The organism is Methylobacter sp. (assembly GCF_004322395.1).
Taxonomy (GTDB): domain Bacteria; phylum Pseudomonadota; class Gammaproteobacteria; order Methylococcales; family Methylomonadaceae; genus Methylobacter_A.
Window position 1 is genome coordinate 1 of record NZ_SCTW01000060.1, and the last position, 115,343, is coordinate 115,343.

101 protein-coding genes (1 of these 101 running past the window's edge) are annotated in these 115,343 nt (G+C 46.3%); 48 read left to right on the forward strand and 53 right to left on the reverse strand.

All coding sequences use genetic code 11. From position 1 onward, the window contains the following. The 5 genes from EPO18_RS08605 to EPO18_RS08625 all read left to right on the forward strand — a co-directional run. Positions 1 to 636 (forward strand): hypothetical protein (locus EPO18_RS08605; RefSeq protein WP_292432948.1); only part of this gene is annotated, 636 nt, incomplete at its 5' end. A 173-nt stretch (positions 637 to 809) separates the two neighbouring features. Further along, the gene (locus EPO18_RS08610) at positions 810 to 2,369 is read left to right on the forward strand and encodes a TolC family protein (RefSeq protein ID WP_292432949.1); all 1,560 of its coding nucleotides are present in this window, start codon (positions 810 to 812) and stop codon (positions 2,367 to 2,369) included. A gap of 206 nt (positions 2,370 to 2,575) precedes the next feature. Next, positions 2,576 to 3,322, forward strand: a complete 747-nt coding sequence (locus EPO18_RS08615) for an efflux RND transporter periplasmic adaptor subunit (RefSeq protein ID WP_292432950.1) — start codon at positions 2,576 to 2,578, stop codon at positions 3,320 to 3,322. Continuing rightward, positions 3,315 to 4,655, forward strand: coding sequence for an efflux RND transporter periplasmic adaptor subunit (locus tag EPO18_RS08620; protein ID WP_292432951.1), 1,341 nt, complete (start codon positions 3,315 to 3,317; stop codon positions 4,653 to 4,655). Before EPO18_RS08615 ends, EPO18_RS08620 begins: the two co-directional genes overlap by 8 nt. Further along, entirely contained in the window at positions 4,640 to 6,754 is a 2,115-nt protein-coding gene (locus EPO18_RS08625) for a site-2 protease family protein (protein WP_292432952.1), read from the forward strand. The genes EPO18_RS08620 and EPO18_RS08625 overlap by 16 nt, the downstream gene beginning before the upstream one ends. A 261-nt stretch (positions 6,755 to 7,015) precedes the next feature. Here the strand turns inward: EPO18_RS08625 and vapC are convergent, their stop codons facing one another. Together vapC and EPO18_RS08635 are read right to left on the reverse strand one after the other, a co-directional pair. Beyond that, entirely contained in the window at positions 7,016 to 7,405 is a 390-nt protein-coding gene (vapC, locus tag EPO18_RS08630; RefSeq protein WP_292432953.1) for a type II toxin-antitoxin system VapC family toxin, read from the reverse strand. Continuing rightward, the gene (locus EPO18_RS08635; protein WP_292432954.1) at positions 7,402 to 7,596 is read right to left on the reverse strand and encodes a type II toxin-antitoxin system VapB family antitoxin; all 195 of its coding nucleotides are present in this window, start codon (positions 7,594 to 7,596) and stop codon (positions 7,402 to 7,404) included. The genes vapC and EPO18_RS08635 overlap by 4 nt, the downstream gene beginning before the upstream one ends. A gap of 221 nt (positions 7,597 to 7,817) precedes the next feature. On the opposite strand from EPO18_RS08635, the gene EPO18_RS08640 reads away from it, so the two are divergent. From EPO18_RS08640 to EPO18_RS08665, 6 genes are all read left to right on the forward strand, one after another. Then, entirely contained in the window at positions 7,818 to 8,063 is a 246-nt protein-coding gene (locus tag EPO18_RS08640; protein WP_292432955.1) for a type II toxin-antitoxin system Phd/YefM family antitoxin, read from the forward strand. 74 nt (positions 8,064 to 8,137) lie between these two features. Beyond that, complete coding sequence (locus EPO18_RS08645) at positions 8,138 to 8,368, forward strand: type II toxin-antitoxin system VapC family toxin (RefSeq protein ID WP_363331489.1); 231 nt, start codon at positions 8,138 to 8,140, stop codon at positions 8,366 to 8,368. A 325-nt stretch (positions 8,369 to 8,693) separates the two neighbouring features. After that, entirely contained in the window at positions 8,694 to 9,908 is a 1,215-nt protein-coding gene (locus EPO18_RS08650) for an N-6 DNA methylase (protein ID WP_292432956.1), read from the forward strand. 104 nt (positions 9,909 to 10,012) lie between these two features. Continuing rightward, the gene (locus EPO18_RS08655; RefSeq protein ID WP_292432957.1) at positions 10,013 to 10,912 is read left to right on the forward strand and encodes a phosphoribosyltransferase-like protein; all 900 of its coding nucleotides are present in this window, start codon (positions 10,013 to 10,015) and stop codon (positions 10,910 to 10,912) included. Between the two features lie 3 nt (positions 10,913 to 10,915). Continuing rightward, positions 10,916 to 12,871 carry an ORC-CDC6 family AAA ATPase gene (locus tag EPO18_RS08660; RefSeq protein ID WP_292432958.1) on the forward strand — a complete coding sequence of 652 codons (1,956 nt, stop codon included), beginning with the start codon at positions 10,916 to 10,918 and terminating at the stop codon, positions 12,869 to 12,871. 8 nt (positions 12,872 to 12,879) lie between these two features. Then, entirely contained in the window at positions 12,880 to 13,779 is a 900-nt protein-coding gene (locus EPO18_RS08665) for a hypothetical protein (protein WP_292432959.1), read from the forward strand. Between the two features lie 604 nt (positions 13,780 to 14,383). Here EPO18_RS08665 and ilvC read toward each other — a convergent pair. The 6 genes from ilvC to EPO18_RS08695 all read right to left on the reverse strand — a co-directional run bounded on the left by ilvC (position 14,384) and on the right by EPO18_RS08695 (position 19,671). Further along, on the reverse strand, positions 14,384 to 15,400 hold the full coding sequence (ilvC, locus tag EPO18_RS08670; RefSeq protein ID WP_292432960.1) for a ketol-acid reductoisomerase: 1,017 nt from the start codon (positions 15,398 to 15,400) through the stop codon (positions 14,384 to 14,386). A 108-nt stretch (positions 15,401 to 15,508) separates the two neighbouring features. Continuing rightward, positions 15,509 to 16,000 (reverse strand): acetolactate synthase small subunit, encoded by a 492-nt coding sequence (ilvN, locus tag EPO18_RS08675; RefSeq protein ID WP_292432961.1) that lies wholly within the window; start codon positions 15,998 to 16,000, stop codon positions 15,509 to 15,511. Beyond that, positions 16,000 to 17,736 carry an acetolactate synthase 3 large subunit gene (locus EPO18_RS08680; RefSeq protein WP_292432962.1) on the reverse strand — a complete coding sequence of 579 codons (1,737 nt, stop codon included), beginning with the start codon at positions 17,734 to 17,736 and terminating at the stop codon, positions 16,000 to 16,002. Before EPO18_RS08680 ends, ilvN begins: the two co-directional genes overlap by 1 nt. Positions 17,737 to 18,016: 280 nt before the next feature. Further along, positions 18,017 to 18,844: a DUF2797 domain-containing protein gene (locus EPO18_RS08685; protein WP_292432963.1), complete on the reverse strand. Its 828-nt coding sequence runs from the start codon at positions 18,842 to 18,844 to the stop codon at positions 18,017 to 18,019. Between the two features lie 144 nt (positions 18,845 to 18,988). Continuing rightward, positions 18,989 to 19,435, reverse strand: a complete 447-nt coding sequence (locus EPO18_RS08690) for a molybdenum cofactor biosynthesis protein MoaE (protein WP_292432964.1) — start codon at positions 19,433 to 19,435, stop codon at positions 18,989 to 18,991. A 2-nt stretch (positions 19,436 to 19,437) separates the two neighbouring features. Further along, positions 19,438 to 19,671: a MoaD/ThiS family protein gene (locus EPO18_RS08695; protein WP_292432965.1), complete on the reverse strand. Its 234-nt coding sequence runs from the start codon at positions 19,669 to 19,671 to the stop codon at positions 19,438 to 19,440. 140 nt (positions 19,672 to 19,811) lie between these two features. On the opposite strand from EPO18_RS08695, the gene moaC reads away from it, so the two are divergent. Continuing rightward, entirely contained in the window at positions 19,812 to 20,291 is a 480-nt protein-coding gene (gene moaC, locus EPO18_RS08700; RefSeq protein WP_292432966.1) for a cyclic pyranopterin monophosphate synthase MoaC, read from the forward strand. A gap of 187 nt (positions 20,292 to 20,478) precedes the next feature. Continuing rightward, positions 20,479 to 21,519 carry a UDP-3-O-(3-hydroxymyristoyl)glucosamine N-acyltransferase gene (gene lpxD, locus EPO18_RS08705; RefSeq protein ID WP_292432967.1) on the forward strand — a complete coding sequence of 347 codons (1,041 nt, stop codon included), beginning with the start codon at positions 20,479 to 20,481 and terminating at the stop codon, positions 21,517 to 21,519. A gap of 261 nt (positions 21,520 to 21,780) precedes the next feature. Here the strand turns inward: lpxD and EPO18_RS08710 are convergent, their stop codons facing one another. The 4 genes from EPO18_RS08710 to msrA form a co-directional block, all read right to left on the reverse strand. Then, a complete protein-coding gene (locus tag EPO18_RS08710; protein WP_292432968.1) occupies positions 21,781 to 21,972 on the reverse strand; it encodes a hypothetical protein in 192 nt (63 codons plus the stop codon). Between the two features lie 568 nt (positions 21,973 to 22,540). Next, a complete protein-coding gene (locus EPO18_RS08715) occupies positions 22,541 to 23,089 on the reverse strand; it encodes a response regulator transcription factor (RefSeq protein ID WP_292432969.1) in 549 nt (182 codons plus the stop codon). Continuing rightward, positions 23,067 to 24,449 (reverse strand): ATP-binding protein, encoded by a 1,383-nt coding sequence (locus EPO18_RS08720; RefSeq protein WP_292432970.1) that lies wholly within the window; start codon positions 24,447 to 24,449, stop codon positions 23,067 to 23,069. Before EPO18_RS08720 ends, EPO18_RS08715 begins: the two co-directional genes overlap by 23 nt. A gap of 250 nt (positions 24,450 to 24,699) precedes the next feature. Then, positions 24,700 to 25,338 (reverse strand): peptide-methionine (S)-S-oxide reductase MsrA, encoded by a 639-nt coding sequence (gene msrA, locus EPO18_RS08725; protein WP_292432971.1) that lies wholly within the window; start codon positions 25,336 to 25,338, stop codon positions 24,700 to 24,702. 87 nt (positions 25,339 to 25,425) lie between these two features. On the opposite strand from msrA, the gene hslO reads away from it, so the two are divergent. Together hslO and EPO18_RS08735 are read left to right on the forward strand one after the other, a co-directional pair. Continuing rightward, positions 25,426 to 26,295, forward strand: coding sequence for an Hsp33 family molecular chaperone HslO (gene hslO, locus EPO18_RS08730; RefSeq protein WP_292432972.1), 870 nt, complete (start codon positions 25,426 to 25,428; stop codon positions 26,293 to 26,295). Between the two features lie 11 nt (positions 26,296 to 26,306). After that, complete coding sequence (locus tag EPO18_RS08735; protein WP_292432973.1) at positions 26,307 to 27,092, forward strand: hypothetical protein; 786 nt, start codon at positions 26,307 to 26,309, stop codon at positions 27,090 to 27,092. Between the two features lie 110 nt (positions 27,093 to 27,202). Here EPO18_RS08735 and EPO18_RS08740 read toward each other — a convergent pair whose 3' ends face one another. Then, positions 27,203 to 27,808, reverse strand: coding sequence for a peroxiredoxin (locus tag EPO18_RS08740; protein WP_292432974.1), 606 nt, complete (start codon positions 27,806 to 27,808; stop codon positions 27,203 to 27,205). A 275-nt stretch (positions 27,809 to 28,083) separates the two neighbouring features. Between EPO18_RS08740 and EPO18_RS08745 the strand changes: the two genes are divergently transcribed. Next, positions 28,084 to 28,602: a hypothetical protein gene (locus EPO18_RS08745; RefSeq protein WP_292432975.1), complete on the forward strand. Its 519-nt coding sequence runs from the start codon at positions 28,084 to 28,086 to the stop codon at positions 28,600 to 28,602. 107 nt (positions 28,603 to 28,709) lie between these two features. On the opposite strand, the gene EPO18_RS08750 is transcribed toward EPO18_RS08745, so the two are convergent. The 12 genes from EPO18_RS08750 to EPO18_RS08805 form a co-directional block, all read right to left on the reverse strand. Then, positions 28,710 to 30,596 (reverse strand): potassium transporter Kup, encoded by a 1,887-nt coding sequence (locus EPO18_RS08750; RefSeq protein ID WP_292432976.1) that lies wholly within the window; start codon positions 30,594 to 30,596, stop codon positions 28,710 to 28,712. A 67-nt stretch (positions 30,597 to 30,663) separates the two neighbouring features. Next, positions 30,664 to 31,923 (reverse strand): sodium:proton antiporter NhaD, encoded by a 1,260-nt coding sequence (gene nhaD, locus EPO18_RS08755; RefSeq protein WP_292432977.1) that lies wholly within the window; start codon positions 31,921 to 31,923, stop codon positions 30,664 to 30,666. A gap of 313 nt (positions 31,924 to 32,236) precedes the next feature. Beyond that, a complete protein-coding gene (locus tag EPO18_RS08760; protein ID WP_292432978.1) occupies positions 32,237 to 32,647 on the reverse strand; it encodes an ExbD/TolR family protein in 411 nt (136 codons plus the stop codon). Positions 32,648 to 32,649: 2 nt separating this feature from the next. Next, entirely contained in the window at positions 32,650 to 33,315 is a 666-nt protein-coding gene (locus tag EPO18_RS08765) for a MotA/TolQ/ExbB proton channel family protein (protein ID WP_292432979.1), read from the reverse strand. Positions 33,316 to 33,453: 138 nt separating this feature from the next. Beyond that, the gene (locus tag EPO18_RS08770) at positions 33,454 to 34,257 is read right to left on the reverse strand and encodes an energy transducer TonB (protein WP_292432980.1); all 804 of its coding nucleotides are present in this window, start codon (positions 34,255 to 34,257) and stop codon (positions 33,454 to 33,456) included. An 81-nt stretch (positions 34,258 to 34,338) separates the two neighbouring features. After that, entirely contained in the window at positions 34,339 to 34,995 is a 657-nt protein-coding gene (locus EPO18_RS08775; RefSeq protein WP_292432981.1) for a VTT domain-containing protein, read from the reverse strand. Between the two features lie 93 nt (positions 34,996 to 35,088). Next, on the reverse strand, positions 35,089 to 36,444 hold the full coding sequence (locus EPO18_RS08780) for a DUF3526 domain-containing protein (protein WP_292432982.1): 1,356 nt from the start codon (positions 36,442 to 36,444) through the stop codon (positions 35,089 to 35,091). A 166-nt stretch (positions 36,445 to 36,610) separates the two neighbouring features. Continuing rightward, entirely contained in the window at positions 36,611 to 38,023 is a 1,413-nt protein-coding gene (locus EPO18_RS08785) for a DUF3526 domain-containing protein (protein WP_292432983.1), read from the reverse strand. Further along, complete coding sequence (locus EPO18_RS08790; protein WP_292432984.1) at positions 38,020 to 38,745, reverse strand: ABC transporter ATP-binding protein; 726 nt, start codon at positions 38,743 to 38,745, stop codon at positions 38,020 to 38,022. The genes EPO18_RS08785 and EPO18_RS08790 overlap by 4 nt, the downstream gene beginning before the upstream one ends. 185 nt (positions 38,746 to 38,930) lie before the next feature. After that, on the reverse strand, positions 38,931 to 40,187 hold the full coding sequence (locus tag EPO18_RS08795) for a sialidase family protein (RefSeq protein ID WP_292432985.1): 1,257 nt from the start codon (positions 40,185 to 40,187) through the stop codon (positions 38,931 to 38,933). A 258-nt stretch (positions 40,188 to 40,445) separates the two neighbouring features. Continuing rightward, the gene (locus tag EPO18_RS08800; RefSeq protein ID WP_292432986.1) at positions 40,446 to 42,932 is read right to left on the reverse strand and encodes a TonB-dependent receptor; all 2,487 of its coding nucleotides are present in this window, start codon (positions 42,930 to 42,932) and stop codon (positions 40,446 to 40,448) included. Positions 42,933 to 43,027: 95 nt separating this feature from the next. After that, complete coding sequence (locus tag EPO18_RS08805; RefSeq protein ID WP_292432987.1) at positions 43,028 to 45,427, reverse strand: TonB-dependent receptor; 2,400 nt, start codon at positions 45,425 to 45,427, stop codon at positions 43,028 to 43,030. A 318-nt stretch (positions 45,428 to 45,745) separates the two neighbouring features. Between EPO18_RS08805 and EPO18_RS08810 the strand changes: the two genes are divergently transcribed. From EPO18_RS08810 to EPO18_RS08875, 14 genes are all read left to right on the forward strand, one after another. Then, positions 45,746 to 45,910, forward strand: coding sequence for a PIN domain-containing protein (locus tag EPO18_RS08810; protein WP_292432988.1), 165 nt, complete (start codon positions 45,746 to 45,748; stop codon positions 45,908 to 45,910). A 524-nt stretch (positions 45,911 to 46,434) separates the two neighbouring features. Then, on the forward strand, positions 46,435 to 46,563 hold the full coding sequence (locus EPO18_RS08815) for a helix-turn-helix domain-containing protein (RefSeq protein ID WP_292432989.1): 129 nt from the start codon (positions 46,435 to 46,437) through the stop codon (positions 46,561 to 46,563). A gap of 80 nt (positions 46,564 to 46,643) precedes the next feature. Further along, positions 46,644 to 46,868: an addiction module protein gene (locus tag EPO18_RS08820; protein ID WP_292432990.1), complete on the forward strand. Its 225-nt coding sequence runs from the start codon at positions 46,644 to 46,646 to the stop codon at positions 46,866 to 46,868. After that, positions 46,865 to 47,158, forward strand: a complete 294-nt coding sequence (locus tag EPO18_RS08825) for a hypothetical protein (protein WP_292432991.1) — start codon at positions 46,865 to 46,867, stop codon at positions 47,156 to 47,158. Before EPO18_RS08820 ends, EPO18_RS08825 begins: the two co-directional genes overlap by 4 nt. Before the next feature lie 94 nt (positions 47,159 to 47,252). Beyond that, positions 47,253 to 47,504: a DUF2442 domain-containing protein gene (locus EPO18_RS08830; protein ID WP_292432992.1), complete on the forward strand. Its 252-nt coding sequence runs from the start codon at positions 47,253 to 47,255 to the stop codon at positions 47,502 to 47,504. 238 nt (positions 47,505 to 47,742) lie between these two features. Next, positions 47,743 to 48,111 carry a type II toxin-antitoxin system VapC family toxin gene (locus EPO18_RS08835; protein WP_292432993.1) on the forward strand — a complete coding sequence of 123 codons (369 nt, stop codon included), beginning with the start codon at positions 47,743 to 47,745 and terminating at the stop codon, positions 48,109 to 48,111. Further along, positions 48,108 to 48,302, forward strand: a complete 195-nt coding sequence (locus tag EPO18_RS08840) for a hypothetical protein (protein ID WP_292432994.1) — start codon at positions 48,108 to 48,110, stop codon at positions 48,300 to 48,302. The genes EPO18_RS08835 and EPO18_RS08840 overlap by 4 nt, the downstream gene beginning before the upstream one ends. A 273-nt stretch (positions 48,303 to 48,575) precedes the next feature. Beyond that, on the forward strand, positions 48,576 to 49,109 hold the full coding sequence (locus EPO18_RS08845; protein WP_292432995.1) for an REP-associated tyrosine transposase: 534 nt from the start codon (positions 48,576 to 48,578) through the stop codon (positions 49,107 to 49,109). A 691-nt stretch (positions 49,110 to 49,800) separates the two neighbouring features. Beyond that, positions 49,801 to 50,484, forward strand: coding sequence for a hypothetical protein (locus EPO18_RS08850; protein ID WP_292432996.1), 684 nt, complete (start codon positions 49,801 to 49,803; stop codon positions 50,482 to 50,484). A gap of 34 nt (positions 50,485 to 50,518) precedes the next feature. Next, positions 50,519 to 51,409: a DUF5677 domain-containing protein gene (locus tag EPO18_RS08855; protein ID WP_292432997.1), complete on the forward strand. Its 891-nt coding sequence runs from the start codon at positions 50,519 to 50,521 to the stop codon at positions 51,407 to 51,409. Between the two features lie 122 nt (positions 51,410 to 51,531). Further along, positions 51,532 to 54,630, forward strand: coding sequence for an efflux RND transporter permease subunit (locus tag EPO18_RS08860; RefSeq protein ID WP_292432998.1), 3,099 nt, complete (start codon positions 51,532 to 51,534; stop codon positions 54,628 to 54,630). After that, entirely contained in the window at positions 54,593 to 55,276 is a 684-nt protein-coding gene (locus EPO18_RS08865; RefSeq protein WP_292432999.1) for an esterase/lipase family protein, read from the forward strand. The genes EPO18_RS08860 and EPO18_RS08865 overlap by 38 nt, the downstream gene beginning before the upstream one ends. Positions 55,277 to 55,554: 278 nt before the next feature. Then, entirely contained in the window at positions 55,555 to 58,485 is a 2,931-nt protein-coding gene (locus EPO18_RS08870; RefSeq protein WP_292433000.1) for a chemotaxis protein CheB, read from the forward strand. Between the two features lie 172 nt (positions 58,486 to 58,657). Next, on the forward strand, positions 58,658 to 60,877 hold the full coding sequence (locus tag EPO18_RS08875; RefSeq protein ID WP_292433001.1) for an EAL domain-containing protein: 2,220 nt from the start codon (positions 58,658 to 58,660) through the stop codon (positions 60,875 to 60,877). Positions 60,878 to 60,946: 69 nt separating this feature from the next. Here the strand turns inward: EPO18_RS08875 and EPO18_RS08880 are convergent, their stop codons facing one another. Continuing rightward, positions 60,947 to 61,435 (reverse strand): hypothetical protein, encoded by a 489-nt coding sequence (locus tag EPO18_RS08880; protein WP_292433002.1) that lies wholly within the window; start codon positions 61,433 to 61,435, stop codon positions 60,947 to 60,949. 390 nt (positions 61,436 to 61,825) lie between these two features. Between EPO18_RS08880 and leuB the strand changes: the two genes are divergently transcribed. Next, positions 61,826 to 62,932: a 3-isopropylmalate dehydrogenase gene (leuB, locus tag EPO18_RS08885; RefSeq protein WP_292433003.1), complete on the forward strand. Its 1,107-nt coding sequence runs from the start codon at positions 61,826 to 61,828 to the stop codon at positions 62,930 to 62,932. Positions 62,933 to 63,127: 195 nt separating this feature from the next. Here the strand turns inward: leuB and tpx are convergent, their stop codons facing one another. The 13 genes from tpx to EPO18_RS08950 all read right to left on the reverse strand — a co-directional run bounded on the left by tpx (position 63,128) and on the right by EPO18_RS08950 (position 76,785). After that, positions 63,128 to 63,622: a thiol peroxidase gene (gene tpx, locus EPO18_RS08890; RefSeq protein ID WP_292433004.1), complete on the reverse strand. Its 495-nt coding sequence runs from the start codon at positions 63,620 to 63,622 to the stop codon at positions 63,128 to 63,130. 431 nt (positions 63,623 to 64,053) lie between these two features. Continuing rightward, positions 64,054 to 65,451, reverse strand: a complete 1,398-nt coding sequence (der, locus tag EPO18_RS08895; RefSeq protein WP_292433005.1) for a ribosome biogenesis GTPase Der — start codon at positions 65,449 to 65,451, stop codon at positions 64,054 to 64,056. 122 nt (positions 65,452 to 65,573) lie between these two features. Beyond that, complete coding sequence (gene bamB, locus EPO18_RS08900; RefSeq protein WP_292433006.1) at positions 65,574 to 66,833, reverse strand: outer membrane protein assembly factor BamB; 1,260 nt, start codon at positions 66,831 to 66,833, stop codon at positions 65,574 to 65,576. Beyond that, positions 66,833 to 67,480: a YfgM family protein gene (locus tag EPO18_RS08905; RefSeq protein WP_292433007.1), complete on the reverse strand. Its 648-nt coding sequence runs from the start codon at positions 67,478 to 67,480 to the stop codon at positions 66,833 to 66,835. Before EPO18_RS08905 ends, bamB begins: the two co-directional genes overlap by 1 nt. A 109-nt stretch (positions 67,481 to 67,589) precedes the next feature. Continuing rightward, positions 67,590 to 68,864 (reverse strand): histidine--tRNA ligase, encoded by a 1,275-nt coding sequence (hisS, locus tag EPO18_RS08910; RefSeq protein ID WP_292433008.1) that lies wholly within the window; start codon positions 68,862 to 68,864, stop codon positions 67,590 to 67,592. 189 nt (positions 68,865 to 69,053) lie between these two features. Beyond that, positions 69,054 to 69,815 carry a type IV pilus biogenesis/stability protein PilW gene (gene pilW, locus EPO18_RS08915; RefSeq protein WP_292433009.1) on the reverse strand — a complete coding sequence of 254 codons (762 nt, stop codon included), beginning with the start codon at positions 69,813 to 69,815 and terminating at the stop codon, positions 69,054 to 69,056. Continuing rightward, positions 69,805 to 70,917, reverse strand: a complete 1,113-nt coding sequence (rlmN, locus tag EPO18_RS08920; protein ID WP_292433010.1) for a dual-specificity RNA methyltransferase RlmN — start codon at positions 70,915 to 70,917, stop codon at positions 69,805 to 69,807. Before rlmN ends, pilW begins: the two co-directional genes overlap by 11 nt. Next, the gene (gene ndk / locus EPO18_RS08925) at positions 70,892 to 71,323 is read right to left on the reverse strand and encodes a nucleoside-diphosphate kinase (RefSeq protein ID WP_292433011.1); all 432 of its coding nucleotides are present in this window, start codon (positions 71,321 to 71,323) and stop codon (positions 70,892 to 70,894) included. The genes rlmN and ndk overlap by 26 nt, the downstream gene beginning before the upstream one ends. An 89-nt stretch (positions 71,324 to 71,412) precedes the next feature. Continuing rightward, positions 71,413 to 72,348: a protein translocase subunit SecF gene (secF, locus tag EPO18_RS08930; RefSeq protein ID WP_292433012.1), complete on the reverse strand. Its 936-nt coding sequence runs from the start codon at positions 72,346 to 72,348 to the stop codon at positions 71,413 to 71,415. A gap of 20 nt (positions 72,349 to 72,368) precedes the next feature. Then, on the reverse strand, positions 72,369 to 74,219 hold the full coding sequence (secD, locus tag EPO18_RS08935) for a protein translocase subunit SecD (protein WP_292433013.1): 1,851 nt from the start codon (positions 74,217 to 74,219) through the stop codon (positions 72,369 to 72,371). Positions 74,220 to 74,358: 139 nt separating this feature from the next. Next, positions 74,359 to 74,709, reverse strand: coding sequence for a preprotein translocase subunit YajC (gene yajC, locus EPO18_RS08940; RefSeq protein ID WP_292433014.1), 351 nt, complete (start codon positions 74,707 to 74,709; stop codon positions 74,359 to 74,361). A 207-nt stretch (positions 74,710 to 74,916) separates the two neighbouring features. Beyond that, a complete protein-coding gene (tgt, locus tag EPO18_RS08945) occupies positions 74,917 to 76,032 on the reverse strand; it encodes a tRNA guanosine(34) transglycosylase Tgt (RefSeq protein WP_472850882.1) in 1,116 nt (371 codons plus the stop codon). 393 nt (positions 76,033 to 76,425) lie between these two features. Further along, a complete protein-coding gene (locus tag EPO18_RS08950; protein ID WP_292433016.1) occupies positions 76,426 to 76,785 on the reverse strand; it encodes a diacylglycerol kinase in 360 nt (119 codons plus the stop codon). Between the two features lie 212 nt (positions 76,786 to 76,997). Here EPO18_RS08950 and EPO18_RS08955 point away from each other — a divergent pair, with 212 nt between their 5' ends. Then, positions 76,998 to 77,843, forward strand: coding sequence for a GNAT family N-acetyltransferase (locus EPO18_RS08955; protein ID WP_292433017.1), 846 nt, complete (start codon positions 76,998 to 77,000; stop codon positions 77,841 to 77,843). Then, on the forward strand, positions 77,815 to 78,609 hold the full coding sequence (locus tag EPO18_RS08960) for a lysophospholipid acyltransferase family protein (RefSeq protein WP_292433018.1): 795 nt from the start codon (positions 77,815 to 77,817) through the stop codon (positions 78,607 to 78,609). Before EPO18_RS08955 ends, EPO18_RS08960 begins: the two co-directional genes overlap by 29 nt. A gap of 31 nt (positions 78,610 to 78,640) precedes the next feature. Here EPO18_RS08960 and EPO18_RS08965 read toward each other — a convergent pair whose 3' ends face one another. The 4 genes from EPO18_RS08965 to EPO18_RS08980 form a co-directional block, all read right to left on the reverse strand. After that, positions 78,641 to 78,817: a hypothetical protein gene (locus EPO18_RS08965; RefSeq protein ID WP_292433019.1), complete on the reverse strand. Its 177-nt coding sequence runs from the start codon at positions 78,815 to 78,817 to the stop codon at positions 78,641 to 78,643. Between the two features lie 103 nt (positions 78,818 to 78,920). Beyond that, entirely contained in the window at positions 78,921 to 80,261 is a 1,341-nt protein-coding gene (locus EPO18_RS08970) for a hemerythrin domain-containing protein (protein ID WP_292433020.1), read from the reverse strand. 152 nt (positions 80,262 to 80,413) lie between these two features. Further along, complete coding sequence (locus EPO18_RS08975; RefSeq protein ID WP_292433021.1) at positions 80,414 to 81,079, reverse strand: formyltransferase family protein; 666 nt, start codon at positions 81,077 to 81,079, stop codon at positions 80,414 to 80,416. 53 nt (positions 81,080 to 81,132) lie between these two features. Next, a complete protein-coding gene (locus tag EPO18_RS08980) occupies positions 81,133 to 82,023 on the reverse strand; it encodes a GlxA family transcriptional regulator (RefSeq protein ID WP_292433022.1) in 891 nt (296 codons plus the stop codon). Between the two features lie 503 nt (positions 82,024 to 82,526). Between EPO18_RS08980 and pssA the strand changes: the two genes are divergently transcribed. The 8 genes from pssA (at position 82,527) to EPO18_RS09020 (ending at position 88,817) form a co-directional block, all read left to right on the forward strand. Then, entirely contained in the window at positions 82,527 to 83,039 is a 513-nt protein-coding gene (gene pssA / locus EPO18_RS08985) for a CDP-diacylglycerol--serine O-phosphatidyltransferase (protein ID WP_292433023.1), read from the forward strand. A 111-nt stretch (positions 83,040 to 83,150) separates the two neighbouring features. Then, positions 83,151 to 84,167 (forward strand): M14 family zinc carboxypeptidase, encoded by a 1,017-nt coding sequence (locus EPO18_RS08990; protein WP_292433024.1) that lies wholly within the window; start codon positions 83,151 to 83,153, stop codon positions 84,165 to 84,167. Next, positions 84,160 to 85,062, forward strand: coding sequence for an alpha/beta fold hydrolase (locus EPO18_RS08995; RefSeq protein ID WP_292433025.1), 903 nt, complete (start codon positions 84,160 to 84,162; stop codon positions 85,060 to 85,062). Before EPO18_RS08990 ends, EPO18_RS08995 begins: the two co-directional genes overlap by 8 nt. A 235-nt stretch (positions 85,063 to 85,297) precedes the next feature. Then, the gene (locus EPO18_RS09000; protein WP_292433026.1) at positions 85,298 to 86,095 is read left to right on the forward strand and encodes a UDP-2,3-diacylglucosamine diphosphatase; all 798 of its coding nucleotides are present in this window, start codon (positions 85,298 to 85,300) and stop codon (positions 86,093 to 86,095) included. Further along, positions 86,079 to 86,210, forward strand: a complete 132-nt coding sequence (locus EPO18_RS09005) for a hypothetical protein (protein WP_292433027.1) — start codon at positions 86,079 to 86,081, stop codon at positions 86,208 to 86,210. Before EPO18_RS09000 ends, EPO18_RS09005 begins: the two co-directional genes overlap by 17 nt. A 184-nt stretch (positions 86,211 to 86,394) precedes the next feature. Continuing rightward, positions 86,395 to 86,586 carry an RNA polymerase sigma factor gene (locus EPO18_RS09010; protein ID WP_292433028.1) on the forward strand — a complete coding sequence of 64 codons (192 nt, stop codon included), beginning with the start codon at positions 86,395 to 86,397 and terminating at the stop codon, positions 86,584 to 86,586. Positions 86,587 to 87,255: 669 nt separating this feature from the next. After that, the gene (locus tag EPO18_RS09015) at positions 87,256 to 87,780 is read left to right on the forward strand and encodes a phosphatase PAP2 family protein (protein WP_292433029.1); all 525 of its coding nucleotides are present in this window, start codon (positions 87,256 to 87,258) and stop codon (positions 87,778 to 87,780) included. Further along, positions 87,777 to 88,817: an MJ1255/VC2487 family glycosyltransferase gene (locus EPO18_RS09020; protein ID WP_292433030.1), complete on the forward strand. Its 1,041-nt coding sequence runs from the start codon at positions 87,777 to 87,779 to the stop codon at positions 88,815 to 88,817. The genes EPO18_RS09015 and EPO18_RS09020 overlap by 4 nt, the downstream gene beginning before the upstream one ends. A 209-nt stretch (positions 88,818 to 89,026) precedes the next feature. On the opposite strand, the gene EPO18_RS09025 is transcribed toward EPO18_RS09020, so the two are convergent. Then, positions 89,027 to 89,713 (reverse strand): hypothetical protein, encoded by a 687-nt coding sequence (locus tag EPO18_RS09025; RefSeq protein WP_292433031.1) that lies wholly within the window; start codon positions 89,711 to 89,713, stop codon positions 89,027 to 89,029. Between the two features lie 357 nt (positions 89,714 to 90,070). On the opposite strand from EPO18_RS09025, the gene EPO18_RS09030 reads away from it, so the two are divergent. After that, entirely contained in the window at positions 90,071 to 90,370 is a 300-nt protein-coding gene (locus EPO18_RS09030; protein ID WP_292433032.1) for an integration host factor subunit beta, read from the forward strand. Between the two features lie 312 nt (positions 90,371 to 90,682). Here the strand turns inward: EPO18_RS09030 and smbP are convergent, their stop codons facing one another. The 3 genes from smbP to EPO18_RS09045 form a co-directional block, all read right to left on the reverse strand. After that, the gene (gene smbP / locus EPO18_RS09035; protein ID WP_292433033.1) at positions 90,683 to 91,027 is read right to left on the reverse strand and encodes a small metal-binding protein SmbP; all 345 of its coding nucleotides are present in this window, start codon (positions 91,025 to 91,027) and stop codon (positions 90,683 to 90,685) included. A gap of 134 nt (positions 91,028 to 91,161) precedes the next feature. Further along, positions 91,162 to 92,367 (reverse strand): amidohydrolase family protein, encoded by a 1,206-nt coding sequence (locus tag EPO18_RS09040; protein WP_292433034.1) that lies wholly within the window; start codon positions 92,365 to 92,367, stop codon positions 91,162 to 91,164. A gap of 74 nt (positions 92,368 to 92,441) precedes the next feature. Next, complete coding sequence (locus EPO18_RS09045; protein WP_292433035.1) at positions 92,442 to 94,664, reverse strand: TonB-dependent receptor family protein; 2,223 nt, start codon at positions 94,662 to 94,664, stop codon at positions 92,442 to 92,444. A gap of 358 nt (positions 94,665 to 95,022) precedes the next feature. Here EPO18_RS09045 and EPO18_RS09050 point away from each other — a divergent pair, with 358 nt between their 5' ends. The 4 genes from EPO18_RS09050 (at position 95,023) to EPO18_RS09065 (ending at position 102,466) form a co-directional block, all read left to right on the forward strand. Next, a complete protein-coding gene (locus EPO18_RS09050; RefSeq protein WP_292433036.1) occupies positions 95,023 to 95,988 on the forward strand; it encodes a helix-turn-helix transcriptional regulator in 966 nt (321 codons plus the stop codon). Positions 95,989 to 96,268: 280 nt separating this feature from the next. Beyond that, on the forward strand, positions 96,269 to 98,065 hold the full coding sequence (locus EPO18_RS09055) for a GGDEF domain-containing protein (RefSeq protein WP_292433037.1): 1,797 nt from the start codon (positions 96,269 to 96,271) through the stop codon (positions 98,063 to 98,065). Between the two features lie 80 nt (positions 98,066 to 98,145). Beyond that, a complete protein-coding gene (locus EPO18_RS09060) occupies positions 98,146 to 100,521 on the forward strand; it encodes a methyl-accepting chemotaxis protein (RefSeq protein WP_292433038.1) in 2,376 nt (791 codons plus the stop codon). Positions 100,522 to 101,296: 775 nt separating this feature from the next. Further along, entirely contained in the window at positions 101,297 to 102,466 is a 1,170-nt protein-coding gene (locus EPO18_RS09065; protein ID WP_292433039.1) for a putative bifunctional diguanylate cyclase/phosphodiesterase, read from the forward strand. Between the two features lie 172 nt (positions 102,467 to 102,638). Here the strand turns inward: EPO18_RS09065 and eutC are convergent, their stop codons facing one another. From eutC to EPO18_RS09095, 6 genes are all read right to left on the reverse strand, one after another. Further along, positions 102,639 to 103,442, reverse strand: coding sequence for an ethanolamine ammonia-lyase subunit EutC (gene eutC / locus EPO18_RS09070; RefSeq protein ID WP_292433040.1), 804 nt, complete (start codon positions 103,440 to 103,442; stop codon positions 102,639 to 102,641). A 4-nt stretch (positions 103,443 to 103,446) separates the two neighbouring features. Continuing rightward, complete coding sequence (locus EPO18_RS09075) at positions 103,447 to 104,853, reverse strand: ethanolamine ammonia-lyase subunit EutB (RefSeq protein WP_292433041.1); 1,407 nt, start codon at positions 104,851 to 104,853, stop codon at positions 103,447 to 103,449. 210 nt (positions 104,854 to 105,063) lie between these two features. Beyond that, on the reverse strand, positions 105,064 to 106,332 hold the full coding sequence (locus EPO18_RS09080; RefSeq protein WP_292433042.1) for an esterase/lipase family protein: 1,269 nt from the start codon (positions 106,330 to 106,332) through the stop codon (positions 105,064 to 105,066). 794 nt (positions 106,333 to 107,126) lie between these two features. After that, positions 107,127 to 109,082, reverse strand: a complete 1,956-nt coding sequence (locus tag EPO18_RS09085; protein WP_292433043.1) for an Ig-like domain-containing protein — start codon at positions 109,080 to 109,082, stop codon at positions 107,127 to 107,129. Between the two features lie 207 nt (positions 109,083 to 109,289). Next, positions 109,290 to 110,501: an MGDG synthase family glycosyltransferase gene (locus EPO18_RS09090; protein ID WP_292433044.1), complete on the reverse strand. Its 1,212-nt coding sequence runs from the start codon at positions 110,499 to 110,501 to the stop codon at positions 109,290 to 109,292. A 90-nt stretch (positions 110,502 to 110,591) separates the two neighbouring features. After that, positions 110,592 to 111,377, reverse strand: a complete 786-nt coding sequence (locus EPO18_RS09095) for a UDP-2,3-diacylglucosamine diphosphatase (RefSeq protein WP_292433045.1) — start codon at positions 111,375 to 111,377, stop codon at positions 110,592 to 110,594. Positions 111,378 to 111,571: 194 nt separating this feature from the next. On the opposite strand from EPO18_RS09095, the gene EPO18_RS09100 reads away from it, so the two are divergent. After that, entirely contained in the window at positions 111,572 to 113,173 is a 1,602-nt protein-coding gene (locus EPO18_RS09100) for a bifunctional GNAT family N-acetyltransferase/carbon-nitrogen hydrolase family protein (RefSeq protein WP_292433046.1), read from the forward strand. Between the two features lie 423 nt (positions 113,174 to 113,596). Continuing rightward, positions 113,597 to 115,343, forward strand: partial view of a glycogen/starch/alpha-glucan phosphorylase gene (locus EPO18_RS09105; protein ID WP_292433047.1) — the 5' portion only. 767 nt of this gene lie beyond the right edge of the window; only the first 1,747 of its 2,514 coding nucleotides appear in the window; its start codon is at positions 113,597 to 113,599; its stop codon lies beyond the right edge, outside the window.

Consider the following 115,343-nt stretch of genomic DNA (forward strand, 5'->3'; position numbering starts at 1 on the left):
GGCGGTTCGTCCGGTTTTGGTGGAGGACTGGGAGGTTCATCCGGTTTTGGCTCCGGCTCCAGCCAAACCATAGTCATAGATATGAAGCTGACTACCGATTCAGGCGGAAGCGGTACGTCCGGTGGCACCATAAACATACCGTCCAGCGCCTTTGCCGGATTGAATATGTCCGGGCTGATAACTATTACTGCAACGCAGTCCAGCGGGCAAAGTTTGCCGTCCTTTATCAGTGTTAACCCCAGTACCGGCGCAGTGACAGTAAAAGAAGGGGCTATCGTGACTAATCCGATAACCGTGAAAGTCACTATCAGGGACAGTCAGGGTAAAGATGTGGTTGTTCTGGTTAAGGTCAAGCCGCAGAACGGCCGCCCGCAAGGACAAGGTCAGGGCCAAGGCCAAGGCCAACAGCATGATAATGGGGAAAGCAATCAGCAGGATGATGGGGATAATCAACAGGGACAGGGAAGAGGGCAACGAAGCCAAGTTGAACCAACTGATAAGCAAGTGGCTCAGGCCGGTAAGCCCGGTTTGACGCAGCAGCTACAGATGGTGGGCAGAAAAGGCTTTGAGCTTCAGCGTCAAAAATTGCTGGACAGTCTGGCCAGTATGACTAAAAACGATAAGGATGCCGCCTGACATATAATGATTAAATAACTCATATCGTTTGCGTAATGGCGGTTGCGATCGGCCGCCCTTACAGAGGATGTTTTCAGCGTTTGAAGCGTGAATGCATTCTCACAGCAGTAAAACCAGGCGGAAAGAGAGCCGTCTGTAAGTCTTTCAACATAATAGTAATAATAAAAAATATCATGAATTATTCAGCCCCCCAATTTATCGCCGGTCTTACCGGTGTCGCCTTGTTAGCAGGTTGCGCCATTATGCCGGAACCGATTACTCAAGTTGAGCAAAAGACATCGCTTGATGCCGATAAGCAGGTCATTTTTGCCAAGCAGGAAGCTATCACTGCGCCCCTCACTGTTTATGAAGCGATGGCCAGGGCGCTAAAATACAATCTTAACCATCGCGTCAAAATGATGGAGCATGCCGTGGCCGACGGACAGTCCGATTTGGCAAAATTCAGCTTATTGCCCGACTTGATTGCTTCGGCGGGTTATAAGGGCCGTGATAATTACAATGCTTCTAACAGCAAGAACGCTGTCACTGGCGCCCAGCAATTGCAGTCATCGACCTCTCAAGACCGGTCGCGCAAAGTTTACGATTTCACCTTCAGTTGGAACGTGCTGGACTTCGGTGTCAGTTATTTTCAGGCTAAGCAGGATGCCAACCGGGTTTTGGTTGCCGAGGAAAGCCGGCGCAAAACCGCTCAGTTGTTGATGCAGGATGTGCGCACCGCATTCTGGCGCATGGCAGGCAGCCAGCAACTGGAAGGAGAGATTGATAAAATCCTGGGTAGCGCCAGACAGGCGCTGAAAGACGCTCAGAATATTGAAAGCGAACGTTTGGCTGCACCGCTGGCGATATTGCAATACCAAAAAGATCTGCTGGAAATCATCCGCAAACTGGAAGAACTGTCGGAAACGCTCCGTCTTGCCAAAACCGAACTGGCTTCATTGCTGGGTGTATCGCCCAGCCAGAAATTCCAGTTGAAATTGCCTGAAAACAGCGCGCTACAAACGCCGGAATTTTCATTGCCGATCGACAAAATGGAAGAAATGGCGCTGCAATTGCGCCCTGAATTGCGCGAGGAAATCTACAACAACCGCATTACTACGGAAGAGACGCACAAAGCCATATTGCGCTTGCTTCCCGGTATTGAGTTCAAGACCGGATACAACTTTGACAGCAACTCGTATCTGCTAAACAACAACTGGTTGGAGTTGAGTGGTTTAATCAGCAATAACCTGATGGAGTTGGTTTCTGCTCCTGCGCGCTTTGACCAGATAGACGCCCAGGAAAAGCTAGGAGATACGCGCAGGCTGTCGGTTTATATGGCGGTATTGACGCAGGTTCATCTCTCTTATCAGCAGTTCTTAGTGGCGCAACAGCAGTACAAGCGTACCCAGGAACTGGATGGAATCACCCAGAAGATTTCAAAGCACATCAGCAATGATACCGAAAATGACGCAAAAACCGGGTTGGAACGCATCCGCGCGACAACCAATGCCTTGATGTCCCGGTTACAACTACTTGAAACCTATGCCAGCATTCAAAGTTCGCTGGGCCGGGTTTATGTCTCGCTGGGCCTTGATCCTTTGCCGGCCTTTATTGAAAATTACGACATTAAGACTCTGGCGAGCTCCATTGAAGCGGTCGACAAAAACTGGCAGGCAGGGCGATTCCCTTCGTCAACGAAACCGGAAGAAGAAAAGTTATCGGCCGTTGATTCGAGTGTAATCAAAAAAAATTAGCTTGCAGGAAGGAATAAACCTGTTTGAGCGTAAAGAAAACAGGTTTATTCCGGCTCCTTTGCAGGACAAGCCGAAACATCCCCTTCGTGCTAGTTGCAAAGCAAATATTGAGCGGCCCAAAAGGCGGCAGCCCAACCTAATCGTGGTAAAAATCCTTTATACATGATTTTCCAAATATAACCCTCAGTAAACAATCAAGACTTACTATGCGTACTTTTTTAAGATTGCTCATCTGCATCGCAGGTTTTAGCGCGTTTAGCTCAACTTATGCCGCAGAACCGGCTGAAATTCGCGCTCAACTCAATGCGCAGCATGCTTCTATCCTGTCCAGTGAAATGGCGGCAAAAATCATTCAGCTGAATGTTCAGGAGGGAGAGCGGTTTAAGCAAGGGGATTTGCTGGTTGCTTTTAATTGCGCCGAGCAGCAGGCGCAGTTGAAAAAAGCGCAGGCCGTGGTGCAAGCCGCCGAAAAAACTTATGAGGTTAATACCCGTTTGACCAAGCTCAATTCGATGAGCCCGCTGGAGCTTGAAATGGCGGCCGCCGAAGTCGCCAAGGCCAAAGCCGATATTGCGTTGATGGGCGCGGTGCTGCAAAAATGCACGATTGCCGCGCCTTTTTCAGGGCGCGTGGCCGAGCGGTTGGTGCAACGTTATCAATATGTTAAAGCAGGCGATCCGATTCTGGATATTCTGGATGACAGTCAGCTTGAAGTTACTGTGCTGGTGCCTTCCAGTTGGCTGATGTGGTTGAAACCGGGTTATGAGTTTAAGGTTTTTCTTGAAGAAACTCAGCGCGAGTATCCGGCCAAGGTCAAGATGCTGGGTGCTCGTATCGATGCGGTCAGTCAGTCCATTAAAATTACCGGAGTCATTACCGGCAAGTCTGACGGCCTGTTGGCCGGGATGAGCGGTCGCGCCATTTTTGCGGCAGAGTCAGCCAAGCATGACTGATACGATGACCGGTTCGCAACGGCAGCTGACGGCGCTGGCGACGTTGCTGCAACTGGAAAAGTCTTTCCGCAACGCCGATACGGCCGAAGCGCTGGCCTATACGCTGGTTAACGATAGCCGCAGTCTGATTGAGTTTCGTCAGGCGGCGTTATGGCAAATAGACGGCTCGCAAGTAGTTGCAGTCTCCGGCTTGGCGGTGATCGACATTAATGCCCCGTATATCTTCTGGCTGAAACAGGTGTTCAAACAGTTATCCGCGGACACTTCCGGAGCCATTCGGCCGTTAACGGCAGAAGACCTGAAAGGCGATTGTGCCGATGACTGGGCGCAGTGGCTACCGGCTCATGCCTTGTGGCTGCCGGTGTCTGCTCATGGCGCTGCACCGCAAGCCGGTCTGCTGTTGGCGAGGGATTCCGCTTGGACGGATGGGGAGCTTTATCTGTTGGAACATATGGGGCACACCTTCGGACATGCCTGGGCGGCTTTGGCGCCCCGTCCGCCTTTCTGGAAACAGGACTGGCTGACTAAAAAACGTCTGATGATCGGTCTGGCTGTGCTGTTTTGTCTGTTATGGATTCCGGTACGGCAAACCGCGTTGGCTCCGGCCAGCGTTATTCCGGGTCATCCGACTATTCTCAGGGCCGCTATTGACGGCGTCGTCGGCCGGTTTTATGTGCAGCCCAACGATCAAGTGGCTAAAGACCAGCCTCTGCTAAGCCTTGAAGAAGAAACCATTAAAAATAAGCTGACCGTTACCCGCAAAGCTTTGGCGGTTGCCGAAGCCGAGTACCGCAAAACCGCGCAGCAGGCGATGTTCGACATCGACAGCAAGGCGCAGGTCAATATTCTTAAAAGCCGAGCCGAACAACAGGAAGCCGAAGTGCGCAGCATGGAAGATTGGCTGGCGCGTATCGACATCAAAGCGCCGCATGCCGGGATAGCGGTGTTTTCCGATGTTAACGACTGGATAGGCAAGCCGGTCACTGTCGGCGAACGTATTTTGATGGTCGCCGATCCTGCCGATGTCGAGTTGGAAGTGCAGTTGCCGATTGCGGATGCGATTAATCTGGAGCCGGGCTCCAAGGTGCAGTTTTTTTTAAATGTCGATCCGGCCACGCCGGTTTCGGCCGTTCTGTATTTTGCCGCCTATCAAGCCGAGGTTACGCCTGACGAAGCCTTGGCTTATCGCTTGAAAGCCCGGTTCAAGCAGGCGGACGTATTGCCTAGAATCGGCTTGAAAGGAACTGCCAAGGTCTTCGGCTCGCGGGTTCCGTTTGTTTATTACGTGTTAAGAAGACCTTTGGCGGCATTGAGACAATGGATGGGAATGTAATTTACCTGCCGCCGTTGCGTGAAGAGCTGGATTTGTTTCCGGGGCCTTGCGCATTCGACGGTTCTCCTACCTGGACGCTTTATGATCCGGTCAATCAACACTTCTATCGTATCGGGCAACTTGAAAACGAGATTCTGGCGCATTGGGACTTAAACTCACCCGAGGCCATCAGCGAACAAATATCGCAGCAGGGGTTGATTAACGTTAGCGTTGACGATATTCAGCATTTATTGCAGTTTTTAGCCGGCCATAACCTGCTCCAGAGCAGGGGAAAAGAGGCGGTGCAGCGCTTGGTCGGTCAAGCCAAGGCCGCGCATCATCACTGGTTTACCTGGCTGATCCATCATTACCTGTTTTTTAAAATTCCGCTGCTTCGTCCGGATCGCTTGCTGGCGCGGACTTATCCTGCGCTACGCTGGATTTATCAGCCGGCGGTGTTGCATGTATTGATAGCTTTGGTGCTGGTTAATTTATATTTGCTGATTGACCGCTGGGACATGTTCAGCCGGACTTTTCTGCATTTTTTTTCGACCGAAGGCTTTGTGTATTACGCCGTTGCGCTGGCTTTGACTAAAACCCTGCATGAATTGGGTCATGCTTATACGGCTCATCGATACGGATGCCGGGTTTCCGCGATGGGCGTGGCTTTTCTGGTGATGATGCCGGTGTTATATACCGATGCCAGCGATGCGTGGAAATTGACCTCGCGGCGGCAACGGCTGGCGATTGGTTTTGGCGGGATTGCCGCTGAATTGGGGCTGGCCGTTTTATGCACCACGCTGTGGCATTTTTTGCCTGACGGCCCGTTGCGCAGCAGCGTATTTTTGATGGCGACAACTACTTGGGTTATGACGCTGTTGATTAATCTAAACCCATTAATGCGTTTTGACGGCTATTTTTTACTGTCGGATTATTGGGGAATTGAGAATCTACAAAACAGGGCATTTGCTCTGGGACGCTGGCAACTGCGGCGGCTGTTGTTCGGCTTTCTCGATGAAGTGCCGGAGCGGTTTCCGGCAAAGACGCAACGGTTACTGCTGATTTATGCCTGGTGTATCTGGATTTATCGCTTCTTTCTGTTTTTGGGGATCGCCCTGCTGGTGTATCACTTTTTCTTTAAATTGCTCGGCCTGTTTTTAATGATGGTCGAGGTCGGCTGGTTTATCATGCTCCCTATCGTCAAAGAAGTTAAATATTGGCTTGAACACCGCCAACGCATGGAGTGGAATCGCAATACGCTGACGACTTTGTCGGCAATCCTGATCGTCATCGGCATTTTGTTTATTCCCTGGAAGAGCCGCATTGAAGCGCCCGGCCTGTTGAAAATAGCCGCCCATACCGAGCTTTTTATGCCGCTGCCCGCTAAGCTGGATCGGATTCTGGTCGTTAAAGGAGAAACCGTTAAGGCGGGACAAGCGCTGGTCCAGTTCAGTTCGTCCGACCTTGATTCGCGTATTGAACAAAGCAAAATAAAGATCGAATCGTTACGCTGGGAACTGTCTTTTCACGGCCAGGAAAAGAACCTGATCAATCGGCGGCTGGTGGCATTGACCGAACTGGAAAGTGCGGGCAGTGAGTACGACGGCCTTATGGATGAACGTAAACGCTTAACCGTTCAGGCGCCTTTTGACGGCGAAGTTATCGAGGTCAACGACCTGTTGAATGCCGGGGAATGGATCGCCAAGGACGAGCCGCTGTTAACCGTGGGGCAATTCGATGCTTATCAGATAGAAGCTTTTTTGGCTGAGGATCATTTGGGGCAGATTCAATCCGGCGCTGAAGCGAAGTTTTATCCTGAGCAACTGGATTGGCCGAGTATGCCGTGCCGGATTGTGCGCATCGATAATGCCGCGGCTTTGCAGTTGCCGCCGGTTTTTACCTCCCGTTACAACGGCAGCATTGCGATTCGGGGTAACAACAAGGATGTATTGGTTCCAGAAACATCGGTTTACCGGGTTTGGCTTCAGCCCATGGAAACCGGCGAGCCGATTAATCGAGCCATTAAAGGCAATGTGCTGATTGACGGAAAGCCCGAAAGTATCGCCTCATCGCTATGGCGACAAGTTGCGGCCGTGTTGATCAGGGAATCGGGATTTTAGCTGTTTTTAGGTTTATGCATGTTGAGGTAATTCAGTTTCATCGCAGTAAACGAGGCTATTACCGGTGAACATGCCGTTTCTATCGACAGTTTGCCACCATCCCAATGCTGTGACTTAAGCCGTTCGTGCTGAGCCCTTCGGCCTTGCTCAGGAGAGTCTTGTAGAAGCATGAATGGCTTAAGTCATCGTGCGAAATACCCTTCGGCAAGCTCGGGGCAAACGGAGGGGTAAGTCAGCAGTATTGGAGATTAAAGGGAACCTCTATACAACCTGTAAACCCAAAAATTGTTGAAAGGGCTGAAAGTCCTTGTCTGAATGCAATAACGGCAATTCGTTTTCAATACAGAAAGTAGCAATCATCGTGTCGATGGTTTTTCGGATCGTAATGCCTTGTTTGCGCAAGTTTCTGAAATTTTCGGCACTTTTTAAACTTAGAGTTACGCCCAACATGGCGTGGACAGGCAGGGAGCAAAGCAGGTTTTTTGCGGCTTGGTAATCCTGGTCTAATCTAAACCCTTGCAGCACTTCAGCCAGAATCAAATCTCCTGTGCATACAGGCTGCACACCCAGTAAGTTATCCAGCTTTTTGGTTGCCAATGTTTCTGTGCCGTTGAAATAATCGATCCAAACACTTGAATCGACCAGGATCACCGATCAGTCCTCATTTGCTCCAGATCACCCTCCCATTTTAATTTGCCTTTAAAGGCTTTGATGCCCTCTTGCTGTTTCAACATCAATAAGGCTTTTAAACCGAGTTCTACCGCTTCGCGCTTGGATTTTACCCCCGTCGCTTTTAGAACATCGGCCATTAATGTGTCGTCTATGATTATATTGGTTCGCATTGGGTTATCCTTGTGTAAGGAATTTATAAACAATACACATTAGAGCATGCTCTTTGACTCAATTCAAACAAGAATGCGCCAGTGATCATGCATCACAAAAGCATCAGGGATTGCTTTTTTTCTAATATCAATAGCCCCATATCAAGAATCATCAGATGCCCTAATTTTCTAAATCATATATCATAGACTAAACTAATTGAATTTAACTCAATGAGGTTATCATGCAGACAGTCAATATCCATGAAGCCAAAACCCAACTGTCTCGCTTGATAGATCAAGCGGTAAAGGGTGAGTCTTTCATCATCGCCAAAGCTGGAAAGCCGCTGGTCAAGGTAACTAGGTTGGATGCTCCATCGGCCGGACAAATTCGAAGGCTAGGTTTCATGGAAGGACAGATCACCGTTCCTGATGATTTCGACAGCATGGGAGCTAAGGAAATCGAGCTGCTTTTTGACGATGAAGAATGAAGCTGCTACTGGATACCCACTGATTATTATGGGCGGCCGGTTCGCCTGACCAATTATCAGCAGTTGCTCGCCCATTGCTGGAAGACCCATCGAACGAACTGCTTTTCAGTGCGGCCAGCCTTTGGGAAATTGCCATCAAGCGCGGGCTTGGGCGTTCCGATTTTCAGGTCGATGCAAGAGTGCTACGTCGTGGACTGTTGGACAACGGCTATCAAGAATTGGCTATTAACGCCGAGCATGCCGTTTCTATTGATAGTTTGCCGCCCATTCATAAAGACCCATTCGACCGGATCCTTATTGCGTAGGCAACTGTCGAGGGCATCAACTTGCTGACAGCGGATGCTTTGGTGGCGAAGTATCCGGGGCCAGTTCGGCAAGTTTAATTCTTAAATGGATGAGTGTGTTATTACATACCACAACTTCAAGGTAGGGATAGCGTACAAGGCTACTCAGTTAAATAAAACTACAGAATAACCAATTCAAAAGGATCAGTACATTTCAAAAACAAAAATGCACAATATACAGACTCTATGTTTTTTTTTCGTGCCATTTAAATATTAGCTGTTCAGCTTACTTTGTCGCTGATGTTATCATGTAGAGTAAGTATTTAAGACAATAAGAAAATGAAGAATGCAACTCTCTCGCCCTTCCAAAACATCTGATCCATTAGGATGCTATTACACTAAACCAGCAGTAGGAGCATTATTAGTTACTGCTATGGGAATAGAATGTCCCAGCACAGTCGTGGATATCTGTGTTGGTGACGGTGCTCTTATAAGAGAAGCGGCTAAGCAATGGGAGGGAACTCGCTTCATTACCGTCGATATTGAGGAAAAAGGGAAATGCACACTCCTTCAGACACTGAATGAACGAGTAATTACTCATCATGTTAGAGATTCCCTGGATTTAGATTTAGCCAACCACCTTGGCTTGCGGTGGGGTGAGGCTGACATGGCGCTCTGTAATCCCCCCTATATCCGTCCTAAATGGAAAAAACAGTTTTTAGAAATTCTTGAAGATGCTGGACTGAGCCATGTTTTGCCACGAATGCGTGAGATTCCTGCTGACCTGCTTTTCATTGCACAAAATCTTCGGTTATTGCGTCAAGGTGGACGATTAGGTTTGATTTTGCCAGATGGAATTGTTGCCGGAGAAAAATACTCTGTCTTTCGTAAAACCTTGCTTATGAATCATCAAGTTGAACGTGTAATTGAATTACCTCGTAGAATATTCAGAAACACAGATGCTAAAGCTCACATTGTCATAGTTTCGAAGCATTCAAATAGATCAGAATCAATTTCAATCCAACGTCTTGAGCAAAATGGTAAGTTGTCCCCGCAACTACAGGTAACAGCAGACAATGCAGCGAAAAGACTTGATTATTCTTACATTTCGTCAGCTTATAGAAATATTTCTCACGGACAGCAAAAAATAGCTGAAGTGGTTATTGAAGTGTTTCGAGGCTCATACTCGTCATTAGATAGAAGATTCGCTGACTTTCCAGTGTTTCATACAAGTAACTTCTCACCTGACAGTGCATTTGTACCTCAAAAATATCAACTGACTTCTGATGCAGTAAAAAATGTGGTTGGAAAATCTGCTTTACCAGGAGATATTTTAGTTGCTAGGGTAGGTAGAAATCTAAGTCAAAAAGTTTGTATGGTACGAACAGGAAAGGTTGCAATCTCAGACTGCATATTACTGCTTAGAGTTTTACCTGAATACAGACAGGCAGTTTTTTCTTATTTAAGCAGTGAGTCAGGTCGTCTAGCGCTTGAAGCCGGAAGCCATGGCGTTGGTGCAAAATTCTTAACGGTTCGATCATTAATGGAACTCGTTTTTTGAAACATAATTGAATTTACTCTATAGAATTTTAAGTAATTCACTCACTATTTAGCTAAACAAATTAAAAACAACTTTTTGCTCTGATATACCGAGAACTCATCAAAATGCACTTATCGATTGAACCAAGTAAAGATAATCTAAATCTAACAAAAATAATCAGATTACTTTGTAATACCAAAATTCGCCAGCCAATGAACTTTGAACAAATCAAAACATGGTTGAATCAATTCGATAAAGGCCCAGAATATACCTTAGCGCTGCTAATTTTGAGGTTTTTAATTTATAGAACATCAGACCAATTGGTTTCATCATTAAAACAAGCTCTTAAATGCGCTACCAAAAATTTTACACATTCGAGCCATTTACTAGAAACTCATGACTGGAGAGAAATTTTAAATGGTACAGTTAATGAATCAACATTATGCTTTAATTTTGGGCCTGTACAATATGAATATACCCAGCCAGGGACAAGTGGTGAAATTATAACCAGGTTATTAAGAAATCAAATAGGCATCACCAAATCTAAACTTTATTACACGAGTCAATGTGCAAAGCTTAAACCATTTGAAAGATATTTATTAGTAGATGATGGGCTTTACACTGGAGATCAGTTGGCCGAATTTATCCGCCAAAAATGCAGTTTTATGACTTCTTGTTCTCAAACAGGGATTGTAGTTGCCTTAGCTCATGTTGATGGAATTAAACTTTTTAAAGACATATATCCAGACATTCCTGTGTTTTATGGAGAAAGAATAACCTCTAAAAATTGCTTCGAGGCCATATCAAAAGAATGGATTGATGACGGAATTTGGCCCTACACTGAAATAACTCCATTAGAACAATATCTTGAAATTGTAGAAAATAAAGCAAGATTTGAAAAAAAAATGCCTCTAGGGTATGGGAATCTTGGCTGTTTGATTGCTTATGATCACGGCATACCAGATGATTCACTGCAATTACTTTGGGATAAATCAGACAGTTGGAACCCACTTATTGCGAGATAATACATGACAACTTCAGAAATTAATATACTAGCAAAAACTAGAGCAGAAGAACATGACGCTGATATATGGGGTGAGTTTTATATTCCTCCATATTTTAATCGCCTTTCCTTAAAGACTGCCACAAAGTCTACTTACATTATTGGCAAGCGTGGTTGTGGAAAAACAATGCTTTTGAAATATTTAGATTATCACACAGCATTTTCAAAAAGACGTGTTGAGATACCAAATAATGAGGTATCTCATATTGGTATTTATTGGAGGGTTGACACACAATTTTGCAATTCGCTAAATTTCAGAGGCTTAAGTGAATATGAGTGGATTTCTATCTTTGAATCCTACTTTGCACTTGTTGTAGCCATTGAGATCATTCGTTCTTTAAAAGTCATTGCAGAGAGCTCTTTCAAAAATTTCACTTGTGAAGCATTCGAAACTTCGCGTCTTCTTTCTCTTCCAGATTTTCATCCTGATTATCCTGAACAATTAAATAAACTCGAATCTTTTTTAGAAACAAGTAGACGAAGATTTTCATCGTGGATAACTAATGTTTCAGCTAGCCAGAAACCGTTTCTTCCTCCAGGAAAAACATTCCTTGAAGAAATGATTAAAGATATTAGAAAAATAGAAGGATTGGGAAAAGCATCATTCTATATTTATATAGATGAAGTAGAGAATCTAGTTCCATACCAACGCCGAGTACTTAACACTTTTCTAAAACATAGCCAAAAGCCTTTGATTGTTAGTTTTGCTTCTAAGGAGCTATCAAATGAAACTGCAACTACTGGTGCTGAATCAATAAATGCAACCCATGATTTCAGGAGATTTTCTTTAGATGAAGGGTTCTTAGATGAAAATGAAAGAAAGATATTTTTTGCAGAAGTTTTTTTGGCTAATTTAGACTTAGCAAAAAAAGAATCTAACAGTGACCTTCTTAATGCACTTCGAGATCCAAAATCCCTTGAGAAAAGAACCGAAGACTCACATAAAACAGAGATACTTGGTGAAATTAAAAAACTATTGCCCAGTATAGCCCATAATAAAATCGCTAATGATGCTGTAGAATCTCGAATTAAGATTCTCACTGATCGTATTTCAAAGGGAATAAAAAAATATGAAACTGAAATATTAGTAGAAGATTTTTTAAATTATAGAAATGTTCCTGAAGCGTTAGTAATTGTCCCTGCACTCCTTCATCGCCCCAAACAAACCCCTGAAAAAATTTTGTTGCAGTTAAATAATTATAAAAATGGAAAAAAAAGTACTTTTGATAACTTAATTCCAAATAATCTCGTTGGTGCATTGCTTGAGTTATACAGACCACATAAAGGACTTTGCCCAGTTTACAGTGGCTTTGATACTTATTGCTCGATGGCAAATAACAATTTACGCCATTTCTTAATTCTTTGCTATAAAGCCCTAGAGGTTGCTGATCTAACCGACGAAAATCAATTTGAAATCCCAGTTGAAATCCAAGCAAGAGCTGCTTATGAAGCATCTGATCAGCTTATTCGTGAGATAAAAACTTTTGGTGCTTTGGGTGAACGATTGCGGATGTTTGTTTTAAGGCTGGGTAATGTGTTTAGAACATTGCAATCGATTCCATCTATGAGCGAACCAGAGCAAAATCAATTTACAATTAATTCTGGTAAAAGAGAATTAAGTAATGAAGAGATGAGTTTTATTTCTGAAGCCATAAAATACGCTATTATCACAGAACAACTGGAAACAAAAAATAAAGGCGCAATTGGTAGTGACACTGTTGATTATCAATTAAACCCAATATATTCACCTTACTTTCAAATTAGTTATCGACGAAAAAGAAAGATAGAAATTTCCGTTGAAGACTTTCATACATTGGCATTTGGCACAGAAGATCACTATACGGAGCTTTCCAACAAATTATCTAAGAATACTAAATTATCTAAAAACAAAAATAACCAAATAGACATTTTTTTACAATGATTCCGTCAGTGATTTTTTCAAATAGCTCTCATGATAATTCAAATGAGATAATTATTTATACAGAAAGTGTTCTTTTCCATGGTGATACAGTTGATGACAGAGGAAAATCGGCTGTCAACTTTGATAGTGATTTGATTACTGATCGCATTCTTGTAAGTTATGATTATGAACAAATGGTTTTAACAGTTGGCGATGGAACTTTAACAGCAGATCTAGCAATAGAACTATTTACTCCATATATTATCGCTAACAAAAATATCATATTAGAAGCTACCACACTTGGTGTGCCAGAACTTTTTTTTGCAATTAAATCACTAATAGACTTAAAGATTGATAATTTTTTAATTATTTATGTCGAGCCAAAAAATTACAGCCGTACTACACCAGCAGCTGACTCATTTGCATTAACTGAACTAAACGCTGGATATAAGCCAATTCCTAATGCTGTAGTAGATTTATCAGGAGAGGATGTAGAAGCTGGTGTCTTTTTTCTGGGTTTTGAACCTGATCGCTTAGAACGAGCTTTTGAAGAGTATCAAATGATTTCATCAAAAGATTTAAAAGTAGTTTTTGGTATTCCTGCATTTCAACCAGGCTGGGAATTAAACTCTATTGTTCCGCATTTAGAAGCAATTGATAATTGTAGTATTTCATATTGTGCTGCTAATGATCCGAGCTCAGCTTATGATTCTTTAGAAGAAACACGTTTGTCTTTAAGAGAAGGCAATAAAATGTTTGTCGCCCCTATAGGGACAAAACCATGTGGAATTGCATCAGCAATTTTTGCAAGCATATATCCATCTCAGGTGGGCTTGCTATATGATCATAGAAAGAAAAAATATAAACGATCCGAAGGGGTAAGTATTTGGCACAGATACTCGATAAAGATACGTATGACCAAATCATAAAAGCCCGGCAGACCGGAATAAGACGGTTTGAGTGACAGCGAGAACCGGCGTTTCCGGCAAACTAACTTTATGAAGCTTACCTGGATTACTCCTGCAATCAAGAACACGAAAGACGATAGCTTTGTCAATTACCTTGCAATAAATTGCGTAAGGAAAATGCTTTGCCAGCAGCCGATGAAATCCGAAATGAATTGAATGAATCCGGCCGTAAAGCGCCAGTGAATCGATTTCGGCAAAAAGGCTGTCGAAAAAATAGTCGCCTACATCTGCTTCTTGTCGATCATAAAACTTTCGGCCTGCGGCAAGGTCTTCTTAGCCTTCTTCGTGCTGAGCCTGTCGAAGCATGAGCGGCTTATACATTCGATGAGCATTTCAAACTCCGCTCACCCTTCGACTGGGCTCAGGACGAACGGAGTTTGGAATGCTCTACTGCGTTTTTTCGGTTCAAACAAACGGGAGAACATGTACGGTCATGCTCCTCACCGCAAAAAAAAGCCCATCATAAAGACGGGCTTTTTTTTAAACGCTTAAACTGACTGTAAATTTATACCCCTCATCCCAACCTTCTCCCTCAAAGGAGAAGGAGCAAAAGAGGGAAATTGGATCAGTTTTTGCTTTTATCAACAATCTGGTTGGCTTTAATCCAAGGCATCATGCTGCGCAGTTTTGCACCGACGACTTCAATCGGGTGCTCTGCATTCAAACGGCGCTTGGCGGTCATTTCAGGATAGTTGGTCATGCCTTCCATAATGAATTGCTTGGCGTACTCACCGTTTCTGATGTTTTTCAACGCTTCGCGCATCGCCCAACGGCTTTCTTCGTTGATGACTTTGGGGCCGGTGACGTATTCGCCATACTCTGCATTGTTGGAAATCGAGTAGTTCATGTTGGCGATGCCACCTTCAAACATTAAATCAACAATCAACTTTAATTCGTGCAAGCATTCAAAGTAGGCCATTTCAGGCTCATAACCCGCTTCAACCAAGGTTTCAAAACCCATTTTTACGAGTTCAACCGCACCGCCGCATAATACCGCTTGTTCGCCGAATAAATCGGTTTCACATTCGTCGCGGAACGTGGTTTCAATAATACCTGAGCGACCGCCGCCAATAGCAGAGGCATACGATAAACAAATCGCTTTCGCCGTGCCTGAAGCATCTTGATGAACTGCGATTAAGTCAGGAACGCCGCCGCCGCGTACAAATTCAGAACGAACGGTGTGTCCTGGTGCTTTAGGCGCGATCATGATCACATCTAAATCGGCGCGCGGCACGACTTGGTTGAATAAAATTGAAAAGCCATGGGCAAATGCCAATACTGCACTTTGTTTGATGTTGGGTTCAATTTCGTCTTTATACAATTTTGATTGAAATTCATCAGGCGTCAAAATCATGACTATGTCCGCGCCGGCAACCGCTTGTGCAACCGGCTGTACGGTTAAACCATGTGCTTCAGCCTTAGCCACTGAAGGTGATCCTGTGCGCAAGCCCACGACAACTGAAACGCCGGACTCTTTTAGATTAAGAGCGTGGGCATGGCCTTGCGATCCGTAACCGATAATGGCTACTTTTTTACCTTTGATGATTGAAAGATCGGCATCTTTGTCGTAATAAACTTGCATGGTTTTTCCTGTTTTTGGGTGTTTAAAATTAATTGGGCAAAGGGCAAAGGGCGAAGGGCGAATGAGCATTGCTTTTTCGCCTTGAGCCTTTCGCCTTTAACCTTGAGTTTACAAATGCAGCCCTTTTTCGCCTCTTGAAATACCGGTCGGCCCGGAGCGGACGACTTCAATAATGGTGTCGCCATCGATTGCCGCAATAAAAGCATCCAGTTTACTGGAAGGGCCGGTCATTTCCACGACATAAGTGGTTGGCGTTACATCGATAATTTTGCCGCGAAATATGTCTGCCATGCCCCTGATTTCTTCGCGCGTTTGCTCCGTAGTTCTGATCTTGACCATCATCAGTTCCCGTTCGATATGAACAGCGTCCGCCAAGTCTATCAGCTTGACCACATCAATCAGTTTGTTCAGCTGCTTGGTGATTTGCTCGATAATGTCGTCGCTGCCTCGCGTGACCAGGGTCATACGCGACAGGCTGGGGTCTTCGGTTGGCGCTACGGTCAAAGATTCAATGTTATAGCCGCGCGCGGAAAACAAGCCTGCCACGCGCGATAAAGCGCCGGATTCGTTTTCAATCAGGATAGAAATGATATGTCTCATTATGCCAACTCCCTGTCGGTCGATGTGCCGTCCGCGACTCTTAAGGTCATATCGTTATGGGCTTTTCCGGCTTCTATCATCGGATAAACATTTTCGGTTCGGTCAGTCAGAATGTCCAAAAATACTGTGCGGTCTTTCATTGCAAAAGCTTCTTCCAGCGCTGGTCTAACGTCCTCCGGTTTATCGATACGCATACCGACATGACCATAGGCTTCCGTTAGCTTGACGAAGTCCGGAATAGTGTCCATGTACGAATGCGAGTAACGGCTTTCGTAGGTAAACTCCTGCCATTGGCGAACCATGCCCAAGTAGCTGTTGTTCAGGTTGATGATTTTTACCGGTGCGTTATATTGCAATGCAGTCGATAATTCCTGGATGCACATCTGGATGCTGCCGTCACCGGTCACGCAAGCAACATCGGAATCGGGAAACGCCAGTTTAACGCCGATGGCCGCAGGTAAGCCAAAGCCCATCGTGCCCAAACCGCCTGAATTGATCCAGTGCCGAGGCTTGTCGAACGGATAATACTGTGCCGCCCACATTTGATGCTGACCTACATCCGAGGTGATATAAGCCTCTCCTTTGGTAACTTCATACAATTGCTCAATTACATACTGCGGCTTGATCAGACGGCTGTTGCGGTCGTATTCCATACATTTGAGAGCGCGCCATTGGTTGATTTGTTTCCACCAACTATCTAACGCTTTCTTGGATGGTTTCTTTTTGCTTTCCCTGATCATTTCCAGCATCTGTTCCAATACCGGCTTGACTTCGCCGACGATAGGGATCGCGACTTTAACGGTCTTGGAAATGGACGCAGGATCTACATCGATATGGATGATTTGGGCATGCGGGCAAAACTGGTCCAGCTTGCCGGTAACACGGTCGTCGAAACGCGCGCCGATCGCAATAATTACATCGCTTTCATGCATCGCCATGTTGGCTTCATACGTGCCGTGCATGCCCAGCATGCCGACGAACTGCTTGTCGGTTGCAGGATAAGCGCCCAGACCCATCAAGGTATTGGTAATCGGGAAGTCCAATAATTGAGCAAATTCGGTCAGCTCTTTGCTGGCCTCACCCAAAATTACGCCGCCGCCGGAATAAATGATCGGCTTTTGTGCGGTCAATAATAAATCCACCGCCTTTTTAATCTGTCCCTTATGACCGGTAACCGCCGGATTGTAAGAGCGGATAGTGACTTTTTTAGGATATTTATAAGGGATTTTTATTCTGGGGTCGGTGATGTCTTTAGGAATGTCGACAACAACAGGGCCGGGACGGCCAGTGGTCGCTACATAAAACGCCTTCTTCATGGTCTCAGCCAGTTTGGTTATATCTTTAACCAAAAAGTTATGCTTCACGCAGGGACGGGTAATGCCGACCATGTCGACTTCCTGAAACGCATCGCTGCCAATGACCGGCAAAGGTACTTGGCCGGAAATAATCACCATCGGAATTGAATCCATATAAGCGGTGGCGATACCGGTCACAGCATTGGTAGCGCCAGGGCCCGAAGTGACCAGGACTACGCCTGGCTTGCCGGTTGCACGCGCATAGCCGTCCGCTGCGTGCGTAGCGCCTTGTTCGTGTCGAACCAGGATGTGTTTGACATCGTCTTGCTGGAAAATGGCATCGTATAAATGTAATACTGCCCCGCCGGGATAGCCAAAAATATATTCTACGCCTTCGTCCTTAAGACTCTGAATTACAATTTGTGCGCCGTTTAGCTCCACGCTAATACCTCAAATAGACTTTCGAATTAAGCTGAATTATATGCGTTTTTAAAATTAGAGACTCAAATGGCCGGTTTGTTTTAAAGAACGTCAGATAAGCTGCTGCTGGTAACCGCCTTTTCAGACGATAGATATCAAGCATTTTACTAGGTTTTTGATGGGATTGCACTCGCATCTCTTATCCTTTTTAATTCTGCCTGAGCAAGAGCAATCGATTTGGTTTTTTTGTTAAAAAGGATCTTGCCAATGGGTTAAATAAAAGCTGAATACAAAGCTGTGACTATTCTGAAAACTCAACCTCATAACCTGCAAATTTGCGAATGTTGATTACGCCGGTATCCAGCAATAAATACTGGCCTTTAATGCCGTTCAGAACGCCGGATACTTCGGTATTTTTATCGAGATTAAACGACTTGATCTTGGCTGGGTAACTCTCTACCGGAAAATGAATATCCACAGCCGGCTCATCGGTTAGAAATTCAAGTGCCTGAGGTCCAAAGCGCTGGATAATATTGTCCAGGTCCGCTTTGCAAGCAGTGATTAATTCATCCCGTTTTGCAATCGGATCGATAGGCTCAGCCTTGCTTTTAAGCATTTGCTGCCAATTGGTTTTATCGCTGATATGCTTGGCAATAGCGATTTCAATCAAGCCGGAAATATGGCGCGACGGCACTTTAAAAATCGGCAGTGCCTGTGTTGCGCCTTGATCTATCCAGCGTGTCGGTATTTGAGTCTGCCGGGTAATGCCGACCTTGATGCCGCTGGAATTGGCCAGATAAACCACATGCGGCTGAAAGCAAAACTCCTTTCCCCATGCGGGCTCCCTGCAGGTGCCTGACTCATAATGGCAGGTTTCCGGTTTCATGATGCACATGTCGCATTGTGCTAACGTGGTAAAGCAGGGATAGCAATAGCCTTGGTTAAAGCTCTTTTTGATCGACCTGTTGCAGTGCATGCAAAGAATGTTGCCGGTATACACTAGCTTAATCGATTTGCCGATCAGCGGATTTAATGCGACTAATTGATCGCCTAAAGGTAACTCATACTGAACCGGCTTTGATTTATCCTGATTCAGACGCGCATGCATTTTTTTTAATGGTCCTTGCATTCAAATATTTCCTAAAAATTAATCACAAAAAGGTCGTTTAAATAATCGCAACCGACGAGTAGGGCGTGCCGTGCGCGCCTTTTTCGGCGCTTGAGTAATTCTGCTATGCTTTGGCGCGCATGGCACGCCCTACTTCAAAGCTGTTTAAAGATAACCATCCGTATTTTTGACCAGCCAACGCTCGGCCTGGGATTTTAACAGCTCTTTTTTCCAGAACGGCGCCCTCGACTTTAACGCTTCCATGATATAACGATTTGCATCAAAAGCATCGCCGCGATGCGAGGTCCAGACTGCCACCAGCACTATCGGTTCATTAGGCAGAATGTCGCCCACCCGGTGCACTACTAGCGCGTCGATAACCGGCCATTGCCGAGAAGCTTCGGCAACGATTTTTTCCAGCTGTTTTTCGGTCATACCGGGGTAATGCTCCAGCGTCATGCCCTTAATATCATCTCCTTCATTGAAATCGCGCATCGTACCTATGAATACACAGGTTGCGCCAAACTTCCCCTCCATATCGCTTGCCGAATACTGATGCGCTTGTGTTTCCTGCCAAGGATCGAAAGGTTCCGCGCAAATTTTTACGATCATTCTCAGCCCCCTGTCACCGGCGGAAAAAACGCCACCTCATCGCCGTCCTTAACTGCACTGTCCAATTCAACATAATCCATATTAACCGCCGCCAAACTATTACTCGGCAGCGGTTTGTTCGGATTGGCGCGGCACCATACATCGCTGACTGTAGTTAAGCCGGCGAACTCCAGGCTGTCTTCCGAGCGTCCGACACTTTCTTTCAAGCTGGCAAAATAACGTACCTTAATTGACATGGTCACTTACTCAGTCACAAAAAATAAAATTCGACAAGTCGCATTTCAAGGTAGAACTGTCAGTCGCCTTTTTAGTTTTCTTAACCGGCAGTTGTTATAATAAAACGCGCTTGCCCTTTCACTGATAATTTTACAGAAAAATGACTGCATTAACCCACTTTAATCAATCCGGCGAAGCTCATATGGTCGACGTCGGAGAAAAGGCGATAACCCAGCGTACAGCCATTGCTGAAGGCTATATTGAGATGCAGCCGGAAACGCTCAAATTGATCGTAGATGGCGGACATAAAAAAGGTGATGTGCTGGGTATAGCAAGAATAGCCGGCATTATGGCCAGCAAGAAAACTGCGGAGCTGATCCCGTTGTGCCATCCGCTGCCGCTAACGCATGTAGAAATCAAACTGAGTGCAGAAGCCGACCGCAACCGAATACGCTGCCAAACTATCGTAAAAACCAATGGTCAAACCGGTGTTGAAATGGAAGCGCTGAATGCCACGCAAATTGCATTGCTTACGATCTACGATATGTGCAAAGCCGTAGATAGGGGAATGGTTATCCAGTCAGTTCGGTTGCTGGAGAAAGATGGCGGTAAATCGGGGCGCTGGCAGCGCAGTCAATAGGAATTTCCGAGTGCTGGCAATTTATGCCAGCAAGCAGAAAAGATCGATTTTATTCAAAGCACTTATCGTTCTGGTTAGCACCCAATGATGTAATATGGTTGTTTATTAGATTTGTTACACTAAACTTAAATTTTCAACAACGCGCCGACTGTTTTGGCGCCATGAAAGAATAACAGCAGAGACCGATATGCCGATTATATTAAAAGAACTTGCCGATTTTTGTGGAGCGCGGATTGAGGGCGGCGACCCATCAGCAGTCGTCCATTCAGCGGCAGATATTACCTCTGCACAGCAAGGTCAAGTCACTCAATTGACTAATGCTCGCTATACCCAACATATCAAAGGCTCAACGGCTTCCGCCTGCTTTATTGCAGAAGGCTTCACTGTTGAAAATGTACCAGAAGGCATGGCGCTGTTAATTTGCGTTGATCCTGAAATCAGTTTTATCAAAGCCGTCGAATTACTGCATCCTGCCAGAACTTATACGCAGCAAATTGCATCGCAGGCAGTGCTTGAAGCCAATGTGGCGTTAGGTAATGAACTGTATATCGGACCTTATGCTGTAATTGGTGAAAACTCAAGTTTAGGCGATGGCAGCGAAATACATGCAGGCGCTTATCTTGGTAAAAATGTCAAAATAGGTAAAAACTGTCGAATTTATCCTTATGCGGTAATTTATGACGATGTGGTCGTGGGAAATAATGTCATTATTCATTCAGGTGCGATCATTGGCGCTGACGGCTTTGGTTATAAGTTCAGGAACAACCAGCATGTCAAAGTTCCCCAGGTCGGTAATGTGGTTATTGAGGACAATGTCGAGATTGGTGCCAATACCTGTATAGACCGGGGAGCGCTGGGAAGTACCTTGATAGGCGCAGGTAGTAAAATCGATAATCTGGTGCAGATTGGGCACAATAACAAAGTCGGCAAAAATGTAATCATGTGCGGATTAACGGGGGTGTCCGGCTCTTGCAACATTGAAGATTATGCGATTCTGGCGGGAAGTTCGGGTATTGCCGATCATGTTACGATTGGCCGTGGAGCAGTGATTATGGCTCGTTCCGGCGTGGCGGGCGATGTCGAGGCAGGGATGCAGGTTTTTGGCAGTCCTGCAAAAGATAAAAAGACGGCTTATAAAGAGCAGATCGCAATCAGTAAATTACCTGAGTTATTGAAAAGGGTAAAAATGCTGGAAGAAAAAATTCAGATGCTGGAAAAAGATGCGTAGCTAATGTTTATAAAGTTCGCAGGCTTTTTGACCCGGTTAAGTATTCTGATTACGTACCGCTATTCACGGTAAAGGTCGTTCAAATTCAGCGCTTGGCTGGATATTCGATTGAAAATCACGAGGTCGGATACATAAAACGATCTGAGGGCCAGGTCGGATTCGAGAGCTATGAAGTGTTGAACAGAAGAAAGTTTTGTGGATAAAAAAATACCCCCCGCAATTAACGGGAGGTACTTTTTTTAATTGACTGCGTTTTCAGAATTATTGCGCAGTTTTGTTGCCGGTTTTCTTCGCATCAATTTTTGAGAAAACTTCAGCGTTACTCGCAGCAACAGCACCACTTTGCAAATGCTTTGTTTCGTCTTGTTTCAACAGTACAACTAATACAATAACAGCAGCAATAGCAACACCAGCGATCAACCATGTGTTGTCTTTTTCTTGTTCTTCAGCCATTTTAAAATCCTCGAAAGTTTATATTATATTGTTTTATTCCCTTTCCTCAAAGGGGCCGCCCAACAAATTACTTTATTGGGTTGCTTGTCGAATTAAGTAATAAACGACAGTGTACTTTTTATCATGAGACACAGCGTTATGTCAAAGCTATAAATAAAAAAATAACCAATTGGCTTAGAATTTATGGCACTAAAGAGGTTGTTGGCGACTGAAAAAAACATTTTGACAAGCATTAACAAACTGAAAATTAATGCAAATAACTTTGCAAAACCGGTTATTAAACAGATTGAGCAAAGGATATTGTTACGGATTAAATCATAGGGATTTAGAATGAAGTTATCGGGATAAAAGAGAATTGCGTTTTAAACCGGCCGCCCTCCCGAAGATGCCCTTAAACAAAATCGGATACGGTTAAAAGCTCCAGAACTGAAAATATCTGCCTCGAGACCGATGCTAAATGAGGGAACATAGTACTTTGACAGCAATTTCAATCCTAAATTGGCTAGATTTAAAAACTGAAACTCAAGCAGGTGTGTTTTTAGCCTATGTTGTTTGGTCACTCTATCGTTTATTCTCTAACCGGCTTTTTATCCAACTTTCTTTGCAACGTCCGTCTGTGCATATTTAACGCTCTGGCAGCGGCCGAAATATTGCCGTCATGCTGCATCAGTACTTTTTGTAAATGCTCCCATTCCAGGCGCTTTACGGATAAGGGATTTTCGCTAATCAAGACCGATGAGTCGCCTTCATTTTTATTCAGGGCATTGACAATTTCATCCGCATTAGCCGGTTTGGTCAAATAGTGTGTGGCGCCCAGTTTTATTGCTTCAACCGCTGTGGCAATACTGGCAAAGCCGGTTAACATGACGCAAATGGTATTGTCATCCAAAGAGATCAGTTTTTTTACCAGTTCCAGGCCGGATTCATGGCCGATACGCAAATCAATCACTGCATATTCAGGCAAATAACGTTCAGCCAAAGCTATTCCGTCTTTAACATCGTTAGCGACCAGTACCTCATAATTTCTTTTTTCTAATGCACTTTTTAACACTTTGCAAAAAGTTTTATCATCGTCCACCAGCAGCAGCCGTGGCTTATCCATTTCCTGGATCATCATTATTATTCTCAGTATTTAAAAGGGGCAGGGTGATTTCCACGCAGGCGCCGCCCGATTCGCTGTTATAAAGACTAATTTTACCGCCCAGACGATTAATAGTGGAATAGGCTAGAAATAATCCGACACCTAAACCGCGTTTTTTGCTGATAACAGGTTGCTTTCCGGCAAAATCAATTAATTCCGGCGGCAGACCGGGGCCAAAATCCTTGATTTTAATAGTGGCGTAATCTAAATCCCACGACGCATGAAATTCGATACCTTTTTCCGGCGGCGATGCTTCAGCGGCATTATTTAAAATATTAATAATAGAGTGGGTCAGAGTGAGTTCGGCAACGATTTTTGCCTGCATTGCAACATCAGGATTAATAAAGAAAGATAGTTTTGAAGTCGGCTTGTGCGTGCGCCATTGATTGATTACTTCGTCAATATAATCCGTTAGTAGCATGGCGCTACCCGATTCGGCGCGCATTTCACCGGCAGAGGCTGACATCACCGATAGCGCGGTTTTGCATCGGTCAATTTGTTGCTGCATGATTGATAATTTCTCATGTAGATCCGGGAAGCGATGGGTCGGATACTCTTGTTCAAGTTCATGGGTCACAATAGCAATAGTCCCTAATGGTGTTCCCATGTCATGAGCGGCACTTGCTGCTAATGTTCCCAACGCTACTACACGCTCATCCCTTAACGCATTTTCCCTGGCTTCAGCCAGGTTTCGCTCCTGAGCTTTGAGCGTTTTAGCCAACTCAACTACAAAGAATGCGACTAAGCCGGCGCTAAATACAAAGCCAAACCACATGCCGAAAATATGCAGATTAAAATAGTGGCTGTCACTCATGGCATGAACTTGTTGCAACAATTCATAATTCTTTGTATCGGAATACTTCATTTCCGGACTGGGCATATGTGGCTCAATCGACGGCAGAGGAATATTGTAAGCCATTAACGCCGTATACATGGACGTGGTTAAAATCACCATATACCAGGCATAGGATTGATGCAGCATAATGGCTGTAATAATCAGAGGTAATAAGAATACCCAGGTAATCGGGTTTGATGCGCCGCCAGTCAGATACAGCAACGCCGTAATACCAAAAACATCAATAACTAGTTGAGAAAAAATTTCCAATTCCGTAACCGGATCTTCTGTCTGCAACCGCATTGAAGTATAAATATTAACTACAATGATCGACAGTATAACCAGCCAGAGAGGCTGCTCCGGCAAACGGATATTAAGGCCGTATACGGATAAAACAATCAGTATAACCTCGCTCATTATCATCAAGTTTCTAAGAATAAACAGCCACTTCAGGTTTTGTCGGGCGGAAAATTCTGATTTAGGTGAAGCGTATGAAAGCATTTTTATAAATATAATATGAGATAAAAAATAACCTAAATAATAAACTAAGCTTATTTAAGTACATTATCGGGATTTAAATTATAAATTAAACAACAATATAAACTGCGACAATATGTCACATTTAATATTGCATTATTTATTGATATTATTAACTTAACTTATTGAGCGCCATAGCTAAAAAGTTACGTTATATTCTTCCTAAATTATTCCAAGGCGGTTTTTAAAACCGTCTTTTTTTTGTCCTGTAAAATCAACGTCTATCAAAAGACAGGTCTAATCCTCCCAAACCACAGTAACCCGCCGGATTTTTCGCCAGATATTGCTGATGCATATCCTCAGCATAATAAAACTCTTTTGCCGGCATAATCTCGGTGGTTATTTGGTTAAAACCCGGTTGAGCCAGTTGATGCTGGTAATGTTGTTTTGACTCAATAGCTTCATCAAGTTGTTGCTGAGTGTAGGTATAAATCCCCGATCTGTATTGCGTGCCGATGTCATTGCCTTGTCTCATGCCTTGAGTGGGGTTGTGGGATTCCCAAAAAATACGGAGCAATTCGCGGTACGAAACAATAGTTGGGTCGTAAATAACTTTAACAACCTCGCTATGCCCGGTTAAACCGGTACAGACTTCTTCATAAGTCGGATTGGGAGTATAGCCCCCGCTATAACCGACTGCCGTGCTATAAACGCCGGGACATTGCCAAAACTTCCGTTCCGCTCCCCAGAAGCAGCCCATGCCGAACAAGGCTTGCTCCATAGATTCAGGGAAAGGCGAGAGTATCGGGTTGCCTGTCACAAAATGCCTGTTTGTAATAGGCATAGGCGTGTTACGGCCAGGTAAAGCTTCTTTCGGATCAGGTAGCGTAAGTTTTTTTGATGAAAAAATCATGGCCTGTGGTATTTTTATACGACTGTTTAAATAAGGATTATTATGATCCTGATGGCATAAAATGCACGACTTTTTAATTGGGGGAACATGATAGATCAAGATTTGTTACGCCGTTTTTTATTTGAGGAGCTCGGTGTTCGCGGGGAATGGGTTAAATTGACCGACAGCTGGCAAGCGGCTAAAAGTCATCAGCGCGGCTCTGAAAACATGCAGTTGCAACTAGGGCAGGCGCTGGCAGCCGTAGTCATGTTGTCGGCTACCGTCAAGTTTAAAGGCTCGATGATTCTTCAGGCTCAAGGCGATGGCGCTATTAAAACTCTGGTTGCCCAGGCGACGGAGCAGCGCAAAATAAGGGGCTTGGTCAGAGGCAAGGAAAGCGTAACTCTCGGACCGCTGGAAGCTATGTTCGGTCAAGGGCGACTGGTGCTTACCATAGAGGCTGAAAACGGCCAGCCTTATCAGGGCATCGTCCCGCTGCAAGGTGGCAATTTGGCCGCTGCCTTGCAAACTTATTTTGAACAGTCCGAGCAACTTAAGACCCGCTTATGGCTATTTGCCAATGCAACCCATGCCGTAGGATTATTATTACAGCAAATGCCGGCACAGGAAAATTATGAGGCTAATTGGGAGCATATCGAAATATTGGCAAATACAGTAACCGAACAAGAACTGTTCGAGCTGGATTCCGAACAGTTGCTGTACCGATTATTCAATCAGGAAAAAGTCAGGTTGTTTGATCCTGAACCGGTTGAGTTCAGCTGCGCCTGTTCACGGTCAAACATTGAAAGAACATTATTCGCTATGGGGCGGGTTGAGCTGGAAGATATTCTAAACGAGCGGAGCATTATTGAAGTAAATTGCGAATTTTGCAGTAAACAATACCGCTTTGATAAAGTCGATGTGGAAAATATCCTGTCTCAGCAAACTACCGTTTCAGACTCTGAAACACGACATTGATCAATAATCCTATGAAAGCCGGAATCATTAAACGAAGTCTTCGCATTGTTCTTTTGCTGGTGCTGGCTGGCTCATTATCCGGCTGCATGTATTGGATTCGGGCCTATCAAGTCTACCTGCAAATGGATGAATTCGATCGCAACTTTTCTGTAGTGTCCAACAATGAATTTACTTTGCACTTTAAGGAGCCCATTCTTTACAGCAAGGATTTTGTTTCCCTGTCCAAGCTGTACGCCAGTCAGGATGATCCTATACCGGAAGGTAGACGCTGGCGATACTGGTTTCGCAAAGTTGACGGCAACAATAAACTGATCAAGCCGGAAGTAAAGTTTTATTCGGATTTAAGTTTTAATAAAGAAAATCGCTTAATTGCCTGGTCATTTTCTTCACTTTTTTTGGCAATTGCTCCAGCCAAATTTTTAGAGGTTTCTTTACGTTCGATAGGCGGCGCCGAAATCGACAAAGAGAAGAAGCAGCTCAAAGCCAACTCGGCATTGCTGGAGAAAATTTCCGAAGATTTGCCCAGAAAACCGGCCGTTGTGGCGCAACTGGGCCAGCCTTTTGAAATCAAAGATGAAGGGGAGCAGGAAGTGTATATTTACCGTTTTTTATTGGAAACTCATCATATAGAAGAAGGTTATGAAGATCGCGCCTTAAACGAAGTTAAAATCACCTTCGATAAAAAGACCCAAGAGCTGATTAGAATGTCTGGACGGTTTGCAGGACTTAAAGTTTCAATCAATTACCGAAAGTTTCTTGATGAAGCACCAGATGTCGCCCAAGGCAAACCGGAATAGCCGCCAAATTAATCCTTTCTTATCGCCAATAAAAAAGGCTTAGACATTTAATGGCCTAAGCCTTTTTTATACCGCTCGGGTCGACCGGTTAAGCCGACCCGATAACCAACTTACAGCTTATCAGCATTCTTTTCCAAGTATGCCGCAACACCGGCTGGGTTTGCGTTCATACCGGAATCGCCTTTTTGCCAACCGGCTGGGCATACTTCGCCATGCTCTTCGTGGAATTGTAAGGCGTCAACCATGCGCAGCAATTCATCCATGTCGCGACCTAAAGGCAGATCGTTAACAACCTGATGACGAACCTTGCCGTCGCGGTCGATCAGGAAAGTGCCGCGGTAAGCCACCGCAGGCGCATCGGCTTCAACATCATAATCTTTGCAAATAGAGTGAGATATGTCCGCAGCCATTGTGTAACGAACAGGACCAATGCCGCCTTTATTGACAGGTGTATTACGCCATGCGTTGTGGGTGAAATGAGAGTCTATAGATACGGCAATAACTTCAACATTACGGCTTTTGAATGCATCCATTCGATGATCTAAAGCAATCAATTCACTAGGGCAAACGAAGGTGAAATCTAACGGGTAGAAAAAAACTACCGCATATTTTCCGCGAGTGGCAGCAGAAAAATTAAATGAATCAACTATTTGACCATCGCCAAGAACAGCAGGAACTGTAAAATCAGGTGCTTGTTTACCGACTAGTACGCTCATCGATTATCTCCAATAAATAGTGAAAAAACAAAAGGCTTTTAATTTGATGTTAGCCACTGGGACAGTGGATTGATGAAATTGTACACTAACTTAGTAGGGAATTGTCGAAATTGTTGTTATTTTTAGCTTGCTTTAATTTTAATTTTAGCCATAATTTGTCATTAATAGCTTACAATGCTGTCAGAGATATGCTCTAGCACGGGGGGTCTTCAAATCTGTCGCCCTAACTTGGCTGTTAAATTCATTTACTTTTATTTTGTTGATGGAATTCGATCATGGCAAAAAATAAACACATTACCGAGCCCGATGTATTCGGTTTTCAAGTGCGGATAGTAAGACGCGGCAAAGAAAGCAGTCGTTATTTTTCGCACAAATTATGGGGGAATAAAGGCAAGTCTTTGAAAGCGGCAATTACTTGGCGCGACCAGATGCTGACCGTTTTAAAAGGCAGTAAGACGCGGTTTCTTAAGCCGCCTAAAAATAAAACCACTACCGGTGTCACGGGGGTTTCAAGAACTATCAAGTATGATCATCGCAAAGATAAAAGTTATCTTTGCTATACCGTTTTTTGGGTCAGTAACTGCAAATCAAGGAATAAAACCTTTCAGGTTGGCAATGTAGATAAAGTAACGGCAGACGATGAATTGCATGCGTTTCGTACCGCCAAGCTGTTCAGAAGTTGCTATGAATATTCGATTGATAATGATCTTGAATTTTACGACAGTAAATTTGCCGGCTGGAAGAAATCACGCCTGTATGATGACGAGAATTTGAACCCGGTAGCAGCGGGGTGAGCAAAGATTTTACGTTAGACGGCTGTGCAGCGTTTTGTAGAAACATAGCTTTGGCAAGCATAAACATATATCGGATTATCTGGTAAAAAGACAAGCCTTTTACATCGCTAAAGTTCGATGCGGATACCCAGTTCAATGACTCGCTCGACAGGAACCTTGAAAAAATCTATCGCGCTTGAAGCATTATGAAACAAAAACCTGAATAAGGGTCTGCGCCATTTTGGCATAAGGCTTTTTTTCCGGAAAGAGAGTCGCTCGCTGCCGATAAAAAATGATGTCTGCTTGAAGTCGATGTTTAGTCCTTCTTGAGCGCACTGTTCTAAAGCTTGCCTCACATCAGGACTTTGCTGGAAACCATAGTAAAGTTTAACCCGGTAAAAATTGTTATCCTTGCCAAACGTGCGGATTTTGATTCGGTGCGCTACATCAACATATGGCTCATCTTTAGTGACAATGGTTAATACCATGATTTGTTCATGCAATACATGGTTATGCTCAAAGTTGTGTAAAAATACCTGCGGCACGCCATGCAGGTTTTTCGCCAGATAAACGGCAGAACCTTTAACAGTTACTGCCTGATGATTCATTATTTTATCTTCCAAGTCCTCAAACAGCATCCGTCTATCATCCATATGTTCCGCCAATAATGCCCGGCCTTGAATCCATGTGGTCATCATTAAAAACAGCACCATTCCAATAACCAAAGGCAACCAGCCTCCAGTAGGTATTTTTAAACTGTTAGAAGACAGAAATAAAAAGTCTACGGTTAGAAATGTTGTTAAAAAGGTAATGCCGGCCAATTTTTTCCATTGCCAAAGTTCTTGAATAACAATAAATACCAAAATAGTATCGACAATCATCGTGCCGGTAACGGCAATGCCATAAGCGGAAGCCAGCGCCGAAGAAGATTGAAAGCTTAATACCACCACAAATACCGAAACCATCAATAACCAATTGATCGCAGGAATATATACCTGTCCCACTTCCCGGCCCGATGTATGCAAAATATTCATACGTGGGCAGTAGCCAAGCTGTATGGCTTGTCTGGTGACCGAGAACGCGCCGGATATGACTGCTTGAGAGGCAATAACAGATGCCAATGTTGCCAAAAATAATAGCGGATACATCGCCCAAGTTGGCGCCAGCAAATAGAACGGATTTTTCACCGCATCAGGGTGTTCAAGAAGTAATGCCCCTTGGCCAAAATAGTTCAGCAACAAAGCAGGAAAAACAAAGCCGAACCAGGCGTAGCGTATCGGCTTCAGGCCAAAATGCCCCATATCGGCATAAAGCGCTTCAGCGCCGGTTATTGCCAATACCACCGCTCCCATAATTAAAAAGCTTTGCCATCCCAATTCGAGCAATAAATGAATCGCATAATAAGGGTTAACCGCCGCTAATACGCCGGGAGCATGACTAATATTAGCTACGCCAAGACTGCCCAGCGTAACGAACCAAAGACACATGATCGGTGAAAACATTTTTCCAACCGCTCCTGTGCCTTTAGCCTGCAAAATAAAAAGCGCGAAGAGTACTGTGATGGTGATCGGCAATACATAATGAGCTAAGGATGGAGCAATGACTTGCAAGCCCTCGACTGCGCTTAATACTGAAATTGCGGGGGTAATAATGCCGTCGCCGTAAAACAAGGCGGCGCCGAGTAAACCAATGGTAACGATAAAGCGTGTTTTTTTCGGATTATCGCTGGCGCTTTGCAACGCAAAAGTCATCAGCGCCATAATGCCGCCTTCACCTTTATTGTTAACCCGCATAATAAACGTTGCGTATTTGATAGCTACAACCAAGGTTAATGCCCAAAAAACCAGTGACAGCACACCTAATACATGCGGTTTATCAATCGGCAGATGGCTGCCGAAGATTTCCTTAACAGCGTATAAAGGGCTGGTGCCAATATCACCAAATACAACACCGATAGCGCTTAGGGCTAAAACGGCTGCTTGTTTTTTGGAATCATCTTGAGAGCTTGTCGCCATAGTAAATATTGAATTAGATGGGAAATTAGTAACGAATCAACTGGATGCCATTGGCTTTAACCCGCCGCTATACCCAATGCAAAACCTCGAATTGCAGATACCAAAGACCGAAAGAGCCGAGGAAGTTAACCAGCACTGCCGGCAGAAAGCGTAAATGAGTGGCGAAAGTATAGCTTTTGTCGATGGACATAGCCATGACCCCCGCCGAAGAACCCACTACAGTCAAGCTGCCGCCGATGCCTACCATCATAGCGTTCAGCATCCATTGCTCAACGCCTATGTTAGGATTCGCCATAATAGCCGCCGCTTCGAGCAAGTTATTGTCGATACAGCTGGATATCAATCCTAAAATAAAGTTGACCCAGGTCGGCTCCAGAGTTTCGAATAGCTGGCGCACATAAGACAGCCAGCCCACATGATTGAGGGCAGCCATACCGGTGATAATGCCGATGTAATACATTAAAGTTGCCCATTCAACTTTTTGTAGTTGAATGTCCAGATTAATCTCAATGCCACATCTTCTCCTTAGTGCCCAAATGTACATTACAACTAGGCCCAAACCGCTACCCAGTGCGAATTCAATATCGACATGCAGCACCATGTTCAGCACCACTGCTCCGACAATAGCCGATGCGCAAACCAACGCAAGGCTAAGTCCGCCCGGTTTGAGACCTTCTGCTGTTGTGTTGGGTTTAAGCAGTGCATCGGTATCAAGTTTTTTCAGGTAGAACATATCCAAAACCAGCGCGCTTAAAAACCAGCCGAAAACCGCTGCCGGAAATAACATCAACAAATCGGTCATGGTGACTTTGTCGGCCAGAATCACCATCAAACTAGTCGAAGTGCCGATAAACCAAACACCGCTGTTAGATGAAATAATCGTATTGCACAAGACCAGATGGGTATAGCGTGAATCTGCTGAAACATTGCTGATCGATTTACCGAAAATCATAGTGGTGGTTAAGCTGCTGATGAAGGGACTCAACAACGCACACAATAAGCCCATCACCCAGAACAAACCTCTCGCTCCCAACCCTCTATTCATTAACGCGTGGTTCATAGCAGCGAAGACGTTGCGTTCGTTCAGAATCTCAACAATCATCCACATGAACGCCATAAAGGCGATCAACGCGAATAGCGATTCTTTAGTTGACGCCTGCATCGCAATCAAGGGTTTGAATCGTTCAGGATCGTCGCCGCTGAGCCAATAGTAAGCGCCAATGATGGCTACTGTAGACATCATCATCAAAGCGGGTTTGAACTTGTCCATCGCCAACTGGACTTCGAAGATGATCATCATCAAGCCGATAACAAATATGCTCAGCACAATGAGTCCAACTGGGGAAAAGGGAAGTATAGCTATGGGCATAGGGATTTTTTCCGTAAAAAGTCTAAAAGTGAAGATATTATATTATGAAGATATTATATTAATTCTTTAGTCCCGCAATTAATAAATACTTGAGTTTATGGGGTTGCCGCCGTCCCCATACGCATCGACTGAAATTAGATTAAAAGATACTGTTAATCAATGAATGAATTTGTATATAGATTGTATACAAATTATTAACAAACCACGAAGAATACGGATTATTAGAGTTTCCGATGTGTTTCTTCGTGGTTTTATATATGAGAAGGTGGGGCTACTGCTTCACAGTCACAAATGCTATTTTAGCGATTCCGGCATGCTGTACAGTTGCCATGAGTTCGGCGACTTTCGAATAGACGACGTCTTGGTCTGCGTATAAATGCAAGCCGATTTCAGGATTTCTTAAAAGCTCGGTCTTTAGAGCTGTTTCCAGTGCGGCAAGGTCGGCAAGCGGGAGCTTATTCAGCGTAATAACGCCCTGGACATCAATACCAAGCTGCAACGGTTGTTCCTTGGTATCCGCCGTAGTCTCGGCGGTTTTCGGCAAAGTCACATGCACTGATTGGGTGAGTAACGGCGCAGTCACTAATAAAATAATTACCAGCACCAGCATTACATCGACGAGGGGCGTGACGTTAATCTCGCTCATCGCTCCTTCGTCTTCGGATTGCGGTTTAAAAGCCATATCTATTCCTTACCGTTAACGCCCGCAGCTGAGACGATGTGCATAAAGCTGACGACAAAATTTTCCAAGCCGGCGCGCTGCTGTTTAACTCGGCGCAGGAAAAAGTTATAGGCCAATACCGCCGGCACGGCGACAGCGATACCTATTGCGGTTGCGACCAATGCATCGCCGATCGGGCCAGCCACCACATCAAGGCTAGTTGAACCGCTTGCAGTAATCTCATGCATCGCATGCATGATGCCCAATACGGTACCGAACAAGCCGACGAATGGCGACGTGCTGCCGATACTGGCAAGCAGCGTCAAGCCGCCCTCCATTGAGTGCTGCTCTTTCTGCATTTGAACGAGCAACGAGTGTTCCAGCAATTCATCCGGAATGCCTCGGTATTTAAGGCTTTTGCCGTCTGACTGCCGGCTTTCATCCATCCATGCAAACCCTTGCCGTGCAATTCGCGCTTCCGGTCCTCGGGCTGCATCTGCGGGCAAGTTTTTTGCCTGCTCCAGACTGTCTGCATCCCAAAACGCTTTATTAAAGGCCCGGTTGTAATAACTATTTTTTATGAACTGCCAGATTTTGAATAAAATCACCGTCCATGTTGCTATCGAAAAGATCAACAAAGTGTATAAAGTGCCGTCGATAATAACGGTAGGCGATATATGATGGGGCATTCCCCTCTCCTTATTTTAATGATGAAAAGAAATTTGTGGATGCAATCATCGGGTTGATTGCAGTTTTTTAGCTTACTGCATACCGGCTGAATATTTGTTCTGAAAGGGTCAATACAAAGCTGGTAAAGCGCAAACCAGTTACCTCGTTAATTTAAATTGCAGCGTTTGGACTGCGCGCTGCTCAACGGCAACGCCGTTAACTATTTTTTCTTTAAATGTCCATTGGTTAATGGCTTTCAGAGCCGCTTGATCAAAAACTTCGGGGGGCTCGGCCTCTACAACTACGGCGTTTTCGACTTCGCCGCTAGTAGTAATAGTAAATTCGATTCTAACCCAGCCCTCGATATGCCGTTCAGCAGCGCGCGCAGGATATTTGGGCGGAACGCGTTCCAACGGAACGACGCCGGTGCTGATTTTCGGTTCGTTGCTGACTACCGCAGGCGCAGGCCGACTGACCGGTTGCGGTGTTGAAACAGGCGCTACCGGAGTATTCGAAACTGCCGGTTTTTCTTCAGCAATAGTCTGCGGTTTTGGCAATTCCACATGTTTAGGAATAACCGGCATTTTTTTTACAACCGGCTTTTTGACGGGTTGCTTTTTCGGAGGCTCAGGTTTTGGCGGCGCAGGCGGTGTAACCGGAACTTGCGGAGTCGGCGCGGAAACCAGCGATACCTCCATTATTACCAGCGAAGGCTGTTTTGGGGGGGCGTCGGTCGGCTTTAACAACCAAAGACCTGCCCACACATGCAACAGCAGCACTAAAATCAACAGTAATCCACCAAAAAAGCGTGGATACTCTTCGCCGGTTAAGGCTGCAAATAATGATCGTTTTTTTTGCACTATCGGACTTGCCTCGCTACCCGAAGAGGTTAAATTTCGGTCGGTCAAGCCGCCTTCGTGGTTGTTGAATAAAAACATCGGGAATATTATCTTTTTAAACATTGAACGTCGGTTATGTTCAGGCTATCCGCAAGCCATATTTTACTTAGCATGGTCATCGTAGTAATTACAGAATATAAAACTTTAAATAGGTTGAGGCTGTTTCAGCAATTTAATCTTTGCAAACTGCCAAACCATTGGCATGAACGATACAAAAACAATGCCTAAAACAATCTTTTCGAAATTGTGTTTTACCCATTCATTTGAGCCGAGAAAATACCCCGTTAAGGTTATGCTCGTGACCCATAATGTCGCGCCGATAACGCAAAAGATAATGTATTTTAAGTATTTCATGCTACCCGCACCGGCTACGAAAGGAGCAATCGTGCGGATGATCGGAACAAACCGCGCCATAATAACGGCTTTTCCGCCGTGTTTTTCGTAGAATTCTTCGGTTTGGGTAATATGTTTCCGTTTAACAAACAATATTTGTTCCCGGGATTTGATGAAATTACTAAAATGTTTTCCGACAAAATGATTAACATTATCGCCCAGCAAAGCCGCACTAATGAGCAACGGAATGACAATTTGAATATCTAATTTCCCTGTTGATGACGCCAACAGACCGACTGCAAAAAGCAATGAATCGCCGGGTAACAACGGCATAACGATTAAGCCGGTTTCAACAAAAATTATCGCCGCCAAAATTACATAGGTAAGCATCTCGTAATGCGCCAGAAAATCCTGCAGCGTCGTCAGTGGATCTTTGAGCAAGTGCAATAAAAAGTAAATAATTTCCATAAAGTTACCTTGTTATATCGTTAAAATGAGCAAGCATAAAGTACACTTCATGTCTTGGCGACTATTTATTATTAATCAAGTTTAAACAGTGTCTTACGGCCTTCCAAATCGGTTGCGCAAAGTTATCAATACCAACAACAAAAAAACGCCTAGCAGCAACTGCCTCAATATGACCGTCCATACTGTTTCAGCCGTCGGCAAAGATTTTACTACAGGCAGTTGCTGATAATCCGACGGCGCCATACTTTGCTTGCCCATAACTCTGGGGACAAAAAAAGCTCGCCACCGGTCTTCAAATTGATTGACCGCTTCAATATATTCGGCATAACGGGGAGCATCAATACCCGCCAAACGGTCAGCCGTCAATACGACGGCAAGTCCTGGCGAAAAAGCGGACCATCGCTCCATAAACTCAAAATGCGCCTTCCGAACCCCGTCAAAACGATACATCAGCGTGCGCACCTTGCTATCAAGCTCCAGATTTGCGGGCAGACCGGCAATCTCGCGGGGTGGTTCTTTCGCCGGCGCCGTTTCAGGATGCGCCTGATACCAGGTTGACAGCAATTCGGCTTGTTGTTTGGAAGTTTGCGCCTGAACACGACGAATATCGACAATTGCTTCAAGCCGCGAAGGCATGGGTTGCATGCCGTTTGCCCCCCAGCTCAAGCCAGCGGGCACCGCAAACGTCGTGACCAGCCACATGCCCAATAAGCCTACCGCCACCGCGCCAGATGAAACAGGCAGCAACAGAAACAGCCCGGAAATTGTAATCCACACTCCGGTAAATATCCCGACAAAAAATAGCCAGTGCGTTGCCGCGTAAAGGGTGGAACCGGAGTCCAGCATAAATGCAAGCAACGATGCTGCGAGGGCAGGTATCAGCACCATGACCAGTCGCACTGCGAGCGCGGCAAATACCAACAACGAAGGATGAGGCATTTGCGCACAAACCAAACGCCACACGCCTCGCTCCCGGTCTTCCTGAACTAGGCCGTAAGTGAGGGCTATCACGGTCAACGGCAAAAATAACGCAAGTATGCTCGCAAAATCGAGCAAGCCCAGTTCGCGCAGTAATGGATTGAACAACTGGTCGCTGTTGCGCCCATCGGTATAGCGGCTACGGGTTGATATGCGCAGTTCGGAACCGAGCAGGTCCATTTGCCGTACGCTCAATGCCAAACCGCCAAGTGCCGGAAGACGCACGGTTGTATTATCAGCCAACTTGGATGCATAGCTGCCTTTGCCGGTACCGGGCGCATCGTGCATTTCTGTGGGCACTTGGCTGTTGCCGGTTTGGTGCTGCGGCTGCAATGCTTTGGCGCGAAACTCGCTGGCTGCAAGTCCCGACCATATTGCGCTAGCCGCCAGCAGGGTGAAAAACGCTGCAATAACCCACAGATTGACCGGGTTGCGAATGAAGCGCAGCCATTCGGCTTGTAACAAGCTCATATCAATTCGTCCACGAAAGGCGCGAAAAACACGAAAGCCACCAAATAAATCGACAGCTTATATTGGTAAAGCCACTCACTCTTTGGTGAATAATTTACAGCTGCATAGTCCATTAAATATTTTCGTGCTTTTTGTGTTTTTCGTGGATCAATTGCTGTTTTTAGGATCATGGCTTCAGCCTCTTTGCGGAAAACAACAGCCACATCAGCGAGGCGATCAGCCAAGCCAACAAGACCAGCAGATCGAACAGTGCTTGATGCAGCGCAAAGCCCACCGAGGGCGACTCATAACTGAATGCCTTGACGCTGCCCCAATCGGAATCATGCCCCTGTGCGCCGCGCTCCGTACCGTGGCTACGTTCACGATCCCAGTCATCGGTCAGGCCGATAAAATAATGGCGATAATTTTCGGCGGCATCCTCAAAATGCCGTTGATGCGCCAAATCCATGCCCGACAGCGTCATCGACATCGAGCGCATCGCGATGCTCGGGCCGAGCAGCGAGGCGATATGGATAAACCGGCTCTGGCGTTTAAACGCATCGCTCAGTCTATCGAAATGCAGGACATGGACTCGTTCGGAATAACTGTCGTTAAAATTGCGCTTGAGTGCGGTATAGCCTACCGGCAAGTCTTCAGCCCTTTCCACGCCGTACTGCTTTAACACCTGAGCAGTAAACAATGCCTCGCGCGCCTCATGGTCGCCATCGTTATCCAAGCCTTGCTGAATGTCTTTTTTAATCGCCGCCCAGAACGCCGTAGCTGAGGGTGTCGGAACCATCATCTCTGCGGCTGCCGCGCCCAAGCGCGGGGCAATCAGCACACTGCCCGACCAGAATGCCAGCAGGGTGAACAAAGCCAAACGACTGCTTTTGAAATGGATCGAGATGGACATTGCCAAGGCCGCGAAAACCGCATAATAAATAAAAAAAGTACCGCTCAACGCGAACAATCTGAGTATATCGTCAGCGGCAAGGTAGAAATTTTGATACAAAATAATGACCGCGATAAGCGTTGCCGGCATCAATACCGCAACAAAAGCCAGCAACAAGCCGATAAATTTGCCAAGCAACAGTTGAGTAGCCGATACCCCCAGACTATGTAGCATGCGCAAAGTGCCTTGCTCCCGTTCCTGGGTTACCGCATTGAAGGCCAGCGCAATGACCAGCAGCGGAAGCAACGCAACCAACACAAAACCGGCGGTTGCCTGGCCGAAGCGGCTGGCTAAACCCTGATCGGCTGCCGGACTGAAGCGTGCGCCATTGCGCTTATGCGGCTCGAGCCAGAGCGATTGGCCGGTATATTGTCTCAATCCGGGATCTATCGATGCCAGCGGCGAATCCGGCTTAAATACATAAATACCGAAATGCGCTGCAGCATGCGGATTCTTGACGCCTTGCGTATCCCATTGCTGTTTCGCCGTTACGCCCACGGTTTGCTTTTCCTTCTGTATTTGTCGATGTTCGGCAACGGACGCCAGAAAAAATCCGCTCAACACGGCGAAGACCGAAAATGCCAACACCAGCAATCTACCGTCACGCAACACAGCCAGCAGTTCCTTGTGGATGATCGCAATAATCAAAGCAAGCCCCGAGCGTGCGCCAGATATTTGTGTTCAAGTTCATCATGCGCCACAGTGTGCGCATCGAACTCTTCGACGAGACGTCCCGCTTTCATGATGCCGATGCGGTCGGCGACCTGTTTGGCGTTAAACAGATCGTGAGTTGCCATTAACACCGCCATGCCCAGATCGGCTGCTGCCCGTATCCGTTGAGCGAAATCATTGGCTGCGCTGGGATCAAGCCCGGAGGTCGGTTCATCCAGCAGCATGACTTTCGCGTGCTTTGCCGAAGCGATAGCCAAACCGACTTTTTGGCGCATGCCCTTTGAGTAAGTCGAAACACGCCGATCATGAGCATCGGCTTGCAATCCGGTATTTACCAGCAGATCGTGCGCGTGTTGGCGGGATAAACGGATATTGGCCAACGTACAGAAAAAGCGCAGGTTTTCCAAGCCGCTCATGTATTCATAAAGTGCAACATTTTCCGGCAGGTACGCCAGCTTGGCGCGAACTACTGCAGGATTTTGCTCGGGCGATTCGCCATCGATAAACACATTGCCTTCGGTCGGCCGATTGAAACCTAAAAAAGTGTTGATGGTCGAGGTTTTCCCCGCGCCATTGCCGCCCAATAAAGCGTAAACGCAACCTGACGGAACCGATAAATCGAGCTCGTCAATTGCACGATAATCTTTATATTTGACGACCAGTTGCCTGGCTTCAAGCAGGGGTTTATTTAGTAACATAATTAGCTTTTCAAATGATTTGAACAGATCCCTTAGTTATCAATACTGTTAACTTGCTAGTCCCCAAGCTCCAGCTTCCAGTCTCGCGAAGCTAGAGCTTCCTTCGTACCTGGGTTCCCAAGCTGGAGCTTGGGAACCAGCGTATGAAGAGGGTTTTGCATCATTTAAGTCAACCGTATTTAACACTACTCATCAATAGGCTTTAATTGATAATCCTGCTGCTGAGTTTTCCAGGAAAGATAGATCTTCTGTCCATCGCTGACCAGAAAAGGCTGATCACCGGACTTGGCTGTTTGCGCAACTACCTCGGGCTTCGACCAGCTTTTGCCGTTATTGCTTGATTTGATCAGCTTAATAACATTATTGGTGCCGTCAAACTCCTGCCAAACCACATTAACCCGCGAACCTAAAGCCAGCACATGCGGATGGCCTGCGCCTTCTTTGGCGAAATTAACCGGCGTGGAAAAATGCTGTCCGGCATCGGTCGAATAGGCATAAAACAGGCCGGGGTTTGCAGGAGAGCCGCTAAACCAAACCGCGTGATAAATGCCGGAATCGGAAATCGACAAACCTGGGCCGTGATGCGGACAGGCATCGATTTTCCAGTTATCCTGGCCTAAACGGTGCGTATCGCCGGGAGTATTCCAGTCGTTGAATTTAACCAGCGCGTGGTCGCGTATGCCGCCTTCAAAAACATGCCGCCAAGTGATGACCGGCGTGTTATCCGGCGCTATCGCGGTATCCAAACGGCAGCACTGGCAGGTATGAGTGGCGATTCTTTTGTTCGGATAAAAATGCTGGCCGCCATCGTCAGACCAACTGTAATATAAAGATGAGCCTTCAAATTTCTTGTTGGCTTTTTTAGCTTCTTCGACATCGCGGGCATCCAGCCAGGCAATAAAAACCTCGCCGTTTTTGCCGATTGCGATGCTGTCAAAGCGATGGCTGATGATGTCCAGATTATTATTAACGGTAACCGGCGCGGAAAAATGTTGTCCGTCGTCGGTCGAACGGCTAAAGCGGATATGGCCGCTATGTTTACCCTCCAGCTTTTGAGTCCAAGTCAAATAAATATTGCCCTTGGCATCCAGCTTTATTTTCGGGCGATATTCGCCTTTAGCTTCTATTTTTTCGGCGACGGAATTGACCATCATTGGCGCGGTAAAGCTTAAGCCCTTATCGTCCGATGATTGCACATAAACGTGATCGTTGTTTGCCCAAACAATCCATAACACTCCGTTGCCGTCAAAAGCAGCGCTTATTGTTTCTGCGCATAAATTTGAGGGCAACGCTTTGGCATCCGTACAAGCGCCTTTTGCTTCTGCCGAATGATGATGGGCGTGCTGTTGTTTGGCATCGTCTGTAGGCTTTACAGTCGCGTCACTTGCACAGCCGGAGACTGCCAGCGTTGCAAAAAATAGAAAAGGGCTAAGGGATTTCATTGATGATACCGGCCAAATTATTAAAAGAAAGATAAAACTTACTAAAAGAATATTGTATAGAACCTGAAATTGATAAAGCGACGCAAAGCCCTCTCCAGCGGGAGAGGGTTGGGTGAGGGGAATCTAAGATAAAGAGAATGCTTATTTATATCCCCTCATCCCAACCTTCTCCCTGAGGGAGAAGGAGCAAATGCCGCTTTACTAACTCTGGACTCTATAATAAAGCCGGACCCTGAACAAGTCCGGCTTTTTAACTCTTTAATAATTATACTTTAACTCGGCAAAGTAAGTGCGTGAAGGAAAGGGATGGAATAACCAAACCTGTTGGTCATTGACGTTATCGATACCTGCCGAAGCGCTGATCTGCTTGGTGATTTGATACTTGGCGTGTAAGTCGACGATGAAGTATGCGTCGCCACCGGATCCATAAGTCTGCGGATTGATGTCGCTGTTGTTCAACTGACTGAATTGCGCACTGCTGTAACGGCCGCTTACCGAAGTGGTCAACTTATCTGTCGGGCGATAGGCAATAGTTGCACTGGCGCGCCACTCCGGAACCCTGGGTTGACGTTTGCCGGTTGAAGGCTGGTTAGCATTGGGGTTAGTGGCAGTAGCGCCCGCCCTAGCGGCAGCCGCATCCGCAGCGCCGTTTTCGGTAATTGTGGAATTGGTCCACGTAGCGTTACCGTAAAGGTCAAGACCCTGTATGCCTACATCATTGGCTTCGCCGGCAAACTCCACACCGTAAGTCTGTATTTCGTCGACATTTGAAGGCGTACTGGCGATACCTCCATTGGATAAAACGGTTTGTTGTGTGAAAATGGCATCCTTCACGCGCTCTTGGAATAAGCTAAGACGCAATTTGCCTTGATCGAGGAAATATTCCCCGGAAAGTTCGGAAGACAGCGCTTCTTCGGGCTTGAGGTTGGGATTTCCATTGATAATGGTTTGTATACCGCCCGATGTCACTGTGGTTTGTTGGAACAATTCCGTTACAGTAGGAAAGCGGTAAGCTTGGCCGATCGATAAACCTGTTTGCACACGATCCAAAGGTTTCCAGGTTAACTTGGCCTTGGGTGAAAATTCCAGATCATTTTGATTGGATTGATTGATTGATCTAAGCGTGCTGCCTATAAGCCTTCCGTTGTTTACTGAACCAACTGTGGTGTTTACTGCGCCACCAACTTGAGTAGCATTAAAGCCATCGAATGCGTGCCAGTTTTCCAGGCGGCCGCCAAGCGTCAGGTTCCAGTCTTTATTAAAGTCCCAGGCATCCTGCAACCAGTAGCCCTCGGTTTGCGTTTTACCTTGTGAATTGCTAATAATGGTACCGCCGTTGCCGCTTTGCCAGTTGGCAGTCTCATAGACTGGATTGTCCAAGTTATATAAGTCGTGGTGAAAACCAAAACTGATTTCATGCTTGCCCAGCAGGTTGACTCCGGGCCGCCATATACCTTTAGCATCTGCGGTATGCCAGCCGGTTCCGGTTAGGCTGGTGACTCTGCCGACTCCGTTGCTGGCAGCTAGAGCAGGCGTTTGCGTCGAGGTACGGCTAAGATCCGTGCCGTAATCGACCACACTGCCTGACAAATCCCAATCGAATACGCCGCCGGTAGTGGATTTAAGATTCATGCCATGCGACCAATGCATTTGGTCAGCCCTGGTTTCTGCGAAAAGAGGAAGACCGTTAGAGGTAAGGGCATAGCGCTTTCCGCCAATATTAACGTTACCGGTATTAACTACATTACCGGCGCTATTCCGTAAAAAGCTGTTAAAACCAGCATGATTATCGTTCTGCCATAATCCCAATGTATATGCTCCGCGTATGGTTGGGGTGAAGTCGTAGCCTAATTTCCATTTAAAATTGTCTTGCACCGTGTGATTAATCGCCGACTCTCCCAGCACTTGAGCGCTAACCCCGAACGGGTTTGAGTTTGCGATAGCCCCGGTTACCACTGTGTCCGCACCCGTTGCGTTGGTCGTCGGAACAATTGGGTTCACAAAGGCTATAGGCTGGCTATGACTGTCCAGATGGCTGACGTCGAAACGGAATGACAGGTCTTTGTAGCGATCGCCTACATTAAAAGAATATTCCTGGCTGTCGAACGTCTTCTTCTTGCCGTAGAAACTGTAATCCTGCCAAGTCGATCTGACATCGCCGCCGGCCTCGAATTTTTCCGGCATACGGGTCGTAATGTCAATCACGCCGCCGATTGAATTGCCTGCATGAGCCGCTGAAAACGGCCCGTACATCACATCAACTCTCTCAATTTCGGATGGAGACACCATATTCCAGCGCGGCGAACCGGTATTGCCGTTGTTATTGCCTAGCAACGAGGACAAAATTATGCCATCGGCATAAATCAAGCCGCGCGCGCTTTGGCTTGTACCTGAAGTACGCCAGCCCACCGGTGCATTGGTGTCGCCGATATAACGCTTACGCACTTGAATGCTGGGCAGGTACTTAATAGTGTCTTCGGCGGTCATCGCATTGATGGTGTTGTCGATTTTTTCGCTAGTAACGCTTTCAGTCGTCGTCGGCAGCTTGTATCTTTCCTTGGCGGTAGGCTTTATTTTTTCAGTTACGGTCATATCTGCCATCACCGCTTTGGACTTATCGGCGGGAGCTTTTTTTCCGTCAACGTTTTGTTTTGATTCAGCGGTGGCGAGCGGAGACGTTAAGATCAGCAAGCAAATTAAAGCCCGCTTCGGATCAAGCGGAAAAGGCGGTTTGGAATGTGTCATAGAATCCTCGTAAAAATTATTGTTATTATTTAAGATGTTGTATTTAAAGGACGCACATCCTTGTGCTGATCAATAAACTATTTTACACGTTGTAACTAATATTTCAGCGACGCACTAATAAAATAGGTGCGTTGCGGGTAAGGGTGGTTTTCAAAGGCATTGGCGTCAAACACGTTATCGATTCCGGCTGAGATAGTGCTTTTCAGTTTCCGGTTGATCGGTAATTTATAAGTGGTTTTTAAATCGACAAAAGTAGATTCATCGGTACCGCCCATAACATTGGCTGCTGTATCGGTATTGGCCAAGGTTTGAAACGAGTCGCTACGATAACGGACGCCGACCGACGCATCCCATGGCTGCATAATATGATAAGTAAGCGAACCGTTGATTTGCAGTTGCGGTATACGGTCCCATTCTTTGCCTGTGTAGTTGACGCTGTTAGTTCCGATAGGGTTATGCTTGGTGATGTGCTTGTCCATTATGATTGTGTTCGCCATTAAATCCACAGGCAGGTCAAACACCCCGTTTTGTTGAAAAGTCAAGTCAACACCGACGGCTTCGGTTTGGTTAATCGGCTGGAAGGTTGTTGTCGTCTGGCCGTTAATGGTTACCTGAGTGCTGTTAATTTCATTGTTGATTTGGTCAAAAAAGAAATTGGCGCGGACATAACCTCTGGGAATACCGTATTGGGTCATGAAGTTATGGAAATAGCCGGTTTCAGGCCCCAAGCCGGGAGCCGAAGTGGTGATGCTGTTAAGCCTGGATAAGCTGGCGAACATTTCTTCGGCAATCGGGAAACGGTATGCTTTGGAAAACGAATAGCGGAAGGTCCAGTTGCCCGGCGAAAATTCCAAGGCTGTTTTCGGCGAAAAGCGGGAAGCATCGCGGTCGGCATAATTTTGAATGTTTCTTTCATTCGCCACTGTAGTTGGATCGTCAAATACCCGAACATGACCGTCGAGGGCTTGCCAATGGTCAAATCTTCCTCCGGCCATAATGCTCCAGTCGGGCAAAAATCGCCATTCCAATTGCGAAAACGCGCTGTTGGTTTGAGTTGCACCGCCGCTCTCGTTGGTTTTTAAATCGGCAGAACCGGCTCTATAATTATTGCTGCTGTAAACGTCCAGATTCAGGCTGGCATGGTTAAATTGATAACCGCCCATAAAAGACAGATCGTCCCTGCCCAAGAATTTATCGGTAGCCAGCTTTAGATCGTAAGTGGCCCACCAGGGTTTTTCATCGGAGATCTGCCCTCTATTCCGGTTGAGCGGATGATTGGGATTAAGATTTGAACTGATCGTTCTATCCTTGAACGCATCGTAATAACTGGCGGTCGTGTCGATACTCCAGTTGTCCGAGATTTTGCCTTTTAAACCCAATCCGTAGTTTAATGCTTGGCGCTCCGAAGTGCTGACCGAAAAAACCGAACCGGGAACGGTAAAGCGCCGTCCATTCGCTGTTCTATAGTTTTGATTGGCAGATAATCCCGCAGCCGTGGCCCCGCCCCATACCGTGTTACCTGCCGCATCCCTTAATAAACTGTTTGGGTTATCAACTTTTCCAACCCGATCTTCATAGGCAATGGTAAAGCGCCCTTGCAGCTCTTCGGTAAAATCATAAGCGAATTTGGCTTTGAACAAGTCCGTCGTTTGTTGGGCAACGCCGATATCACCGTATGCAATCGCCGGAGCTTCAGTCGTTGTCTGGTAACCTTCCCCTCCGGTGATTGGCGTTCCGCCTGCCGCGGTAGTTAAAGCGGCGGCATTGATGGTCATCGGTTGTCCCTCGTTTTCAAAACGGTTATAAGATCCCCAGACACTGAACTTATCAATCCGGTCACCGGCAGAAATGAAAGTTTTGTAACCCGTTAAAGTTTCATTGCGCCCTGAGCGATGGACATCCTGAAACATGCCGGTGGCATCCATCTGGGCTTCAAATCTTTCCGGCATTCTGGTGTAGAGATTAATCACACCGCCCATTGAATTGCCGCTGTATTGCGATGAGAATGGCCCGTAAAGTACTTCCGCCACTTCGATTTCGCTCGGAGACACCATCGACCATCTGGGAGCTCCGTTAAAAGTAGTGCGCAAAGGGTTATGCAGTGGCATTCCGTCAGCGTAAACCATGCTGTGAGCGGTTTGAAACGTATTTGAAGAACGAATGCCCAGGTTGCCGTTCGGATCACCCATAAAACGTTTGCGAATCAATACGCCGGGGGCGTATCTAATAGTATCCTCGGCCGTTGTCGCATTAATTTTGGTTTTAACATCCGCAGCATCAATAGTATAAGTAGGCGTTGACTTAGTGGTATTCGGAAATGTTCTATCGGTCATCGTCCCGTAAGTTATCATCTCCTCGCCCTGATATTTATCGGTTTTTGCCTTGGATTGTTTGATATTAGCTGGTTGTTTCTCAGTCTTTTCCGTTGTTACTGGTTCGGCTGCAATCCCGCTGCCTAAATAGCTCATTCCCAGCAATAATAGATGTTTTTTCATTGTTTTTAATTTTAAATGTCATGGGTGATCCGTTAACTAAAGCAGATTACATGCCAAATAACCGAGACTCTGTTTGTTCTGTCTATCTACGCATCGAGCTTGATTTGCAGTTGATGGCTTACATTTTTGTAATCAATGGCTTGTCTTTAGTTACGAATTGATTCTGCTCAATTGAATGATTTTTTGAATTACGAGTGACCGTACTGGACTGATTTGCAGGTTTTGACGGGGGGATTTTTTAATAAAAGTGCGGCATATAACGCATTTTAGTGTGTTAAATAACATAGTTTAATTAGAATTTTATTCAGACAGGCTTGCATGGTTACTGTAAATTGCCGCTTACCTTATTTTCAATATTTATTCGATACGCTTTATCACGCTTTGGCTATTCATCTGAATACCGTGTTTGTAACTGCTGATGAACTTTACTACCGCAAAGCTGAAACGGTGGGATATATTCAGTTGTTGAGTGATGGGCAATAGATGTACTGCTACACATCAAAATTGGAGGAAATTCGTTCTGGGTTCCCAATCTCCAGATTGGGAACCCAGAACGAAGTTCCAGCTTCGTGAAATGGGAAGCTAGAGCTTCCGTAACTGAATTCCCAAGCTTGAGCTTGGGAACTAGCAAATGTCGAAATAGGAATTTATGCAGTTCAATCAATCGTTTTAACCATACGACCATTTGTTGAACTGTTCTACGGTATGCATTCGTTATCACGTTCCTGTGATCTGGATTCCGGCAATCCCTGTCTGAATGACGGTGATATAATTTGTGCGAATACCTATAGTCTTCGGGATAGACCGGTGACATAAAAAAGGCGATGTAAGGTGGACATTGAAAAAATAGCCCAAGCAATTGAAGCGGATGCAGGAATGGCGTTGACTGATTTACGGTAAAGCTTGGCCGAAATGCAAGACGGTATAGGGCAGGTGCATAGCCCTGAGCAAATTTTATTGCGTTCGGTTTGGCAGCAACCGGCTTATAGCAATAAGCCTTTGCCGATTTGATTAAAACCACGGTGGCGACATTGCGCGACTGCGAGCAGGGCCGGTTTAATCCGCTGGACGGAGTAATATGTTTGTTAAAACTGATGTACGATCATCCTGAATTAAAGGATCAGCTGGCTGCTTGAATAATGGTAATGGTGTAAATATTGTAGGGTACGCACAGCCTACCCTACGAGGCTGTTCAAGAAAAAATAGAGGACAAACTATGAATATATCATCGATAGAACATGAAGCTTTGCATTTACCCGTAGCACAGCGGGCCAGGCTGGCTCATAAACTATTATTAAGCCTAGAGAGTATGTCTGAATCCGAGATTGAAGAGGCATGGTTCGATGAAGCGGAACGCCGTGCGGATGAAATAGACCAAGGGCTTGTGCAGCTTATCCCTGCTGAAGAAGTTAGTCGTAAGGCCCGAGAATTGTTGAGGTGAGCTATTATTTTCACCCAGGAGCCGAAGCTGAGCATTTTGAAACAATCGCATTTTTTGAATCTCGACAGCTTGGTCTTGGCGCCGCAAACCTTTCAGAATTAGAGGCCTTGATGGTGAATGTCGTTTATGCGCCGCATCGTTGCCGTATCGAACGTAAACCAAATATTCGATGTGCTTCCCTCAAGCGATTTCCTTTCAAAGTTATTTTTCGTGATGTTGAGGGAGTTGTTCAAGTTCTCACTATTTCGCATAAACGGCGTAGGCCGGATTACTGGTTGGATCGCTTATAGTTATGATCGGGGCGCTCGAGTTCCCTAGCTTGAGCTTGGGAGCTGGCTGTCAGTGGCGAGAATCCGTACAAAATTGCTTCGCTGTGAGGCCGCCATGTGTTGGGATGTAAAAACTGTAAAGCCGTTGCCGGACTTTTGCATTTATGTCGAGATCGAAGATGGACGTAAGGGGATATTTGACTTGAAGCCTTATCTCGATCAAGGGGTTTTTCGTGAGCTTCGGAACGTGCATTATTTCAATCAGGTCGGCATTCTGTTTGGGGCGGTAACTTGGCCCAACGAACAGGACATTGCCCCTGAAACGCTACTTGCTGAAATGGTGCCAGTGGAATCAGTTGCGTCGTAAGTGGTTTTGTAGGGTACGCTGTGCGTGCCATTGAATGTGTGAAGGTACGCCGTACTCTACGAGGCTAGAAATACAAAACCTTGCAAAGAATATAGATGCCGATCCTTCTTTATTGATTGATGGCGAACAATTTATAGCTGAGCTGAAACAGCGCTAACCGACGATTTATTATGTTGATATATTCGGATAACTGTTGTTTTAATCGGCCTTACGATGTCAGGAGCATGTTAATGATTTTTTGGAAATTCAGGCAAAACTCTACATCCAGGAAAATATTTTAGCGGGAAAGTTTCAGTTGGTTTGGTCATATATCCTTCAATTTGAAAGCGAACAAAATCCATATATCAACCATCAGCATGAAATCAGAAAATGGAAAAGTCAGTCCAGTCATTGGGTGACTGCTTCGGAAAGTATTATTGAAAAAGCAAAGGAATATCAGGCAACTGGTTTGAAGGTTAAAGATGCTTTACATTGTGCCTGTGCGTTTTCGGTTAAGGCCGATTATTTTATAACGACGGATAAGCAATTGATAAAGACAGCGCGTAAAATAATCGATCTTAATGTGGTGAATCCTCTCACGTTTATTCAAGAAGATAACAGCGTATGAAATCAGATAGCGAAATAATGAACACCGGTTTTGAGTCTATTTTTTCCAGCTTAGGAATGGTGGATGCTGAGCGTTTTATCGCCTTGCTCAAGCGCGATAAATTTGATTATACCGAATGGCAACGGGAACTTTGGCCGGATGAGACAGTGGAATCTTTATCGGAAAAGGCTCAGCAGGCTTGGGATAAATAAAACTGCTCCTTACTTTTCTGTGATGCCTAAGCAAAGTGGTTACACGTTACCAATGCAAAACGTTTCGGGCGGGGCAACATGCCCCGCCCGGCTTGGAGGAAAACAGCTACTATTTGCGATTAATACATTTTATTGAATTAAGCGTATCGAGTGGGCTTCCTATCTTCAGATTAGGTGTCAGTGAAAAAACATCAATTTTTTATGATTAGGAGTGCAAGCTTTGCTTGCCCAGCAGGCAAAGCCTGCACTCCGAAAACACGCCAATGAGCTGATATGTTAAAACGTTACAAACATCGTCCTGCACATCTCTTGTTAGATAAAACCAGTTATTTTATAACCGGTAGCATTTATCAAAAACGCGAATTACTAAACGACCAATTAAAAGTGCAGTTGATCGCCATGCTGCACCAAGTGTTTACTGAATTTTGCTGGACGCTGGAACATTGGGTAGTGCTGAATAATCACTATCATTTGATGGCATTCAGCGAGAAAGGGATAGATTTACCGACAATCATAGCGCGTGTTCATTACCAATCGGGGCAGCTAATCAGGAAAGCCCATCCCTCTGATTTACCGGTGTGGTGGAATTACTGGGATTACTGTCCGCGTGATGAAAAAGATTATTTCATTCGTCTTAACTATCTGTTGAATAATCCCGTAAAACACGGCTACACGAAAAATCTGACTGATTATCCTTTTTCCAGTTTTCACCAGCATATAGAAAAAGTTGGCCGAGAAAATCTGCGGCGGCAATTTAGCAATAACAACCAATACCAATCCTTAATCCTGATCGAAGACGAATTTTAAGACAGGAGTGCAAGCTCTGCTTGCAAGGCAGGCGAAGCCTGCACTCCAGCCAACCACGAAGCACATTTTTTCATGCCGTGCTGTTTTGGAGTCCGCTAGCCGCAAGAGCATGAAGTGAATATCTGTTGGAATTGCAATGGTACAATTGAATGGGTTAATGGACCGGTAGAGTGCAAGCTTCGCCTAAAGCACCTACTTTTGGTGCTTGCAAAGCAGGCAAAGCTTGCACTCCAGAAAGGCCAATGCATAGCTCAGAACAAATTTATTGCATTCAGTGCGACAGCAAGGCTTGTCGCAAGAAGCCTATGCTGACTTTATCGAGCTGGTTCCCAATCTCCAGATTGGGAACCCAGAAGGCGAAGCTCCAGCTTCGCGAAACGGGAAGCTGGAGCTTCCGTAACCGAATTCCCAAGCTTGAGCTTGGGAACTAGCGAAGCCACGCGTATTATGTATTCCATAATCTAGTGGTCGCTTTTTTGGCTCTTTATAATATGCTTAGTTATATAGAAGAAAATGAGGATATAGAGAGGCTTTATGAACAAGAACAAAGAAAAATTTATAAAATGGCTGAATTTAATTGAAAGAGAACGTTCAGTTGTTGGGATTTAACTATGTCTAAAGAAATGTTTTTAACTAGGTCCAGCTTTCTGAAGTATTCGTTGTTCCATGCTAACAATGATAAAGGTAAAAAATGATGGACATATTCAATAATCAATGGGTTGTTGGTATCGGAGGTGGTGTTCTTAGCAGCCTGTTAGTTACCGTAATCACAGGAAAATTCTTTGCAAGCAAAGATAATCGAGAGTATTTGCAAAAGGTTAGGCTTGCGAATAACGAAGTCTTATATGCAATAAAACCATTCATTGTTGATGGTGACGTTCCAAGAATAGATGTTATTCAATCTCTTCAAGTAGCTACTGCAAGGAAACATGCTATTGATTTTAATGACATCGCATCCATAACTGAAATAATAGAAAATCTTACTAAGGAAGTTATGGATTCTAGCTTCATTTCTAATATGGCGAAAAATGAATATTGCGAGAAGTTGTTTAAACTTAAACCAAAGGAAGCAAAGTTAGACGAGCTTGAAAAGCATAAGTCTCAGGCTATAGCGGAATACAGACATAGATCATTAAAAGCGTTTAGCATTATATTAGGCGGGTTTTCTGGTCTTCTTACTGCTTATGTCGGCTTTTTAGTATCTTCTGATTCTGTATTGATCTCTAAGTTAGGACTTTTGCTACCATCTTTTCTGGCATTTTTAATGGCCTATTTTGCTATTGCATTTTTAAAAATAGCGAAGGACAAGAAACTTAATACTGGTAAAGAAAACTCTGAGCAGTCTTCTTCAGTTGCCCTTGAGAGCCGCGGCTGAGTCCCTTACATTACTTAACTTGTTAAATTTCCCCATGTCTGAAGAACCTGATCTTGCAACTGATACGAAAAAGGGAGCACAAGCTCTCATAGGGTTTGTCTCTACCGAAGTCCAGTTGCTTATAGCTGGAGATCCATTTATCCGTCAAACCAATATTGATCGGGTGTGCAAGTTACATCCCGTCTACGCGTCAATAATTGAAGACACAATTTCTCTAACTCTGCTTGCTCGAGATTACAGGATTAATAACTCTTACATCATTGTACGGGCTTTACTAGAGCGGCTTGTCAATTTTTGCTATCTACAGTTCTGTGAACAATCCGAATTTGATAGCTACCTAACCTATTCAAAATCAAAAGCAGTACGGCGACTTGATCGTACGATTGAAGGAGGTTCATCGCAAGCTTCGGTTCGCTGGAGCGGTGTTGTTGATTGGGCATCCCACCCAGATCTCAAAGCAGCATATGACAAATTTACTAGCATAAATGGTCGTGAGATAACCCGATGGACTAAGGTTAGCTTGCCTGATCGAGCTGGTCTAGTTGAAAGTAATACCCCTCGTGCTTCACTTTTGCTCCCTCTGCTAATGATTTACTCTGACGCATCCGAGGCACTCCATGGAACACTTTATGGATCCTTATTCCATCTCGGTACATATGATATTGGGACTGTTCCGTATGACCAAGCATCTCTACTCAAGACCACATTCTCGCATTCTTCTGCTCTAGCTCTAATGGCTGGTGGTGCAGTCAACACTCTCATGAGAATGTGCGCCATGATTAGAGTACCATCTTTCGATGACCTTGCAAAGCAATCAACTGAAAATCTCCGTAGTGTATCTACGGCTGTGGGGCTGCTGCCTATGAGAAAATCTAATTCACCGTCCAACCGAGATGCACCGACAAGTGGCGAATCAGTTAGCTAGCCCGTTATTACCGTTCAAAATAAATATACACCGTCAGATTTTGGTTGCGCCGAACATTACAAGATATTTATTTGGTTCGTTATTGACAGAGCCCCAACCTTCCCAATCAAACCCACTAACCCATGCTAGCCACCCTCGTCCGCTTCTCCATCCGTTTCTACGGCATCATCATCGCGCTTGCGCTATTGATCCTGCTCTACGGCAGTTACCGCTTCGCCACCGCCGGTTTGGATATTTTTCCTGAGTTCTCCCCAAAACAGGTCATCATCCAAACCGAATCGCCCGGCCTGTCTTCGGAGCAGGTTGAGGTGCTGGTGACCCAGCAAATCGAAACCTCGATCAGCGGCTTGATCGGCATGAAGTCGGTGCGCTCCGAATCCATCCAGGGGCTGTCGATTATTACCGCGATCTTTGATGAAGACAGCGATGTGTACCGCAATCGCCAGCTGATCAGCGAGCGACTTACCACGCTGGCGGGACAGCTGCCGCTGGGCATTACGCCGGTTGCGATACCGTTGTCTTCGTCTTCTGCGACGGTTCTAACTATCGGTTTAAACAAGGACGACCAAACCGATTTGATGGCTTTGCGAAGTTTGGTCGACTGGACGATAGTGCCGCGCTTGAAAGCTGTTCCGGGGGTTGCCGATGTCAACGTGTTCGGCGGCGATATTCAGCAATTGCAAATCCAGGTCGATCCGTTGCAACTGCATCGCTTTAACCTGACGCTGGAGGACGTTATCCGGGCCGCGTCACAGGCCGGAAACATTCAGGGCGGCGGTTTTATCGAAAACAACAACCAGCGGTTTACGTTGCAGATGACCGGGCAACCGGCCACGCCGGAGCAATTCGGCAAGATTATCGTCAAGCGGGACCAGGGCCGCAATGTGACGCTGGGCGAAGTCACTACAATTCAATATGCGCCGGAACCGCCAATCGGCGCGGCGCAAATTTTGGGCAAGCCCGGCATCGTGATGATGGTGATCGGGCAATACGGGGCCAATACTTTATCGGTGTCCCGGCAGGTCGAGCAAACGCTGCAAGAGTTCGAGCCTATTTTCAAAAAGCAGGCGATTAATTTTTACTCGCACTTGTTCCGGCCTGCCGATTATATCGAGCGCTCGCTGAGCAATTTATCAGGGCATTTGCTGATCGGCGGCTTGTTCGTGCTGATTATCCTGTACCTGTTTTTGTTTAATTTCCGCACTGCGTTTATTTCCGCGCTGGCGATTCCGGTGTCGTTGATCGGCGCGGTGATCGTGCTGCTGGAAAGCGGTGTGAACCTGAATATCATGGTGCTGGGCGGTTTGGCTATAGCGTTGGGTGAGGTGGTTGACGATGCGATTATCGATACCGAAAACATTTTCCGGCGCTTGCGCGAAAACCGGTTGTCAGCCAAGCCGCTGCCGATTGCCGAGGTGGTTTACAGCGCATCGCTGGAAGTGCGAAGCTCCGTAGTTTACGCCAGCTTTATCGTCGCGCTGGTTTTTGTGCCGTTATTGACTTTAAACGGCGTTGCCGGGCGCTTGTTTTCGCCGCTCGGGTATTCTTATATTCTGGCGATTTTAATCTCGCTGTTGGTGGCGCTGACCTTAACGCCGGCGCTGTGTTACGCGTTGCTGGGCAATGCGGTTATCGCCAATGAAGACCCGCCGCTGATCAGGCGCATCAAGCCGTTTTATAAGGATTTGTTAAGCAAGGTTTCGAAGCATTTCAAGCCGGTCATTATCGGCAGCGTTATCGTTTGCCTGTCGGGCTTGCTGGCTTTTTTCAGTCTCGACAGCAAGTTCCTGCCCGAACTGCGGGAAGGCCATTATATCGTCCATACCACCAGCATTCCCGGCACATCGTTGCAGGAATCGATCAGGATCGGCAGTAAACTAACCGAGCAGTTTATGGCGATTCCGGGCATACAATCGGTGTCGCAATGGGCGGGTAGGGCAGAGCGGGGCGCGGATACTTACGGCAGCCATTACAGCGAGTATGAAGTGCGTCTTGAGCCGATGTCAGGATCGGAGCAGCAGGAGATAAAGGACAAGTTGCGGGAAATTCTGGCAGATTTCCCCGGCATTTTATTTGAAGCCAACACCTTTTTAACGGAGCGGGTCGACGAAACCATTTCCGGCTACACCTCGCCAGTGGTGGTTAATATTTACGGCAACGACCTGAATCAATTGGATGCGAAAGCGCAGGCGGTGGCCCAGATTATGCGCGACATAGACGGCGCTACCGATGTGCAGTTACGCTCGCCGCCCGGCACGCCGTTGCTGCAAATCAACTTGAACCTCGATCAGCTCGGCTTCTGGGGCGTGCTGCCCGCCCAGATTGTCGATACCTTGCAGGCTGCTTACGAAACCCGAGTGGTCGGCAAAAACATTCAGGGCAATAAAATCTACAATGTCGCGGTGACCTTGACGCCGGAGCTAAGACAGCAGCCCGAATCGATAGCCAAGCTGCCGATCAGGACACAGGATGGCACGATGCTCCTGCTGGAGCAGGTCGCCGAAATCAGGCATTCGGCCAGCCGCTATAATATCTTGCATCAAGGTTCGCAGCGGCGGCAAACCATCACCGGCAATGTGATCGACAGGGATTTGGATGATTTTATGGCGGAGCTTAAAGCGCGGGTATTACAAGAGATTCCGTTCTCTGCGGATATTTATCCCGAGTTCACCGGCGCTGCAATTGAACAGGCGCAGGCTCGCAAGGAATTGATCCTGCATTCATTGCTGGCCGGGGCCGGGGTGCTGATTTTTATTTATATCGCGATAGGCAGCATACGCCATGTGTTGCTGACTCTTGCCAACCTGCCTTTTGCTCTGATCGGCGGTGTTGCTGCGGTGGTTTTAACCGGCGCAACCTTATCGGTCGGTTCGGTCGTGGGCTTTGTGACGCTGTTCGGCATTACCGTGCGCAACAGCATCATGCTATTGTCGCATTATCGCTATTTGGTCGAAGTCGAACGCAAAAGCTGGAATCTGGACACCGCCGTATTGGGCGCGCAGGAACGCTTGCCGTCGATTTTGATGACGGCGTTGGTCACCGCCTTAGCGATGTTCCCGATTGCGTTTAACAGCGACAATCCGGGGCGTGAAATCATGGGGCCGATGGCGGCGATCATCATCGGCGGCCTAGCCTCTTCGACGTTACTCAATTTACTATTATTACCTGCCATTTTGCTGCGCTATGGAAAATTTAAAAGCCAAACTGAAACCGATAGATAAAGATTCGGAAGCGATTATTCTGCTGCACGGTCTGGCTAGAACCAGCCGCAGCATGAATAAAGCCGCCAAGCTGCTGGCCGTTTATGGCTATTACATCATTAATGTCGACTACCCTTCGCGTAGCGCAAACATCAGCATCTTGGCGCAAAAATACATCGCTCAGGCATTGAAACAATGCGACGCGAAAGGCGTTAAGAAAATCCATTTCCTGACCCATTCGATGGGCGGCATTCTGCTGCGACATTTTTTGGCTAGCCAAGCTATCGATAAGCTGGGCCGAGTGGTGATGCTCGCGCCGCCGAATCAAGGCAGCGAAGTTGTCGATAAACTGGGCGGCTGGAAGCTGTTTTATTATTTAAACGGCCCGGCCGGATTGCAGTTGGGCACTGATAACAACAGCGCGCCGAACCAGCTGGGGCCGGTGAATTTTCAGCTGGGAGTCATTGCCGGGAGTAAAACCATCAACTTTTTGTTGTCAAGGCTGATCCCCGGCGTCAATGACGGCAAAGTGTCGGTGAGCAGGGCGCAGGTAACAGGCATGAAAGATTTCATCGTTATGCCGTATTCGCATCCGTTCATCATGCGGAGCGAGGCTGTCATTGAGCAGGCGCTGCATTTCATTCAGCAGGGCTGTTTCGCAAGATGAGTTATTTTATCATCCCACGTTCTGCCGTATCGCTGAAGCAGTAAGGGGCTTGGAAAAGCTGGGAACGAGAAAGGGGGTGCTAAAGACTTAAATCAGCTTAAGACACTAAGCTGAAATTGGCCGGTTTTTAACAGCTTTCGTAATGTAGGTGTAATATATATTTATCGTATCAGCAACGGCTCCTTTTCTGTTTGAACTGAGAAAGGCGATCCAAAAAATGACACGATAAGCAAAAAGTATAAATAGCCATAAAGCCTAAAGATCACGAGGACTCCTGTATGGACAAATCAACTGATGCCCACGGACCTTTTCCTCTGTACCCTGCGACTACCTCGGAGCACTTTTATGCCGATAGATTATTTCCAATCGTCGGCGTCGGCGCCTCGGCGGGCGGGTTTGAAGCGCTCGAAAATTTTTTCAGCCATGTGCCGGCTAATTTGGGCATCTCTTTTGTCGTCATTCAGCATCTCGACCCCAATCACAAAGGCATGATGCCAGAACTGCTGCAACTCAAAACGGAAATGACGGTATTGCAAGCCCAAAATGGCATGAAAATAAAACCGGGTTGCGTTTATGTAAATCCACCGGATAAAGAACTGTCCCTGCAGCACGGTACGCTATATTTGCTCGATCCGGGTGCACCGCGCGGATTGCGCCGGTCTATCGATACTTTTTTCTGTAGCTTGGCCGAAGACCGGCGCGATCAAAGCATCGGTGTTTTGCTTTCGGGTATGGGGTCGGACGGTACGATGGGCTTGCGCGCTATTAAGGAAAAGTCCGGCCTAGTACTGGTGCAAGATCCAGCCGACGCCAAGTACGACAGTATGCCGCGTAGCGTTATCGATGCCGGGTTAGCCGATATTGTTGGCACGGCGGCAGAATTGCCCGCGCACGTCATTGCTTATCTTCAGCATCCTCCCAAAGATGCATTTCCCTATTCAGAGCCTCTACTGGAAGACAGCTCTCTGAGCGCTCTCGAGAAAATTGCGGTGCTGCTACGCGCTCGATTCGGCAATGATTTTTTGTTGTACAAAAAAAGTACACTATATCGTCGTATTGAGCGTCGCATGAAATTGCATCAGATCGATCATATCGCTGCTTATGTTCGTTATTTGCACGAGAATTCGCAGGAGCTGGATTTATTATTCAAGGAACTGCTGATCGGCGCTACCGGTTTTTTTCGCGATCGGTTGGTATGGAAATACCTAAAAACCGACGCCATACCCGCGCTATTGGCAAACTTCCCGAGCGGCAAGACATTAAGAGCCTGGGTGCCTGCCTGTTCCACCGGTGAGGAAGCCTATGCGTTGGCAATCAGCTTCATCGAAACGATCGAACAAGTCAAGCCTAGCGCCGGCTATTCGCTGCAGATTTTTGCTACCGATCTCAATGCGGATGCAATAGCTCATGCTCGCCAAGGATTTTATTTAGCCCACAGCGTTGCCGATGTTTCGCCGGAGCGTTTGGCGCGCTATTTTAATGCCGAAAGCAACGGTTATCGGATAAAAGATGAAATCCGCGAAATGATCGTTTTCGCATCCCACAACATCATCAATGATCCGCCGTTTACCCGGCTGGATATATTGAGTTGCCGTAACTTGCTCATTTATTTTTCCGCCGATTTGCAAGAAAAACTGTTGCCGCTGTTTCACTATGCGTTAAATCCGCACGGCTTGCTGTTACTGGGATCTGCTGAAAACATCGGCAGCTATAGCTATTTGTTCACACTGTTGAATGCCACGGTACGACTCTACCGGCGTATTGACAACCCTTTGCCGAAGCCCGAAGTGAATTTTCCAAATCAAAATTTTATCGCTACGCCTGCTGTCAGCCACGCCGTTGACGACACGGGTCTACCCGTTAATCTACAGCAATTGATGGATCAATTGCTGCTTGCGCAATATGCTCCGGCAGCGGTGCTGGTTAACGCCGAGGGGGACATCCTTTATTTTAGCGGTCATACCGGCAAATATCTGGAGCCATCTGCCGGTAAAGTCAATCTGAACATCTATGCGATGATGCGGGAGGGCCTGCGCCAGCCGTTGACGGGTTCGATCCGCTTAGCGTTGCAGCGCAAAACAGCGGTATGCTTAAACGATTTGCAAGTGACCGGTGACAGTGGTATGCACACTGTCAATGTGACCGTACAAGCTATCGAACAGGTGCCGGCATTGCGCGGCAAGGTCATCATTGTATTTACCGATATTTCGACGGCACGTACCGCCAAGCGCGCTGACAAGATCCTCAAGCCCGAGGCATTGCAACAGGCCCGGTTGGAAATACAGGCATTGAACGAGGAAATACAGTTTTTGCAGGAAGAACTCAAAGCCGGACTGGAAAAGCGCCAGCTTATAAATCAGGAAATGCTCATTACCAAGGAAGAAATGCAGTCAATGAACGAGGAAATGCTGACTGTGAACACAGAGCTGCAAGTCAAACTGGATGCTTTGTTGTGGGTCAACAATGATATGCAGAACCTGTTTAACAGCACCGAAATTGCTACCGTGTTTCTGAATAATAAATTGTATCTGCGGCGCTTTACCGATCATACCACGCAGATATTCAGACTTCGGCCGCAAGACGAAGGGCGGCCTTTATCCGATATCGTAACCGATCTGGACTATCCGTTATTGCAGCAGGATGCGGCAGAGGTATTACAAACGCTGGTAGTATCGGATAAACAAATTCAGACTCACGATGGGCGCTGGTTTGATGTGCGGATCATGCCTTACCGCACGATGGACAATATAATAGACGGCGTGGTGATTACCTTTGTCGACATCAGTCTTGCCAAAAATCTTGAGCTGGCGCTGAATGAACACGCGATTGTAGCGATTACCGACCGGAAAGGCATTATCACCTATGTGAATGACAAGTTCTGCGCAATTTCCAAGTATTCGCGCGAAGAATTACTTGGACGGGATCACCGCCTCATCAATTCAGGCTATCACGCCAAAGAATTCATGCGCAATCTGTGGCAAACCATTGCACACGGGCGTATCTGGAAGGGAGAAATCCGTAACCGCGCTAAAGACGGTTCCCTCTATTGGGTAGATACTACTATCGTTCCTTTTCTTAATGCGAAAGGCAAACCGTATCAGTACATTGCTATTCGTACAGTAATTACTCAGCATAAGAAGAAAGCCGGGCTGGTACAGCAGAAAAATTTGGATGCAGATAATAATTCCAATTCCGGGATTTATTTGTAGCTTACATGTTGAATCCCAAAGAGCGTGTAACAGCCCAATAATTTTGACAGCTAATGTCAGCAGGATCATAAGAATTATTTAACATTCAGGATCAGTTGTTAATTGCTTGGTGAATCAGTCTATAATATCTTCCAAAATATAAGGATATTCACAATGTACAAAGAGAGAAGGTATGATAAAAAAAATCCAGCAATTTACTGATACCGACAACCTGCGTCGACGTGCCGAACAGCAGCTTATCCAACAGCAGTCAACCGTACCCTGCTTTGAAGTGGATGCGAAAAAACTGCTGCACGAATTACAGGTTCACCGAATTGAACTGGAAATACAGAATGAAGAATTACTTATAGCACAGACAGAAGTGGAAGAGAGTCTGAAACGCTACACTGAGCTCTATGATATGGCGCCGGTCGGCTATCTTACGCTGGGGCGCGATGGAGCTATCCATCAGATCAATCTCAAAGCCGCCAGACAGTTAGGAATATTTCGTGCACAGCTAAAACAGCAACGCTTTTCAGCCTTCATTCGCGCTGATTCACTGCCTGTTTTCAACGATTTCCTGTCCAGCGTATTTGCAGGCAAGGCGGCTCAAAGCTGTGAGTTGCCCCTGCTACCAGCCGACCGGAGCCCAACGCTGATTGTACATATTGAAGCTATAGCCAATGATGACGACCAGACCTGCCGCATGATACTCGTCGACATCACCGAACGCAAAGATAATGAAGAGAAGCTAAAGCTCGCGCATCTGGTTTATCAGGCAATTGGCGAGGCCATCATGGTGGCGGATGCCGACAATCGGATTGTCACTGTCAATCCGGCCTTTACGGAACTGACCGGTTACACGTTGCAGGAAGCCGTCGGCCAATCCACAACGCTGCTCAAGTCAGGGCGCCAAAACGAAGCGTTTTACCGGCTCATGTGGAGTGCGTTGGAAATAACAGGGCACTGGCAGGGTGAAATATGGAATCGGCGTAAAAACGGTGAGATATACCTTGAATGGCTGACGATCAATACCGTTTACGATGACCAAAATAATGTAAGGCACCGGGTCGCATTGTTCTCGGATATTACCGATCAGAAACACGCAGAACAAACCATCTGGCAACAAGCTAACTTCGACTCGTTAACGGGCCTGCCTAATCGTCATATGTTTTATGAGCGTCTGGCGCAGGAGATGAAAAAATCCCAACGAATGGGCTTGCCGCTGGCATTGTTGTTTCTCGATCTCGATCATTTCAAGGATGTTAATGATACGATGGGACACGGCAAAGGCGATCTGCTACTCAAAGAAATGGCGCGACGCCTGCTCAATTGCGTGCGCAATACCGACACCGTGGCGCGTCTGGGCGGCGATGAATTCACTATTATCCTCACGCAATTACACGAGCAAGACAGCATAGAGCGCCTTGCTCAGGACATTCTGTGTCAGCTCGCTAAACCGTTCGATTTAGCAGGCGATTGTGCCTATGTGTCGGTCAGTATCGGTATCACCCTATATCCTGAAGATACCGATGATATCGACACGCTGATAAAAAACGCCGATCAGGCCATGTATGCCGCAAAGGCTCAAGGCCGAAATTGTCACCATTATTTTACCATCTCGATGCAGGAAGCCGCGTTGACCAGAATGCGGTTGATTAACGATTTGCGTAATGCACTTGCCGAATGCCAGTTTTGGCTGGCTTATCAGCCGATTGTGGAATTGACTACAGGCAACATCCGCAAGGCGGAGGCGCTGATTCGTTGGCAGCACCCGACTCGCGGCTTGATTAGTCCGGCTGAATTTATCCCGGTCGCCGAAGCAACCGGTATGATTATTGATATTGGTGAATGGATATTCCGCGAGGCAGCGCAACAAGCAGTACGGTGGTGTACAGAGCATCATGACGACTTCCAGATCAGCATTAATAAATCGCCCGTTCAATTCCAAAAAGAGGGCAACGGCCATCTTGTTTGGTTCGACTATATGCGCGAACTCGGCCTGTCCGGACAAAGCATAGTCGTAGAAATTACCGAAGGATTGCTGATGGATGCCGGAGCTATGATTACCGGTCAATTGTTGGCCTTTCGCGATGCCGGTATTCAAATATCGCTGGATGACTTCGGTACAGGTTACTCTTCATTGTCTTACCTGAAAAAATTCGATATCGACTATCTCAAGATTGACCAATCGTTCACTCGTAACCTCACTCCCAAGGCCAGCGATCTGGCGTTGTGCGAGGCGATAATTGTGATGGCGCATAAATTGGGCATCAAGGTTATCGCAGAAGGCATAGAGACTCGGGAACAGTGCGATTTACTGATTGCAGCAGGTTGTGATTATGGACAAGGTTATCTGTTTTCAAGGCCGGTACCCGCAGATGAATTTAAGAATCTGCTGGTTACAGGTTGAATGGCCGGTTAATGTTGATTGCCTTGTTTTTGATGTGAATAGTAAAAAATCATTTTGTCGGAACAAGTTTTAGCCCTGATTTCTGCTTTGGCTATTTTCGTTATCGGTCGACATTAGCTTAGCTTGAAGAAGCTCAATTGTATTCAATGCCAAATCACGTTCATGTTCGATTTTTTTAAGCCCGTCCTTAGCCATTAAAACATCAAATTCAAGTTTTATCGCACGTCTAAACCATTCATCACCTGATGATTTAAGTATTTTGTTTTTTTGTATTAACTCGAAAATATGTTTGTTTGAGCGATCTAAATGCGTAGCCACGGCTTGTAGTTGGTTTTGAACGGTATGAAGGGATATAACGCATTTTTTTACGCCTTCGCTCATTATCGATTGAGCTTTATTGCTTTGGTTTAATTCATAGGTTTTCTGGTTTAATTCATCTTCAAGCCGTTGTATTTTTTTTATCGCAGCGTCATATTTTTCGCGTACTCCGGCGAATTGTTCATTTATGTCGACTATATCGACCCGAACTTTGCTGTGTTTTTTAGTGAAATTGAACATAAGGAGTATTTATTCTCACAAAGATGAAAATGCATTAACCTCAAAATTCGGTTGGTGTTATACCGGTGTCTGTAGGATAGGGAGTTCGACTTGTTCAATCAATAAGCGTGAATACCTATGAGGTGCGTCCGATTAATTGGAACTTTCAGGCTAGGGCAGTGATTAGTCAACGATTTGGTGGCGAATAATCCAATTGATGTTTGGAATTTAGCTTAAAAATAAGGATAGTTACCACCAACAAGACTTAATCTCTAAGTGACGAGTTTTCCATTTCCATGCTGGAGCGGAGCAATGATACGAATGATGCCCGAGTTTGTTAAAAAATAAAGTAAAATAGCCGATTTTTAAAATCTCACTCTGTAGACATTACGCAGACAGCAAAGGTACATAATGAAGAATTATAAAATCGCAGTGCTAGCCGGTGACGGTATCGGCCCTGAAATCACTCGGGAAGCCATCAAAGTTCTCAAGCTTATCGAAGAGCGCAACGATGTTTCTTTTGAACTGATGCCGGCAGCTTTCGGCGCCTGCGCTTATTTTGAATTCGGCGATGCATTCCCGCAGTCGACCATCGATATTTGCGATCAAGCCGACGCCATTCTTAAAGGCCCGATTGGCTTGAGTCATGAACAATCCAAAACCATTCCGATCGATAAACAGCCCGAACGCGGTGCATTGTTGCCTATGCGTCGCCGTTACAATACTTATGCAAACTTCCGGCCGGTTTTCCTGCCTAAAGCTTTAGCCCATTTCTCGCCGCTAAAACCTGAAATCATCGGCGAAGGGATCGATATGATTATGGTTCGGGAACTGGTCGGCGGCCTGTATTTCGGTAATAAGGAAACCGGTGTTAACGAGAAGGGCTTGCGTTATGTCAAAGAAACCCTGGAATACGATGAACAGCAAATCAGCCGGATTTTGCATCAGGCGTTCAAGCTCGCTCAAAAACGCAAGAAAGTGTTGCACAACATCCATAAAAGCAATGTGCTGAAATCGAGCGTATTGTGGAATGAAATACTGGATGAAGTGGCTAAAGAATATCCTGAAGTGGAGGTCATTCACCAACTGGTCGATTCGGCTGCGACCAACCTGTGCCTGAAGCCTACCCAGTTCGACGTGATGGTCATGGAGAACATGTTCGGCGACATACTCAGCGACCAGGGCGGCGGTATCTTGGGTTCTCTGGGCTTAATGCCTTCCGCCTGTATCGGCGATGAAAAAGCCTACTATGAGCCGTCTCATGGTTCGGCTCCGGACATCGCCGGAAAAAATATCGCGAATCCTTACTCAATGATCGGCTCGGTTGCGATGATGCTGGAAAACAGCTTCGATATGGCCGCAGAAGCGAAGAATGTCTGGGATGCGATGCAAGGCGTGTTTGGCGACGGTTACTCAACGGCCGATTTGTCCAAACCGGGTAGCGGCGTAACCATGATCAGCACCGAGCAGTTCGGCGACAAGGTTGTTGAAAAACTGAGACAGATGCCGAGGGTATAATCGGCTAAGTTAATAACGGCGAATATATAGCCTAAAAATGGGCTTTTTATCCGCCGTTTTTTACTATGAAAAGCGAACAAGGATGTCTCGCTGATTCCCGTCAACTTGGTCTTTCAAGATTGACGGGATTTTCTGATCCGCTTGGCGATGCAGCATGTTTGCGAATCTGTATATCGAACCAATCAAAAAGCCGTTTTATAGTACCGCCAACGCGCTTTCATAATCCGGCTCATTAGCTATTTCACTGACCAGTTGCGTGTAAATCACTTTGTCGTTCTCGTCGATAATGACTACGGCACGTGCAGTCAAACCGCGCAAAAAGGTATCGACGAGAGCTACGCCGTAATCGTTGGCGAAACTGGAACGAAAGGTTGATAGCGGGATGACGTCTTTCAAGCCTTCCGATTCGCAAAAACGGCTTTGTGCAAAAGGCAGGTCGGCTGAAACGGCTAATACAACGGTGTTGTCCAAATGCGATGCTTTCTGGTTGAATTTACGCGTTGACGCGGCGCAGGTTGGGGTATCCAGGCTGGGTACGATATTCAGCACTTTTCTTTTGCCGGCATAGGTTGCCAGGGTCACATCCACTAACTCGCGGCTTGTGAGGGTGAAAGCCGGGGCATCGCTGCCTACTGCGGGTAATTCGCCGGAAGTGTTTAAAGGTTTGCCTTGGAATGTGATTGTAGCCATGATTGTTTCCTGTTGTGTTGATTTAATGACAAAGGTTTGCGAGGACGGGCGTAGGCCGGAATAAGCCGGATTGAGCGGCAGCGAAAACCGGCGTTTCCGGCAAACATCTTCGTAATCGGCCGGAAACGCTACCTCGCGCTACGCTTGGGTAGCCTTATTCCGGCCTACGCCCTGTGAAAGTATTCGTTTTTATAACAAAATGAAGAATTAACCACGAAGGCACGGACGCAGGAGGTAGAGCAATGCATGGAGCAATTGCCGAGAATACGAAGTTTTCAATATATTGAATTAAAAACAATTACTTTCCTTCGTGCCTTCGTGGTGAATAATGCTTTTAAACTGATTTGGATAATGCTTTCACAGTCTCTGGAGCTTGGGAATCAGAGAGCGGTTTTACACCTTTTGCCCTTCGCCTTTTACCTTGTGCCTTATTAATCCCTCTTCTTACTCTTAACCCGTTTCATCAAGCGTTCTTTCTTTTTCACCTGCCATTCGGTCAGCTTGTTCTTTTGCCCGTGGAACGGATTGGCAGCCGACTTGAATACCAAACGTATCGGCGTTCCGACCAAGCCCATTTTGTCGCGGTAATAGTTCATCAAGTAACGCTTGTAAGATTCGGGCAATGCGTCGGTTTGCACGCCGTGAATAACCACGACCGGCGGGTTTCTGCCGCCCTGATGCGCATACTTTAGTTTGATACGACGGCTGTTCACTATCGGCGGTTGATGCGCTGTGGTGGCTTCTTTCAGGATGCGGGTCAGTACCGGCGTGGACATATCTAGCATTGCCGACGCATACAGTTGCTGTACGACATCGAACATTTTACCGACGCCGCTGCCGTGCAGTGCGGAAATCGGGTGTTTTTCCGCAAACTCAAGAAAAGACAGTTTGACGTCGAGTTGCCGATGAATGGTTGCCTTTTGGTCGGCACTGATGCCGTCCCATTTGTTCAAGCCGATAATCAGGGCTCTTCCGGCTTCCAATACTAAACCTAATAAATGCGCATCCTGATCGGTAACGCCTTCCCGCGCGTCAATCAGGTAAATCACGACATTGGCTTTTTCAATTGCCTGCAACGATTTAATAACGCTGAATTTTTCAATGGTTTCGGCGATTTTCGATCTTCTACGCATTCCGGCGGTATCGATCAGGGTGAATTTTTTGCCGTTGCGTTCGAAAGGAATGTAGATGCTGTCGCGCGTGGTGCCCGGCTCATCGAATACGATAACCCTTTCCTCACCCAGCAGGCGGTTAACTAATGTCGATTTGCCGACATTGGGCCTTCCGACCACGGCAATGCCGATGCCGCCGGGTGCCTCTTCGACTTCGCCTTTGTCCGGCGGCAACAGTTGGTTAACTTTTTCCAGTAATTCGGGTATGCCTCTGCCGTGAGAAGCGGCGATCTGCACCGGTTCGCCTAAGGCCAGCGAATAAAAGTCAGATGCGGCAACGTTGGCGTCAATGCCGTCAATCTTGTTGGTGACCAATATGACCGGTTTATTTAACTTTCTCAGCGTATCGGCAATCACTTTGTCGGAAGCGTTCAGTCCCTCGCGAGCGTCAACCATTAAGAGCACGATGTCCGCCTCTTCCAATGCAATTTGTACCTGTTTCCTAGCGAAACTTTCTATGCCTTCAGCGTCATCGGCTATACCGCCGGTATCGACGACCAAGAATGGGCGATCCCCCAGTTTTACCCGGCCGTATTGCCGGTCCCGGGTTAATCCAGAGAAATCCGCAACCAAAGCGTCTCGGCTGCGCGTTAGGTAATTGAATAATGTGGATTTGCCTACATTAGGTCGCCCTACTAAGGCTATTACAGGTAACATATCGACTCGGTAATTAGAAAAATGGAACGCAGATGACGCTGATAGGTATGGTCAAATAAGATTTTTCTGAACACTCTGCGTTAATCATATTCATCTGCGTTCCATTGTATTTAATGGCTTTTTTATCGGACTTTTAAAGCCGCAAGGGTGCCGTCTTTTGCATAAACGTAAACGGTATTATCTACTACGATAGGCTTGGCATCGATCGGGCCGTCGGTTACTTGCACGCGACCCATCTGCCTGCCGTCGGTACTGGACAACCAATGCACGTAGCCTTCAAAATCCCCTGCGACTACATAGTTTTCATAGGCGGCCGGGGCTGTTAATCTTCTTTGATGCAAATCCTTTTGTTTCCACAAGGCTGCGCCGCTACTCTGATCCAGCTGCATGACATGACTTTCCGAATCTGTAAGGTATAAATACCGGTCATCGTTACTCAAACCCGAATGCGATGAAATGGTTTCATTGCGCCACAATACATCGCCATCCGATTCCGAAATAGAGGCTATTCCACCCTGATAGCTGGCAACGTAAATCACGCCGTTAATAACGATAGGATCGACGTCCAGATCAACCAGCCGCTCAATTTCGGAACGGCCTTTGGGTATCGCAATGCTGGTTTCCCAAACATATTTGCCGTCAGCCAGACGCAAGGCCATCATTTTGCCGTTGTCGTAGCCGCCGATCACGTTATCTTCAACAATCAACGGAGAGCCGGTTCCGCGTATGCTTAATGCCGGTACGGTGCGTTCGTAACTCCAGCGTTTGCCGCCGGTCTTTTCATCAAGAGCGATCAAGGCGCCATCCGTAGTGCGAACGATAACAATATCATTGGCGACGACAGGCACCGAAAGTACTTCGCTGGATACTGCGGTTTTCCATAGTACCGCTCCGGTTTCAATGTTTAAGGCAACAACTTCGGCATCGCTGGAACCCAAAATCACAGTGCCGGCGCCAAGCCCCGGACCACCGGAAAAATGCACATCGGTTTCAGCTTCCCAAACCAAATTACCGGTAGTCAGGCTTCTGGCTTGTACCACGCCTTCCCGATCAGCCGCGATTATTTTTCCGCTGCCAATTACCGGGATCAGTTTTAAGGATTGCTCGTCAGCACCTACACCGACCGATTCTTTCCAGATGACTTCGGTTTTAATTTCAGGTGTGTATTCAACCAAGACGCTTGGAGGATCGGCATTGTCTTCACCGCCGAGAAAGTAATCGCTAATGCCGGAAGCGCCTTCGCTAACAGCATCAATAGCCGCGCAGCCTGGCAATAAGGTGATGGCGAAGAAGGCAAAAGGTAAAAGGCAAAAGGCAAAAGGGTTTTTCGCCCTTTGCCTTTCGCCTTTCGCCTGACTTATATAGCTTGAATGGTTGCTCATTATTTTTGAGTTTCTAGCTTTTCTTGAGCGGTTAGGTCATCGATTTTGAACTGTAACAAAGGTGACGGCTGTCCATTTCTCAATGCATTTTGATACGATGTACGCGCCTCATCCAATCGATCCAGGGCTACGTATAAATCGCCCACTAATTCATCATAATTGGCTGAATAGCTTGTCGCTTCTTTTGCATCGACCTCGTTGATTACCTGCAAACCTTGTTCATATTCACCGGTAGCCAGCATTAAGCGCACCAGTCTTATCCTGGCTACATTGCTCAGATGCTTATTAGGCTCTGCCGCAATAGTCTTTAAAATCTGCTTTGCTGCGGCGAAATCGCCTTGTTGAGACTTTAACTTGGCTTCTAATAACGCACTGAATGCCGCATATTCCGTACCGTTAAACTGCTTCTGCATATGTTCGGCCAGCTTTTCTACGCTATCGTTTTTATTTTCGTCCAGCGCTTTCAGTAATTGGCTGTATGTTACGGAAGCTTGCGCTGCCCGCTCTTTTTTATGATCCAGCCAGTAATTCCAGCCCAGAATGATGATAAGACCCACGACCAAACCTACGATTGCGGAGGTTGAGTTTTCTTTCCACCATCTTTTTAAGGCTTCAACCTGTTCTTCTTCTGTTTCGTAAATTTCCACTTGTTTTTTCTCTTGTTTGATGTTTAAAAAAAGGCGAAAGGCGAAAGGCGAAAGGCGAAAGGAGCAATTTTTGCCCTTCGTCTTTTGCCTTTCGCCTTTTAAACCCATGTCATCCGTGTTCTATCAAAAACTTAATCGCCTGCTGTTGAGACATATTTTGCTGTTCTTGCCCGCTGTTACGTAGCGGTTTGACACTGACTTCGCCGCGACTGACTTCATCGTCTCCCAGAATGATCGCAAATTCGGCGCCGCTTTTGTCGGCTTTTTTAAACTGACTTTTAAAACTGCCGCCGCCGCAATTCACCTGTAATTTCAAGCCGGGAATTTCGTTCCTGATGGTTTCGGCAAAGCGCATGCCTTCTTGTTCCGCGGTTTCGCCAACCCGGATCATGAACACATCAACGGGGCTTGCAAGTTGCAGATTATCCAGCGTTTCCATTAAAGCCAATAAGCGTTCCATACCCATCGCAAAACCGACCGCATGATTGGGTTTGCCGCCCAACTGCTCTATCAGCCCGTCATAACGCCCGCCGGCGCAAACAGTGCCCTGCGAACCTAATTCATCGGTGACCCATTCAAAAACGGTCTTGCTGTAATAATCCAAGCCTCGCACCAATCGGGAATTGAGTTCGTAGCCTATGCCCAGATCGTCTAATATCGTAGTTATCGCGTTAAAATGCTGACGGCTTTCATCGTCCAGATAATCCGACAATTCAGGTGCATTGGCAACAACCTCTCTCATCGCCGGATTCTTGGTGTCCAAAATCCGTAGCGGATTGGTCTTTAGCCGACGCAAGCTGTCTTCATCCAATTGGTCCAAATGATCTTGAAAATAGTTGACCAGACTCTCCCGGTAAACGATACGCTCGGCAATCGTGCCTAAAGAATTGAGCTGCAAGCGAACCTTATCGCGGATGCCCAGCTTTTTCCACAACCGGTCCATGATCAGGATCAATTCCGCATCAATATCGGGTCCGGCCATGCCGTAGGTTTCAACGCCCAATTGAATAAACTGGCGATAGCGGCCTTTTTGCGGGCGCTCATGCCTGTACATCGGTCCGTAATACCATAACCGATGCACTTGGTTATGTAACAAGCCATGTTCCAGGCAAGCTCTAAGACAGCCTGCGGTACCTTCGGGACGCAAGGTTAAGGAGTCGCCGTTCCGGTCGTCAAACGTGTACATTTCCTTTTCAACAATATCGGTCACTTCGCCGATAGAGCGTTTAAAAAGCTCGGTTTTTTCGACGATCGGCAGCCGGATTTCACTGTAGCCATAAGCGCCGAGTACGTCTCTGATACACTGCTCCGCATACTGCCAAAGCGGAGTCTGTTCGGGAAGCACATCGTGCATCCCGCGAATTGCTTGAATATTATTTGCCATAGTTTGTAGGGTTGTGCCGGGATAAAAATTGTAACTATTTGGTCATTAAATAGAATGGAACGCTGATGCCGGGGATGGTTATGATCAACACAGATAATCAAAATGGCGACCAACTAACTTTCCATGATAATGCAAAAATCTTATTCAATCATAACCATCTGCGTCATCAGCGTTCCATTTTTCCAGTTACTAAAAATCTTTAACCCCTCCGATTTTCTTTGCTTCATTTGAAAGCGGAAACTTTTCCAGCAACAATTTTTTATATTCATTGGCAAGCTCCTTATTACCCAGCGCCCGCTCAGCATGAGCAGCAAACCATAAGGTTTCAGCCGTATGGTCTGCAACGCCCAAATAACGCTGTAGATAGCCTTTTGCCGCCCAAAAATCGCCGTTTTGATAAGCAATTTTCTGCATTTCGGATAATGCCGGCGCATAAGCGTTATTAAGTTGCAGCGCTTGCTTGAAATAATTCTCGGCCAGTTGTTTTTGCCCCTTGCTCAGCTGGCATCGGCCGGCGTTTGTTAAGGCCATCCACTGTTTATCATTTAATGGGTTTGAACTCGTTTCGGACAGTAACGCCATGCCTTCTTCAAGCTCCCCATGTTCGCATAGAAAACGGCCGAAATTATTTTTCACGCTCAAATCGTTAGGCTTCAAATCCAGCGCGGTCTCATAATGTTCTTTGGCTTGATCGAATTGATTTAGTTTTTCATACAAAAAAGCCAGCGCATTATGCGCCTGTGCATTACTTGAATTTTCCTTTAATGCCAGCAGCAAGTTCTCCCGGGCCAGTTCCAGCTTGTTCATGCTCAGATAGCGCACTCCTAGCTGCAAATGTATATCGTCAGGATTATCACTTTGAGTGCCGCCCGTTGAACCGCAAGCTCCCACGGTCGCAACAAGCAGGGCTAGCGCCAATCGATTAACTTTTTTTAGTTGTTCAAGCTGCACGTTCGGAACCTTGCTGTTGGAGTTTTAAGTGTCTGCGGCTTTTATCTTTAACTTGCCCTACCAGTTGGCCGCAGGCGGCATCAATATCATCGCCGCGTGTTTTTCTGACGGTGGTAACGATACCGGCATCGTTTAGCAATGTTTTAAAACGGTTGATCGCTTCGTTGCTTGAACAGCGGTAAGATGACGAAGGAAACGGGTTAAACGGTATTAAATTGACTTTTGCGGGTACTGTCTTTAATAACTTGATAAGCCCACGCGCATCCTGAATCGAGTCGTTGATGCCGTCCAGCATCACATATTCGAAAGTAACAGTGCGCCGTGGCGCTATCTTGGCGTTATCACGGCAAGCATCCATTAATTCCTTCAATGGATATTTTTTATTGATCGGAACCAATTCGTCCCTTAATTCATCGGTCACTGCATGTAGCGATACTGCAAGACTGACATCGCAAACCTGGGTTAGCCGGTACATGGCCGGCACTACGCCCGAGGTGCTGACAGTCACTCGGCGTTTGGACAGCCCGAAAGTGAAATCGTCCATCATCAGGTTCATGGCTGCGACCGCATTGTCGAAATTAAGCAGCGGTTCGCCCATGCCCATCATGACCACATTGGTAATTCTTTTTTCTTCGCCCAAGCGTTTTTGCGCAACAAATACCTGGCCGATAATTTCCGCCGTAGTCAAATTGCGATTAAAGCCTTGCTGTGCGGTAGAGCAAAAGGTGCAGGCCAGAGCACAGCCGACTTGCGAAGAGACGCATAAGGTACCGCGCCCTTCTTCAGGAATAAAAACCGTTTCTATCCGGTTGCCGCAGCCGGTTTGCATGACCCACTTGCGCGTGCCGTCCGTTGCGATTTGCTCAACCACAATTTCAGGCGTTGCTATATAGCAGTTTTCGGTTAAATAAGCGCGCAATGGTTTGCTCAAGTTGGTCATCAGGTCGAAGTCTTCGACGCCTTCCTGATAGATCCACTTGAGCAATTGTGTCGCCCGAAAAGGCTTCTCGCCTAACTCGACAAAAAAGGCCGCAAGGCCTTTCCTGTCGAAATCGAGCAAATTGATGGTTTGGGTTTTAGCGGGTTCTAGCACAAATTTCATTAGCTGAGAAAAAGTAAGCAATTTCCCTTTGAGCCGTTTCGATAGCGTCTGAGCCGTGTACGGCATTTTCATCGATGCTGTTGGCAAAATCAGCACGGATAGTTCCGGCAGCCGCTTCTTTAGGATTGGTTGCGCCCATGATTTCACGATGTTTCAGAACCGCGTTTTCACCTTCCAGCACTTGCATGATCACAGGGCCTGAAATCATAAATGCGACTAAATCATTAAAGAAACCGCGCTCGCTGTGTTCCGCGTAAAATCCTTCGGCTTGCTCTTTAGTTAAATGCAGCATTTTTGCAGCAACGATTTTTAAACCGTTTTTTTCAAAACGGCTGTAAATTTCGCCGATTACATTTTTTGCTACAGCGTCAGGTTTAATGATTGAGAAAGTGCGTTCGATTGCCATTGTTAAGGAAACTCCAGATTGAAAAAATATTAAAGATTATAAATTATAGCCGATTGGCGTCCGTTCTTGTAAGCGATTAGCCATTAGCGCTAAGGCAAATTGTCGATTTCGGCATTTTCTTTTTTTACCGACATCAAGTCTTCTCTCGATACGCCCAACCACAGTACGATAGGGCTTGCGACCAGCACCGACGAGTAAATGCCGAAAATGATACCGATAGTCAACGCCAGCGCGAAATTATGCAGCGCTTCGCCGCCGAAGAAAAACATCGCCAACACCATCATTTGCGTCATAAAGTGGGTAATAACGGTACGGGACATCGTCGTCGTGATTGCGTTATCGATCATGTCCGGAACGCTCACTTTGCGCATCTTGTGGAAGTTTTCCCGTACCCGGTCGAATACCACGACCGATTCGTTGACCGAATAGCCTAATATCGCCAGTACGCCGGCCAGTACTGACAATGTGAATTCCCATTGAAAAAACGCGAACATGCCGAGAATAATCACGATATCGTGCATGTTGGCGATAATAGCGGCCAACGCGAAACGCCACTCGAAGCGGACAGCCAAATAAGACATAATCCCGGCCACGACCAACAGCAGCGCTAATCCGCCGCTTTCAAACAATTCCTTGCCGACTTGCGGCCCGACAAACTCGACGCTACGCAGCACGACACTCGGATCTTGCTCTTTCAGCTTTGCCAATATCACTTCGCTCAACTTGACATCGTTGGTTTCAGCCTTCATCGGCACGCGGATTAACACTTCCTTTACACTGCCGAAATTCTGCACCGAAAAATCGGGGATTTTTTGGTCTTCCAAAACTTTTCGAACGGCTTCGATGTTGGCCGGCTGGTTGTAGCCGACTTCGACTTGGAGACCGCCGGTAAAGTCCAAGCCAAAATTAAGCCCTTTGAAAGATAAGGCCAGTATCGCCAAAATAAAAGTAACTAGCGAAATGGTCGTGGTAATCCGACCATAACGCATAAACGGAATATCGTGTTTAATTTTAAAAAGTTCCATTGAATCCTCTAATGCTATCTTCAGATAGCCAATTTATCTGACTTACGCTGCCCACCATAGGCGAGATTGACCAACGCTCTCGATACAACAACCGCGCTGAACATGGAAGTTAAAATCCCAATACACAGCACCAGCGCAAAACCGCGGATGGGGCCGGACCCCAGCCAGAATAACGCGATGCCGGCAATCAAAGTCGTGATATTGGAATCGAAAATAGTCGCAAAAGCTCGCTCATAACCGGCATAAATGGCGGCGCCGGGCGACATGCCGAGCCTGAGTTCCTCGCGTATCCGTTCGTTGATCAGCACGTTGGCGTCGATGGCCATGCCCACAGTCAGCGCAATGCCGGCCATGCCCGGCAGCGTTAACGTGGCTTGCAGCAGGGACAGCACCGCAACCAACATCAACACGTTCATGCCCAACGCGACGATGGAAAAAAGACCGAACACGCGGTAATAGATGATCATGAAAAACGCGACCGCTATGAAACCGTAGAAATTGGAATTGATACCTTTGGCGATATTTTCTTGACCCAAGCTTGGGCCGACGGTGCGCTCTTCAACGATGTCGACCGGAGCCACCAATGCCCCCGCTCTCAATAATAACGACAAATTACGCGCTTCCTGCGGACTGTCTAAACCGGTAGTCTGGAACCGATGACTGAAAACGCCCTGAATGGTCGCGACGTTGATGACTTTTTCAACTTTCTCTTTATGACGGACTTTTTGCCCGTTCACGACTTTGGTTTCAACTTTATATTCGATGAACACTACCGCCATCGGCTTGCCGATATTAGCTTGGGTCAATTTACCCATTTTGGCCGCACCGACGCCGTTTAGGGAAATATTAACCGAAGGCCTGCCGTCCTGATCAACACCCGAAGAGGAATCGACGATTTGATCTCCGGTTACGATGACCCGGCGATCCAACAGAATCGGGTTGCCGTTTCTTTCGTAATATAAGCGGCTGCCAACCGGGACATGCCCTTCGACCGCTTTTTGCACATCGTGCTCAACATCAACCAGACGGTATTCCAGCGTCGCAGTGGTCCCGAGAATTTCTTTCGCGCGAGTCGTATCCTGGACACCAGGCAATTGCACGACAATACGGTTTTCACCCTGTTGCTGAATCACCGGCTCGGCGACGCCCAATTCATTGACACGGTTACGCAAGGTGGTCATATTTTGCGCGACGGCGAACTTTTTGGTTTCGCGCACTTCTTTTTCAGAGAGCTTCAACCAGACTTGGTCTTGCTCATTCGGTTCGGTGATTTCCAAAGCGCGAAAATCCTTATCCAGAAGTTTCAGCAGCGCCGGCTTGTCATCAGCAGAATTCAGCTTAACCTTAATGAATCCGCTGTCTTTAGAAACCGATTGATAACGTATTTTTTCGTTTCTTAACGCCAGACGGACATCGTCGTTGTAACGCTCTTCCGCCTGCTTAACTGCGGCATCCATGTCCACTTCCATTAGAAAATGCACCCCGCCGCGCAAATCAAGACCCAAATACATGGCTTCTGCGCCTAAAGCTCTCAGCCATGCAGGCGTGGTAGGCGCCAGATTTAACGCGACGTTATAATCATCGCCCATTTGATCCCTAAGCAAATCCGCCGCTTTAAGCTGATCATCGGTATTGTTAAACCGGGCTAAAATGTGGCCGTCTTTAAACTCGAACGCCTTTATATTAAGTCCAGCCGTTTTAATCGTGGAGTCGACCTGATTTGCCTGTTCCTGTGTTAATTTTGCAGGGCGTGTCGATGCCACCTGAACAGATGGATCGTCGCCGTATAAATTCGGCAATGCATAAATAGTCGAGACCGCAAAAACGATCAGGACCAATAAATTTTTCCAAAGTGGGTAATGATTTTGCATGTGTTATTCCAACAATTCAACTGTGTTGTAGGATGGGTAGAGCGTTAGCGACTCGTTAGAGCACGCAGTGAAACCCATCGTAATCCATCAATCATATGATGGGTTTCACTGTGTTCTACCCATCCTACACGCGATGACATTAAACTTTAGTGACTTTTCTAGTTATCGCTTTGAAAGTTCCTTTCGGCATCATGCTTTCAATATTATGACGCTGTACTTGAATAAAAGTATTTTCACATATTTCAAGCTTGACGAAGTTCTCGTCTAAATCAGCTACCTTACCCAAGATGCCTCCTGATGTGACCACTTCGGAGCCTTTAGTCATCGCGGCAAGCATTTGTTTCTTTTCTTTAGCGCGCTTGGATTGCGGGCGCAGAAACAAAAAATAAAAAAACACCAGTATGCCCAATGGAAACAACATACCTTCAATGCCCGGTTGTTGGGCGGCCGGTGCAGCTGCGGCTACAGCGTCAGAAATAAAAAAACTCATGATTATCCTCGGGGTTTATTATTATTAAAAAAGCGTTACTACTCAGCAGTCCAAAATGGAACGCTGATGACGCTGATAATTATGATTAAACTAATATTTTTCATGAGTTATCTGCGTTCATCATATTCATCTGCGTCATCTGCGTTCCATTGAGTTTAATGTCACTGAATAGTTACAAAAAAGCGTTGTAATTAAAAAAGTTCGCCATTATGCCACAGTCGGCACGGCTTTTCCTCGTTGTTGATAAAATTGCTTGACAAAAATGTCCAGCTCTTGCTTTTCAATCGCATCACGCAAGCCCTGCATCAGGCTTAGGTAGTAATAAAGGTTATGAATGGTATTGAGTCTTGAGCCCAGCATTTCCTTGCATTTGTCCAGATGCCGCAAATAAGCTCTTGAATAATTTCGGCAAGTATAACAGCCGCAGGATTCATCCAGCGGGCCGGTATCGAACTCATATTGACTGTTCCTGATCTTCACCACGCCAAAAGTGGTAAAAAGATGGCCGTTACGCGCATTGCGGGTCGGCATCACGCAATCGAACATATCGATACCGCGCCTGACTGCCTCGACCAAATCTTCCGGCGTACCTACTCCCATTAAATAACGTGGCTTATCGGTCGGCATTTTAGTATGCACTACGTCCAGCGTCGCCATCATTTCTTCTTTGGGTTCGCCGACCGACAAGCCGCCGATTGCATAACCGTCAAATCCTATATCTACCAATCCGGCTATCGATTCCTGACGCAGATGCTCATACATTCCGCCCTGCACAATGCCGAATAAAGCCGACTCATTACCCTCATGAGCCGCCTTGCTGCGCGCCGCCCAACGCAATGATAAGCGCATCGAATCGGCCGCTTCATGGACCGTCGCAGGGTAGGGGGTGCACTCGTCGAAAATCATCACGATGTCCGAACCTAAATCGCGCTGTACCTGCATCGATTCTTCCGGTCCCATAAAAATCGAACTTCCGTTGATAGGCGATTTAAAGGTTACGCCTTTTTCAGTGATTTTTCTTAACGCCCCCAGGCTGAATACCTGAAAGCCGCCGGAATCGGTTAATATCGGCTTGTCCCAATGCATAAAATCATGCAAATCGCCATGTGCTTTGACTACATCCATACCAGGACGCAGCATTAAATGAAAGGTATTGCCCAGAATAATTTGCGCGCCGATACCGTTCAGTTCATCGGGCGTTAGCGATTTAACCGTACCGTAAGTGCCGACCGGCATGAAAATAGGCGTTTCCACAATGCCACGGGCAAACGTAAGCTGACCACGCCGCGCATGACCATCCGTTTTGATTAATTTGAAGTCCATAATAGTTTTGTACATTAATAAGGCTGCGAATTATCCAGACTTTTTAAATTAATGTATATGTGAAGAATTAAAACGTTTGGTATTAGTTCGCGCAATACGCCTGCTTTACGCTAATTTTCATAGAAGATCATTTTGTCCACGAAAATTTCAAAAAGACATCGAATTGTAGATTGCCACTCAGCGGTTGGATAACTAAATCAATACAAACTATTGGCTTAGACGGTTGTAGAGAAAAACATGATCTACGGAAGCCAAAAGTAGGCGCCTCTATGACTGCATGGATGCAGGAAGTAGAGCAACGCAGGAGCAGTTGCCGAGGCGACACGAAACACAATTAGAAAAATTATGCCGCCTATTTTTTTCGTGCTTTTCGTGGACGCTATTGGAAACCGCCTAAAGCAGAATTAATCCCCAAGTCACCGCAGCCCAAACCAGCGACATCATCACAGCGGCCGAACCAATGTCTTTGGCGCGGCCCGATAATTCGTGATGCTCAAGCCCCACTCTATCGACAACAGCCTCTACCGCCGAATTTAGTAATTCAACCAACATGACTAAAATGATACTGCCAATCAACAGCAGTTTTTCAATATTGGTTTGTCCCAGCCAAATTGCCAGAGGAGTCGTTACCACAAACAAAATAACTTCCTGTCTGAATGCTTCTTCATGCGTCCAGGTTGCTTTAAAACCGGCGACAGAGAAAAAACAAGCATTAATCAGGCGTTTAAAGCCTTTTGCATTTTGATTTGCCATTCTTAATATGAAAAGTAAAAGGAAAGAGTTGTTATTGTGCAGTTTTAATGCAACTTAATTATAGTGTCATATTTAATCAGGAATTGAAAACAAAGCATAGATTGTCATCAAAACTTAATATTTCTGTCATCCGATGTTCATCAATTCGACATTAAACTGACACCTTTATTGACTAATGTATCCATATCTTTATTTTAGTTATGTGGATACCGATGGAAAAAACAGTTTTAGCGATACAGATCAAACCAGCCAAACGATTGGAATCTTTTGTTATCTCCAGGGATGGAGTGTATGCTGCGAGCCAGTCGGGAACTGGCGCAGCGGTAGACTCAGAGGCGTTAATAGAAGAAGCTCAGGCATTGCGTTTTCGTGTGTTTTGCAAAGAAATGGGCGCCAAGCTCAAAACCGAATCGGAAGGCTTGGATTACGATGAAGTCGATAGCTATTGCGATCATTTGATTGTGTATGACAACGTCAATAAGAAAATAGTCGGCTATACGCGTTTGCTTAATCAAGATCAAGCGGACCGTTTGGGTCGGTTTTATTCTCAAAGCGAGTTCAATCTGGATCAGGTATTAGCATTGCCCGGCCGCTTTCTGGAAATAGGCCGGACTTGCGTTGATCCTGATTATCGAGGCAGCGCGGTTTTAACAACGCTGTGGTCTGCGCTGGTTCAATACGCGCTTGAGGGGCAGTTTAATTATTTGCTCGGTTGCGCCAGCGTTACCCCAGGCCCTAGCGGCTTTGCGGTGGATGCGGTGTATCGGAATATCGATGCCAAAAATATTGCTCCGTCCTCGATCCAAGTCAGCCCCACCATTCCAATACCCAGCGAATTAAGATGCGAGCGGGATGAATCCGGTATTCCTCCGTTACTCAAAGCTTACTTTCGTTTCGGCGCTGTCGTTTGCGGCGAGCCTTTCTGGGATGAAGATTTCAACTGCATGGATTTATTTGTGCTGTTACCGCTCGATCAATTGCAAGAGCGCTACAGCAAACATTATATGAGAGGCTATCAGGCGGCTAGCAATGAAATCGAAAATACGGCTGTACTATAAGCTTTTCCAGATTGTCATCCTGTTTATCAAAGGGCTGATCATCGCCGGGGGTATTTTCCCTATACTTGGCTTTTTATATTCTGCACGCGATGCGAAAATCAAGCGAGATGCTCTAAAAACCCGCTGGCTGAAATGGTTCGGTGCTATTGTTAACTTGCATATAATCAAAGATGGCGAGCTGTCGGAACGACGCGCCATTTTTGTCAGCAATCATATCTCATGGCTGGATATCATCGTTATCGGTCAATACCTACCGGCCTATTTTGTCGCCAAGAGCGATATTTCAAGTTGGCCTGTAATCGGTTATTTGGCCAGACAGGGCGGTACCATTTTTATCCGCCGGGGCAATAAACAACATATCAAAACAACCGCCGAAAAAATGGTTTGGCTGTTAAAACAAAACAGCAACATAATTGCGTTTCCTGAAGGAACCACGACTAAGGGCGATGGGGTTTTGCATTTTCACCCATCCTTATTTCAGCCTGCATTGTTAACCCGGTCAGCTATTCAGCCCATAGCCCTGCAATACCAAGGTGAAGCTAAAGAACACGCGCCGTTTGTCGGCGACGATGCTTTTGTGCCGCATTTAATAAAAATGCTGGCTCTGGATAAAATCGAAGTGCGGCTTAGCTTCCTTCCTGCCATTAACAGCTCAGGAAAAAGCCGCCATGCAGTGAGCATTGAAACAAGAGATATGATATGGAAAAAAATCTTTGAGGATTTACCCACTGATAATTCAGGCCAGCAGTATTTAAAACTTTTATAAGATTAGTATCTTACGCCGTCTGATAATGGCTCTACGTATCATCAGTTAGCCGAATTCCGGCCCAGATTATTTTAACATCCCAACTAAGCCATTTAAGCTTAATCATCTCAATCGCCTCATTTACTTCGATCCAAAAAATCTCCTCACTTCTGGCAACACTCGCACCATTACTGTCTTTGCAGATAAAATTTACAGTATATCTATTCATCTTCCTGCTCCTGTTTGTGTAGCCTAATACTTAGGCTAAATATATTTTGATTAAGAAATATTATCCATTCATTCAAACCCTTCCAAAGAATGTGTCTGGCTTGCTACGCCGATTCAAACTCTAGTTTTTTTAAATGCTTATTAAGCACCATGTCCGAATGAATAATATGGTCCGCCCATTTATCCATGAATTCACGAATATCTCGTTTTTTCCATTCATTGTTTGTTATTTTATGTTCGATTTCCGCCAGCTTTTCCAAAATGGCATTATGCTCCGTTGCATGGCTCTTATATTGTCGAAAGTCCGACTTTTCCATCAGTTCTTCTTCAGTATTAAAATGTTCTTTGACATACCGATAGATCAACTGAATATTTTTGTGAAGTTCTTCACTGCTCACAGAGGCAACCAACTGATTAGCTAAGATAAATATATCTTTGTGCTGGTTATCGGCTAAATCGTCACCCGTTTGGTAAACATCCTGCCAGACAAAGTGGTACATACTTCCCAACGATAATCTTTTTTCCAGACCGTCTTTCTGACGATGTAGGGCAATATTGTCCGGGGTTTTATTATCATTGTTTACCTTATAAACAAACCGTTGCCGCGCTAAATGGTAATCCTCATTGCCATAGAAATTTTCATACATTTGAGCTAATTCAAATTGCCGGTAAGTGGCTAATGCTTTCAGTGATTCGTCATAACAACGCGTCTTGGCTTTTTCGTTTAATGCTTCATTATCATCAATAATGACATTAACCAAGCGCTTGACTTGAGCGATAAAAATCTTATGATTTTTATCGAGAACTTTATCGATTAACCCTATATGCCATGCATTCTTGGCGCTGATCGGCAAACGCTGTTCGGTCAGTGACGTCGCCATTTCCTGGCCGACGCGCTTGGGCAATAAATAAGTCCAGTACTCGGAACCGTAAATCTCGCCCATATTTTTATAATGCGGGTTAAAAATTACGCCTTCTCTGGCAAATACCTTGTCAGCCGCTATAGCCATAATTGCACCGCCTGCGCCTGCACTGCCCGCAACAGCAGAAATGGTTAATTTATCCAGCGTGGTGACGATCTGATAGATAAGATCATTAATCGCATTGATATTTAACCAGGACTCATCCGCCGGACTATCCGCGGCCTCAATGCGATTAAGGTGAATCCCGTTTGACCAACATTGTTCACCACCCATCAGCACAATGGCTTTTACAGGTAAAGTTGCGACATGCTGATAAACCAATAGCAAAAGTCGGCATTGCTCAGTACTCATGCCGCCATTGTGAAAAGAAAAATAGATATAAGCGGCATCCGCTTCTTGTTCATACCAGACTTCTTGGCACGGAAGCTCCCGTCCAGGTTTGGTATAGTCGATTTCAATATGTTTGATGGTCTTGGATAACAGGCCTTTTAAAGCGGAAGTTGCAGGTACCGCCTTAGGCATTAAATCTTTTAAAACAAATGCAGCGGGCAGCTTTACCCCTTTCGAACCGTATTCCGGTTTCGGTTTTAAATGTCCGATCCAGATAGCACCGTCGATAGTTGCCCGGCAAATAGCATGATTTGCCGTTGCGATTATTTCTCCGGCTTTGCCGGTTAGACGGCTTTCTTTATGCGCATTAAAAATAAAAAACGGATTTCATCCAACAGTCCTGGACTACCGTCAGCGGCATTGATACGTCTTAGAATCTCATCCGTTTTATGTATTTTCCAGTTAATTGCACGATCTTGTTGTTTGATTAATGGTTGTAATTTTCCTTTATAGTCGGGCCTACTGTAATCCTGCACTTCCGGCTTGAAATTCGGGGCATTGAAATAGGATAAAGCCTCCCATAAACACTCGACCGCCGCTTGCGTCACGTCCCGGTAGAACAAAGCGCTTTTAGTGGTTTGGCGCATCATGAAAGTTTTATGAGCCCAAATATCGCCGGTATCCATTTCTTCAGCGGCTTCCAATAAAGAAACGCCCCACTCCGGTTCGCCATTCTGGATAGCCCAATCTAAAGAAGACGGTCCCCGGTCGCCTTTAATGCCGGGATGAACGATAAGACATTTATAGTTTCGATAAATTTCCGGGGGCAGGTACTTGGTTAAAAAAAGGCACAGAATCAAATCCGGTTTGAATAACGAGACGCCTTCTATTAACTGTGCAATATCACCTGAATGTAATTCGACTGAGACCAAAAAACCCGCATCCTCAAGCTCCGTATAATACCGCTGTGTCAGTCCTGAAAATGCCGATGAAATGAGTAAAATGCGCATAATATAGGCTCCTAATTATTATTGGTTGTTTATGGATGTTGACTTGCATCGATCTAGGCGGCCCTTATTGAATAAGATTCGGATAGGCCGAAGCGGTCGCGATAATTTTGCGGGTTAATGCCCAGCTGACGGATAAAAGCGCGACGCATGCGTTCCGAGTCAGCAAAACCGGATCTGTCGGCCACGGCATCCATCGACAACTTAGTGCTGCCCAGATAATGGCGAGCGGCATCAATACGCGCCATTTCCACAAATTTGGCCGGTGTCATGCCGGTTTCCGACAAGAAAAACCGTGCAAAGTTCCTGGGACTCATGAACATCCGTTCAGCCAACGCTTCTACCCGTAAATCTTCGGTAAGATGAAGCATGATCCAGGCCTGTAAATCTTTAAGTTCAGGGCGAGTAGCCTCGCTAGTCAAATAGGCGCTGAATTGGGACTGGCCGCCCGGCCGTTTGAGAAATACCACCAGATAACGTGCGACCAGCAAAGCCAGCTCGCTCCCCCAATCTTCTTCCACCATCGATAACGCCAGATCAATGCCGGAGGTTATGCCTCCTGATGTTGAAATAAAGCCGTCGCGTAAAAAAATCCGGTCCGGTTCGACGGTAACCGATGGGTAATCATTTGCTAATCGAGCGCAATAATCCCAATGGCTGGTAACCTTAAGACCATCCAGAAGGCCGCTTTCCGCAAGCAAAAAAGCCCCTGTGCAAACTGAAACAAGCCGTCTAACCCGTGGCGCTATGGCTCGAATCCAATCCTGTAATGCCTGATCGCACAATAAGCAGTCCACATCCGGGCTACCGGCAATGATCAGGGTATCGATACCATCAGTTATTTCGCTATATGCTTTAGTAGCAATAATTTGAAGACCGCATGAGGTTGTTATCGGCCCCGGCTTTGCCGCTAACACTTCAATTAGATAGACGGGCTCACTGCACAAGCCCGAGCTTTGTAGCCGGTGTTAGCGAAAGCAAATACTTTTATAAAGCCGGTAATATCGAGAACCTCGGCGCCGGAAAATATGACGATACCGACAGACCTTATTTTTGCTGCACGAGTCTGCGAACAATCAATAGCAGACTAAAAAACGAGCATGTTGATATGCTCTCTGATTGTCTAATTTTGCACAATGACGAGATCCCCTCATTTTCTGCCAAAATGCTGATTGGTATGCCACAATCGCTTTAAATTCACAAATACGGGTTGACCTTTTTTACATACTATGAACGACGCAGACCAACCAGAAACGATTAAGTTGCCTCTGGATTTAATTAGCAGAATACAGCGATGTGATCAAACATCCGAGCCGGTTTATTTGCAACTGAAACGGCAAAGGACAGCGAAAAAGAGGCCATTTTTCATTTGTGTTCTTTAGATTTCATCATCCTGTCATAAGCCTGTTATATGTTTGCAATACTTATAACGTTAACCGCAGGATACGCTATGAAAATTCTAAGTTTAATGAAAATTGCCGATATTTTTACCGTTGGAAATCTGTGCTGTGGCGTCCTTTCGATTTTGTTCGCAATTGACGGTTCTTTTTACTTAAGCGCATTGTTGCTGTTTTTGGCGGTGATATTTGATGTGCTTGATGGAAAAATAGCCGGCCTACTGCATCAAAAGAATCTTTTCGGCAAGCAAATCGATTCCATGTCCGATTTGGTATCTTTTGGCGTTGCTCCCGCCTTGTTATTTTATTCGCTGAGCTCACCCGGCGTTTTAGGTGTTGCAGTGGCCTTGTTCTTTATCGCCTGTGGCATGCTTAGGCTTGCACGCTATAATATTTCCGAAGGAACGGGTTTCGAAGGCGTGCCTATTACCGTGAATGGTGTGCTGTTCCCTGTTCTTTTTCTGCTTTTTAGCAGCTTTCCTCAAAGTCTGAATTATTGGCCGATGGTCTTTTTAATTCAGGGTTTTCTGATGATTTCCACTTTCAAAATATCACGGATATTCTGATTTCCTCCATTGAATGAAGCCGGTATGAAAAAAGAATTGTCACCGCAAGTTGTTTTTTGGGAAGTAGTGTTGTATTTGTTCTCGGTAGACTATAACTGCTGATTCGGTTTTATGACGGCCATTAAATTCCCTGAACTCGAACAACTTGAGCGCATTATTGAGCAATTAGGAGACCGCGCCCAAACTGAGGTAATAGAAAGGATTCGATATCAAGATCATGAATTCCCCATTCATTGCATCACTCTGGGATCAACTCGGCCCGATGTGCCGGTATTAGCCTTTTTCGGCGGCGTGCATGGATTGGAGAAGATCGGCTCTGAAGTCATTCTGTCTTACATGGAAACCATCACTCAGTTGCTGGACTGGGATCAGGAGTTTTTGTCCCGGCTTGAAAAATCCCGGCTGGTTTTTGTACCCATCGTTAATCCGGTCGGCGTTTATCTGGGCACACGCAGCAATGGCAACGGCGTTGACCTGATGCGCAATTCGCCTGTGGAAGGCGAGGGTGCAACCCGCATTTTTAGCGGCCAACGCATCACACCTCATCTGCCTTGGTACCGCGGCGATGAATCGAAAATGGAAAAAGAAGCGCAAGCTTTATGCCGTGTTGTCGATCAGCACCTGTTTAACTCGTCTTTGTCCATTGCGCTGGATTTACACTCAGGATTCGGCATTCAGGACCGGTTATGGTTTCCCTATGCTTCGCGCAAAACTCCTTTTGCTTTTATTGCCGAAACGCTGGCTTTAAAAGAACTGTTTGACCGTTGCTATCAACATCATATCTACAGGATCGAGCCGACTTGTCTGGAATATGTGATTAACGGCGACCTGTGGGATTATCTGTTCGATGATTTTGTGCAGCGGTTTGAGGCGGAACGACTATTTTTGCCGCTGACTCTGGAAATGGGATCGTGGCTTTGGCTGCGAAAGAGCCCGATGCACCTATTCTCGAGGCATGGCTTGTTTCACCCGCTACTGCCGCACCGCCAGCAGCGGATTTTTCGACGGCATTTCATGCTGTTTGATTTTTTATACCGGAGTCTTTTGTATCCCGAACAATGGACGAAACTTAAGCCCCGGCAAAAGGCGGCTTATGAAAAAAAAGCTTTAGGTCTTTGGTATGAATAAAGCGCTGGGACAAAACTGGATTCTGCTTAGAGGCCTGGCGCGTGAGTCTGGACATTGGGGCGATTTTGTCCCTCTTTTACAATCGACGTTTCCGGACGCTCGAATAACGCTACTGGATTTGCCTGGTACCGGTTGTTTTCATCGGGAAACCAGCCCGAGCTCGATTAAGGCGATAACCGATAGTGTCCGCCGTCATGCTCTTGAACAGTGTTTGTTACAGCAGCCGGTAACGATCTTGGCGCTTTCTCTGGGTGCGATGGTCGCCTGGGAATGGATGCGCCGCTATCCCGAGGATATTTGCGGCGCAGCTTTGATGAATACCAGCTTTGCCGATGTGAGTCCTTTTTATCAGCGGCTACGCTGGCAAAGTTATAAAGACTTTGCCGCATTAGTAATGACGAGCAACTTGCGTAAGCGGGAATCGGGGATTTTGCGGTTGACCAGCAATCGCCGGAATATCTCCAGGGATGGTGTGTATGCCGCAAGCCAGTCAGGAACTGGCGCGGCGCAGCATAAGCAGATAGCTCAAGCTTGGGAAAAGATGCAAATCGAGCGCCCCATTAGCCTTAAGAACAGTTTCATTCAAATTAAAGCGGCTGCAACCTATCGGCCTGGGGACATAAGGCCGAAGCAGCCGATTTTATTATTAAACGGATTGGGCGACCGCTTGGTATCGCCAGCTTGTTCCGAGGCGATACACAAAAAATGGAACCTGAAGCTCCGTCGCCATCAATGGGCAGGCCACGACCTGACCCTGGATGACGGCGCATGGGTGGTGTTGCAACTGAAAGATTGGCTGGATCAAAAGTCTTTTATTCACCACGAAGACACGAAGGACACGAAGTTTATTTCTTCGTGTCCTTCGTGTCTTCGTGGTGATAAGCTTTTAAGTTAATGCAAATGTCATCAAACAGTAGGGCGCGCCGCGCGCGCCAGAGGTAGGGCTAATATTCAGCATCGGTTTAACTCCAAGCTGCGAAGAAGGCGCGCACGGCACGCCCTACTTAATTGGCTGGCGGATTATTAAAGCAGGTCATTGAAACTTAATGAAAATGTCATCAAACAGTTAACTTCCTGTAACAATCCAAGCGTATTTTATCTATCATCGAAACTTGTTGAAGGCGGGTAAAATGTCATTGAAATATCGTTCAATCTGGATTTCAGACACTCATCTTGGCACTAAAGGTTGCAAGGCCGAACAGCTCAGAGATTTTCTTGATAGCGTTGAATGCGACTATCTATATCTGGTCGGCGATATTATCGATTTATGGAAATTCAGGTCCGGCTTTTATTGGCCGGCCTTGCACAGCGACATCGTGCAACGGGTTATCGACAAGGCTAAAAAAGGCACACGCGTTATTTATATACCCGGCAATCACGATGAGCAATTTCGGAAACATGCCGGGATGCATTTTAACGGCATCGATATCCAATTGAATGCCGTTCATACCACCCAAGACGGCCGCAAGTTCCTGGTTTTGCACGGCGATGAATTCGATAGCATCGTCTGCCACAATAAGAATCTGGCTTACATAGGCGGCGAGGCTTATGAGGTATTATTGTTCATCAACCGCTGGCTGAATGTCCTGCGCTCAAAAATGGGCTACAAATACTGGTCCATCTCTGCATTTTTAAAACACAAGGTCAAAAATATCATCAGTTTCATGGATAACTATCAGCATATCCTGAGCCTCGAAGCGCAAAAAAGGCATGTGGACGGCGTAATTTGTGGGCATATCCATCATGCCGACATTACCGACATGGAATTCGGCAAAACCTACTGCAATTGCGGCGACTGGGTGGAAAGCTGCACCGCATTGGTTGAAGATGAAGCCGGACATCTGTCCATCGTCCGCTGGTTGGAAGAAAGTTATCAGTTGCTGGATCAGCAGCTTGAACCGCAGCCCAAGTATGCGGAAGCGGCGTAACCTTATCCGTCGTCTTATTGTTCTGACCAATGATGAACAAGCCCAGTTGCGGCCATCCATCGAAAAAATCCAGGCCGAGATTACTGCCGCCAAGGCCAAGCTGGATAAAAAGTAAAATTTGAATCATGGCATATCACACACTGAAGTGTGTGATATGCCTCAGTTTTCCCTTAACAAGATTTTCCTTATCGGCTTCAAATATAAAGTAAGATATTGTTTTAATAAATATTTGCAATTAGCGGCGAGTTAATTGCTGCATACGATGAGTTTTTTTTAAACAAAAAGGACTCATTTGTTTCATGCACAAGCTCACTCATTATTTTGCTGCAGAATTAATTCAGGAACATCGGGAAGAATTACATGGTTATCTGGTACGCCAAACCCATTGCCCGGAAACGGCAGCCGATATTCTGCAGGATGCTTTTTTACGATTAATACATACAGACACCAAAAACGACCTCAAAAATCCCCGCGCTTTTTTATATAACTGATGTTACGCAGTCCTCACTAGATTCGGTTATTCTGTGGGAATGAAAAAAGCAGAATTAGAGTTATACACAGATTATTTAATAATAGATGTTACGCAGTTAGCCGGATTTAGAACGTTAGATGCCGCTAGCGCGACGGCTATTTGAATCGGGTTCTCGTACCCGAAGGCGCGTTACTTTCTTTTGCGTCGTATCGACAAAAGTTCCGGAGCTCGGCGTGGCAAGCGGAAGAAATACCACCTGTGCGTAACACCAGTAAGAAAGATTAGAAAACTAAGGTTTTTCCTGCATGGGGTTAATATTTTCGAGCTCCGGTAGGGGCGACCGGCCGGTCGCCCCTACTGACATAATAGTAAAAAGCGTAATCCGAGAAAGACGCGAAAAAATTAGCGGTAGGGAACTGCTCCCATCACATGCTTATCCCGACAGTCGCCGAATGGCAATGTAAATTACAGGGTAAGTTGAGAAACAACACGCTCCGTTTTTTCGTGCTTTTCGTGGACAATCCGTAACATCGTTATCCACATTTATTCCGCTGTCATGAAACCGTAAATAAACCTTCATTTCTTTGTCATACAAGCGTTTTATTCTTTATCCTGAAAGTTAATGCTTTCTGATCCTGCAAAATACCGCCACCGGCTTTTGCAGAACTTCCTTCAGGAGGATAAAGATATGAAACTGCTCTATTCCATCCATAAATACGACGTCTTCATGTTCACTTGGCTGATCAATGCCAGAATGCACGGAACCTTGACTACGGCCAGCCGCTATTTGTCAAAAACCGGCGATGGCTATCTGTATTTGGTCATTATAGGCTTGTTATATTGGCGTTACGGCCTTGAAAGTCACATCCTGCAAGCGATTCTGCTGGCTTTTTTAATCGAAAGACCGATTTATTTCGTACTGAAAAACGGCCTGAGACGTAACAGGCCGCAAGCCGCGTTACAAAACTTCCGCAGTATTATCACACCCTCGGATAAGTTCAGCTTTCCGTCCGGCCATACGTCCGCCGCTTTCATGATGGCGACACTGCTTGGCTACTATTTACCTCCTTTAATGATCCCTCTTTACTGTTGGGCGGCATTGGTCGGCTTCTCCCGCGTAGTGCTGGGCGTGCATTTTCCGACCGACACCTTGGTAGGGGCCATTTTGGGTATCGGCACAGCATTCTTTAGTTTGGAACAAATCGTAATATGAAAATTTTTTATGGCGTACAAGGTACCGGCAACGGCCACATCACTCGAGCACGTGTTATGGCAAAAGAACTTTATGCCGCAGGCATTGATGTTCACTTTCAATTTACCGGACGCCCGGCGGATAAGTATTTCGATATGGAAGTCTTTAACGGCTATCAATCGCGCACCGGCCTGACCTTTCACACCGAAAAAGGGCACGTCAGCTATCTGAAAACAGCGCTTGACGCCAAACCCATCACGTTTATCAGAGACATGAAGTCGCTGGATTTGAGCGGTTACGATCTGGTAATCAGCGATTTCGAGCCGGTCACCGCCTGGGCGGCAAAAAGCCAAAAAAAACCGGTTTTAGGTATCGGGCATCAATACGCGTTTAACCATAAAATCCCCAAAGAAGGATCGGATCCTATCGCCAATCAGGTCATGAAGTATTTTGCCCCGGCGGATAAAGGGATAGGCTTGCACTGGCATCATTTCGGCCAACCCATTTTGCCGCCTATTATCGAAACGCCGGAAATGCCGAAAAGCATTATCAAAAACAAGATCATTGTCTACCTGCCTTTCGAAGACCAGAATGAAGTTATCCGGCTGTTGTCGCCGTTTAAAAAATTCGACTTTCATATTTATTCGCCGGAACCGGTTCCTTGTACATTCAGTCACATTATTTGCAAACCGCTGTCTCGCGACGGTTTCCAGAAAGATTTATACGATTGCGCGGGCATTATCAGCAATGCCGGATTTGAACTGGCTAGCGAATCGTTGCAGCTGGGCAAAAAAATCCTGGCCAAGCCGCTGCATGCGCAAATGGAGCAAATCTCCAATGCCGCCGCCTTACAGCAATTAGGTTATGGGCATGTCATGCACGATATGAACAGTTTCGTAATTGATCACTGGCTGCATGACAACCGCGCCGTTCATATTACCTATCCGAATATCGCCAAAGTGTTGGTGCAATGGATACAGGACGGTATGCCTGAAATGGATGAGGATTTTATTGAAGCGATCTGGAATACCGTGGATGTTTTGCGCATTGAGCGTTAGCCGATGACATCACCTAAAACTGTTCTCGTCATCGGCTCGCAATAGTCTGGCTGCTTGGCCAGAAAGGCGTCGATGTCGTGATGCTCGACAATCTTTCCGGCGGATACCGCGATGCGTCAGTTTGTGCATGGCGGCATCGCCGACCAGTTGGCGTCATAATCAAATATTCGGCGATTTCTCCTTAACTGCCTGAGCTCCCTCATAAAGCACTAACATCTTACCCATGTCGCCTTGTTTTCATCCAGCACAGCAATCGCTTCTTCACAGCCGATTACGTTTTCTTTGTTACTTAGAATATAGCCGGCCAGACGCTCAACGGACTTCCAATGACTGGGGGTGTTTATGAACTGGAAAGCTTTATCAAACAGCTCAGTCATCTTTTCTTTGTGCCGACTCCGAGTCGCGATATAGATGTCCAGATATTCATAAACTTTATTAAGATCGGATGTGCCGCCGTAATTATGCAGGGCATTGACAGTGATCAGCTGCGGATTAAACTGTTCGCCATCTCGAAGGGCTACGTGTTTTGCCTCCGCTAGCGGTCCGATCAGCAAATTGGTCATGTCAGCTTCAAAAGCGGCCTGATAAGCATCTTGCTCAACAACTGAAAAATAATCGGCGCTTTCAAGCAACCCAACCGGCAGGCTATGGATCAGGCGGCCTCCTTCCACAACGGCGGCAAACTGATCGTGTGGGAATGAACAGGTATCCAAACGACTGTCCCTTAATCGATCCAATGACTTAATGCAGATTTGAAAATGTACTGGGGGCAGTTGCTTTTGTTTGTTGTATAGATAAATGGCGGCGGCGTGGCCGGCCTCATGGAAAGCGATTTGCTTAATCAAATCTTGATCGGTAATAGAATAAGATGCATCAGTTTGGTAATTCCGTTTCATAATTTCACCGCAAGCTAAAAAAATGCGGTCAGGTTACTGACCGCACAGAGAGGAAGGATAGCTAAACTCTAATCCTTTTAAGTAAAGGAGCGATCTCAAGAGTTAGATATAGTTTAATGAGTAAAATTAGCCTTGGAAATGTGACCGATTGCCGCGCGACAATTAGTCGCGCAAAATGGCATGGTATTTGCTTTATATTTAAGTTTGTGCAGTGAAAATGCTTCAAGACCGTATGGCTACTGAGCTTTGTCAAATTGTTACAAGGCCCATCAAGGCATTTCACATAGCAAATAGGGCATATGACACACCTCAATTTACAGATTGATTGGCTTTTAAACAAACACAGGAGTTTTAAACATGGTTAAATCGGAACTCATTGACGTATTGGCCCAAAAACAGCCTCATTTGGAACGAAAATATGTGGAACTGGCAGTTGGCTGTATGATCGAGCAGATGAGTGAAGCGCTGATGGCTAACGATAGAGTAGAGATCAGGGGCTTTGGCAGCTTCTCTTTACATTACCGTCCGCCTGTTACTGTCAGGAATCCCCGATCCGGGGCAACATTAAACTTGCCTGCCAGATATTCAGCGCACTTCAAACCGGGCAAAGAACTGCGCCAGAGAGTTGATTTGTCAAGAAGCAAGGTATTAGATTAAACAAAAAAGTTCTAGTTTTTATTTAAAGCGGCCTGGGCAAATTGGATTACCGTTACTTCAGTTTTGCTATGAGGCTTAAACCTGAAAAGAGCAGTTGAGCCATGGATGGACACGGATTTACACGGGTGAACAATGGATTACATGAGTTCTTTGCGGCACACGTTGGGTGAACCGCACTTCTTGCATAACTCAATGTAGTATCGACGCTTAATCTGTGTAAATCTGTGGCTAACTGATTTTTCTAGGTTAAACACTAAAACACAAAGCGGTGGCCGGAAAAGTCCCGGCCACCGCTGGTTATTACTGCCGTTATTATTGACCGATGGATTGACGCATATGGGTCATTGCTTCTTCAGTGTGTTTAGTACCGACATCCGCATGGCCTTGTTTAGCATGATCTATGGCTTCTTTTAAATGTTTAACCGCCTCAGTCATGTGTACATGCGCTTCGGCATGTTCTTTTTCAGCTTGTTCGGCATGCTTTAAACCCTCCACGGCATGCTTGAGCAGTTGGTCGGCATGGCCGTCTTGCCCATGAGCCGTAGCCATAGCCGAATGCTCCAGCGCTTGCGCTGTATGATGCTCGGTAGCATTTGACTGGGAGCTTAGGCCAAGAGCAAGGGCGCCCATTAACACAGCAATAAATTTTATTTTCATGAGGATCTCCTTAAGTGGTTTGTCGGTGTTGTATCACCTATCGCCGTATCGCCAATCGTCATGGAAGACGTTCGGCGTACGGTTGACGTTAGTATAGTGTATTGTGATTGCTATATGTAAGTTAAGGCATACTCCTATTCAAAATTGTTGAGGATAATTTTGCCGCCCGACATCACGAGATCCGGATATTCCAGCGTTTTTAGCGCATGAGTGGGATCGCCTTTGACGGCGATCAGATCGGCCGGCGCGCTGGATTGCAAGGAGCCCAGCAGCGAGATATTCAAATATCGGCCTGATTTTGACGTCGCGCTACGCAAGACCTCAAGCGGCTGCATGTTTGCCGTATGCATCATAGCGATAAGCTCCTGCGCATCGATACCCCAAGGAATGTCCGGGTGTGCAATTTCTGCGCCGTATAAAAAATCCGCCCCCAATCCGGCCAGCGTTTGCACATTGCGGGCGATTCCTGGACAGTTGGATAAGGTATCGATAGTCGTAACGATTCTGACCTGTTGCGCGACCGCTTTTTTCAGCAATGATTCGGGGATGGCCGCGCAAGGCACATGCGCCCATTCATCGACATGGGCATTAATGGCTAGTGCCGCGCCTTCGGATTCGCCGATATGGGCCGTCACTTTTCGCCCTAACCGATGCGCTTCTTCGACTATGGCGTTTAGCGTTTCTTCAGGTAATAACGGCCATCGTTGATGCAGGCCGGCATCCTGAAGCGTGGACGGGTGGCTGTGGTTGTGCGCTGAATTCCAGGGAGCGCCTGCTTCGCCGCCCGGCTCCAACGCAACTTTGATCACTACAGCGCCGTTTTCGACCAAGTTACGGACGGCTTCCCGCGCCGTTTCTACAGTTGCAACAGGAATAGCGATACCGCTCTCGCCATGGCCGGGAATAGGATAGCCGCCGGGAGCGGTGATAATCGGTCCGGAAGTCAACACCCGCAGACTGCCGTCGCCGCCGTATGGCTGGTGTATCGGCCCGCCGACATCGCGCACCGTAGTAATGCCATGTTTCAGGACAATGTCGGCTGGAATATGCCGATAGCTTAAATGCGCATGCAGTTCGATAAATCCGGGCAACAGCGTGGCATCACCCAAATCGATCTCTTTTGCTGCGCCGGGGTGGAATAATTCGCGGCTACCGATACGAGCGATTTTGCCGTTTTCGACTAATACCGAGGTATTCGTTTTGAATGTGTTGCCGTCGAACACGCGGGCGGCATGTAACAGAATGGAATCGGCATCGGGTTTGTGTTGGGTTGTTACGCAGCTTGTGAGCGTAAGCAACACTACAGGCAGGCATTTATAGAGCAGCTTATTTATCGGCACGATTGAAAACCTTTGTTGTACAAGGAGGGACCTTCCAGGTTTTAAAAACCTGGAAGGTCTGATTGTGACGAGCGTTAATAGGTGATTTCTATGCCGCCATAGAAAGACAGCGGCGCACCGGCGTTCAGCATTGCACTGTTTGCCGTCGCGGTGTTCATGATATTGGTATTGGCAACATATTTGGTGTCCAGCAAATTCCGGCCTTCGAGGAACACTTTATAGTTCTTATTGGACCAGCCGGTACGCATGCCCAGCAGACCGTAAGAACCGATCTTGTAAGTGTTCGCATAGTCTCCCCAGCGCCTGCCGGCCACATCAAAAGTAGGCCCGATAAAGTATCCGCTTGCATGGTGATACATAGCCTCGCCCTTTAAGAAATATTTAGGTGCTGCCGGTAACGCATTGTTGGCGTAAGTGAGATCGTTATCAAAGTTGAAATGGTTGATCGTGAAGTTCAGCATGGGGTTGACGGTATGCGTGCCCTTGCCGTCCAAGGCAAAGTTGCCGCCGATTAAACCTTCAACACCCGCGTGAACGGTATTGTTGAAATTGGTTGCCACCGCCACGCCGTTTGGCGGAGTAGTCGACAGGATTTCGTTATTAAGCCATGAATAATACAGCGACAAATCCCACAGCACATTGTTCAAGTTGCCGACTTTTTGGTTGCCGCGTGTGCCTATTTCGACAGAAGTGCCTTCCATCGCCTTGAGATTAGTAGTGGTTGAGTTGGCGGTGATATTATCCGAGATATTGTAGTTAGTCGGTGGCGCGTACAAACGGCTGACATTGCCGTACAGGCTGGCGCTTTTGGTCAGGTCATACATCAAGCCTAAGCTGGGGTTGATGCCGGAATAGTCGTTATCGGCATTACCGCCTTGACCATAGACATTGAAGTTGGCGTCCTGAGGAATGGGGAGTCTTTGATTTCTGACTTCACGATGCGCGAACACGCCTTGCAAGGCGGGCGTCAGCGTCCATTTATCGGCAAAGTGCCAATGATCCTGGGCAAAAATTTCGATATTATCGGCTTCCTTGGTGATTTTATTGGTCATCGGTCCGCGCATGCCGCCGAGATTTGTGTAATTGCCGCCTTTATCCGAGTTGGTGCCGAAATTCAAACCCAGCAATAAGTCATGACTGTCCAGGCGCAGGTTGTAGCGCGCCATCGTACCCCAATCCTGCTGCACGGAATCGACCAATAAGCTAAACCTGTCCGCCGTATCGCCGGGAAAAAAATGCACCGTGTCCACGATAGGATGATAGAGATGCTGGTTTTCAAAAGAAAAGCCAATATCAAGCGAGCTTTTATCGTCGATAGTCCAGCTGGTTTTATTAGCGACGCGCTCGGTCTCGGTGTTCAACTGATAATTGCCGCCGACAGCCTGAGTGCTGGCCTGATAAGGGTTTGCCTCGAATTGCGCACGGGTCAGCTGGCCCGGCAACTGTTGGTTATTTTTAATATAGCTGACAAAGGTGCGGTTAACGATAGCATCGGAGATTTGCCAGCCGAAGTTGCCGTAAATACCGACGCGATCCTGCTTATTGTGGGCTCGATAGCCATCCCATTCTTTACCTTCGACCGTCAACAAGCCGTCGAAACTGTCATTGAAAACCTTGCTGACTGTGCCCCGGCCGAGAAACTGGCCGAAACTGCCGCCGCTCAGAGCAAGCCTTGCGGTAGGACTGTCATGGGCGGTCGGCGAGGTAAAATCGATCGCGCCGCCCAAGGTGCTGGCGCCGTACTTAAATGCATTGCCGCCGCGGGCCACGGTGGCAAAACTTGAAGCCAGAGGATCGATCATGCGGTTGTGGTTGTTACCGTCGGCGGCAGTGACCGGCAGGCCGTCTTGCAACAATTTAACGCCGCTTCCGGCATAGTTATTGGCATCCAGATTCGAGCCGCGACTGCTGATAAACGCTTCGTCATTGCCGCTTTGGCTGGGCGCCCAAACGCCGGGCACGTAGCGGAAAAAGTCCGCTATGCTGGACACATTGCGGTCATGCAACTCATTGACGTTAACCAAGCTGACCCCGCCCGGCGAACGCTCGACTTCGGCGCTTATTGCTGCAAGTTTCCGGTCGCTTTGTTCCGTTACCTCCATCGTGTTAAGTACGACTGTTCCTTTATCGGGACTAGGTTTGGCTTTTTTATTTGCCGTTTTTGCGGTTTTTGCGGCGGTATTCGGCTGTTCTTCCGCCATCGCAGCGGAACAGAAATTAACTAATAAAAAGGGAATAAATAATGGTCTGCTTAACTGTAAAAGCGAAACAGGCCGATTGGAGCGTATGAGTTTCATGATAATTCCAACGAAGTAAACAAACACACCTCAGTCTTGGCTGAGAATTCTTCTATCCGGCAGCCAAATCGATACTTGGATTTGATGCGAATGCAGTTCGAAGATACTACCCAATAACAGCAGCGCTTTCCTTGCGCATTCATATGGCAAACAGAGTATTTTTTATGGCAAAAGTAGAGTTGCGGGATATGGCTTATTTTTTGGGATTTAATATGTGATATGCCGCAGTTTTGTGCCGGACAGTTTTTCGTCGATATTGAAAAAATTATTAACGCTATGAAAACAATGCGATAACACATCAAGGCGTGCTTCGTGCTTAATTTAAATAGTTCTATAGCAAAAAAAGAGGCAGGTAATAATGCAAACAAGATCTGCGACAACGAGACGGTGGAGCATAAGCAGCAATGAGCTGCAATTGCAGCGGCAAAAAGACTGTCTGTATCAATCCTTACCGGAAAACTTAGGCGTAGGGCAGTCGGCCATATTCCAGCTGGATCAGGATTTGAGCTATATAGAGACCCGCTATGCGCCGTCTAAAGAACTGTCTGTTTTGAGCAGGATGGATTATCAAGAGCCGCGATTGATGGTTACGCTCGGTTTGAAAGGACAATCCCGTTTTGCCGACAGTAGCGGCGATGAGCTTGTTTTCCGCGAAGGCTACACGGCTATCACAACCATCCAATCCAGCATCGGCGAACGGCAATACCAAGCTCATAAGCCCACGTTGCAACTCCGTTTCTCACTGAGCAAAAATTGGCTGAATAAATATTTTGGCGAAAGCAAGACCGCACAGTTGCTCGGCAAAAGCGGCACTCAATTATTAAACTGTCAGCCTATCTCTCCCCAGGCTATATATGCTGCGCAACAGTTATTGAGTTACAACACATCAAGGGAAACAAACCGGATATTTATGCATGGGCAAGCTATGTCGCTGCTGGCTTTTGAATTAATTCCTCTTTCCGAAGACAAACGCCGCAATTCGACAAGATTGGATCAGCAAGACGCCGCCATTGCGAAATCGGCGCGGGATATTCTGTTACGCGAATTTAGGAACCCGCCGTCGGTTGAAGAACTGTCAAAACGGGTAGGAACCAATCAGTTCAAATTAAAACAGCTGTTCCACCATTTTTTCAGCAACACGCCTTATGGTTTGTTGCTGGAAATCAGGATGAATAATGCCTATCGGTTACTGGAGTCGACGCGGTGTCAAGTGAGCGTTGCCGCAGACCTAGTTGGTTACAGCCACGCAAGCAATTTCAGCGTAGCCTTTATAAGATATTTTGGGTTTTCACCCAAGGTTCTCCAAAAAATACTAAATAACTAAGGATGCGTACAAAATAAGATCATCAGGAAATATCTAAATCTCTTTGGGAAACGGATTTTGAAGCGAAGGGTTATTGAACTTCTCAAAGCTGATTCTGAGCTTTCCGAGGTCACACAAATTAAATGCTGTAAACAGTACTATAAATATGCTGAGCTTCGAAAGCATATCCTGTAACCTACTTTTTTCGGATTGTCATACTACGATAATCAATTTGTAATATTCATGTAATAAACCAGTCATATTCTGAGCAAAGCATTTACCGTAAGACTCGGAATATTACATGTCTCTCCTGCAAAATGAGCTAATAAAAACGCTCAATAACAAGCTGTTAACGCCTCATTTTCAGCCGATTGTATCTATATACCATAAAAATATCATGGGTTATGAGGCTTTAATCCGAGGCCCTTCCGACAGTCCATTACACAGTCCGTTCAATTTATTTGATACGGCGGAACGTTTTGATTTGAGCGCAAAACTTGAATACATCTGCCGGGAAGTCACTATAAAGCGCTACGCCAGCTTAAATATCAAAGAGAAGCTGTTTATTAATGTAAGTCCTTCCGTACTGTTACAACCGGACTTCAAAAAAGGAGAGACACTCAAGCTTCTGGAACAATTCGGTGTCGATCCTCGTTCAATCGTTATTGAATTAACCGAGCATCAGCCGACCGATGATTTTCCGTTAATGCTTGAAGCGGTTACCCATTATAGAAAAATGGGCTTTGAAATAGCGATTGACGACTTAGGCGCGGGATACTCAGGATTAAGGCTCTGGTCGGAACTACAGCCTGAATTTGTCAAAATAGACATGCATTTTATCCAAGGTATCCATAATGACCCGGTCAAGCTTAATTTTGTCCGCTCCATTCAAAATATTGCCAGCTCACTCAATTGCAGCGTTATAGCCGAAGGCATTGAAACAGAAGATGAATTTAAAGCCGTAGAACAACTTGGAATTACTCATGCTCAAGGCTATTATTTTGCCCGGCCGGCGGCGGCCCCTTTAGGCAAAGTTAATAAATCGTTATTTATTACCAGCAATCAGCCGAATCAATTTAACGCTATAAAAGCAGCTCATATCGCTAAATTTATAACGCCCGTTTCATCGGAAACCGCGATCAGTGATGTCATGGGCTTGTTTCATAGCGATAGTGACTTAACCATTCTGCCGCTGGTTGACGACGATGTGGCTTCGGGCATTATTTTTCGCGATCACTTTCTATTCAAACTATTTTCCAACCGCTATGGCATAGAGTTATATGGAAAAAAGCCGATAAAATCGTTCATAGAATATCCCCCGTTAAGTTTTGATCAAAATACAGCTATTGAATTAGTCAGTAAACAGCTGACCTCAACGATGCGCAACGATCAAGCTTTTATTATTACCAATAACGGAGAATATTTAGGTGTAGGAACGATACTGAATTTGCTTGAAGAAATCACCCGTCAGCAAATCCATAATGCCAAACACGCTAATCCCCTTACGTTATTGCCCGGCAGCGTCCCTATCAATGATCGGATCAACCGACTACTGGCCGCCAAAAGGCCTTTCAGTTTCGGCTACTTCGATCTTGATCATTTCAAGCCATTTAATGACGTATATGGCTACAGTGCAGGCGATGATTTTATTAAAGCGGTTGCCAATACATTGACTCAATACATTTCCTCAGAAAGCGGCTTAGTCGGTCACATAGGCGGGGATGATTTTATCGCCATCTTCTTTGGCGATGACTGGTTAACATGCTGTGAAAACATTCTGAATGCCTTTGAAAAAACCGTACCGCACTATTACAAAGATGAAGATATAAAAGCAGGCGGCATTTATGCAGAAAACAGAGCAGGAGAAAGCTGTTTTTTTCCTATGATTAGCTTATCGGTTGGACTCGTAGACTCCGATTCAACAAGTCAGTGCCAATCTCATGTCGGTATAGCCGATTTGGCTTCCGAAGCCAAAAAACAGGCCAAAAAGATTGAAGGGAACAGTTTTTTTATTGGTCAGCGTAAAGCAGTAAAAACTCAGGAAAACCATCAATCGTTTGCTCATAAATCAGTCTTAAAACTACAAGCAGTTAATTAAACCACAAACGCGGATACGCACTTTATCTCGTTTCCATGCGCAGGTGTGGCAACGGGCAATCATATAAAAAGGATCTTAAAATGTTTGGCTACATAAGTTTTAAAACACGCATAATGCTCGGCTTTCTTGCGATTATCGGCTTGATGATAGGCATTGTTGCTTTAGCTTTGTTTAATTTTTCGCAGACCCAACGCGACGTGGCGAAAGTGGACGATACTTTTCTACCCAATGCCCTGTTAGCAGAGCGAATGGCTATTTATACCGTACAGGTACAACAATTGTTCGCCCAAGCGTCAATCAGCCAGGATCCGGACAGTTTTCAGGATGCAGAACGGGCTGCCGAGGACTTTAAACAGGGCATCGTGCAATTTCGTGAGCGTCTGGTCGAAGAAAATGCGGCAAAAACAACCCCGGAGTCAACGGCGAATAAACAGGGCCGTGCAACGACATTGGATAACTTCGCAACACCCGAACAAAAATTGAAAGAATTAGCCGCTCTTGAGACCGGCTTCGACTGGTATTTCAGTGAAGGCAAACGCATGACCACCGTTTATGCTAATGAAGGTGTCGATGCCGGTAATTTAGTCTTGAAAGATTTTAATAAACTGGCAAAGAACTTACGATCGCAACTGAATAGAATTAAAAATCAGGGTGTGAATGACGCCAAAAATAACGCTCATGAGATCACTGAATCAACAAAACAGGCGACTAAGACTATGCTGGTTATATCTTTGGCCGGCATCAGCTTGGGATTCGGTATTGCTATCTATTTAACACGCTACCTAGACAAGCGGTTAGGCATTGATCCTTACTTTGCAAAAGGGATTGCTATGGAAATTGCCAAAGGCGATTTAACTCGGGATATTCAGGTTAACCAAAAAGACAACAGCAGCTTGTTATATGCGATGAAACACATGCAGCAACAACTGCTGGAGCGTATAACGGCGGATCGTAAGGCTGCTGACGAAACCTTGCGCGTCAAGATTGCTCTGGATAATGTCAGTACCGGGGTAATGATTGCCGATAACGACCGAAACATTATTTACGCCAATCGGGAAGTGATCAATATACTCAACAAGACGGAAGTAAAAACCAGCCAGAAATTGTCAAAATTCTCTATCGATAGCTTGGTCGGCGCCAATATGGATGATTTTCACAAAAAACCATCGACTCAGGCGGCAACGATCAATACTTTAACTGGCACTTATCAAGCCGGCATGATGGTGGGTGACCGTTCAATGGTAGTGATCGCTAATCCGGTCATCAATGATCAAGGCCAGCGACTGGGCACAGTGGCCGAATGGCATGACCGTACCGACGAGGTAATGGCCGAGAACGAGGTCGCTGCGATTGTCGAAGCTGCTGCTATGGGTGACTTCAGTATGCGTTTTGATTTGGAAAGCAAGGAGGGCTTTTTACGTCAACTGGGCCTAGACATTAACCGGCTTGTGCATACCAGCGAAACCGGACTTAACGAAGTTGTGCGGGTGCTCAATGCCTTGTCTCGCGGTGATCTGACCGAAAATATTACTAATGACTATTCCGGTATCTTTGGACAACTTAAGGATGACTCCAATACCACGGTAGCCAAACTTAAAGACATCATTAGCCAAATCAAGGATGCTGCTGACGGTATTGATACCGGGACTAAAGAAATCGCTTCCGGCAATAATAATCTGTCGCACCGCACTGAACAGCAAGCCGCCAGCCTAGAACAAACCGCCGCCAGCATGGAACAACTAACCTCAGCCGTGCAGCATAATGCCAAAAACGCCCAACATGCAAACCAACTTGCTGTTGACGCCACGGACATCGCAGGCAAAGGTGTTGAAGTGGTCGGCCAAGTTATTGCGACGATGAGCGAAATCAATGAGTCTTCACGCAAAATCGGGGACATTATCTCAGTGATCGACGATATTGCTTTCCAGACCAACATACTTGCTTTGAACGCTGCTGTAGAAGCCGCCCGAGCCGGTGAGCAGGGCAGAGGCTTTGCCGTTGTGGCCGTAGAAGTGCGCAATCTTGCACAACGCGCCGCAGCGGCTGCCGGAGAAATTAAAGACCTGATTAACGATTCGGTAGACAAGGTCTCAGGAGGCAGTCAGCTGGTTGCCAAGGCAGGGCTGACCATGGAAGAAATTGTCACCTCCATCCGTGGCGTTACAGACATGATGGCCGAAATTACCGCAGCCTCAGCCGAACAAAGTTCCGGCATCGAGCAGGTCAATCAAGCCATTGCTCAAATGGATGATGTAACCCAACAAAATGCCGCCTTGGTAGAGCAAGCCGCAGCGGCAGCCGAATCGCTGGAAGAACAGTCGCAAAACCTGGTCGCCACGGTAAACAGTTTTAAAGTGGATGCCAGTCCGGATAGCTTTCATTGCCTTATATCCGATTCCAAGCCTTCCATAACCCCGAATAAAACGCCAGTGGCAACCGCTGATGCGGTTACCTGAGAAGAGCTAAAGGGCGACCGGCCGGTCGCCGCTACTATGGATACCTGATTTTTAGGTTTATAGGGCTTCGACTGTTCGGTAAACCCAGCCTGGTTGGGTTGCAATAGTCGTCGGTTGGGAGAAAATCCTGCCTGATTTAGAGCCAGTCAACTCATCCAATCCAGTCAGAATAATCCGCTTTAGTTATTCAAGAAACAGGCAACGGCAACCAAAAAATGCCGCGGTAAAATCTAACTCATATAGATTTCAACAAGCTGCGGTATTTATCTCATTTTTTATCAAGTGTGGAAGTATAAGTGTCATCTTAAGGAAATATTCATGTAACAAAAGCCCTTTATGCTGGTCTTTACTTCAATACGATTATGGGATATTGGATGCCGGATCTACTGAAAGAAATAATCAATATTCTTGATGGAAAACTGCTAACGCCACATTTTCGGCCTATTGTTTCGTTGAATCAAAAGAAAGCTCCGGGTTACGAAGCGTTAAGTCGTAGCCCATACGATAGCGCAGTGCATAGCCCATTTAACTTTATCACTGTCGAGCAATATAATTTAAACACTAGGCTTGAGTTTTTCTGCCGGGAGATAACCATACAAAGCTACGCCGATCCTGGATATTAAAGAAAAAGCTGTTTATTAGCGCCAGCCCTTTGGTGCTGCTACAACCCGGAAATTAAAAAAAGGAGAATGCTCGGATTACTGGACCGATACGGCATTATCCTCGATCTGTAACTGCTGGTTTTTGTTGATGACGATTGGGAGGGCTTTTAAGAATGACAGCTTCTTTTGTTACACAGACTACCAATGATAATCATATTGCTGAAAAAGTTATGCCTAAAAAACCGAAGAAAACAGTAGCCCGGACTAAGCAAAATCAAAATGCCTTACACAAAAACAAAATCGAGGCTTTGCAAGCATTACAAAATAGCATGGGTAAGCTACATGTTTTTAGTACCCAGCTTACTTACCTAATCGATTCGATTTCAGATACCGTCCTGCTTAACGATAGAGAAGGACGCAAGTTGATCACCAATGAGCTGACCAAAAATCTTTTTAGACAGCACGACCTTAATTGGTACGGTAAAGCCGATATAGCATTAGCTATAGCGCGCCAACAGGCAGGCGCGAACCATGCGTATGACGAAATGTCGCTGAAATCGGAGCTACATTCTGCATTAGCTAAGCGCCAGTTTAAGCTTTACTACCAAATTCAAGTAAACAGCGATCGTCAAATTCTCGGTGCAGAAGCCCTGTTGCGTTGGAAGCATCCGGAATACGGATTGGTTACTCCCGATCAATTCATCCCCATAGCAGAACAAACAGGCCTGATCCTGCCCATAGGTATATGGGTGCTAAATGCCGCTTGTAAGCAACTAAAACTGTGGCAGAGCGACTCTGTTAAAAAGGATTTATCAATCGCCATCAACATCAGCCCCAGCCAATTTAGTCATCCGGAATTCGTTGAACAGTTGAGCTATATACTGAATAAAACCGGTATAAATCCCGCCCTGCTTAAACTGGAATTGACCGAAAGTCTGATGTTGCACGACATCTCCAACACCATCGAAAAAATGGAGATGCTCAAATCGATGGGTATCCAATTCTCAATGGATAACTTCGGTACGGGTTATTCTTCTCTGTTTCATCTAAAGAAATTACCTATTGACCAGTTAAAGATCGATCAGTTTCTGATGCGCGACATCGTTATCGACAACTTCGATGCGATGATTGTAAAAGCCATCGTAGAAATGACTAATAAGCTGGGAATCAGCGTGACTGCCGGAGGCGTGGAAACCGAACAACAATTTATCTGTCTAAAACGTTTCCAGTGTTCTTCCTACCAAGGCTACCTGTTCGGTAAGCCAATGCCGCTGAATAAGTTTGAGGAGCTGATTAGCCAAGTCACACAGAACGGCCAGTCCACGAAGGAAATTATCGAATGAAGCTCGTCAATCGCGAATGATGAGCTTCCTTTTCTCGTTTCCTCTTCCCGAACAGGAACGAAAAGAATGGATTTTTATGTCCCTTGCCGGACACTGATGAAAACCGCCGCTTCGAATCCTAAAAACGGCGGTTGATCGAATTGCCTTATACGAAAACGACAGACAAACAAATTTAATTCAGTAAAAAATTAGCCTGTTTTTGCAGATCATTTGGTGCCGTGTCGGTGGTTTGATCTTTTAAATTAATACCCGAGAGCTGTAATTTTTCGGCCTCATCGACTAAAAACAGCAATTTCTTTAGCGCCTGCTGATAACTCAGTCCGTTATCATGGATATTGGAGATGCAATTGCGGTCGGCATCGGTGCTTATGCCCGATCTGGCCTGATAGGTGAAGTAAATACCCATACTGTCGGGCGAGCTTAAGCCCGGTCTTTCACCGATCAATACGATACACAGGCTGGCTGCATAGTGTTCCGCAATAGCATCGCCAATGGCTACACGCCCGTGTTTTACCAAACACACCGGAGGCAGTCTGTAGTCTTTTCGTTGCAGCTCGGGCAACAATAAACTCAGGAACGGTTCAGCGTGATGTTCAATGGCTGTAGAAGATAAACCGTCGGCAACAACGACAACCGCGTCAAACGGGATGAGCGCGCTATGCTGTAAACAGGCCATAGACGATGCGCTTAATAAGCGTCCGAGATCGGGGCGCTGTAAATACACAGACTGATTTTCCGCTTGGGTTTGCAAGGTTAGCGTCTGAAAGCCATGCACATTCAAGCGCTGTTCGAGTCCTGCAAAATCCAGTGGGATATTGACCGCATCACGGGCCAACGCATGCGCTAACTGAAAATCCAGACAAGCGCTTGTTGGCAGGCTCATTCCCGCACGCCCTAATGCGATACGCGCAGGGGTGAATTGCTTCAAGTTGTGCCAAGGGTCTTCGGTAGTTGTCGGTTCATTAGAGTCGCTCATCGCCTTACTCACTCAGGTTTTGTAGAGACGATTTAAATAATACCGGTACATCGGGCCGTTGTTGCAACTGATTTTCGGCATTAAAAATCCCGTGTTGTTGCAGCCATTGCTCGAACTCGGGCGCGGGTCGCAATCCCAGTACCTGACGCACATAAAGTGCATCATGGAAAGACGTGGATTGATAATTGAGCATCACATCATCAGCACCGGGAACGCCCATAATAAAAGTACCGCCGGCAACGGCAAATTGGGTTAGCAGCATATCCATATCGTCCTGATCGGCTTCGGCATGGTTGGTGTAACAGACATCGCACCCCATTGGAAGGCCCAGTAATTTACCGCAAAAATGATCTTCCAGACCGGCGCGTATAATCTGCTTGCCGTCGTAAAGATATTCCGGGCCGATAAAACCGACCACGGTATTAACCAGCAACGGTTTAAATTTGCGTGCGACAGCATAAGCCCTGGCTTCACAGGTTTGCTGGTCCAGTCCTTGATGAGCATTGGCCGACAGCGCACTGCCTTGACCGGTTTCAAAATACATGCAGTTATCACCCAACGTCCCGTTTTCGAACAGGCTGCCGCGCCCCAGCTCCAGTGCAGCCAGCCGGGCTTCGTTTAATAAATCCAAGTTGATGCCAAAGCTGTCATTGGCTTTTTGAGTTCCGGCAATGGATTGAAACACCAAATCAACCGGCGCGCCCTGTTCGATAGCTTTCAAAGTCGTCGTCACATGAGTCAGTACGCAAGATTGCGTCGGTATTTGATAACGTTCGATTACATCATGCAGCATGTGCAGCAAGCGCAAGGTCGCCTCAATATTATCGGAAGCCGGGTTAATGCCGATAACGGCATCGCCGCAACCGTACAGCAAGCCATCCAGCAGGCCGGCAGCAACACCGGCCGGACTATCGGTAGGATGATTGGGTTGCAACCGTGTAGATAAGCGGTTTTCCAGGCCGATAGTGTTCCTAAAGCGAGTAATAACGCGGCATTTTTTAGCAACCAGAATCAAATCCTGTATACGCATGATTTTCGAGACAGCTGCTACCATTTCCGGCGTCAAGCCTGAAGCTATAGCGGTTAATATTTCAGTTGTCGCGTGCTCGGACAGCAACCAGTTACGGAAATCGCCGACCGTCAGATGACTAACGGCCGCAAAAGCGGAGCCGTCATGCTCGTCAATAATCAAGCGGGTGATTTCGTCCTGTTCATAAGGCACCAGCGCTTCATTAAGAAACTGTTTTAGCGGCACGTCGGCAAGAACCCACTGTGCGGCGACCCGCTCAAGATTATTAACGGCTCCCACGCCGGCCAGATAATCGCCCGACCTTGATGGAGTAGCCTTAGCCATCAGGTTACGTAGCGTTTTAAAATCGTAGGCCTGATGGGTTATATGGGTCTTATACATGAGTGACTTATCGAGATATTCAGGATGCTCAAGATAGCATGACATTATGAAGGCGATGTTACATATAATTACAGAGGATAAATCATAGCAAGCAGTTCGCATTAAGCAACGCGGAAGCTGGAATTTATGCCACGTCTTTCACTGCGCAGGGCTGTAATAAGAGCTGATGTGAATGCAATTCGATAGTTTGTTCTATGCTATTTTACAAACCTATTGTAAATCCCTCAAAATTTCTGCCCATACGCCAATATCCGTTGTCTCACAGGTGTGAGTTTCGCCTATGTTCCCGATAGAAGGTACAGTTATTTTATTGCCACATGCTCGGAAAGGAATATTAATCCGGACTGATTTCTGTTGAGTAAGATTTCCGGTTATCATCCTCAGGTCCTGGGAAATATCCGATACGATGCCATCCCCATTTTTAAAATCAACGAGATTGACCAAAGTAGGTTGACCCGTTCCAATGATCGAAACATAAGAGATATCGGACGGAAGGGGATGAGCAGTTAAGTCATTAAGAACATTTAGAGCCGAACTGGTTGGCATTAAATCCTCGACCGCAATACTGTTTGAATCAATATGCAAAGGTAGAAGCTCGCAAATCCCGACATCAACAGAAATATCGAGAATATCGATCTGATTGTGGCATGCCTCAGCCCAGAAACTTCCTTGGTGCGGCGCCCCAACGGTAATGAGTTTCGCAACATTCTCCCTATAAGGAGTTGTCGTTACGGAATTTAACTCTCGTGCCAATCCTTCCAGGTATTCTCTTGCAGCAAGCCCTCCTATGCTATGGCTAATCAGAAGAACTTTCGTTTTCCCGGGGTTTGCATCTAAGACCGCTTTAATGATTGCAGCCAGTTCGCCTGCCAATACATCAAAAGGTAAATCCTGATTATCGGAGAAATTCAACGTGTAGAAGTCGCCGGCGCTGCCTGTACATGCAACACTTGAGTCGGATGGGCAACTGATATCAACCGTTTTTGTGGTTTGGTTGTAAGCAGGGATTCCGCCGAATGTCCAATAGCCGTTGTTTATCAAATAATTTCTGAAGGGCGTCCATGTGACTGCGGAAGACGCTAAACCATGAATAAATATGACAGGGTATGGCTTCGCTCCACATCCTGACATTGTCAGCCAAGCGGATAAATCTCCCAGATCCTGCCAGGCGCCCTCCGGCCCCAGGTAATACACATGGTCGTCGGCGGAGGAAACGCCCAGATAAGCATTGGTGCTCGGATAATAGCGATAGGTGTAGGGCGAAAAAAACTGCACACCTGACACCGGCGGTGAAAATAGGTTGGGATAGAATGTTTGCGCCCAATTGAACGAGCATTCGATATTTTTAAGCGACGGCGCGGTATTGGCAGTTTGCACAGGAGAGTTAATAGCCGCTGCTGTGTTGCAGATCACTACGAGAATCAGCAATCCTAATGTCCTCGCAAGTAAGGGATAGCTTTTGCGTTGTTGGTTGTTCATGGTCTTAACCCAAAGGGTACGTGAAGCGCTTTCGCTTATAGATAAAAAGCCGAACTACCGGGTTTCTTTAGTTACGTGATTGGATTTATTATCCCGTGCTCTTTCAATATTAAAATCGGCGCAAATACTTAAGCAATACTACGCAATAGTCTACGAACGACCAATCCCGATTGAGTTGGCCTTTGCTACGATTCGCCATCGAACCCCACGAGAACCAAGAATTGAGTCTCGCTGAATACGTTTGTAGGGGCGGATTTAACTCCGAAGTGCAAAATTCAGTCATCCTGAGCCTGTCGAAGGATTTAATCAGCGTTTCTTTGACTAATCCCCAAAAGCAACTTGCAAAAGTTCTAAATGACGGTGTATATAAATTCTTGGCAACTTTTTACTATTTTTGGTTGCACTCAAACTATTAGTTATACGTAGTTCTGTAGCGCCATTTAATAACTACTTTCAGAGCGAGATTTTTATGCCATTATCCATTCAAGCATTGCTGTTATCGTTTGTGTTTTATCTTTTGACGATCAATATATTCTGGTTGTTTGCCACGCTGGCTTGTTTAGTAGTGGTACTAATCGGCAGATTTAATAGACAACGGGAGACAGAATAGAAGTCCTCTATGCTGTTGCGTGTAAGGTGGATATAAGAGTCTGTCGGATTTAACAAAGAAAATGAAGCTGAGCCCCTAACCCTCTCCCATCGGGAGAGGGAACTAACAGCGTTAACTTTTCGTATAGCGTGATTGCTCTGGATAAGAGAGGGCTTTACCGTACCCCCTCGGGTCGATTCCGGCATTATTGATGTGTCGCCACGATTTCGACGGCAGCATAGTTCCATTGGTTGCTGGTAGGCTCTGTGTCGCGGATATCGACCAGACCATTGACAGCGGAAGGCTCCGTTGTCGACTGCACCCAAAAGGTGTTGCCGTCCTTCGAGTCAAGCTCCTGATGGACGAGTTCCTGCCCGCTCACCGGTGTCCTGGCAATTGCGCCGTCCCCGTCATTGCCGACCGCAAATACCCAGTCGCCGGCGACTACGCCGGGAAGATAAATGTCCGGCGCGCCGGACGGTGCACCGGCTCGGCCTACTACGCTGGTGCCGGCGGCATTGGTAAACGCGATCACGGATAAAGAACCATGAAAGTCACCATCGGCTCCATGCAGCGATTCAACGGTCACATTGCTTAAAGTTCCATTGGCGCGCGCCGACCAAATTTCCGATGTGCCGGATTGAGTGTTGCTGCGCGCGAGGAGCGTCCAAGTTAAACCTGCACCGCTTAAGTTCGTGATTTGTGCAGAATCGGAAGGCCCATCGTAAGCCAAGAAAGCAACAAGCAGGTCATTTTCCGTAGTGGTTGAGAAAGGGGGTGTGGTTAGAGTGCCTTCGCCGTCTACGGAAATTGAAACGTCTTTTCCGATCAGTTTAGCGGGATGGCTGTTGTTCACGGTCGGTATGACCGGTGTTGAGTTGCTGATGTTGCCCAGATTGTCGGTGGCTGACGCCTTGAGCTGATGCGGTCCGTCCCCCACCGTGGTAGTGTCCCAGGAAATCATGTAGGGCGGTGAAGTCGCCGTACCCACCGATACATTGTCAACGAAGAATTCTACGTTTGCTATTGGCTGGTTACTGGCGACTATCGCATAAAGAGCGGCCGTCGAGGATAAAATGGAGCCATCCGCCGGGTCTGTGAGTTGCACAACCGGTCCGCTGCCGGCCGCGTTGTTAACGGTCACCACGGCAATTTCCGAGGTGCCTATAATGCCGGTGGCAGGATCTGTAGTTTGAGCGGCCAGCCAGTGGCTTCCGTCCGGTACGGTTGTGGTATTCCAGGTAAGGTCGTACGACGGGCCGGCGGATACGATTGGACCGTGGGGCAGACCATCAAGCAAGTATTGTACGCCGCTTGCCGTCGCAGGGCTTGAGGTTAGTGTGACATTGCCGGATACAACGGTGCCGGGCGCGGGCGTGGTCAATGTGATGGCCGGCGGATTGTCCAGAACCGGGACAACGGTTTTCTGCACCTGAACGTTGTTGCCGCTGATTGTAAGTAACACATCGGTCTCGTTGTTGGTCTTGTCGCTCTCTGCGAAGTAATTGTTTGCATCAGCCACTGCCTTCAACCAGTAAGTGCCGTCGGACAAATCCCCAATGACGATGGATTGGCCTGGGGCGGATTTGTCGTACTCGTCGACTGCTCCGATATGCAGCCCGCGTAAACTAGTAGGGTCCGAGCACGAGCCAAAATCGCCGGTTTCACCGGCCTGGGGCAGCGACGGATCGTAGATGAAGGAGTCATTAATACAAAACCCGTTTTTCTCGCTGATAGCAATCAGGTTACCGGGCCCGCCGTCTGGACCTGAAGTGTCGTAGAGTCCAAAAGTCACTAAAGGAAAATGAAAGTGTCCATGCTCCGAATGGAAAATGAATGCTCCCGCCACAGGCGTTTTCATATCGAGCGACCACCCACCCGATGAGCTGTATGAATAGACATATTGGGTTCCCTGGTAGTTGCCGGAGGCGGAATTGAGGGCCGGCTGAATTACAAGCGGACCAGGTCCCGCATTGAAAGTGTCATGGGTATATTGAAATTGTCTATTGCTTCCGGAACCTACGATTGAAATCTCGTCTGGCGGAATGATGGCCTGAAGATCGGGGTAACGCAGGGAGGAAGACGTTCCGGTACCGATGCCCGCAAGTAAAGGTTGAGCGAAAACAAAATAAAAAGCTATAACAAAGATAGAATACCTCATGACTTACTCCTGAATTTAAATTTATCGGACTAATATCTTGGGTTTTCCAGAACCGGCTGTTATTAGAGACCCTAAATCATGATCGGTAAATAAGCATTTATATCTATTTTTATAAAAATTATCGTAAAAAAGCGATATTTAACTGAATTTTCATCTGAAACAGATAAAAATGCGAGATGGGGCGGCCTTGGAAAGCGAGCTGTTCGCTCACTCCGGTCCAGCCGCTAAGGCAATCGCCGTCCGTTGATTTTTGGTGAATGATAGCGGCGGAAGACGATCTTCGAGCAAGGTATCGACGATGGTTGCAGAGGCATTGGGTTTGGCAAAACGCAAGGCGTTGAATTTCATCCGAGTCAACCTATCCGGATCTTCCAGCAATCTCTCTAGCTTGAAGGGGAGGATGGTCAAATCGTTGCACTTGACAGCGATTCCTTCTTCCAAAAGATGATCGCTGTTTCTTTCCTCTTGTCCGGGGATAGGGGACACCACGCACATCGGTAGTCCGCAAGCGATAGCTTCGGAAGTCGTTATGCCGCCGGGCTTACCAATAAAAATGTCGGCAATTTTCATTAGTTTGTGCATTTCGTTGGTGTAACCCAGAACTCTAAACTTGGAACTCCGGCTACCGACTAGCTGTAGGATACGCTGTTTCAGTTCTTCGTTGCGTCCGCAGACAACCACGGTTTGAGCGTCGCTATTCAGGTTGATTAACCGCTCGACCATGTATTCGGTGGGGCCTACGCCAAACGCTCCCGCCGACAGCAGTAATACCGGTTTTTCAGGATTCAATCCCAGCCGGAGCCGCTCTTGTTCGCGGTTGACGGGCTGTTGAAAAACAGGGGCAATGGGTATGCCGGACACGGTAATTCTTTCGCTGGGAATTCCAAGCATTTCAAGATGAGTTTTGGTTTCATCGATAGCGACAAAATAACGATGAAATGAACGCGATAACCACATCGCATGAAAATCGAAATCCGTTACTACAATAGACAGGCGCGCTTGCAGCTGTTGGGTCGCGATCAGGTGGGAGATGATGCCTGCGGGCATGAAGTGGGTGCAGACGGTGATACCCGGGTCGAATTCCTGAATAAACCGCACCAACGGTTTGGTATTGAGCCGATCTATCATGTGCCGCATTCTGTCTGTATGCCACGGTTCATCGCTGGTTTTATACCACCAACCGAGGAAATTCGGCGCAGATCGCACCAGTGATGTATAAAAGCTGGAATAGAAATCCCGGAACAGTTTGTTGGTGTATTGCAGCGCATCATTATTGATGACTTCAGCAACCCGGCCGTCAGCGGCAAAGGAAAGCTCCAATGCTTCGGCAGCTTTGATGTGACCGGTTCCCGCCCCAACCGACATAATTAAAACCCGTTTTTTCATCATTTTATTAACAGCCAACATTCCGTGATTCATAGGATTATTTATCCGGTGCAACTTTTCGTAAGCCAGGGTTATTGCACTGTAAAATAATTAAATTGAATTTATAGAGGGACGAGGGTTCAGTTATTGATGCATGTTGACTTCCAGAGCTTTATCATCGGTAAAAACCGTTTCGGTTTTGCGCCATTTTATAAGTTCTAACATTCCATTGGTGTGTTCCACTATGGCAGTGCAGCTTTCCACGAAATCGCCGGTGTTGATATATAAAAAACCGTCTATCTCCTTAATTTCAGCATGGTGTATATGCCCGCAAATAACGCCATCCAGGTTTTGGTCTTTAAGCGTATTGACGATGCTTTCTTCGTAATCGGAAATAAACTGAACCACATTCTTGACTTTAAATTTGACAAAAGCAGCAAGGGAGAAGCTTGTTTGTATGCCAAACCAAAGCCTGATCATTCGCAGCAAGCGATTAACTTCAATTAGAAAGTCATATCCATTACTGCCTAGCTTGGCAAGCCACCGGTGGCAGGTAGCAATGGTGTCATATTCGTCGCCATGTACAACCAGAAATTGCTTTCCTGCGCATGTGGTATGTATGTCTGTATTTTTGACGATGATGTCGCCAAAAACATAATTGTCGTATTGCCTGACGTTTTCGTCATGGTTGCCGGGTATATAGATGACTTGACAACCATGCCTGGCCTTACGCAGGACTTTTTGAATCACCGTATTATGATCTCTGGGCCAATACATCTTCTTGGAAAGCGACCAAAAATCGATAATGTCGCCCACTAAATAAAGTTTTTCACTGTCGTTGTATTTTAGAAAATCGAGTAAAACATCGGCTTGGCATTGGGTGGAACCCAAATGCAGATCGGAAATCCAGATAGTTCTGTAGGAGTTCATATTTATAACCAGACTGTTAACAGTATATTACAAGCATATGAGGGTGCTATTTATAGGGTTATCGTGGCTCACCAAAGAAATTGAATTTGTTTTTGCATGGCTCTGGGTGGTTTGTTCCGAGGGCTGCACGAATCACGTCATACAGCAAAAGAATTATCCAAGAAAGGCCAGCTTTTGAATGTTAGCAGACGCACATGAAAGTTATATTACAAGTCCCCATTACACCGTCACAAAACTGTCAAAAAGCAAAGTTATACTTTTTGACTATGAGAAAAGACAAAATCAAGAAACACAAGCTTCTACTTCGTCATCTAACTTTTGATGATTACGACAATCTTGCGATTCTAATGGAGCATGTCTACGGTAATTTGGGCGGTGCCTGGAAAAAAGACCAGTACGCTTCACAAATCACCCGTTTCCCTGAAGGACAGATTGTCATTGAGGATAATGGTCAGTTAGTGGCCGCTGCACTAAGTATGATCGTTGATTATAATCGCTTTGGCGATGTTCATACCTATGCTCAAATTACCAGTAATGGCTATCTGACTCATCACGATCCGTTGGGCGATACTTTGTATGGCGTCGATATTTTCGTCCATCCGAAGTATAGAGGCCTACGCTTAGGCCGAAGATTATACGATGCGCGCAAGGAACTATGCCGAAACCTGAACCTGCGCCGGTTTATTGCCGGTGGACGGATTCCCGGTTATGCGAAATACGCCGATACGCTAACGCCGGTGCGTTATATCGAAGAAGTCAAAAGTCGGGAGATATTCGATCCGGTGCTTTCATTTCAACTGTTTAACGGTTTTCATGTCCGTAAACTGCTGACAGGCTATCTTCCCGTAGATGTCGAGTCGAAGGGCTATGCTACGCTTCTTGAATGGCTCAATCTCGATTATGTCGAGAAAACGCCCTCGCTTGGCGGTTCCAAACATATTATCCGTTTAGGCGTTGTGCAATGGCAGATGCGAACCTTGACCAGCGTCGAAGAGTTGCTCAAGCATGCCGAATTTTTTATCGATGCGGTGGCCGGTTATCATGCCGATTTTGTGCTCTTCCCCGAGTACATGAGTGCGCCGCTGATGGGGTTATTTAACGATAAAAATCCTCCCGATGCGATCCGTGCCTTGGCGGGTTTTACCAGTGAAATCCGCAATGGCTTATTGGACATGGCCATGTCTTACAATATTAATATTATTGCCGGTTCCATGCCCGAGTATAGCGCCCATGAACTCTATAATGTGTCGTGGCTGCTAAGGCGTGACGGCACTTTTGAAGCGCAATACAAAATTCACGTTACGACTGATGAAGTCAGTTGCTGGGGCGTGCAAGGCGGTGATGCGCTAAAAGTGTTCGATACCGATTGCGGCAAGATTGCGGTATTGATTTGCTATGATTCCGAGTTCCCGGAACTTGCCCGCTTAGCGACTATCCAGGGTGCGCAAATCATTTTCGTGCCGTTCTGGACCGACACCAAAAATGCCTACCAACGGGTGCGTTATTGCTCTCATGCCCGCGCTATTGAAAATGAATGTTTTGTGGCGATTACCGGCAGCGTCGGCAACTTGCCGCATGCTGAGAACATGGACATTCAATATGCGCAAGCAGCTATTTTCAGTCCCAGCGATTTTTCATTTCCGCATGACGCGATATTAGCGGAAGCGACGCCAAACACTGAAATGACGTTGATCGCCGATGTCAATTTGGATTTATTAAAACAGGTTCGCACACGAGGTGCTGCCCGCAATCTCGAGAATCGGCGGCCGGATTTGTATCGTTTGGAGTGGTTTTAAAAGTAGGTCAATTTCTAATGCATCATCATCGGCAGTTGCGATGTGAGGATCGTAAAGCCAGTTGTAGATACACCGTAACATCACCGTTAAGTTCTGATGTTACGCATTGTCCGCGAAAACCGAAAAAAGGCGATTTGAGCAGAGATAACGAGCAGTTACCGATGTGGGTAGGGCGTGCCGTGCGCGCCTTTAGGATCTGAAGGCGCGCACGGCACGCCCTACGGCATATTGCTTAAGCTGGACAATCGGTGATCTATCTTTTTCGCGGCTGTAATGCAGACTGCGTAACATCAGTTAAGTTGATAAATACGCCGATTCCCAAGCACAACAATAGCAATTCGGCAACTCTCTCTACACAGGGCAAAAATTAACAAGGCCAGTGTGCGTAACATAAAAAATCAAATTTTCTTTCAGGATTAAGTCATGCCCACCAATAAATTCGTAATTAGCAAACCCAAACCATCAATCACCAAACTTCCCGAACAGGGCAGAAAAAAAACGGATTTTATTGACGATTTCAAACAATATTATGTCCATCTGCTGGGCAGGGACGAAAATTGCCGGTCGCCTTACTATGCCGGAGAAGCCTTGTCGCAGGCAATTCGCGACCGCTTGATGGAGCGCTGGAAGATCACGCATCAAACTTATAAAAGCAACGACTGTAGACGGGGCTATTATTTGTCTATGGAGTTTCTTATGGGGCGGAGTTTGAGCAATGCGATGCTTAATCTGGGCGTAACCGATACCGTTACCCAAGCCATGTACGATCTCGGCATTGCGATTGAAGAGCTGATCAGCAGTGAGCAGGATGCAGGGCTTGGCAACGGCGGGCTGGGGCGTCTCGCAGCTTGTTTTATAGACAGCTGCGCGACTTTGCAACTGCCGGTTATCGGTTACGGCTTACGTTACGAATACGGCATGTTTACCCAAACCGTCGTCAACGGCGAACAGGTCGAAAAACCCGACCATTGGCTGCGTCATGGTAACGTCTGGGAAATTGAGCGACTGGAATATTCGCATTCCATTAAATTCGGCGGCCATACCGAAATCCAAACCGATGAAAATGGCAACCAACGGCATTGCTGGATGTCTACCAGTAATGTGCTGGCAGTGCCTTTCGATACGCCGATACCCGGTTACCAAAACGGCACCGTCAATTCATTGCGGCTGTGGAAAGCCGTGGCTACCGAAGAATTCAATCTGGATGAGTTTAATGCCGGTGATTATGCCGAAGCCGTCGCGGCAAAAAATACCGCCGAAAATATCACCATGGTGCTGTACCCGAATGACGCCAATGAAAACGGCAAAGAGCTGAGATTACGGCAACAATATTTCCTGGCTTCCGCCAGTTTGCAGGATGTGCTTGCCCATTGGGTAGGCGGCGTACACGGCAATGATTTCAGCCGGTTTGCCGAAAAAAACTGCTTCCAGTTAAACGACACCCATCCGAGTATTGCAGTTGCCGAATTGATGCGTCTGCTGATGGACATGCACGGCTTGACTTGGGATCAAGCGTGGACAATCACCAAAAACACCATGGCCTATACTAACCACACCTTGCTGCCCGAAGCGTTGGAAAAATGGCCGGTTAGCTTGATGCAACGGTTACTGCCGCGGCTGATGGAGATTATTTTTGAAATTAACGCCTGTTTCATGGCTGAAGTTGCAATGCGTTGGCCCGCCGATAACGAGCGTTTAAGCAGGATGTCGATTATCGAGGAAGGCGATCAGCAACAGGTAAGAATGGCCTATCTGGCTATAGTCGGCAGTTTTTCCGTGAACGGCGTTGCAAAGTTGCATTCCCAGTTATTGCAGCAAAATTTATTCAGCGACTTTTACGCCTTGTGGCCGCAAAAATTCAACAATAAAACCAATGGCGTGACGCCACGGCGCTGGTTGTCCGCCTGCAACCCGGAGTTGGCAAGCCTGATCACGGAAACCATAGGCGACCTTTGGATTACCGATTTATCGCAACTGAAAAGACTGGAACCCTACGCTGAAAATGCCCAATTCCGGCAACGCTGGCGCGCCATCAAACAAGCCGCAAAACAGCGTTTGATCGACTATAAAAAAAGCAAGCACGACACCGAACTGCATTTGAGTGTCGATGCCTTGTTCGATGTGCAGGTTAAACGTATTCATGAATACAAGCGTCAGCTGCTCAATGTAT

Bases quoted from the DNA above. Each gene is read 5' to 3' on its own strand.
- EPO18_RS08610 (WP_292432949.1), top strand. From the start codon at position 810: ATGAATTATTCAGCCCCCCAATTTATCGCCGGTCTTACCGGTGTCGCC.
- EPO18_RS08615 (WP_292432950.1), top strand. From the start codon at position 2,576: ATGCGTACTTTTTTAAGATTGCTCATCTGCATCGCAGGTTTTAGCGCG.
- EPO18_RS08620 (WP_292432951.1), top strand. From the start codon at position 3,315: ATGACTGATACGATGACCGGTTCGCAACGGCAGCTGACGGCGCTGGCG.
- EPO18_RS08625 (WP_292432952.1), top strand. From the start codon at position 4,640: ATGGATGGGAATGTAATTTACCTGCCGCCGTTGCGTGAAGAGCTGGAT.
- EPO18_RS08635 (WP_292432954.1), bottom strand. From the start codon at position 7,596: ATGCGAACCAATATAATCATAGACGACACATTAATGGCCGATGTTCTA.
- EPO18_RS08640 (WP_292432955.1), top strand. From the start codon at position 7,818: ATGCAGACAGTCAATATCCATGAAGCCAAAACCCAACTGTCTCGCTTG.
- EPO18_RS08650 (WP_292432956.1), top strand. From the start codon at position 8,694: ATGCAACTCTCTCGCCCTTCCAAAACATCTGATCCATTAGGATGCTAT.
- EPO18_RS08655 (WP_292432957.1), top strand. From the start codon at position 10,013: ATGCACTTATCGATTGAACCAAGTAAAGATAATCTAAATCTAACAAAA.
- EPO18_RS08660 (WP_292432958.1), top strand. From the start codon at position 10,916: ATGACAACTTCAGAAATTAATATACTAGCAAAAACTAGAGCAGAAGAA.
- ilvC (WP_292432960.1), bottom strand. From the start codon at position 15,400: ATGCAAGTTTATTACGACAAAGATGCCGATCTTTCAATCATCAAAGGT.
- ilvN (WP_292432961.1), bottom strand. From the start codon at position 16,000: ATGAGACATATCATTTCTATCCTGATTGAAAACGAATCCGGCGCTTTA.
- EPO18_RS08685 (WP_292432963.1), bottom strand. From the start codon at position 18,844: ATGCAAGGACCATTAAAAAAAATGCATGCGCGTCTGAATCAGGATAAA.
- EPO18_RS08690 (WP_292432964.1), bottom strand. From the start codon at position 19,435: ATGATCGTAAAAATTTGCGCGGAACCTTTCGATCCTTGGCAGGAAACA.
- EPO18_RS08695 (WP_292432965.1), bottom strand. From the start codon at position 19,671: ATGTCAATTAAGGTACGTTATTTTGCCAGCTTGAAAGAAAGTGTCGGA.
- moaC (WP_292432966.1), top strand. From the start codon at position 19,812: ATGACTGCATTAACCCACTTTAATCAATCCGGCGAAGCTCATATGGTC.
- lpxD (WP_292432967.1), top strand. From the start codon at position 20,479: ATGCCGATTATATTAAAAGAACTTGCCGATTTTTGTGGAGCGCGGATT.
- EPO18_RS08710 (WP_292432968.1), bottom strand. From the start codon at position 21,972: ATGGCTGAAGAACAAGAAAAAGACAACACATGGTTGATCGCTGGTGTT.
- EPO18_RS08715 (WP_292432969.1), bottom strand. From the start codon at position 23,089: ATGATGATCCAGGAAATGGATAAGCCACGGCTGCTGCTGGTGGACGAT.
- EPO18_RS08720 (WP_292432970.1), bottom strand. From the start codon at position 24,449: ATGCTTTCATACGCTTCACCTAAATCAGAATTTTCCGCCCGACAAAAC.
- msrA (WP_292432971.1), bottom strand. From the start codon at position 25,338: ATGATTTTTTCATCAAAAAAACTTACGCTACCTGATCCGAAAGAAGCT.
- hslO (WP_292432972.1), top strand. From the start codon at position 25,426: ATGATAGATCAAGATTTGTTACGCCGTTTTTTATTTGAGGAGCTCGGT.
- EPO18_RS08735 (WP_292432973.1), top strand. From the start codon at position 26,307: ATGAAAGCCGGAATCATTAAACGAAGTCTTCGCATTGTTCTTTTGCTG.
- EPO18_RS08740 (WP_292432974.1), bottom strand. From the start codon at position 27,808: ATGAGCGTACTAGTCGGTAAACAAGCACCTGATTTTACAGTTCCTGCT.
- EPO18_RS08745 (WP_292432975.1), top strand. From the start codon at position 28,084: ATGGCAAAAAATAAACACATTACCGAGCCCGATGTATTCGGTTTTCAA.
- EPO18_RS08750 (WP_292432976.1), bottom strand. From the start codon at position 30,596: ATGGCGACAAGCTCTCAAGATGATTCCAAAAAACAAGCAGCCGTTTTA.
- EPO18_RS08760 (WP_292432978.1), bottom strand. From the start codon at position 32,647: ATGGCTTTTAAACCGCAATCCGAAGACGAAGGAGCGATGAGCGAGATT.
- EPO18_RS08765 (WP_292432979.1), bottom strand. From the start codon at position 33,315: ATGCCCCATCATATATCGCCTACCGTTATTATCGACGGCACTTTATAC.
- EPO18_RS08770 (WP_292432980.1), bottom strand. From the start codon at position 34,257: ATGTTTAAAAAGATAATATTCCCGATGTTTTTATTCAACAACCACGAA.
- EPO18_RS08775 (WP_292432981.1), bottom strand. From the start codon at position 34,995: ATGGAAATTATTTACTTTTTATTGCACTTGCTCAAAGATCCACTGACG.
- EPO18_RS08780 (WP_292432982.1), bottom strand. From the start codon at position 36,444: ATGAGCTTGTTACAAGCCGAATGGCTGCGCTTCATTCGCAACCCGGTC.
- EPO18_RS08790 (WP_292432984.1), bottom strand. From the start codon at position 38,745: ATGTTACTAAATAAACCCCTGCTTGAAGCCAGGCAACTGGTCGTCAAA.
- EPO18_RS08795 (WP_292432985.1), bottom strand. From the start codon at position 40,187: ATGAAATCCCTTAGCCCTTTTCTATTTTTTGCAACGCTGGCAGTCTCC.
- EPO18_RS08800 (WP_292432986.1), bottom strand. From the start codon at position 42,932: ATGACACATTCCAAACCGCCTTTTCCGCTTGATCCGAAGCGGGCTTTA.
- EPO18_RS08805 (WP_292432987.1), bottom strand. From the start codon at position 45,427: ATGAAAAAACATCTATTATTGCTGGGAATGAGCTATTTAGGCAGCGGG.
- EPO18_RS08810 (WP_292432988.1), top strand. From the start codon at position 45,746: ATGGTTACTGTAAATTGCCGCTTACCTTATTTTCAATATTTATTCGAT.
- EPO18_RS08820 (WP_292432990.1), top strand. From the start codon at position 46,644: ATGAATATATCATCGATAGAACATGAAGCTTTGCATTTACCCGTAGCA.
- EPO18_RS08830 (WP_292432992.1), top strand. From the start codon at position 47,253: ATGTGTTGGGATGTAAAAACTGTAAAGCCGTTGCCGGACTTTTGCATT.
- EPO18_RS08840 (WP_292432994.1), top strand. From the start codon at position 48,108: ATGAAATCAGATAGCGAAATAATGAACACCGGTTTTGAGTCTATTTTT.
- EPO18_RS08845 (WP_292432995.1), top strand. From the start codon at position 48,576: ATGTTAAAACGTTACAAACATCGTCCTGCACATCTCTTGTTAGATAAA.
- EPO18_RS08850 (WP_292432996.1), top strand. From the start codon at position 49,801: ATGATGGACATATTCAATAATCAATGGGTTGTTGGTATCGGAGGTGGT.
- EPO18_RS08855 (WP_292432997.1), top strand. From the start codon at position 50,519: ATGTCTGAAGAACCTGATCTTGCAACTGATACGAAAAAGGGAGCACAA.
- EPO18_RS08860 (WP_292432998.1), top strand. From the start codon at position 51,532: ATGCTAGCCACCCTCGTCCGCTTCTCCATCCGTTTCTACGGCATCATC.
- EPO18_RS08865 (WP_292432999.1), top strand. From the start codon at position 54,593: ATGGAAAATTTAAAAGCCAAACTGAAACCGATAGATAAAGATTCGGAA.
- EPO18_RS08870 (WP_292433000.1), top strand. From the start codon at position 55,555: ATGGACAAATCAACTGATGCCCACGGACCTTTTCCTCTGTACCCTGCG.
- EPO18_RS08875 (WP_292433001.1), top strand. From the start codon at position 58,658: ATGATAAAAAAAATCCAGCAATTTACTGATACCGACAACCTGCGTCGA.
- EPO18_RS08880 (WP_292433002.1), bottom strand. From the start codon at position 61,435: ATGTTCAATTTCACTAAAAAACACAGCAAAGTTCGGGTCGATATAGTC.
- leuB (WP_292433003.1), top strand. From the start codon at position 61,826: ATGAAGAATTATAAAATCGCAGTGCTAGCCGGTGACGGTATCGGCCCT.
- tpx (WP_292433004.1), bottom strand. From the start codon at position 63,622: ATGGCTACAATCACATTCCAAGGCAAACCTTTAAACACTTCCGGCGAA.
- der (WP_292433005.1), bottom strand. From the start codon at position 65,451: ATGTTACCTGTAATAGCCTTAGTAGGGCGACCTAATGTAGGCAAATCC.
- bamB (WP_292433006.1), bottom strand. From the start codon at position 66,833: ATGAGCAACCATTCAAGCTATATAAGTCAGGCGAAAGGCGAAAGGCAA.
- hisS (WP_292433008.1), bottom strand. From the start codon at position 68,864: ATGGCAAATAATATTCAAGCAATTCGCGGGATGCACGATGTGCTTCCC.
- rlmN (WP_292433010.1), bottom strand. From the start codon at position 70,917: ATGAAATTTGTGCTAGAACCCGCTAAAACCCAAACCATCAATTTGCTC.
- ndk (WP_292433011.1), bottom strand. From the start codon at position 71,323: ATGGCAATCGAACGCACTTTCTCAATCATTAAACCTGACGCTGTAGCA.
- secF (WP_292433012.1), bottom strand. From the start codon at position 72,348: ATGGAACTTTTTAAAATTAAACACGATATTCCGTTTATGCGTTATGGT.
- secD (WP_292433013.1), bottom strand. From the start codon at position 74,219: ATGCAAAATCATTACCCACTTTGGAAAAATTTATTGGTCCTGATCGTT.
- yajC (WP_292433014.1), bottom strand. From the start codon at position 74,709: ATGAGTTTTTTTATTTCTGACGCTGTAGCCGCAGCTGCACCGGCCGCC.
- tgt (WP_472850882.1), bottom strand. From the start codon at position 76,032: ATGGACTTCAAATTAATCAAAACGGATGGTCATGCGCGGCGTGGTCAG.
- EPO18_RS08950 (WP_292433016.1), bottom strand. From the start codon at position 76,785: ATGGCAAATCAAAATGCAAAAGGCTTTAAACGCCTGATTAATGCTTGT.
- EPO18_RS08955 (WP_292433017.1), top strand. From the start codon at position 76,998: ATGGAAAAAACAGTTTTAGCGATACAGATCAAACCAGCCAAACGATTG.
- EPO18_RS08960 (WP_292433018.1), top strand. From the start codon at position 77,815: ATGAAATCGAAAATACGGCTGTACTATAAGCTTTTCCAGATTGTCATC.
- EPO18_RS08965 (WP_292433019.1), bottom strand. From the start codon at position 78,817: ATGAATAGATATACTGTAAATTTTATCTGCAAAGACAGTAATGGTGCG.
- EPO18_RS08970 (WP_292433020.1), bottom strand. From the start codon at position 80,261: ATGCCTAAGGCGGTACCTGCAACTTCCGCTTTAAAAGGCCTGTTATCC.
- EPO18_RS08975 (WP_292433021.1), bottom strand. From the start codon at position 81,079: ATGCGCATTTTACTCATTTCATCGGCATTTTCAGGACTGACACAGCGG.
- pssA (WP_292433023.1), top strand. From the start codon at position 82,527: ATGAAAATTCTAAGTTTAATGAAAATTGCCGATATTTTTACCGTTGGA.
- EPO18_RS08990 (WP_292433024.1), top strand. From the start codon at position 83,151: ATGACGGCCATTAAATTCCCTGAACTCGAACAACTTGAGCGCATTATT.
- EPO18_RS08995 (WP_292433025.1), top strand. From the start codon at position 84,160: ATGAATAAAGCGCTGGGACAAAACTGGATTCTGCTTAGAGGCCTGGCG.
- EPO18_RS09000 (WP_292433026.1), top strand. From the start codon at position 85,298: ATGTCATTGAAATATCGTTCAATCTGGATTTCAGACACTCATCTTGGC.
- EPO18_RS09005 (WP_292433027.1), top strand. From the start codon at position 86,079: ATGCGGAAGCGGCGTAACCTTATCCGTCGTCTTATTGTTCTGACCAAT.
- EPO18_RS09010 (WP_292433028.1), top strand. From the start codon at position 86,395: ATGCACAAGCTCACTCATTATTTTGCTGCAGAATTAATTCAGGAACAT.
- EPO18_RS09015 (WP_292433029.1), top strand. From the start codon at position 87,256: ATGAAACTGCTCTATTCCATCCATAAATACGACGTCTTCATGTTCACT.
- EPO18_RS09020 (WP_292433030.1), top strand. From the start codon at position 87,777: ATGAAAATTTTTTATGGCGTACAAGGTACCGGCAACGGCCACATCACT.
- EPO18_RS09025 (WP_292433031.1), bottom strand. From the start codon at position 89,713: ATGAAACGGAATTACCAAACTGATGCATCTTATTCTATTACCGATCAA.
- EPO18_RS09030 (WP_292433032.1), top strand. From the start codon at position 90,071: ATGGTTAAATCGGAACTCATTGACGTATTGGCCCAAAAACAGCCTCAT.
- smbP (WP_292433033.1), bottom strand. From the start codon at position 91,027: ATGAAAATAAAATTTATTGCTGTGTTAATGGGCGCCCTTGCTCTTGGC.
- EPO18_RS09045 (WP_292433035.1), bottom strand. From the start codon at position 94,664: ATGAAACTCATACGCTCCAATCGGCCTGTTTCGCTTTTACAGTTAAGC.
- EPO18_RS09050 (WP_292433036.1), top strand. From the start codon at position 95,023: ATGCAAACAAGATCTGCGACAACGAGACGGTGGAGCATAAGCAGCAAT.
- EPO18_RS09055 (WP_292433037.1), top strand. From the start codon at position 96,269: ATGTCTCTCCTGCAAAATGAGCTAATAAAAACGCTCAATAACAAGCTG.
- EPO18_RS09060 (WP_292433038.1), top strand. From the start codon at position 98,146: ATGTTTGGCTACATAAGTTTTAAAACACGCATAATGCTCGGCTTTCTT.
- EPO18_RS09065 (WP_292433039.1), top strand. From the start codon at position 101,297: ATGACAGCTTCTTTTGTTACACAGACTACCAATGATAATCATATTGCT.
- eutC (WP_292433040.1), bottom strand. From the start codon at position 103,442: ATGAGCGACTCTAATGAACCGACAACTACCGAAGACCCTTGGCACAAC.
- EPO18_RS09075 (WP_292433041.1), bottom strand. From the start codon at position 104,853: ATGTATAAGACCCATATAACCCATCAGGCCTACGATTTTAAAACGCTA.
- EPO18_RS09080 (WP_292433042.1), bottom strand. From the start codon at position 106,332: ATGAACAACCAACAACGCAAAAGCTATCCCTTACTTGCGAGGACATTA.
- EPO18_RS09085 (WP_292433043.1), bottom strand. From the start codon at position 109,082: ATGAGGTATTCTATCTTTGTTATAGCTTTTTATTTTGTTTTCGCTCAA.
- EPO18_RS09090 (WP_292433044.1), bottom strand. From the start codon at position 110,501: ATGAATCACGGAATGTTGGCTGTTAATAAAATGATGAAAAAACGGGTT.
- EPO18_RS09095 (WP_292433045.1), bottom strand. From the start codon at position 111,377: ATGAACTCCTACAGAACTATCTGGATTTCCGATCTGCATTTGGGTTCC.
- EPO18_RS09100 (WP_292433046.1), top strand. From the start codon at position 111,572: ATGAAAGTTATATTACAAGTCCCCATTACACCGTCACAAAACTGTCAA.